Source organism: bacterium (assembly GCA_016703265.1).
In the GTDB taxonomy this organism is placed as follows: Bacteria; Krumholzibacteriota; Krumholzibacteriia; order LZORAL124-64-63; family LZORAL124-64-63; genus CAINDZ01.
Genome location: JADJCK010000003.1, coordinates 288357 through 403699, shown reverse-complemented (window position 1 = coordinate 403699; position 115343 = coordinate 288357). Strand labels below are relative to the sequence as shown.

General features: G+C 68.6%; 96 protein-coding genes and 2 pseudogenes (1 of these 98 only partly in view). 62 read left to right on the top strand and 36 right to left on the bottom strand.

The genetic code is table 11. The features are described 5' to 3' along the window. The 3 genes from IPG61_05960 to IPG61_05950 all read left to right on the top strand — a co-directional run. Positions 1-495: the 3' portion of a sigma-70 family RNA polymerase sigma factor gene (locus tag IPG61_05960; protein MBK6733623.1), read on the top strand. Its footprint begins 147 nt before the window's first position; the window shows 495 of its 642 coding nt (coding positions 148-642); its start codon lies beyond the left edge, outside the window; it ends in the stop codon at positions 493-495. After that, positions 477-1217 carry a hypothetical protein gene (locus IPG61_05955; protein ID MBK6733622.1) on the top strand — a complete coding sequence of 247 codons (741 nt, stop codon included), beginning with the start codon at positions 477-479 and terminating at the stop codon, positions 1215-1217. The genes IPG61_05960 and IPG61_05955 overlap by 19 nt, the downstream gene beginning before the upstream one ends. A gap of 109 nt (positions 1218-1326) precedes the next feature. Beyond that, positions 1327-2745: an MBL fold metallo-hydrolase gene (locus IPG61_05950; GenBank protein MBK6733621.1), complete on the top strand. Its 1419-nt coding sequence runs from the start codon at positions 1327-1329 to the stop codon at positions 2743-2745. Positions 2746-2829: 84 nt separating this feature from the next. Here the strand turns inward: IPG61_05950 and IPG61_05945 are convergent, their stop codons facing one another. Next, positions 2830-4308: a tetrathionate reductase family octaheme c-type cytochrome gene (locus IPG61_05945; protein ID MBK6733620.1), complete on the bottom strand. Its 1479-nt coding sequence runs from the start codon at positions 4306-4308 to the stop codon at positions 2830-2832. A gap of 221 nt (positions 4309-4529) precedes the next feature. Here IPG61_05945 and IPG61_05940 point away from each other — a divergent pair, with 221 nt between their 5' ends. After that, on the top strand, positions 4530-4931 hold the full coding sequence (locus tag IPG61_05940; protein MBK6733619.1) for a hypothetical protein: 402 nt from the start codon (positions 4530-4532) through the stop codon (positions 4929-4931). 32 nt (positions 4932-4963) lie between these two features. Here the strand turns inward: IPG61_05940 and IPG61_05935 are convergent, their stop codons facing one another. Beyond that, positions 4964-5359: a hypothetical protein gene (locus IPG61_05935; protein MBK6733618.1), complete on the bottom strand. Its 396-nt coding sequence runs from the start codon at positions 5357-5359 to the stop codon at positions 4964-4966. Between the two features lie 429 nt (positions 5360-5788). Here IPG61_05935 and IPG61_05930 point away from each other — a divergent pair, with 429 nt between their 5' ends. Beyond that, positions 5789-6694 carry a DUF1460 domain-containing protein gene (locus tag IPG61_05930; GenBank protein MBK6733617.1) on the top strand — a complete coding sequence of 302 codons (906 nt, stop codon included), beginning with the start codon at positions 5789-5791 and terminating at the stop codon, positions 6692-6694. Between the two features lie 49 nt (positions 6695-6743). Here IPG61_05930 and IPG61_05925 read toward each other — a convergent pair whose 3' ends face one another. The 3 genes from IPG61_05925 to IPG61_05915 form a co-directional block, all read right to left on the bottom strand. After that, a complete protein-coding gene (locus IPG61_05925; GenBank protein MBK6733616.1) occupies positions 6744-8297 on the bottom strand; it encodes a hypothetical protein in 1554 nt (517 codons plus the stop codon). 22 nt (positions 8298-8319) lie between these two features. Then, positions 8320-9108 (bottom strand): hypothetical protein, encoded by a 789-nt coding sequence (locus IPG61_05920; protein MBK6733615.1) that lies wholly within the window; start codon positions 9106-9108, stop codon positions 8320-8322. 137 nt (positions 9109-9245) lie between these two features. Then, entirely contained in the window at positions 9246-9680 is a 435-nt protein-coding gene (locus IPG61_05915) for a 23S rRNA (pseudouridine(1915)-N(3))-methyltransferase RlmH (protein MBK6733614.1), read from the bottom strand. Between the two features lie 365 nt (positions 9681-10045). On the opposite strand from IPG61_05915, the gene IPG61_05910 reads away from it, so the two are divergent. The 15 genes from IPG61_05910 to IPG61_05840 all read left to right on the top strand — a co-directional run bounded on the left by IPG61_05910 (position 10046) and on the right by IPG61_05840 (position 28885). Next, a complete protein-coding gene (locus IPG61_05910) occupies positions 10046-10525 on the top strand; it encodes an NADH-quinone oxidoreductase subunit A (protein ID MBK6733613.1) in 480 nt (159 codons plus the stop codon). A gap of 47 nt (positions 10526-10572) precedes the next feature. Beyond that, on the top strand, positions 10573-11133 hold the full coding sequence (locus IPG61_05905; GenBank protein ID MBK6733612.1) for an NADH-quinone oxidoreductase subunit B: 561 nt from the start codon (positions 10573-10575) through the stop codon (positions 11131-11133). 12 nt (positions 11134-11145) lie between these two features. After that, positions 11146-11787: an NADH-quinone oxidoreductase subunit C gene (locus tag IPG61_05900; protein ID MBK6733611.1), complete on the top strand. Its 642-nt coding sequence runs from the start codon at positions 11146-11148 to the stop codon at positions 11785-11787. A 2-nt stretch (positions 11788-11789) separates the two neighbouring features. After that, positions 11790-12989 carry an NADH-quinone oxidoreductase subunit D gene (locus tag IPG61_05895; protein ID MBK6733610.1) on the top strand — a complete coding sequence of 400 codons (1200 nt, stop codon included), beginning with the start codon at positions 11790-11792 and terminating at the stop codon, positions 12987-12989. A gap of 32 nt (positions 12990-13021) precedes the next feature. Then, entirely contained in the window at positions 13022-14044 is a 1023-nt protein-coding gene (gene nuoH / locus IPG61_05890) for an NADH-quinone oxidoreductase subunit NuoH (GenBank protein MBK6733609.1), read from the top strand. A gap of 66 nt (positions 14045-14110) precedes the next feature. Then, the gene (locus IPG61_05885; protein ID MBK6733608.1) at positions 14111-14617 is read left to right on the top strand and encodes an NADH-quinone oxidoreductase subunit I; all 507 of its coding nucleotides are present in this window, start codon (positions 14111-14113) and stop codon (positions 14615-14617) included. Further along, positions 14614-15138: an NADH-quinone oxidoreductase subunit J gene (locus IPG61_05880; protein MBK6733607.1), complete on the top strand. Its 525-nt coding sequence runs from the start codon at positions 14614-14616 to the stop codon at positions 15136-15138. Before IPG61_05885 ends, IPG61_05880 begins: the two co-directional genes overlap by 4 nt. Continuing rightward, positions 15135-15443 carry an NADH-quinone oxidoreductase subunit NuoK gene (nuoK, locus tag IPG61_05875; protein MBK6733606.1) on the top strand — a complete coding sequence of 103 codons (309 nt, stop codon included), beginning with the start codon at positions 15135-15137 and terminating at the stop codon, positions 15441-15443. Before IPG61_05880 ends, nuoK begins: the two co-directional genes overlap by 4 nt. Positions 15444-15459: 16 nt before the next feature. Beyond that, the gene (gene nuoL / locus IPG61_05870) at positions 15460-17727 is read left to right on the top strand and encodes an NADH-quinone oxidoreductase subunit L (protein MBK6733605.1); all 2268 of its coding nucleotides are present in this window, start codon (positions 15460-15462) and stop codon (positions 17725-17727) included. 36 nt (positions 17728-17763) lie between these two features. Then, positions 17764-19260 carry an NADH-quinone oxidoreductase subunit M gene (locus tag IPG61_05865; protein MBK6733604.1) on the top strand — a complete coding sequence of 499 codons (1497 nt, stop codon included), beginning with the start codon at positions 17764-17766 and terminating at the stop codon, positions 19258-19260. 28 nt (positions 19261-19288) lie between these two features. Beyond that, complete coding sequence (locus IPG61_05860) at positions 19289-20824, top strand: NADH-quinone oxidoreductase subunit N (GenBank protein MBK6733603.1); 1536 nt, start codon at positions 19289-19291, stop codon at positions 20822-20824. Positions 20825-20902: 78 nt separating this feature from the next. Next, a complete protein-coding gene (locus IPG61_05855) occupies positions 20903-22570 on the top strand; it encodes a cation:proton antiporter (GenBank protein ID MBK6733602.1) in 1668 nt (555 codons plus the stop codon). Positions 22571-23269: 699 nt separating this feature from the next. Further along, positions 23270-25603 carry a hypothetical protein gene (locus tag IPG61_05850; protein MBK6733601.1) on the top strand — a complete coding sequence of 778 codons (2334 nt, stop codon included), beginning with the start codon at positions 23270-23272 and terminating at the stop codon, positions 25601-25603. A 140-nt stretch (positions 25604-25743) separates the two neighbouring features. Beyond that, positions 25744-26013 carry a hypothetical protein gene (locus tag IPG61_05845; GenBank protein ID MBK6733600.1) on the top strand — a complete coding sequence of 90 codons (270 nt, stop codon included), beginning with the start codon at positions 25744-25746 and terminating at the stop codon, positions 26011-26013. A 73-nt stretch (positions 26014-26086) separates the two neighbouring features. Then, positions 26087-28885, top strand: coding sequence for a hypothetical protein (locus IPG61_05840; GenBank protein ID MBK6733599.1), 2799 nt, complete (start codon positions 26087-26089; stop codon positions 28883-28885). A 209-nt stretch (positions 28886-29094) separates the two neighbouring features. Here the strand turns inward: IPG61_05840 and IPG61_05835 are convergent, their stop codons facing one another. Then, positions 29095-30138 (bottom strand): prolyl oligopeptidase family serine peptidase, encoded by a 1044-nt coding sequence (locus tag IPG61_05835; GenBank protein ID MBK6733598.1) that lies wholly within the window; start codon positions 30136-30138, stop codon positions 29095-29097. A gap of 37 nt (positions 30139-30175) precedes the next feature. After that, positions 30176-30949, bottom strand: coding sequence for a DTW domain-containing protein (locus tag IPG61_05830; protein MBK6733597.1), 774 nt, complete (start codon positions 30947-30949; stop codon positions 30176-30178). A 260-nt stretch (positions 30950-31209) separates the two neighbouring features. On the opposite strand from IPG61_05830, the gene IPG61_05825 reads away from it, so the two are divergent. Beyond that, the gene (locus IPG61_05825; GenBank protein MBK6733596.1) at positions 31210-32682 is read left to right on the top strand and encodes a transposase; all 1473 of its coding nucleotides are present in this window, start codon (positions 31210-31212) and stop codon (positions 32680-32682) included. 342 nt (positions 32683-33024) lie between these two features. Here the strand turns inward: IPG61_05825 and IPG61_05820 are convergent, their stop codons facing one another. The 3 genes from IPG61_05820 to IPG61_05810 form a co-directional block, all read right to left on the bottom strand. Next, positions 33025-33876 (bottom strand): IS3 family transposase, encoded by an 852-nt coding sequence (locus IPG61_05820; protein MBK6733595.1) that lies wholly within the window; start codon positions 33874-33876, stop codon positions 33025-33027. An 11-nt stretch (positions 33877-33887) separates the two neighbouring features. Further along, a complete protein-coding gene (locus IPG61_05815) occupies positions 33888-34166 on the bottom strand; it encodes a transposase (GenBank protein ID MBK6733594.1) in 279 nt (92 codons plus the stop codon). 239 nt (positions 34167-34405) lie between these two features. Then, entirely contained in the window at positions 34406-35431 is a 1026-nt protein-coding gene (locus IPG61_05810; GenBank protein ID MBK6733593.1) for a beta-lactamase family protein, read from the bottom strand. Positions 35432-36040: 609 nt separating this feature from the next. Here IPG61_05810 and IPG61_05805 point away from each other — a divergent pair. The 7 genes from IPG61_05805 to IPG61_05775 all read left to right on the top strand — a co-directional run bounded on the left by IPG61_05805 (position 36041) and on the right by IPG61_05775 (position 42796). Next, on the top strand, positions 36041-36793 hold the full coding sequence (locus IPG61_05805) for a transposase (protein ID MBK6733592.1): 753 nt from the start codon (positions 36041-36043) through the stop codon (positions 36791-36793). A gap of 118 nt (positions 36794-36911) precedes the next feature. Further along, positions 36912-37133, top strand: a complete 222-nt coding sequence (locus IPG61_05800; protein MBK6733591.1) for a hypothetical protein — start codon at positions 36912-36914, stop codon at positions 37131-37133. A gap of 289 nt (positions 37134-37422) precedes the next feature. Beyond that, positions 37423-37917: a DinB family protein gene (locus tag IPG61_05795; GenBank protein ID MBK6733590.1), complete on the top strand. Its 495-nt coding sequence runs from the start codon at positions 37423-37425 to the stop codon at positions 37915-37917. Between the two features lie 127 nt (positions 37918-38044). Next, positions 38045-38647: a helix-turn-helix transcriptional regulator gene (locus IPG61_05790; protein ID MBK6733589.1), complete on the top strand. Its 603-nt coding sequence runs from the start codon at positions 38045-38047 to the stop codon at positions 38645-38647. Further along, entirely contained in the window at positions 38644-39468 is an 825-nt protein-coding gene (locus IPG61_05785) for an SRPBCC domain-containing protein (protein MBK6733588.1), read from the top strand. The genes IPG61_05790 and IPG61_05785 overlap by 4 nt, the downstream gene beginning before the upstream one ends. A gap of 116 nt (positions 39469-39584) precedes the next feature. After that, on the top strand, positions 39585-40220 hold the full coding sequence (locus IPG61_05780) for a hypothetical protein (protein ID MBK6733587.1): 636 nt from the start codon (positions 39585-39587) through the stop codon (positions 40218-40220). After that, positions 40217-42796 (top strand): fused MFS/spermidine synthase, encoded by a 2580-nt coding sequence (locus IPG61_05775; protein MBK6733586.1) that lies wholly within the window; start codon positions 40217-40219, stop codon positions 42794-42796. Before IPG61_05780 ends, IPG61_05775 begins: the two co-directional genes overlap by 4 nt. Positions 42797-42809: 13 nt before the next feature. On the opposite strand, the gene IPG61_05770 is transcribed toward IPG61_05775, so the two are convergent. The 3 genes from IPG61_05770 to IPG61_05760 form a co-directional block, all read right to left on the bottom strand. Further along, entirely contained in the window at positions 42810-43601 is a 792-nt protein-coding gene (locus IPG61_05770) for a hypothetical protein (GenBank protein ID MBK6733585.1), read from the bottom strand. A gap of 29 nt (positions 43602-43630) precedes the next feature. Next, complete coding sequence (locus IPG61_05765) at positions 43631-44338, bottom strand: class I SAM-dependent methyltransferase (protein ID MBK6733584.1); 708 nt, start codon at positions 44336-44338, stop codon at positions 43631-43633. 79 nt (positions 44339-44417) lie between these two features. Further along, positions 44418-44858 carry a DUF2214 family protein gene (locus IPG61_05760; protein MBK6733583.1) on the bottom strand — a complete coding sequence of 147 codons (441 nt, stop codon included), beginning with the start codon at positions 44856-44858 and terminating at the stop codon, positions 44418-44420. 188 nt (positions 44859-45046) lie between these two features. On the opposite strand from IPG61_05760, the gene IPG61_05755 reads away from it, so the two are divergent. The 4 genes from IPG61_05755 (at position 45047) to IPG61_05740 (ending at position 47950) form a co-directional block, all read left to right on the top strand. Next, on the top strand, positions 45047-45679 hold the full coding sequence (locus IPG61_05755) for a hypothetical protein (protein ID MBK6733582.1): 633 nt from the start codon (positions 45047-45049) through the stop codon (positions 45677-45679). 376 nt (positions 45680-46055) lie between these two features. Next, complete coding sequence (locus tag IPG61_05750) at positions 46056-46478, top strand: EamA family transporter (protein MBK6733581.1); 423 nt, start codon at positions 46056-46058, stop codon at positions 46476-46478. Positions 46479-46564: 86 nt separating this feature from the next. Next, a complete protein-coding gene (locus IPG61_05745; GenBank protein MBK6733580.1) occupies positions 46565-47146 on the top strand; it encodes a tetratricopeptide repeat protein in 582 nt (193 codons plus the stop codon). Between the two features lie 102 nt (positions 47147-47248). After that, positions 47249-47950 carry a GPP34 family phosphoprotein gene (locus IPG61_05740; GenBank protein MBK6733579.1) on the top strand — a complete coding sequence of 234 codons (702 nt, stop codon included), beginning with the start codon at positions 47249-47251 and terminating at the stop codon, positions 47948-47950. A 6-nt stretch (positions 47951-47956) separates the two neighbouring features. On the opposite strand, the gene IPG61_05735 is transcribed toward IPG61_05740, so the two are convergent. The 11 genes from IPG61_05735 to IPG61_05685 form a co-directional block, all read right to left on the bottom strand. After that, positions 47957-49036: a M48 family metallopeptidase gene (locus IPG61_05735; protein ID MBK6733578.1), complete on the bottom strand. Its 1080-nt coding sequence runs from the start codon at positions 49034-49036 to the stop codon at positions 47957-47959. Next, on the bottom strand, positions 49008-50108 hold the full coding sequence (locus IPG61_05730) for a DUF898 domain-containing protein (protein ID MBK6733577.1): 1101 nt from the start codon (positions 50106-50108) through the stop codon (positions 49008-49010). The genes IPG61_05735 and IPG61_05730 overlap by 29 nt, the downstream gene beginning before the upstream one ends. A gap of 141 nt (positions 50109-50249) precedes the next feature. Next, positions 50250-51302, bottom strand: coding sequence for a hypothetical protein (locus IPG61_05725; GenBank protein MBK6733576.1), 1053 nt, complete (start codon positions 51300-51302; stop codon positions 50250-50252). 84 nt (positions 51303-51386) lie between these two features. After that, a complete protein-coding gene (locus IPG61_05720) occupies positions 51387-51911 on the bottom strand; it encodes a M48 family metallopeptidase (GenBank protein ID MBK6733575.1) in 525 nt (174 codons plus the stop codon). A gap of 79 nt (positions 51912-51990) precedes the next feature. Beyond that, positions 51991-52932 carry a DUF3494 domain-containing protein gene (locus tag IPG61_05715; protein MBK6733574.1) on the bottom strand — a complete coding sequence of 314 codons (942 nt, stop codon included), beginning with the start codon at positions 52930-52932 and terminating at the stop codon, positions 51991-51993. A gap of 71 nt (positions 52933-53003) precedes the next feature. Further along, a complete protein-coding gene (locus IPG61_05710) occupies positions 53004-54128 on the bottom strand; it encodes an OmpA family protein (protein ID MBK6733573.1) in 1125 nt (374 codons plus the stop codon). Positions 54129-54321: 193 nt separating this feature from the next. Then, positions 54322-55614, bottom strand: a complete 1293-nt coding sequence (locus tag IPG61_05705) for a VanZ family protein (protein ID MBK6733572.1) — start codon at positions 55612-55614, stop codon at positions 54322-54324. 131 nt (positions 55615-55745) lie between these two features. Next, entirely contained in the window at positions 55746-58079 is a 2334-nt protein-coding gene (locus tag IPG61_05700) for a carbohydrate binding family 9 domain-containing protein (GenBank protein MBK6733571.1), read from the bottom strand. Between the two features lie 179 nt (positions 58080-58258). Beyond that, positions 58259-59542: a hypothetical protein gene (locus IPG61_05695; protein MBK6733570.1), complete on the bottom strand. Its 1284-nt coding sequence runs from the start codon at positions 59540-59542 to the stop codon at positions 58259-58261. Continuing rightward, positions 59529-61883, bottom strand: a complete 2355-nt coding sequence (locus tag IPG61_05690; protein MBK6733569.1) for an EAL domain-containing protein — start codon at positions 61881-61883, stop codon at positions 59529-59531. The genes IPG61_05695 and IPG61_05690 overlap by 14 nt, the downstream gene beginning before the upstream one ends. 32 nt (positions 61884-61915) lie before the next feature. Then, the gene (locus IPG61_05685) at positions 61916-62596 is read right to left on the bottom strand and encodes a hypothetical protein (protein MBK6733568.1); all 681 of its coding nucleotides are present in this window, start codon (positions 62594-62596) and stop codon (positions 61916-61918) included. Positions 62597-62819: 223 nt separating this feature from the next. On the opposite strand from IPG61_05685, the gene IPG61_05680 reads away from it, so the two are divergent. The 9 genes from IPG61_05680 to IPG61_05640 all read left to right on the top strand — a co-directional run bounded on the left by IPG61_05680 (position 62820) and on the right by IPG61_05640 (position 73011). Beyond that, positions 62820-64604: an ATP-dependent helicase gene (locus tag IPG61_05680; protein MBK6733567.1), complete on the top strand. Its 1785-nt coding sequence runs from the start codon at positions 62820-62822 to the stop codon at positions 64602-64604. Positions 64605-64852: 248 nt separating this feature from the next. Then, positions 64853-66394 (top strand): acyl-CoA carboxylase subunit beta, encoded by a 1542-nt coding sequence (locus IPG61_05675; protein ID MBK6733566.1) that lies wholly within the window; start codon positions 64853-64855, stop codon positions 66392-66394. Next, positions 66391-66717 carry a hypothetical protein gene (locus IPG61_05670; protein ID MBK6733565.1) on the top strand — a complete coding sequence of 109 codons (327 nt, stop codon included), beginning with the start codon at positions 66391-66393 and terminating at the stop codon, positions 66715-66717. Before IPG61_05675 ends, IPG61_05670 begins: the two co-directional genes overlap by 4 nt. Beyond that, positions 66714-67136: an acetyl-CoA carboxylase biotin carboxyl carrier protein subunit gene (locus tag IPG61_05665; protein ID MBK6733564.1), complete on the top strand. Its 423-nt coding sequence runs from the start codon at positions 66714-66716 to the stop codon at positions 67134-67136. Before IPG61_05670 ends, IPG61_05665 begins: the two co-directional genes overlap by 4 nt. A 58-nt stretch (positions 67137-67194) precedes the next feature. Further along, on the top strand, positions 67195-68256 hold the full coding sequence (locus IPG61_05660; protein ID MBK6733563.1) for a sodium ion-translocating decarboxylase subunit beta: 1062 nt from the start codon (positions 67195-67197) through the stop codon (positions 68254-68256). Positions 68257-68386: 130 nt separating this feature from the next. Then, positions 68387-69352: an SLAC1 anion channel family protein gene (locus IPG61_05655; GenBank protein MBK6733562.1), complete on the top strand. Its 966-nt coding sequence runs from the start codon at positions 68387-68389 to the stop codon at positions 69350-69352. Positions 69353-69452: 100 nt separating this feature from the next. Beyond that, positions 69453-71075, top strand: a complete 1623-nt coding sequence (locus IPG61_05650) for a HAMP domain-containing protein (protein ID MBK6733561.1) — start codon at positions 69453-69455, stop codon at positions 71073-71075. Then, positions 71069-71653 carry an archaemetzincin family Zn-dependent metalloprotease gene (locus IPG61_05645; GenBank protein ID MBK6733560.1) on the top strand — a complete coding sequence of 195 codons (585 nt, stop codon included), beginning with the start codon at positions 71069-71071 and terminating at the stop codon, positions 71651-71653. Before IPG61_05650 ends, IPG61_05645 begins: the two co-directional genes overlap by 7 nt. After that, a complete protein-coding gene (locus IPG61_05640; GenBank protein MBK6733559.1) occupies positions 71650-73011 on the top strand; it encodes a sigma-54-dependent Fis family transcriptional regulator in 1362 nt (453 codons plus the stop codon). The genes IPG61_05645 and IPG61_05640 overlap by 4 nt, the downstream gene beginning before the upstream one ends. Positions 73012-73073: 62 nt before the next feature. Here IPG61_05640 and IPG61_05635 read toward each other — a convergent pair whose 3' ends face one another. The 6 genes from IPG61_05635 to IPG61_05610 are packed head-to-tail and all read right to left on the bottom strand — an operon-like array spanning position 73074 to position 79778. Beyond that, positions 73074-73916: a hypothetical protein gene (locus IPG61_05635; GenBank protein ID MBK6733558.1), complete on the bottom strand. Its 843-nt coding sequence runs from the start codon at positions 73914-73916 to the stop codon at positions 73074-73076. 1 nt (position 73917) lies between these two features. Further along, positions 73918-75162 carry a polysulfide reductase NrfD gene (gene nrfD / locus IPG61_05630; protein ID MBK6733557.1) on the bottom strand — a complete coding sequence of 415 codons (1245 nt, stop codon included), beginning with the start codon at positions 75160-75162 and terminating at the stop codon, positions 73918-73920. A 4-nt stretch (positions 75163-75166) separates the two neighbouring features. After that, positions 75167-75946, bottom strand: a complete 780-nt coding sequence (locus IPG61_05625; protein MBK6733556.1) for a 4Fe-4S dicluster domain-containing protein — start codon at positions 75944-75946, stop codon at positions 75167-75169. Further along, on the bottom strand, positions 75933-78146 hold the full coding sequence (locus IPG61_05620) for a molybdopterin-dependent oxidoreductase (GenBank protein ID MBK6733555.1): 2214 nt from the start codon (positions 78144-78146) through the stop codon (positions 75933-75935). Before IPG61_05620 ends, IPG61_05625 begins: the two co-directional genes overlap by 14 nt. A gap of 25 nt (positions 78147-78171) precedes the next feature. After that, positions 78172-78798 (bottom strand): cytochrome c3 family protein, encoded by a 627-nt coding sequence (locus IPG61_05615; protein MBK6733554.1) that lies wholly within the window; start codon positions 78796-78798, stop codon positions 78172-78174. Between the two features lie 38 nt (positions 78799-78836). Beyond that, entirely contained in the window at positions 78837-79778 is a 942-nt protein-coding gene (locus IPG61_05610) for a hypothetical protein (protein MBK6733553.1), read from the bottom strand. 362 nt (positions 79779-80140) lie between these two features. Between IPG61_05610 and IPG61_05605 the strand changes: the two genes are divergently transcribed. The 7 genes and pseudogenes from IPG61_05605 to sixA all read left to right on the top strand — a co-directional run bounded on the left by IPG61_05605 (position 80141) and on the right by sixA (position 86312). Further along, positions 80141-80419: a hypothetical protein gene (locus tag IPG61_05605; GenBank protein MBK6733552.1), complete on the top strand. Its 279-nt coding sequence runs from the start codon at positions 80141-80143 to the stop codon at positions 80417-80419. A 242-nt stretch (positions 80420-80661) separates the two neighbouring features. Next, positions 80662-80904: a sulfurtransferase TusA family protein gene (locus IPG61_05600; protein MBK6733551.1), complete on the top strand. Its 243-nt coding sequence runs from the start codon at positions 80662-80664 to the stop codon at positions 80902-80904. A 5-nt stretch (positions 80905-80909) separates the two neighbouring features. After that, the gene (locus IPG61_05595) at positions 80910-81275 is read left to right on the top strand and encodes a DsrE family protein (protein ID MBK6733550.1); all 366 of its coding nucleotides are present in this window, start codon (positions 80910-80912) and stop codon (positions 81273-81275) included. Beyond that, positions 81239-82021: an OsmC family protein gene (locus tag IPG61_05590; protein ID MBK6733549.1), complete on the top strand. Its 783-nt coding sequence runs from the start codon at positions 81239-81241 to the stop codon at positions 82019-82021. The genes IPG61_05595 and IPG61_05590 overlap by 37 nt, the downstream gene beginning before the upstream one ends. A gap of 13 nt (positions 82022-82034) precedes the next feature. Further along, positions 82035-83192, top strand: a pseudogene (locus IPG61_05585) (cobalamin-independent methionine synthase II family protein). Positions 83193-83555: 363 nt separating this feature from the next. Next, the gene (locus IPG61_05580) at positions 83556-85691 is read left to right on the top strand and encodes a T9SS type A sorting domain-containing protein (GenBank protein ID MBK6733548.1); all 2136 of its coding nucleotides are present in this window, start codon (positions 83556-83558) and stop codon (positions 85689-85691) included. A gap of 138 nt (positions 85692-85829) precedes the next feature. Beyond that, complete coding sequence (gene sixA / locus IPG61_05575) at positions 85830-86312, top strand: phosphohistidine phosphatase SixA (protein MBK6733547.1); 483 nt, start codon at positions 85830-85832, stop codon at positions 86310-86312. Positions 86313-86465: 153 nt separating this feature from the next. On the opposite strand, the gene IPG61_05570 is transcribed toward sixA, so the two are convergent. Next, positions 86466-87788, bottom strand: a complete 1323-nt coding sequence (locus IPG61_05570) for a S41 family peptidase (GenBank protein MBK6733546.1) — start codon at positions 87786-87788, stop codon at positions 86466-86468. A gap of 202 nt (positions 87789-87990) precedes the next feature. Here IPG61_05570 and IPG61_05565 point away from each other — a divergent pair, with 202 nt between their 5' ends. The 8 genes from IPG61_05565 to IPG61_05530 all read left to right on the top strand — a co-directional run bounded on the left by IPG61_05565 (position 87991) and on the right by IPG61_05530 (position 94888). Beyond that, positions 87991-88263: a hypothetical protein gene (locus tag IPG61_05565; GenBank protein ID MBK6733545.1), complete on the top strand. Its 273-nt coding sequence runs from the start codon at positions 87991-87993 to the stop codon at positions 88261-88263. Positions 88264-88516: 253 nt separating this feature from the next. Next, positions 88517-88837 (top strand): TusE/DsrC/DsvC family sulfur relay protein, encoded by a 321-nt coding sequence (locus IPG61_05560; protein ID MBK6733544.1) that lies wholly within the window; start codon positions 88517-88519, stop codon positions 88835-88837. Next, positions 88834-89472 carry a hypothetical protein gene (locus tag IPG61_05555; GenBank protein MBK6733543.1) on the top strand — a complete coding sequence of 213 codons (639 nt, stop codon included), beginning with the start codon at positions 88834-88836 and terminating at the stop codon, positions 89470-89472. Before IPG61_05560 ends, IPG61_05555 begins: the two co-directional genes overlap by 4 nt. Before the next feature lie 18 nt (positions 89473-89490). Then, positions 89491-90861, top strand: coding sequence for a (Fe-S)-binding protein (locus IPG61_05550; protein ID MBK6733542.1), 1371 nt, complete (start codon positions 89491-89493; stop codon positions 90859-90861). Next, positions 90845-92035: an aminotransferase class V-fold PLP-dependent enzyme gene (locus IPG61_05545; protein ID MBK6733541.1), complete on the top strand. Its 1191-nt coding sequence runs from the start codon at positions 90845-90847 to the stop codon at positions 92033-92035. Before IPG61_05550 ends, IPG61_05545 begins: the two co-directional genes overlap by 17 nt. A gap of 10 nt (positions 92036-92045) precedes the next feature. Next, positions 92046-92465 (top strand): YjbQ family protein, encoded by a 420-nt coding sequence (locus IPG61_05540; protein ID MBK6733540.1) that lies wholly within the window; start codon positions 92046-92048, stop codon positions 92463-92465. Between the two features lie 129 nt (positions 92466-92594). Further along, positions 92595-93863 (top strand): amidohydrolase, encoded by a 1269-nt coding sequence (locus tag IPG61_05535; GenBank protein ID MBK6733539.1) that lies wholly within the window; start codon positions 92595-92597, stop codon positions 93861-93863. 80 nt (positions 93864-93943) lie between these two features. Then, entirely contained in the window at positions 93944-94888 is a 945-nt protein-coding gene (locus IPG61_05530) for a tRNA-dihydrouridine synthase (protein MBK6733538.1), read from the top strand. Between the two features lie 83 nt (positions 94889-94971). Here IPG61_05530 and IPG61_05525 read toward each other — a convergent pair whose 3' ends face one another. The 4 genes and pseudogenes from IPG61_05525 to IPG61_05510 form a co-directional block, all read right to left on the bottom strand. Then, a complete protein-coding gene (locus IPG61_05525) occupies positions 94972-98433 on the bottom strand; it encodes an FG-GAP repeat protein (protein MBK6733537.1) in 3462 nt (1153 codons plus the stop codon). Positions 98434-98741: 308 nt separating this feature from the next. Continuing rightward, a complete protein-coding gene (locus tag IPG61_05520; GenBank protein ID MBK6733536.1) occupies positions 98742-99998 on the bottom strand; it encodes a DUF1015 domain-containing protein in 1257 nt (418 codons plus the stop codon). 2 nt (positions 99999-100000) lie between these two features. Further along, positions 100001-100954, bottom strand: a complete 954-nt coding sequence (locus IPG61_05515; GenBank protein MBK6733535.1) for a hypothetical protein — start codon at positions 100952-100954, stop codon at positions 100001-100003. Between the two features lie 26 nt (positions 100955-100980). Continuing rightward, positions 100981-102148 (bottom strand): annotated as a pseudogene (locus IPG61_05510) (phosphoserine transaminase). Positions 102149-102301: 153 nt separating this feature from the next. Between IPG61_05510 and IPG61_05505 the strand changes: the two are divergent. The 6 genes from IPG61_05505 (at position 102302) to IPG61_05480 (ending at position 114352) form a co-directional block, all read left to right on the top strand. After that, positions 102302-105271: a protein kinase gene (locus IPG61_05505; protein ID MBK6733534.1), complete on the top strand. Its 2970-nt coding sequence runs from the start codon at positions 102302-102304 to the stop codon at positions 105269-105271. Between the two features lie 90 nt (positions 105272-105361). Next, the gene (locus IPG61_05500) at positions 105362-106597 is read left to right on the top strand and encodes a DUF2029 domain-containing protein (GenBank protein MBK6733533.1); all 1236 of its coding nucleotides are present in this window, start codon (positions 105362-105364) and stop codon (positions 106595-106597) included. A 152-nt stretch (positions 106598-106749) separates the two neighbouring features. Then, positions 106750-107814, top strand: a complete 1065-nt coding sequence (locus IPG61_05495; protein ID MBK6733532.1) for a hypothetical protein — start codon at positions 106750-106752, stop codon at positions 107812-107814. Positions 107815-107825: 11 nt separating this feature from the next. Continuing rightward, positions 107826-111356: a hypothetical protein gene (locus IPG61_05490; protein ID MBK6733531.1), complete on the top strand. Its 3531-nt coding sequence runs from the start codon at positions 107826-107828 to the stop codon at positions 111354-111356. Between the two features lie 150 nt (positions 111357-111506). Beyond that, a complete protein-coding gene (gene aspA / locus IPG61_05485; protein ID MBK6733530.1) occupies positions 111507-113297 on the top strand; it encodes an aspartate ammonia-lyase in 1791 nt (596 codons plus the stop codon). Positions 113298-113533: 236 nt separating this feature from the next. Continuing rightward, positions 113534-114352 carry a hypothetical protein gene (locus IPG61_05480; GenBank protein MBK6733529.1) on the top strand — a complete coding sequence of 273 codons (819 nt, stop codon included), beginning with the start codon at positions 113534-113536 and terminating at the stop codon, positions 114350-114352. Between the two features lie 87 nt (positions 114353-114439). On the opposite strand, the gene IPG61_05475 is transcribed toward IPG61_05480, so the two are convergent. Next, on the bottom strand, positions 114440-115312 hold the full coding sequence (locus IPG61_05475) for a hypothetical protein (protein MBK6733528.1): 873 nt from the start codon (positions 115310-115312) through the stop codon (positions 114440-114442). Between the last annotated feature and the right edge of the window lie 31 nt (positions 115313-115343).

Genomic DNA, 115343 nt, shown 5'->3' with positions numbered 1-115343 from the left:
GCCAGGGTGCGCGGGGCGGCCGAGGTGGAAGACCTGGTGGCCGTCGTCTTCGGGCGCATGGTCGAAGGCCTGGAGGGATTCGACGCCGGGCGCGGTTCGGTCACGGCGTGGGTGCTGGGCATGGCCCGGCACGCGGTGATCGACCACCAGCGCCGGAGGGCGGCCTTCGGCGGCGCACGCCAGGCGGCCTCGGTCGATGACCTGCAGGAAGTGCTGGCGGCCACATCACCCGACCCGTTGGGGACACTGATCCGGGACGAGGAAGTCCGCGCCGTGCGCGACTGGATCGGGCGGCAGGACGAGGCAACCCGCGATCTGCTGGACCTGCGTTTCGGGCAGGGGCTGACCAGTCGCGAGATCGCGCAGGTAATGGGCCTTTCGCAGGACGCCGTCAAGAAGCGCTGCGAGCGCGTGCTGCGGCAGATGCGGCAGGAACTTCCGACGGAACGAACGATGACAGGCAGAGGAGGTGCGCCATGCATGACCGGCGAATGAAGGCGACGATCCGGCGCGGCCTGGAAGCGGCCGACAATCCGCAACCCGCGCCCGGACACCGTGGCCGGCTGGAAGCCGACCTGCTGGAAGCCTACCGCGAACGTTTCCCGCGCCATCGGAGGTTTCTGATGTTGTTGAATCCCTGGAACCGCGCCGCGCGGCTGGCGATGGCCGGCCTGGCGGTGGCCCTGCTCGGGTTGGGCGCCTGCTCGACCTCGACCACAACCGAAGTGGAGATGGGCCAGAAGATGACGATCACCATGGGCGGACTGTCGGGCGACAAGGCCGACGACGACCTGAAGGCCCTCGAGGGCGAGCTCAACCGGTTCTTCGAAGCGCAGCCCGAGGTCGAAGGCGTCACCTTCAACCTGCGCGGCGGGGACGGCGAGACGGTGTTCGAAGTCATGGCCTGGGGCCAGGGCCTGGACGCCGCCGCACTGGAAGCGGACCTGCGCGAGCAGGTGCCGGGCCTGGCGGGTACGAATGTCGTCGTCGAGCCGTTGAACGGCAGCGTGCGGGAGAACATCCTGTCGCACTTCGGCCACGAGTACCTGGGCCTGGAACTGGAAGTCACCGGCGAGACGGCTGAGGAGATCCGCCAGCAGATCATGGCGCAGATGGCCACCGCGGGCGTGACGGGCGACGCGACGGTCAATGTCGAGACTTCCGCCGACGGGCGCAAGGTGATCACCGTGAAGGTCGAGGGCGAGCAGCAACCCTGATCCGGTCGGATTCAAGGATGCGTGAAGACGCCCCCGGGCTTGTGGCCCGGGGGCGTTTGCGTCTAACCTGTGGGCATCGGTTCCGCAGTACTTTCCCGAAAGGTCGACCATGAGCGCACCCATCCGCCTGACGTTCCACGGCGCCGCCGGCACGGTGACCGGCAGCCGGCATTTCCTCGAAGCCGCCGGCCGCCGCACGCTTGTCGACTGCGGCATGTTCCAGGGCCTCAAGGAACTGCGGCTTCTCAACTGGGCGGCTCCGGGCTTCGAGCCCGGCTTTCTCCAGGACCTGATCCTGACCCACGCGCACATCGACCACACGGGCTGGACACCGCGATTGATGCAGTACGGGTTCAAGGGATCCATCCACGCCACCCCGCCCACGGCCGAGCTCCTCGAGTTGATGCTGCTCGACGCGGCCCACCTGCAGGAGGAAGACGCGGCGTTCGCGAACAAGAAGGGCTTCTCGAAGCACCAGCCCGCCGAGCCGCTCTACACGACGATCGACGCACTGGCAGCGCTGAAGCTGGTGCGCCCGCTGGATTTCGAGAAGTGGCACCAGCTCTCGCCGCAGGTGCGGTTCCGCTTCCACAACGCCGGGCACATCCTCGGCTCGGCGTTCGTCGAATTGCGCGTGGGAGGGCCCGACGCACCTGCGGGCGGCGTGAACCCCGGCGAGTTGACGATCGTCTTCGGCGGCGACCTCGGTCGCTACGGGGTGCCGCTGCACGTCGACCCGCAGCCGCTGCCGGCGTGCGATGTGCTTGTGGTCGAGTCGACCTACGGCGACCGCAAGCACGACTACAAGCCCGTGATCGACCAGATTCGCGCCGACTTCCGCGAGACCGTGCGCCGACGCGGCACGGTGCTGATCCCCGCCTTCGCCGTGGGGCGCGCGCAGGCGGTGGGTCTCATCCTCCGCGAATTGATGGAGGACGGCGACCTGGCCGAGGTTCCCATCCACATCGACAGCCCGATGGCCGTCGACGCCACGGCCATCTACTCGCGCCACCTGCACGACGGCAACCTCGACGAGGGGATCGGTGAAGGTGCCTCGCTGTTCCCGCGTCAGGTGAAACTGCATCGCACCGTGCACGAGTCGAAGATGCTCACGGCCATGGACGGTCCGCGCGTCGTCATCGCCGCGAGCGGGATGATGACCGGCGGCCGCATCCTGCACCACCTGATCAAGCGCCTGCCCAACCAGAACAACCTGATCCTGCTCAGCGGCTACCAGGCGGTGGGCACGCGCGGCCGGCTTCTGCGCGACGGCGCCACCACCCTGCGCATGCACGGGCATGTCATCCCGGTGGGCGCCCGCGTGGGGTCCATCGACGGGTTGTCGAGCCACGCCGACGGCGACGAGATCATGCGCTGGATCGGTACGTGCCCGCTGCCGCCGCGCCGCGTCTTCGTGGTGCACGGCGAGGGCGAAGGGCCCCGCGCGATGGCCGCGCGGCTGAAGGCGGCGCTGCCGGGCGCCGAAGTGACCATCCCGGCGCTGGGCGACGGGTTCACGCTGGGCTGAGCAGGGCCGGGCGCTCTTGAAAAAGGGCCGGGCGTCCTGCGGGACGCCCGGCCATCACATTTCCGGACACGACGCCTTCGGCGCCTACTCGTTCAGGTCCTTGTAGGCGTCGGACAGTTCGAAGCGCGAAATGCCGCGGTGCTTGGACGGGTCGCCCTTGTAGCCGAGGGCCGCCCAGTCGATGCGGCTGGTGCCTTCACCGGCATGGCAGTCCTTGCACTTGAGCGAGGCTTCCTTCGGCGCGACCATGTGATTGACCTTCCACCACGACTCGGTCTCGGCGAATGCGTATTCGCCGCTGTAGGTCAGGTTCACCGAGGCCATGCCTTCCTTGAAGGCCGCGTTCCAGTCGTTCGTCTTCCAGAAGCCGGTGGGGCCGTAAAGTTTCGGCACCAGGATCACGTTCTGCTGCTTGTCGTAGGGCTGTTTGCCGCGCATGACCTTGAACGGGTAGATCTTCGCGCGCGGATCGAGGCGGCTGCCCTGCGGGCGGTTCAGGTGCGTGATCGACTTGGGGTCCATCTTGTCGCCCACCAGGTACTGGGCGCTGACGCCGTCGTACCACGAGTAGGACGGCACCACGTTCTTCTCCCAGCGGAACGAACCCTTCTTGTTGTCGAAGGTCGCCATGCCCAGTGAATCGTTGGCGGCGCTCTGGTTGGTGCCCGCCGTTGACCAGTCCCACCAGACCATTGTCGGATTGGCGCGCGCCACCGCGGGGATGTGGCACGTCTGGCAGGCGATTCTCTTGCCGTGCCAGTTCAGGATCCGCTTGCCGTGAACGTTCTCGTCGTGGCAGGCGGTGCACTCGAGGTGATTCGAGCCGGCGCCGGGCGAGGCGAACATCGCGCGGCCGGCGATGTTGTGGCTGCTCGTGGTGTGGCATTCCTGGCAGCTGAAATTCTGGCCGTCGGCGCTCATGTGCACATCGAGTTCGCGCGCGGGAGCCAGCAGCGCGCTTTCCATGTCGCCGTGCTTGACGTTGTTGCCGCCGCCGCCCGAGAAATGGCAGGCGCCGCAGTTCGCGCGCGAGGGCTTGCCCACGGTGCGGGCCAGGCTGGCCAGGTCCTGCGGTTCCCAGATCTTGCCTTCCCACTCGGTGGGCTTGTAGACCGGATGCCCGGCGCCGGTGGGGAACTTGCGGTACTTGCCGGTCTGGTCGTGGCAGACGAGGCAGTCCACGTTGCCGGCCTGCGTGAAGTCGAAGCCGGCGTCGGTCCAACCGTAGCCGGCGTGGCAGCTCGTGCAGCGCGGCCAGTTCGAATTGACGGCCACGCAGTAGTTGTTCACGAGGTTCTTCTTGCCGACCAGCGCCTCGCCCTTGCCGACCACGCCCTGCAGCGACTCCCATGTCCAGTGGCTGGTCTTCATGAAGTCGTGCGCCGCGTCTTCGTGGCAATCCAGGCAGGCGGCCGTCACCGCGGGGCCAGTCTCGTAGGGCCCGGTCAGGTCGGCGTGATCGGGGACCGTCCGCGGCGCCGCGCCCGCGACCGTGGGGCTCAGCGTCATCAGTACCGGCAACAGGAGCGCCGGCAGGAACACGGTGCGCAGTCGGGAACGCATGGCAAGACCCTCCGGATGAGGAATGTCGCCACCGGCGCCGGGCGCTCGGCGGCTGGCTCTTCCGGAAACATTATTGCGATGTTAAGCAGAAAACAAACTGTAAGTCCTTTGCGGGCACGGACAAGCGATAACGGTAGTCATGTTCGATTGCGATGCCGATCTTCGGGATCAGGCGCTGCCCGATCCTGCCGATGGTCCCGGCAACGGAAGGAGCCGGCAACATGCCGATCTGCAGCCACCTGGAAGACTACGAAGCGCAGTTCAAGCTGGCCGAGGCCGCCTACCGCCAGTGTGTGCGCCTGGTCGATGCGGTGATGGCCGAAGGTCCCGGCAACGGGCGCGCGCAACTGGTCACCAAGGCGATCGAGGACTGGCGCCAGCTGGACGAGCGCCTGCGGTCGCTGCTGGTCGAGCTCGTGAAGAACGGCCGCGTGCGCGTGCCCCGGCGCATGACCAGGCCCGGTCCCCATCGCCACGGCGCCGGGACGCAGGGCTCCATCATCTGCGCCACCTGCCATCGCGCGTTGCCGCGGCTGAAGTACACGGACTGGCAGTTCGCGCACAACGGCGTGGTGACTTACCGCGGTCGCGATTTCCCGGTGCGCCAGCCGGTGCCCAGATAGGCCCGCACCCGGGCCGGCCGGCGCGCGGCGCGTCAGGCGCCGAAGAAGTTCGTCGGGTCGCCGTCGTCGGCGTCCTCGCCGAACGCCAGCGCGTTCTGCCCGTCGATCACGTATGTCGCGTGCGTGCCGAAGGCGCGGCTGAACTCGACCTTGCGATCATTGTGGCCCGGCGCGCGCAGCACCAGTTCGGCGAACCGGTGGTCGGCCACCGATGTCAGGTCGAAGGTGCAGACAGGGCAGGAGAAGGCCACCACATCGCCGGGCGACAGGCCTTCCTCGAGGCTGGCGTCGCAGACGTACTTGAAGTTGCCGGGCTGCGGGCTCAGCAGGACCAGGCCGCGCCGGTCGTGGTGGCGCGCCACCAGCAGGATCTTCACGCTCGGGTTCAGCACCGTGGCGCAGTGGGGGCACAGGTAGATGTTCTTCATGATCGACCTCGTCGGAGCGCGTTAGTCGTCTGCCTTGCCTCGATAATCGTCTGCCTAGTCGCCGGGCCGATCGTGCCCGTTGCCGCCATCGGATTCCTTCTTCCCGCCGGAAAGAAGCGACCATCCCAGCCAGGCGCCCAGCGCCGCCATCAGCACGGGATTGCCGGTGATGCCTCAGGTGCCGCCGCGGCAGGACAACCAGCGATGCGCCTGCCAGCCGAGTCCGGCGCCGACGGCAGCGCCGAGGGCCCCGCGCAGCCAGGTGGTGTTCATGCCGGCCCTTTCCCGATTCCGGTGGAGTCCCTGCTTGTCCCGTGATTATCCTCCCATCCGGGCCGCGCGGCAAGAGGCGGGCGCGCCCCGGCGTGACGATGTTGGGGATGTGCCCGGGCAAATGGGCCCGCGCGCGGCGACAAGGGGGCCGGCAGCATGAAGACACGCACGGTTGGCAGGCGGCGGCAGCTCCGCTGGACAACGGCACTGGCCCTGGTGGCGATGGCCGCGGCAGCGGGCAGCGGCTGCGCCGCGACAGGATCGGGTTCAGGGAAGGGCGCCGTGGTCCGCGCCCAGATCCGGGCCGCAGCGGCCGACCGCCTGCTGCCGGCGGCGGTCGAGGACAGCCTGCTGGCGTCCGAGCAGTCGCTGTCGACGGCCGCGAGGGTCGGCCTGTGGGCTCGGCGTTTCCTGGCCGCCGAGGGCGTGCGCTACGTGTTCGGCCCTGCCGCAGACGGCTACGTGGCCGAGCGCGAACTGGTGCGTGACCATCGCCAGGACTGCATCAGCCTGCTCTACCGCTGCAGCGAGTTGGCGCGGGCGCGCGACCACGACGATGCCATCGTCATTGCGCTGGCGACGCGTTTTGCCGGCGCTGCGCCCGAAGATGTCGTCGATGCCAAGGGTCGTGTCGACTACGAGCACGCCTCGCATCTCGACTTCAGCCTCGACATGATCCGTTCCGGCCACTGGGGTCGCGACGTGACGGCCGAGGTCGGGGCCGCCGCGCCCGACACGGTGGGAACCTCGCGCTATCCGGCCGGCAGCTTCGAATACGTGCCGAAGAACGGCCTGGTCGAGGCCGCGCTGCGCGAGGGTGATGTCATCTGGTTCGTGCTCGACCCGCAGGTGGCCTCGGCGCGGAAGCTGCGCGACCAGTACGGACTGGTGATCGGGCACGTGGGCCTGGTCGTCGTCGAGGAGGGTCGCGCCCACCTGGTGCACGCGGCCGTCAGCGGACTCAGCGGCTGGTATGAGGGCGGCACCGTGGTGAAGGTGCCGCTGACGGAGTACCTCGCGCGCGTGGAGCGCTTCGCGGGGGTGAAGGTGACGCGGTTCTGAGGCGCGGCAGCTACCACGCGATCCAGGCCGGCGTCTTGCCCGTCGCGCGCTAGCGGACCGGCGGCGTGATCGTCACGCTGATGGTCGTGGTCGCCGTCGCCAGCGTTTCGCCGGCGCCTGCCGTGGCGCGTGCGCGCAGCGTCACCACGGAGTCGGCCGTCACGGTCGGCACTTCCCACCACTTCGTCCACGAGGCGAGGCCCGACGCGGCCGTGAAATCGTTCCCCAGGTCCACTTCCACGAGACCCAGGGCGGCGCCGCCGCCGAAGGCGGTCCCGCGCACCTGCAGCGAGTCGCCCCCCTGCACGACGACCCCGTTGGTGGGCGCCACGAACGCCACCTCGACGCCGCGCGTCACGAACACCGCGTAGTCGGTGAGGATGGGCGAGTCGGCCCAGTCGTTGCGCATCTGCAGGTAGATGGTCTTCAGGCCCTCGCCCGGGCTCAGTTCGATATCAAGCGTGTCGGGCCGGGCCACCCAGGCGGCACCCGCCAGGTTGGGGCCCTCGGACCAGCGCACCAGCGTGGCCTGGCCGCCCAGCACGCCGCGCAGGAACGCGGTCGTGGTCACGTGGTCTTCGGGCACGGCCAGGCGGAACGTTGCTGCGGTCAACAGGTCGGGCGTGACGGTGATGTGGGAAACGCTGTTGAAGCCGAAGTCGCCTTCGAACTCGCCCCAGATCTGCTGGGAACCCGTGCGGCCCTCGAGCAGCGGCGCGGAGTACCTGTTCGAGCCCGGCACCCAGGTCGCGCCGGCCAGGCCGGCCTCGCTGGTGGCGAAGCGCATCTGCGTGACCCCGGCCGGGGGAATGCGCAGCGTATCGGCGCGCGAGGCGACTACGGTGCCGCCACGCAGCAGGGTGAAGTCCGGCGAGAAATCGACTTTGGCCTTGGCGATGGTCGCGACCGAGGTGAAGGCGCCGTCGGTGGCGATCACGCGGACGCGCACCGAGTCGCCCTGCGCGGCGGCGCCGGCGTCGAACGTGATCACGGCCGTATCGCCGGGTGCCGCCGCCGGGTAGGTGGTCTCGGTGGCGTAGTCGGGACCCAGGGCCACGCGCAGGGTGGTGCCCTGCGAGACCAGGACCTTCATCGTCACGTTGCGCGAGGCGACGAACGTGGCGTTGTCGTTGAGGATGACGCGGGGCCCGAGCTGGACCCCCGCCGGCGTGGCGTAGTCGACCAGCGAGGCCAGGCCGTCGACGCCGACAGCCTGCACGCGGTACCAGTTCGTCTGGGTCGGCGTCGGCGCGGTGACGGCGTAGAGGTACTCGGGCGAGCTCGTCGCGTCGACCAGCGCCAGGCTGCTCCAGCCGGCATCCGGCTGTTCCGAGTGGCTGATTGCGTACTGGGCGATGCCCATGCCCTGCGGCTGGACCCAGGCCAGCGTGACCTGGCCCGAACTCATCATCACGCGCAGGTTCAGCGGGTCTCCGTCTTCGGGGCCGGTCGGGTCGAAGGGGTTGTCCCAGACAGGCGGCTCCGGCGCGCGCTCGCAGCCGGTCAGGCCCGACAGCGGGAGCAGGGCCAGGGCAACCAGCGCGAGCAGCGCCAGGCTCGGGATGATCTTCGGGCGGCGGGCCGTGGCAACGCGACGAGGCATGGAACGGGCTCCCCGGTTCAGGTCAGAAGCTCAGGCGCACGGCCGAGTGGAACGAAGGCGACGCAAAGGCGGCCTGGGAGACTGCGGCGTCGTTGCCGGCGGCATCGACAGCGGCATTGCCGCCGGCAGCGGGCAGCTCGCCAGCGCCGCCGGTGACGGCTCCGAACGACAGCCACGAATCGAGCATGCTGATGACGACGGCGCCGGCGGCCGTCATGAGGCCCAGGTCGCGCAGGTCGGCGGCGTCGGTCACTTCCTTGTGCCGCGCCTCGACCGACGCGCGCAGGTCCGCGATCTCGCCCTGGTTGACGGCGGTGCGGTACGCGTCCTGCGCCAGCAGGTATTCCTTGTCGGCGTTGTGGCGCGACACTTCGCCCAGCAGCGCGGTGACCAGGCCGCCGGCTTCGGCCACCGTGTAGATCCAGCCGCGCGTGCCGTGGCCCAGGTAGCGCGGGCCCAGGCCGGCCAGGGCCAGGTTGCTGAAGACGGCGGTCTTGCGGCTGTAGGGCAGCACCCGGACCGTGACATGGCGCCATTCGTCATCGCGCTCGATGACGATCGTCTGCCGGTGCGGGATGCGCCCCGGCATTTCGCAGACCAGCTCGTGCACGCCCGGCGGCACCGTCAGCGGTTCGGACAGCGGCAGGAAGCCGACGATGGCTCCGTTGACCTGCACGACGGCGCCGGCCGGACCGGCCAGCTGCAAGGTGGCGGCGGTGGCGTTGGCGGCAGGCAGCACGACGATCGCGGCCGCCAGCGCGGCGGCGCAGAGGATCGTCAGGTTCGTGGACCGGCGGCGCGGACGGCGCATGCGTTCCCCCGGGGACGGTCTGTCGGTTTTCGGACACGGTGAGTTCGGCGCGCATTATAGGCCCATGGGGCGCCGGTTGCCCAAGGATTAATGCCAACCCGCTTCCCGGCAGCGGGTTCCCGCCGCTTTCCCCCCGCTCAGGCACGGTGGTAGGGCAGGCCCCGCAGGATGGTCAGGCCGCGGTAGACCTGTTCCAGCAGCAGGACCCGGGCCATCTCGTGGGTCAGGGTCAGGCTCGACAGGCGGATGGTGCGGTCGGCGCGGGCGCGCGCTTCGTCGCCCAGGCCGTCGGCCCCGCCCACCAGGAAGCTGAGCGAGCCGTGCGCGCCCAGGATCCGCGCCAGGTCGGTCGTGGCCAGGTCCTCGCCGCGCTCGTCCAGGGCCAGCACCGGCCGGGCCGGGTCGCGGGCGCCCAGGCGGCGCACCATCTCGGCCGCCTCGCGCTTCGGGTCGGCGTCCTTCAGCTCCAGCACCTCGACCGGGGCCAGCGGGCGGATGCGGGCCAGGTAGTCGTCGGCCAGCGCCGCCAGGCGGCGGTCCTTGCAGCGGCCGATGACAATGATTCTCAACAAATGACCATGCTCCCGGTACAAGGCGGTGCGGGACGCGGCTCCAGCCCGCATCCGCCGCATTGAAACCCATCGTGAGCCCTCGCGCCAGTGTCGACGCGTGCTGAGGACGACGCGAAATGTTCGATGCGCTTCTCATTCTCAATGTTCAAAGACGGAGAATCATGCTTCTTGCCGCGGATTGGCGCACGACGGTGTGCGACCGATCCCGTCGCGTTTCAAGGCGACGGATTCAATTCTTGACACCTAACGGACCGACTTATCTAATTTGCCGCGAGGTTGTCGGCACATCGACAACCTCGTCCGTGACAGCCACCGGCGCCGGACCCGGGTCGTCCGCTCACCACGAAAAAACCGGGAAAAAGCCCATGAATCTGCCGCATTTTCTCGGGGTCGTCAGCGGTGTCCAGGAACACTTCGCGACGGTCCTGATCTTCGTGCTGGTCGGGTTTGTTTTCGCAGGGATCGCGCTCGGCGTGGCGAAACTGCTGCGGCCGAGCAATCCGAGCGCCGCCAAGATGACGACGTACGAGTGCGGCGAAGTGGCCCGCGGCTCGTCGTGGATACGCTTCAACGTCCGCTTCTACCTCGTCGCGCTGTTCTTCATCGTCTTCGACGTGGAGATGATCTTCCTGCTGCCGTGGGCCGTCGTGTTCCGGCAGCTGATGCCCGTGCCCGGATTGGGCGCCATCGTGTTCTGGGAAATGATCATCTTCCTGGCGATCCTCGCCGTGGGTCTGGCCTACGTGTGGGGCAAGGGCGATCTCGACTGGGTGAAGAAGCTGACCGACCGCTCCGGTTCGAGCGCCTCCGACGGCGCCGCGGAGGAGGAGGTCCCCGCACCTTGAGTACGCATCCCGTGCCGCCCACCGGCTACGACGTCGGCCGCGAGCAGATGCTCGACTTCAAGGTCGACGAGCAGCTGCTGCAGGTGGTCGAGACCGATGCCAAGAACTTCATCCTGACGACCGTCGATGAGGTCTTCAACTGGGCGAAGCTGTCCAGCGTGTGGCCCGTCACGTTCGGCCTGGCGTGCTGCGCCATCGAGATGATGGCCACGTCGGCGTCGCACTACGACATCGACCGCTTCGGCTCGGGCGCCTTCCGCGCCACGCCGCGGCAGGCCGACCTGATGATCGTCTCGGGCACCGTCACCTACAAGATGGCCACGCGCCTCCGGCTGATCTACGACCAGATGCCCGAGCCGAAGTGGGTCATCGCGATGGGCAGCTGCGCCATCGGCGGCGGTCCCTACTTCAAGTACGGCTACCACGTCGTCAAGGGTGTCGACTTCATCGTGCCCGTCGACGTCTACGTGCCCGGCTGCCCGCCGCGCCCCGAGGTGCTGCTGGACGGGCTGATGCGCCTGCAGGACAAGATCCGCGGCCGCAAGGGGCGCTTCATCACGCCCAAGTGGGTCACCGACTACGCCAAGCTGATCCCGTACCGGAAGTAGAGAGGTCCGCGCGTGGAACAGAACGCGATCTACGAACTGCTGGCCGCTCACGTGGGTGACGGCGCGCTGGGCTTCACCGAGCACCCGCTCGAGCCCTGGGCTGCGCTGGCGCCGGCGAAGGTCCTCGAGGCCTGCCGCTTCCTGCGCGACGACCCGCGACTCGGCTTCGACCAGTTGATGTGCCTGAGCGGCATCGACTGGGACGGCCTGGACGAGGCGGGCAAGGGCAAGTCGGTGGCCATCCTCGGCTACGGCGACGACGGCCAGCCCGAGAAGAGCGACCGCGTGGCCACGGGCGACCTGGGCGTGGCCTACCACCTCTACAGCCATGCCCTGAAGCACAAGTTCACGCTGCGGGTGCGCTTTGCGCGCGACGCGGCGACGGTGCCGACCGTGAGCGCCGTGTGGTCGACCGCCTCGTGGCACGAGCGCGAGGCCTGGGACCTGCTCGGCATCACCTTTGCCGGTCATCCGGATCCGCGCCGCATGCTGCTGGAAGACGACTGGGTGGGGCACCCGCTGCGCAAGGATTACGTGATGCCCAGTCTGTGGAACGGGGTGCCCCTGCAGGGGCAGCCGTACTGCGCCAACCCGTTCCCCGTCGAATCCGGCGGTCCGGACCAGCCCGCGGGCGACAAGCCCGCCGAGGGATGAGCATGGCGAACGAACCGACCAGGGTAAAGGGCACGGGCGCCGTCTCCAGTCGCGGCTGGCACGACCAGGACCACGTGCCCGGCATCAAGAGCGAGCTGCTCGAGCTCAACATGGGCCCGCAGCATCCCGCCACGCACGGCGTGCTGCGCCTGCTGCTGCAGACCGACGGCGAGATCGTCTACAAGGTGACGCCGGTGCTCGGGTACCTGCACCGCTGCGCCGAGAAGATCGCCGAGGGTGTCACGTACAAGCAGTGGGTGGTCTACACCGACCGCTTCGACTACCTGGCGCCGATGTGCTGCAACCACGCCTACGTGACCGCGGTCGAGAAGCTGATGGGGCAGGAGGTGCCCGAGCGCGCCGAGCACATCCGCGTGGCCGTGAGCGAGCTGTCGCGTATCGCCAGCCACCTGATCGCGCTGGCCACGTTCGGCCTGGACATGGGCGCCTGGACGCCGCTGCTGTACTGCTTCCGCGAGCGCGAGGAGATCCTCAACCTGCTCGAGCGCATCTCGGGCGGGCGGATGCTGTACAACTACATGATCCCCGGCGGCGTGCGCTACGACGTGCCGAACGACAACTGGGTGGCCGACGTGCTCGACTTCGTCGACCTGATGGAGCACAACAAGCTGCCCGAGTACAACACGCTGCTGACCTACAACAAGATCTTCATCGAGCGCACGGCCGACGTCGGCATCATCGACGCGGCGACGGCGCTGGACTACGGCTGCACCGGCCCGGTGCTGCGCGGCTCGGGCGTCGACTTCGACTGCCGCCGCGACGATCCCTACTCCGTGTACCACAAGTTCGACTGGCAGGTGCAGGTGGGGCGCGGCGAGATGGGCACGGTCGGCGACTGCTGGGACCGCTACATCGTGCGCGCGCGGGAGATCGAGCAGTCGTGCCGGATCATCCGGCAGGCGCTGCAGCAGCTGCCCGAGGGGCCGTACACCAACATCGCCCTGAAGGCCCTGGTCAAGGTGCCCGCCGGCGCGGCCTACACGCGCGTGGAGAGCTCGAAGGGCGAGCTGGGCCACTACATCATCTCCGACGGCGGCCAGACCGCGTTCCGCAACAAGGTGCGGTCGCCCTCCTTCTGCAACCTGCAGGTGGTCGAGAAGGTGGGCGTGGGTCAGATGGTCTCGGATCTCGTGGCCCTGGTGGGGTCGCTGGACATCGTCCTGGGGGAGATTGACCGCTGATGCAGCTCCTTTACGACTTCTTCACCGGCCAGATGGGCCTCGATACGACCGGCGCGAACATCTCGGTGGCCTCGCTCATGGCCGTGCTGATGTTCACGGTGATGGCCCTCTGCGCGATCATCTTCACCTGGATGGAGCGCAAGGTCGCCGGCTTCATGCAGAGCCGCTACGGTCCGATGTACACCGGTCGCTGGCACGGCTGGGCGCAGGCCGTGGCCGACATGCTGAAGATCCTGGGCAAGGAAGACATCATCCCGGCCGAGGCGGACAAGGGCCTGTTCAAGTTCGCGCCCATCCTCGTGCTGCTGGGTTCGCTGCTGGCCTGGGCTGCCATTCCCTGGGCGCCGGACTTCGTGGCCGCCGACCTCGACCTGGGCCTGTTCTACATCTTCGCCGCCAGCAGCCTCGTCGTGATCGGCATCCTGATGGCGGGCTGGGCCTCGAACAACAAGTGGGCGCTGTACGGCGCGGCGCGCGGCGCGGCGCAGATGATCAGCTACGAGATCCCGCTGGCCCTGGCCGCCGTGCCGGTGGTCATGCGCGCGGGCTCGCTGAATCCGCAGGACATCGTCATCTCGCAGCAGGGCGGCATCTGGAACTGGAACATCAACCCGATCACGAACCCGTTCCTGTTCATCGCCTTCTTCATGTATTTCATCGCCTCGATCGCCGAGACGAACCGTGGCCCGTTCGACATGCCCGAGACCGAGTCCGAGCTGGTGGCCGGCTACCACACCGAGTACACCGGCATGCGCTTCGCCTTTTTCTTCCTGGCGGAGTACGCGAACCTGTTCCTGGTCTCGATGATCGCTGCGATGGTCTTCCTGGGCGGCTGGTGGGCGCCGTTCCCGGGCATGGCCTGGATCCCGCCCGCGCTGAACTTCGTCATCAAGGGCGTGCTGCTGGTCTTCCTGAACATGTGGGTGCGCTGGACGCTGCCGCGCGTGCGCGTCGACCAGCTCATGCACCTGTGCTGGAAGGTGATGATCCCCGTGTCGCTCATCTGCGTGGTGGGGGCTGGGTTGTGGATGATGGCCTGGGGCCAGTTGAAGTAGTTCGAATTTCCCGGTACCGCGGCCCGGCCGCGCTGCCGTTCTGCCGCGAAAGGGCGTGAAGAGAAGATGGGCCAGTACTTCACGGACATCTACCAGGCGGTCAGCTCGGCGATGCAGGGCATGGCCATCACGTTCAAGCACATCTACAAGAAGCCGGTGTCGCTGCAGTTCCCGGACGAGCGCCAGGTCATGCCCGAGCGCTTCCGCGGATTCGTGCACAACGACACCGCGAAGTGCGACGCCTGCAACATCTGCGCGAAGCTGTGCCCGGTCGACTGCATCTACATCGAGGCCGAGGGCAAGGGCAAGGACCGCTACATGACGCGGTACGCCATCGACTACAACAAGTGCATCTGGTGCTCGCTGTGCACCGAGAACTGCCACACCGGTTCGATCACCATGAGCCACGACTACGACCACTCGGTCTACGACCGCCGGTCGCTGGTCTACGAGTTCATGGACCCGCGGGTGGCCAAGGTGCCGTGCCACCGCGCCACGCGCATCGAGCAGGGCTGGTGGGTCGAGCCCAAGGAAGACAAGCCGGGGGCCGGCGACAAAGGAGACGACGCGTGATCCGTGACCTGGTCTTCGTCCTGCTGGCGCTGCTGACGGTGGTGCCGGCGGTGTGGGTGGTGTTCAGCAAGCACATCGTGCACGCGGGGTTCGCCCTGCTGTTCACGCTGATGGGCGTTGCCGGACTGTATGCCTTCCTGGGGGCCGACTTCCTGGCCGTCACCCAGGTGATGGTGTACGTGGGCGGCGTGCTGGTGCTGATCCTGTTCACGGTCATGATGACGCACGTGCCGGCCGCCGGGAAGCGGCGGCACGGGCTGGACCGGCTGGTGCCGCCGGCGGTCTTCGCGGCGGCGGTGTTCGGCGTGCTCTACAAGGTGATCACGTCGGTGGACTGGCGCGCGACCGAGGTGGCCGGCAAGCCGACCACGACCGAGATCGGTACGCAGCTGATGACCAACTACATCTTCCCGTTCGAGTACGTGTCGATCGTGCTGCTGGCCGCGATGGTCGGCGCCGCGATCCTGATCCGCGAGCGTCGGCAGTCCGACGTGGACCAAGACGGGGAGGCGCAGGCGTGAACATCGGGCTGCCCCATTTCCTGACCGTCAGCGCGGCGCTGTTCGCGCTGGGCCTGTTCGCCGTGATGTCGCGGCGCAACACCGTCGCCATCCTGATGGGCGTGGAGCTGATGCTCAACGCCGCGAACCTGAACTTCGTGGCCTTTTCGCGCTACGTGCAGCACGGCATCGACGGCCAGATCCTGGCCGCCTTCGTCATCGTGCTGGCGGCCGCCGAGGCGGCCGTGGCCCTGGCCATCGTGCTGGCGCTGTACCGCAACTACGGCTCGGTGCACGCGGACACCGCGCAAAGCCTGAAGCGATAAGGGAGAACCACCGGCGATGAGCGACCAGGCCATCATCACAGCAGCATTGTCGATTTTGCTGCTGCCGCTGCTGTCGTACACGCTGACCTTCTTCTTCGGCAGGATGCTGCCGCGGAAGGGCGATTTCATCGGCGTCACGCTGATGGGTGTCGCGCTGGTTCAGGCGCTGCGCATCTTCATCGCGTTCTGGCGGATCGGCGACCCGACGCACCGCGTCGAGCAGGCCGTCACCTGGCTGGACCTGGGCGGCTTCCGCCTGGATGCCGGCATCCTCGTGGACGGCATGACCTCGGTCATGCTGATGGTGGTCTGCCTGGTCAGCTTCCTGGTGCACCTGTACTCGACGGGGTACATGCACGGCGACCGGCGGTATGAGCGGTTCTTCGCCTTCCTGGGCTTCTTCACGTTCTCGATGCTGGGCATCGTGCTCGCGAACAACCTGTTCTTCCTCTACGTGTTCTGGGAGCTGGTGGGCCTGTCGAGCTACCTGCTGATCGGCTTCTTCTTCCACAAGGCCTCGGCGGCGTCGGCCAACAAGAAGGCCTTCCTGACCAACCGCGTGGGCGACTGGGGCTTCTGGCTGGGGATCCTGGCCTTCTTCACCGCCACCGGCACACTCAACTACTTCGAGCTGTTCGCCGAGGTGCACGCCGGCGCCGTCAAGGGCCCGCTGCTGGCCTGGGCGGGCGTGGGCCTGTTCATGGGCTGCGTCGGCAAGTCGGCGCAGATGCCCCTGCACATCTGGCTGCCCGACGCCATGGAAGGCCCGACCCCCGTGTCGGCCCTGATCCACGCGGCGACGATGGTGGCGGCCGGCGTCTACATGGTGGCGCGCCTGGCGCCGCTGTTCGGCGCGCAGGCGATGCTGGTGATCCTCTACGTGGGCGCCATCACGGCCTTCATCACGGCGACCATCGCGCTGGTCAAGACCGACATCAAGCGCGTGCTCGCGTTCTCCACGCTCAGCCAGTTGGGCTTCATGGTCATGGGCCTGGGCGCGGGCGACTCGGTCAACGCCATGTTCCACCTGACCACGCACGCCATGTTCAAGGCGCTGCTGTTCCTCGGCGCCGGCTCGGTGATCCACGCCGTGCACTCGCAGGAGATGCCCGAGATGGGCGGCCTGCGCAAGAAGATGCCCATCACTTTCTGGACGTTCCTGATCGCCACGCTGGCCATCAGCGGCGTGCCCGGACTGTCGGGCTTCTACTCGAAGGACGGCATCCTCGGCTCGGTGCTGGCGTTCGGCATGACGGACGGGCACTACCTGCCGTTCATCCTCGGCATCACGGCCGCGGCGCTGACGCCCTTCTACATGTTCCGCATCGTGTTCCTGACGTTCTTCGGCAAGCCGCGCGACCACCACAAGTGGGAGCATGCGCACGAGAGCGGCTGGAGCATGGCCATTCCCCTGATGGTGCTCGCGCTGATGTCGGTGATCGCGGCCGGCATCCCCGGCAAGACGGCCGACAAGGGCTGGTTCAGCAAGTTCGCGGCACCGTACGACGTGCCGGCGATCGCGGCGAAGTACTACGTGCATGACGAGCCGGCGATGGCCCACGGCGAAGCCGCGCCGCTGCAGGTTGCGGCCCAGGCGGCGCACGGCGAGGCGATTCCTGCCGAGTCGATGCATGCAGAGGCTGTCCACGGCGAGGCCGCCCACGCCGAAACCACCCACGCCGAGCCGGTGCACGCCGAACCGGCCGCCACGCACGCAGCGGACGCCGCACACGGCACGGTGGCGGGCGAACACGGCGCTGCGCCGGATGCGCATGGCGCCGCCGCAGCCGCCCACGGCGGCGGCCACGACAGCCATGTGCGCCACACCGCGCACATCCGCGCCATGATCATGTCGATCCTGGTGGCGGCGATCGGCATCACGGCCTCGTGGTGGACCTACTTCCGCCACCGGGTCAACCCGGCCGCGCTGCAGGCGCGCCTGCCGGGCGTGCACAAGGTGCTGCAGGGCCAGTATTTCTTCGACGAGTTGTACGCCGCCACCGTCTACCGCTTCACGCGGTGGGGGGCGTCGATCTGCTCGGCCTTCGATCGCTACGTGATCGACGGCATCGTCAACGGCACGGGCTACCTGACGCGGATGGTGGCCTGGGTGTCCGGGTTGTGCGACCGCTACCTGGTCGACGGGGCGGTCAATGGAGTGGCGACCGTGCTGCAGGGTGCGGGCGAAGGCCTGCGCCGCGTGCAGACCGGCCGTATTCAGACGTATCTGGTCTACGTCAGCGCCTCGGTGCTGGTGCTGATCGTGATTTACCGGGTTCTGTAGGGACGACGAGAGAACACCCGAGAGGAGCGCCACGCAATGGGCGAGCACATTCTATCGTGGATGACCTTCTTCCCGGTCATCGGGGCGGCCGTGATCGCATTCATCCCCGGTGGGCGGAAAGAGATCATCAAGACGGTGGCGGCGGCGGCCGCAGCCGTGCCGCTGGTCCTGGCCGTACAGCTGTTCATGAACTTCGACCGGGGTTCCGCCGGCCTGCAGTTCGTGGAACACTACAGCTGGATCAAGAGCTTCAACATCGAGTACTTCATGGCCGTTGACGGCCTGAGTATGCCGATGATGCTGCTGACGGCGCTGCTCTCGTTCCTCTGCATCTTCGCCTCGTGGAACATCGAGAAGGCCACCAAGGGCTACTTCGCCATGTTCCTGATCCTCGAGGCGGGCATGTTCGGCGTGTTCTGCGCGCTCGACTTCTTCCTGTTCTACGTGTTCTGGGAAGTGATGCTGCTGCCGATGTACTTCCTGATCGGCATCTGGGGCGGCCCGCGGCGCGAGTACGCCGCCATCAAGTTCTTCCTGTACACGCTGGCCGGCTCGGTGCTGATGCTGCTGGCGATGATCGCCTTCTACCTGAACGTGAGCGACCCGGTCACCGGCGGCCACACGTTCAACATGGTCCACATGTTCGACCAGAACAACCACAGCCCCTGGCTGATGGCGACCAACGTTCGACACATGCTGTGGCTGGCGCTGTTCATCGGCTTCGCGATCAAGGTGCCGGTGTTCCCGTTCCACACCTGGTTGCCCGACGCGCACGTCGAGGCGCCCACGGCCGTGTCCGTCATCCTGGCCGGCGTGCTGCTGAAGATGGGCACGTACGGCCTGCTGCGCATCAGCTACCCCATGCTGCCCGACCAGGCCATGTGGTTCCGCTACGCGCTGGCGACACTGGGGGCGATCAACATCCTCTATGGTGCCTACTGCGCCATGGCGCAGAAGGACATGAAGAAGCTGGTGGCCTACTCGTCGGTCAGCCACATGGGTTACGTGCTGCTGGGCATGGCCGCGATGAACGAGGCGGGCATCAACGGCGCGGTGCTGCAGATGTTCAACCACGGCACCATCACCGCCATGATGTTCCTCTGCGTGGGCGTGATCTACGACCGGGCGCACACCCGCGAGATCAGCGCCTTCGGCGGCCTGGGCATGCAGATGCCCCGCTACTTCTCGTTCTTCAGCTTCGCCCTCTTCGCGGCGCTGGGCCTGCCCGGCCTGAGCGGCTTCGTCAGCGAGGCGATGATCTTCATGGGTGCCTTCCCGGCGTTCCGCACGATCACGATCATCAGCGCCCTGGGCATCATCATCGGCGCCGCCTACGTGCTGTGGATGCTGCAGCGCGTGTTCCTGGGCCCCAAGAACGACAAGTGGGACAACCTGCCCGACATCAATGCACGCGAGATGTTTACGCTGATCCCGATCGGCATCCTCGTGCTGCTGTTCGGCGTGTACCCGATGCCGGTGCTTGACCTGATGAAGGTCACCCTGAACAACCTGGTCAAGGTGGTGGCCGGCTGAGCCGGCCCCGCCCGAGGAGCTTTCCGGAATGGAACTCTTGCACGTGAAGATCCCGAGCTGGGCTGACCTGCAGTGGTGGCTGCCGGAAGCCGTGCTCTGCCTCACGTTCGTGGTCGGGATCCTGGGAGACCTGCTGGCGCGCGGCCGGCGGCCTGTGGTGCCGTTCGCCATCTCGCTGCTGGGGCTGGTCGTGGCCGGCGTTCTGGCCATGGCCGACACGAACGCGTCCATGCCTGCGGGCGGGCGCGCCATCATGGGCGACCTGGTCGTGGTCGACGGAATGGCGGTGTTCTTCCGCCTGCTCTTCCTGTTCGCCGGGCTGGCCACGGTGCTGTTCGCCTGGACCTCCGAAGAGATCATGGGCCACCGGCGCGAGAACAAGGGCGAGTTCTACCTTCTGACCGTCCTGATGACGATGGCCATGATGGTGATGGCCGAGGCGCGCGACCTGCTGATGCTCTACCTGTCCATGGAAGCGGTGGGCCTGTCCAGCTACGTGATGGCCGGCTACATGCGTACCAGCCTCCGCAGCACCGAGGCGTCGCTGAAGTACGTGATCTTCGGCGCTGTCAGCAGCGCGATCATGCTCTACGGCCTGTCGCTGCTCTACGGCCTGACCGGCTCGCTGAAGTTCGACGGCATCCGCGCCGCCCTGCTGGGCGGTGGCGGCGGCGACCCGTTCGGCCTGCTGGTGGCCGTGGTTCTGATCCTGGCCGGCATGAGCTACAAGATCGCCGCGGTGCCCTTCCATTTCTGGTGCCCGGACGTCTACGAGGGCGCCCCGACGCCGGTGGCGGCGCTGTTCAGCGTGGGGCCCAAGGCGGCGGGCTTCGCCCTGATGATCCGCTTCTTCTACTCGACCCTGGCCGTGGGGACCAACCCGGCCGCGAGCGTGACGCTGATCCAGACCATCAACTGGCCGCTGCTGGTGTCCGTGATCTCGGCCGTGACGATGACCTTCGGCAACCTGGTGGCGCTGCGGCAGACGAACGTGAAGCGCATGCTGGCCTACTCCAGCATCGCCCACGTCGGCTACCTGCTGATGGGCTTCGTGCTGCTGAGCGACGACGGCCTGGCGGCGATCCTGTTCTACCTGCTGGTCTACACGCTGATGAACCTGGGCGCCTTCTTCTTCGTGGTGGCGGTGAACAACCACCTCAAGAGCGAGGAACTGTCCGATTACGGCGGCCTGTTCTACCGCATGCACTGGACCGCTGGCGTGATGATGGTGATCTTCCTGGGATCGCTGACCGGCGTGCCGCCGTTTGCGGGCTTCGTCGGAAAGCTGTATCTCTTCATGGCAGTCATGGACCGGCAATGGTTCTGGCTGGTCATCCTCGCGGGCCTGAATTCGGTCGTCAGCCTCTACTACTACTTCCGTGTGGTGAAGGTGATGTTCTTCTCGCGGCCGCCCGAGGGCACCGACCCGGCGCCGCTGCGCCTGCACTGGCTGCAATACGTGGTGCTGGCCAGCCTGGCCCTGCCGACGGTGGCGCTCGGCCTGTACTTCGGCAAGTTCAAGGACCTGGCCGACGCCGGCATCCGCGCGATGGCGGGCGGTTGACGCCGCTTCCCGTTCGGGGCCAATGAACCGGGGCCGGCGGGCATTTGCCGCCGGCCCTTTGTCTTGGTGGAGGATTCGATGGGGATTGCCTCGGACATCGCGATCATCGTCATCGCCGGCTTCCTCGGCGGCCTGGCGGCGCAGCGGCTGCGGCAGCCGCTGGTGCTGGGCTATATCGTCGCGGGCATCGTGCTGGGGCCGCTCACCGGGCAGGCGCTGATCACGGACCAGCACCAGGTCGAACTGCTGGCCGAGATCGGCGTGGCGCTCATGCTCTTCGCGCTGGGCCTGGAATTCTCGCTGGGCGACCTGCGTCCGGTGCGCCGCATCGCCCTGGCGGGCACGCCGATCCAGATCGCGATCATCACCGTCGCGGCCGCTGCCGCCGTGCGCTTCCTGGGCTGGTCGTGGTCGGCGGCGTTGTGGTTCGGCGCAGCCGTTTCGCTGTCCAGCACCATGATCGTGGTCAAGACGATGCAGGCGCAGGGGCGCCTGGGCACGCTCTCGAGCCGCGTGATGATCGGGATGCTGCTGGCGCAGGACCTGGCCGTGGTGCCCATGCTGATCCTGTTGCCCAAGCTGGGCGGGCTGGAGAAGGGGCTGCCCGAACTGGCCTTCGCCGTGGGGAGCGCGATCGTTTTCCTGGGCCTGATGCTGGTGGTGGGACTGCGCGTGGTACCCCCACTGATGGCGGCGATCAGCCGCTGGAACTCGCGCGAGCTGTTCCTGCTGGCGGTGACCGCGCTCGGCCTGGGCGTCGGCTACGCCACCTGGCAGGTGGGCCTGTCGTTTGCCTTCGGGGCGCTGGTCGCCGGCCTGGTGCTCAGCGAATCGGAACATAGCCACCAGGCCCTCAGCGACATCATCCCGCTGCGCGACCTGTTCGGGCTGCTCTTCTTCGTCTCGGTCGGCATGCTGCTGGACCCGGCCTACCTGCGCGCCAACCTGCCGGTGGTGTTCGGCCTGGCCGCCCTGGTGTCGTTGCTGAAGGCGGGCGTCTTCGCCGGACTGAGCCGCGCCTTCGGCTACGGCAACGTCATTCCGCTGGCGATGGGCCTGACCATGTTCCAGGTGGGTGAGCTGTCCTTCGTCGTGGCGCGCGTGGGCGTGGTCGGCGGCCACCTGGACCAGGAGCAGTACTCGCTGCTGCTGTCGGTTGCCCTGGTGACCATGTTCGCGACGCCGCCGATCTCGCGCCTCACGACGCCGATCTATCGCAGGCTGCGCGCACGCGCGCCGCGCGACCCGCTGCAGACCATCAATCTCGAACCCGACACGCTGGGCAATCACGTCGTCATCGTGGGCGCCGGCACGGCGGGCCTGGCCGTGGCGCGCATGCTGGGCGCATTGGACCTGCACTTCGTCGTCGTGGAACTGGACCAGCGCCGCCTGGACGCCTGCCGGTTGTCCGGCGTGGCCACGGTCTACGGCGACGGCGCGCAGCCCACCGTGCTGGAGGCGGCGGGACTGGACACGGCGCGCCTGCTGATCGTGACCGTGCCGGCGACCGAAACCGCGCTGGCCGTGGCGCAACTGGCCCGTACGCGGCGCCCCGACCTGCACATCGTCGCGCGCGCCGACACCGACGCCTGCCGTGAGGACCTCTACGCCCTGGGCGTGTTCGAGGTGGTGCAGCCGAAGCGCGAGGCCGGGCTGGAGATCACGCGCCAGGCGCTGGCCCACCTGGGCGTAGAGGGCGCCGATGTTGCGCGGTTAGTGGAGGCGGCGCGGCGGGATGGGTGGTAGGGGGTGGGGCGTGGGCGCTTGCGCCGGCGCAAGTTCACGTGCCCGCGAGACTTGCGCCGGCGCAACTGACCGCCGGCGTCAACGCCTCCCGCAGCCTCAAGGCATCCGGTAGCGCCCAACCATCAGGGGCCGAGCGGTTCCTCCATCGGCAGCGGCGCCTTGTCTCGCACGTAGCGGTCGAACCAACAGCGCCTCGGCCATCGAGAGCGCCGCGAGCTGGGCTTCGCGTTCGGGGGCCCGTTGCCGGGCGCTGCTGCTGGTGTGGCCACGAATGTCTCCCGCTGATATGCCTGAAGTGTGGCGCGCCGGGCCTTGACCAGGCGGTCGGGCACGACGAATTCGGGGCCAGGACGCGACCACGTGGCGGTCACCCTGACTTGCGGGCCGTCGGGCGGCTGACTACGTGCGCCTGTCGCAGCAGGCCGTCGAGCTGCGGGCTCGCCGCGGACCGCGTGGTGCCTGGCGCAGCCCCGACAGCCCTCCCGCAACGACACCAGGGGGGGGCCGCAAACCGTGAACACACAAGCGGCGCGCGCCGGATGCGTGGGAGCGGATGAATCCCGAGAGGATCGCTCCTGTGTACCACCGCGGCAGATTGACCAGACCAGCGCGGTTATGGTTGAATGCTCTCTATCATCGGTGCCTGACAACGTGGTGACGCAGGCATCATGGCGGAACGAACATCGCAAGGAGATACCCATGAGACTATGGCGCTTCCTTCTGCTCACGCTCCTGATCCTCGCGACGTTGCCCGGCGTGGTCGCGGCGGGGCTCGATCCGAAGACCGACTCTATCGGCATCTACTTCGACGCCGCCGGCAACACGAACTGCGCCCCCGTGGGCATGTTCGTGCCGACGAACGTCTACCTGCTGCTGAGCAATCCCGCGGGCCCGACGAACGGCTTCGAGTGCACGCTCACGCCGGTCGGCGTTCCCTACTTCATCCTGTCGACGAACCTCGGCGCCAACGCGCTGGACGTTGACGGCTCGGCCAACGGCTTCGCCGTGGGCGCTGCCGCCAACTACCCGATCGTGGGCGGTCAGATCGTCCTGGCGACGCTGCAGGTCATGCTGCAGGGCGCGGGCGAGCTGGCGTTCTACATCACGGATGGGACCGCGCCTTCGATGACTGGCGAGCTGCCGGTTGTCACCGGCGACGGCGTGCTCCGTCGTTGCGGCGTTGCCTCGGGCAGCGTCACGATCCCGGTTGGTGGCATGAACATGTCTGTGTGTCCCCCGATCCCGGGCGACCCGCCGCTCCCGCAAGCCTACAGCATCGACATCACCGCCAGCACCGCCACGTTGCAGGACACCGCAATCCACGCGGCCTCGGCGCTGAACGCGACCGACGGCTACGACGGCGGCCTCGACGTCCCGAAGCCGACGCCGCCTCCGACCGGCTATGTGCAGGCGAGCTTCAGACAGCCGGGCTGGCCCCTGGGCCCCCGCTTCGCCGCCGACGTGCGCAGCCGATTCGACCCGCTGCTTGAGTACAAGATCTGGAACTTCATGGTCGAGACCGACCGCAGCGGAAGCGTGACCCTGTCCTTCGCGCCCGATTTCTCCGCCGGCGAAGTCGCCCACTTCTACCTGCGCGATGTGGCGACCGGGCTCTATCACAACCTGTTTCCGTCCCTGACCCATGTGTTCACGAACGACGGCCTGCCGAACACGTATCACTTCGAGCTCATCGTGGGCGCGGCTCCGATCCCACCTGTGCTCGACCCGACGAGCCGCTCCCTGCCGGTGGGCTGGTCGCTGGTCGGCCTGCCGCTGACGCCGAACGCCGGCGCCACCGTCTCCGGGCTGCTGACCGATCCCTCGCCCGGCAACGCCTACGCCTACGATTATCCGGGCGGCGCCTACCGCCTGCTCGACGGCTCGACGCCCGCGGCGCAGGGCACGGGCTATTGGCTGGCGACCGATGCCGCCTTCGACTGGTCCATGACCGGACTGCGGAACCTCGATGGGGTGACAGTGCCGCTGCGCGCGGGCTGGAACCTCGTCGGAAGCGCCATCTGGTTCACCGGGCCGCGCGAGGGCCTTCGCGTCATCTACGGCGGCAACACGTACGAGTGGCTCGCCGCCGTGCAGGCAGGCCTCGTCTCGGCATCGGTGCAGGGTTACGACTCGGCCAGTGGCACCTACATGGACGTCGCGGACCTGCGGCCCTGGCACGGCTACTGGGTCAACGCGCTGCAGACGGGGGTTTCCCTCCGGTTCTACTGGGGGCACTTCCTGGAGCTGAATTCGGGCGCGGAAACGAAGGTGCGTCTGGATCCGGATGACGATTCGTGGCAGTCGGATCTGGTTCTCGTCGACGCGGCCGGCCAGCGGCGCGCGATCACGATCGGCATGGGGACCGAGGCCACGGCGGGCTTCGACGCCATGCACGACCGGTCGCTGCCGCCCCAGTCGCCGGCCGGCGGCCCGCAGCTGTTCCTCCACCGGCCCGAGTGGGAGCTGGCGGCCGGCAACGCGATCTCGCGGGACATCGTGAACCTGAGCGACGAAGTCACCTCGTGGCGCGTCGTCGCCACCTCGCCGAACCCGGGGCGGGCGTTCCTGACCTGGGATCCGGCCGACTGGCCGGACGGCGTTGACTTCCAACTCTATGTGCCGACCGAGAACCGCGTCGCCGTGATGTCGATGCGGCGCACGACGTCGTATCCGCTGGTGCTCGGCTCGAAGGCCATCGAGGTCGTGGTCCGCACACCCGACCTCACCTCGGGCACCGACGTGCCGGGGGTGCAGGACTATGGTCTGACAGTGTCCCCGAACCCGTTCAACCCGCAGACGACCGTGGCCTTCGATCTCCCGGCAGCCGGCCGGGCCGAGATCCGGATCTACTCGGTGCGGGGCGAGCTGGTGGCCGTTCTCGGCGGTCGCCACTACGAGGCCGGGCATCACCGCGAGATCTGGGCGGGGCGTGACCGTCAGGGCCGGGATGTGCCCAGCGGCACCTACTTCGCGAGGCTCTACAGCGACAATGAAGCCCGTGGTCCCGTATCGAGGATGAGTCTCGTCCGGTAGCTGTCCGACATGACGACGCGGGCCGCCCGCCCCTCCGCCGGGAGGGAACCGGGCGGCCCGCTTGACTCCCACCGCACGCTGTGATCCAATCAACTTCACAACCATTGCCCGACATCCCGGACACCGGGAATGAAACGATCATGCGCGCTTCATGCGGAATGCTGCTCATGGCCCTTGCCTGCCTGGCCCCCCTGGGCGTGCCGGCTTCCGCCGCGGCGCAGGAGTTCACCATCGAATTCCAGTTCACGATCGGCGGCGCGACCTCCGGCTGGCACACATTCGGGCTGCGCGAGGATGCGCTGCCGGGCATCGACGCGCCCTGGATGATCCAGTACTTCGAACTGCGGCTGGATTCAAGCGTCGCGACCGGAAATTCCACGTGGGGAGGCGTGAAGGGCCTGTTCCGCTAGTCCCGATTATCGCCCTCATTCGCAAGGCGCCCCGCGCCGGGGCCCGTATGTACACTGCCACGAGGAGGCCGTGATGCGCCGCTCGTCGTTGTTCACCGCACTTGCCTGCCTGGCCGTGCTGGCCGGAGCCCTGCCGGCGGCCGCCCAGCTCTACTGCCCAACTCCCGATCTCGTGGCCATTGTCTTCGACAACGGCGACATCAACTTCGCGCCCGCACTCGGCGTGCCGTTCCGTGCGTACCTCGTGCTGCTGAACTCCTCGTTGCCCGGCGCCGACGCGTTCGAACTGCAGGTGATTCCGCCGGCCATGGCCGGCTCCCTGTTCAAGATCTCCGAGACGCTGCCGCCTGGGAGCATCAACATCGCCGACAGCTCCGGCGCGGAGGCCTGGACCTACATCGTCGGCTGCCGGGCACCGCTGCCGCCGTTCGGCGAGCAGATCCAGCTGATCACCTGGGACCTGATGGTGCTGACCAATCCCGGGCAGTGCGACTTCTTCCTGCGTTCGGTAGGGGCTGTGGCCTCGATTCCGGGCAGCATGGCCTACAACTACACGGACAGCTTTGGGAATGCGACGCTGCGGGCCATGCAACCCATCTCCGGGGCCCAGACAACAGCCGTTGCCCGCCTGTGGCCGGTGACGCCCTTGGACTACTGTGACGTCGAGGTGACGCCGGACTTCACGGTGACGATCGCCGGGGAGGGCGAGACCATCATCGCCGGCGCCGCCGCCAACGCCACCGATGGGCGCGACCTTGGAATCGACCTGCGCGACACTTCCCCGCTGCTGACGTTCCCGCGTCCGACGTGGGACGGCGACTACTCCCGAGACCTGCGCGCATCATACGACCCGGCGCAGGCCCTGAAGACCTGGACCTTCACGGTCCTGCCCTCGGCCTTGCCGGTGAACGATTACCAGGTGGATCTTTCGTTCACGCCGACGTTCGACGCCGTTTCGGGCATCGCCCTGCTGCTGCATGACCATTTCACCGACGCCACGATCGACCTGCGCGCCGCCGGGCTCGAGTACGCGTTCACGTCGATCGGCCCGCGCACGTTCGACCTGACGATCGGCTGGGCGCCGCCGCCCGTCCCCACGCTCACGGTCGACATCGCTGTCGCTTCCGGCGCCTACTCGGATCCGCTGACGCGGGCGGCCACGCACCAGAACGCCACCGACGGCCTCGATCCCGACTTCGACTTCCCGGAACCGTCGCCGCCGCCCGGCAACTACGTTTCGGCGAGTTTCGAGCAGGGCGGCTGGCCGCTGGGGCCGCGCTTCAGCACCGACGTGCGCGCGCTCTTCGACCCGGACGCGGGCACCCGGATCTGGCCGCTGCTGGTCGAGACCGATCTTGCGGGGCCCGTCGTCATGACCTTTGCGCCGAACTTCAGCGCCGACGACAACATCGGCCTGCAGCTGCGCGACCTGCTCACCGGCCAGGTGTACGACCTGTTCCCGTCGCTGTCCTACGTCTTCAACAACTACGGCTCGCCGGTGTCGCGGCACTTCGAGCTCGTCGTCGGTGCCTCGCTGCCGCCGGATCTGACGCCGACAAGCCGGTTGCTGCCGAGCGGCTGGTCGATGGTCGGGCTTCCCCTGGTGCCGGCGACCGGGCAGAACACCGTGGGCACGGTGCTTCTCGACCCGTCGCCCGGCAACGCCTATGCCTTCACGTTCAACCGCTACCTCGGCTACCAGTCCGCGCCGGCCACGGCGACGGCGGCGCCCGGCACCGGCTACTGGCTGGGCACGTCGGCGCCCTTCAATTGGTCCATGTCCGGCACACGCGCGCTCGACGGCTTAAACGTCCTGCTCAACAACGGCTGGAACCTGGTGGGCAACGCGAACTGGTTCCCGGGGCCCTTCGAGGGCCTGCGCGTGGTTCACGGCGGCACGACCTACACCTGGCTTGAAGCCGTGGCCAACGGCCTCGTTTCGGCGGACGTGCAGGGCTGGAACCCGACGCTGTCCACCTACTACGACGCGGTCGACCTGCAGCCCTGGCACGGCTACTGGATCAACGCCCTCTCCGACGACATCATGCTGCGCTTCCATTGGCAGTACTTCATGCAGATTCCGGCCCGCCTGGCGGCAGCGCCGCCGGCGGCGAAGTCGACGGACGGCTCCTGGCGCTCGGACCTCGTGCTCACCGACGCGCGGGACCTGGCCCGCGCGATCACCTATGGCGCCGACGCGACGGCCACCCACGGCTTCGACGCGATGTTCGACCGTCCGATGCCGCCGACGGCGCCGGGCGGCGGTCCGACCCTGTCTTTCCAGCATCCCGAGTGGGAGCTGGCCGCCGGCAGCGCCTTCACGCGCGACATCGCCGGGTCGGGCGGGGAACCGGTGCGCTGGACCGTGGCGCTGGCGGCGCCGGTCGCCCGCACCGCGACCTTGAGCTGGAACCCGTCCGACTGGCCGGAGGGCACGGACTACCAGCTCTACTTCCCGCACGAAAACCGCGTGGCCGTGATGTCGATGCGGCAGCAGACCCGCCTCGCCATCGAAGTCGGCCCGCAGCCGCTGAACGTCGTCATGCGCACGCCCGACATGACCTCGGGCGTCGATGACGTCGTGGCTGCCGGCGACTACTCGCTGGCCGCGCAACCCAACCCGTTCAACCCCGCGACGACGGTGTCGTTTAACCTGCCGCAGAGAGGCCGCGCCGAGGTACGGATCTACTCGGTGCGTGGCGAGCTGGTCGACGTCCTCGGCGGGCGCGATTGCGACGCGGGGCTGCACCGCGAGGTGTGGCGCGGCCGTGACCGTGCCGGTCGCGACGTGCCGAGCGGCGCGTACTTCGGGCGCCTGCACGTCGATGGCCGGCCGCTCGGCCAGGTCATCCGCATGAGCCTGGTGCGTTGACGGCGTCGCGCGCCGTCCTGTGACTGCTGTCCCTCGTGCTGCCCGTCGCCCTGTGGACGGGCAGCACCTCTGTGGTCCGCCGGATCGCCGCAGCACTGGGTCGCTTGCGCCGGCGCAAGTCTCACGCGTTCGCGATACGTGCGCCGGCGCAACTGTCCTTCGGCTTTGCCGACTCCCGCCGCCTCAAGGCATCCGGTCGCGCACAATCATCACGGCCCGAGCGGTTCCAGCTTCGGCAACGGCGCCTTGTCGCGCACGTACCGGTCGAGCCACTCGATCACGGCCCGATTGACCTCCGACCGGAATGCCGACAGCGGATGGTCGCCGCCCTCGAACAGGATGAACCGGTACGGATGACGCACCTCGTACAGCGCCTCGGCCATCGAGAGCGCCTCGCGGGCATTGACGCGCACGTCGGCGCTGCCGTGCAGGAGCAGGATGGGCGTCGCCTTGTTCAGCTTCTCCGGCCAGCGCACGGCCGAGTGCGCTGCGAGCTGCGCTTCCCGGTCGGCCGCCCAGTTGGGCACCAGTTCCGCGAACACGCCCGCTTCCATCTCCGGTCGGCGGGCCACCATGTCGAATGCGTCGGCCATGCCGGAACCGACCACGGCCGCGCGGATGCGGTCGGTCCGCGCCAGGGCCAGGTAGGTCATCATCCCGCCCCGGCTCCACCCGTACATCCCCAGCCGCGAGGCGTCCGCGCGCGGGTGGCCCTCGAGCAGGGGAATGAGGTTCAGCACGTCGTTGACGTCGGCGCCGCCGAACTCCTCGATGCCTTCGCCTCCCGCGTTGCCCCGGTACTGGCTCGCCGCGACGACGTAGCCGGCTTGCGCGAGCGCACCCAGGTTCAACACCGCGAACGTGTCGCTGATGGCGCCGTAGTCCCGGTTGCCGCCGCGGTTGAAGATGACCGCCGGCAACGAGTCGCCCGCAGCCGGCTCGACCAGGTAGCCCCTGACCCGCAGGCCGTCGCTCAGATAGGTGATGCGCTGGACAACCACGCGGTCGAGGTCGATCTCGGCGCCGCGCGCGCGGCCGCGCTCCGCGAAGTACTGCCGCTGCTGCGGGGTGAAGGCGACGGTTTCGCGCGCCACGATGGCGCCGTTCGCGGCGCCGCCCTGCGCAAGCGCCGCCGCTGCGGTGACCAGGGTGAGGAGGGTCGCGAGGATGACGTGGCCGGCGTGGCCGCGGAACTTGCCGATGTGTGTTGACCGCGCCGTGGCGCGGGGGACAGGCTTCTGGTCCTGACTCATGGGACGTACTCCAGGTTCGGGGGTGGCATCGTCGGGCTCAAGAATCGTCGCCTGGCTCGGGTGGCGCCGTCTGCGGCTGCGCCGGGGCCGTTCCGGCGGGCACCTTGATGTACCGGCTCCGCCTCAGGCCGCTGGCTCCCTTCGGCCGCCGCCGACTCGCCGGATCGCTGTAGCCGCCACTGCGTCGGTACCCATCGCGGGACGGATCGCGTGCACAGTCGAGGTGGAACTGCTGCATCCGCGCGAAGAGCCCGAGCATCTGTTCGGGCAGGGCGTACTCGTCCAGGCCCGCCTTCTCGAGGGCCAGCAGCAGCTCGTGCGTGGCCTCCAGCGTGGAGAGGCAGCCAGCCTGGGGTTGCTGCTTGATCACGAAGCGGCTCGAAGTCGTTGACGAGAACATGAGGCGCGGCAGGGCCTGGAGCGTGGGGCTGAGCTTGAGCATCTTGCGCGCACAGCTCCAGGTGGCGTCGAGGAGGAATACGACCAGCCTGCGCCCGCCCAGGTCCTGCGGACTGAGTTCGCCCTTGCTGACGTTCAGCGCCGCCTCACCCGGATACAGGAGCAGGGGCATGTTCAGCGGGTCGCGGATCAGGGCCTGCACGGCCTTGTGTTCATCGAAGCAGGTACCCATCCGGATCTCGCTGTTGGCCAGGCAGAGGTGCGTCAGCCGGCCGGTGCCCGCCTTCTCGTGCTTGAACTCCTTCGGGTGCATGAGGATGACGAAGCGCGTACGCGTCGGCATGCGTATCGCGGTCCCGCACCAGCAAAGGTGTTGGGGCAGGAAGCAGCGGTAGCACATCTCGCGGGTCATGGACTCATTCCGGAAGTTCGTTTTCAGGCGGCGGTCCCCGGCACCGGAAGCAGGCCCGGCAGGCGAGGATTGATTGCGGGTCAGGCATGTGTCAAGTGGCACCTGGGGTTGGGCGCCGGGGCGACACCCTGCATTGACGATCACCGGAGAACCGAGTCGGTTGCGCCGGCGCAAGTATCGCGAATGCGTGAGAGTTGCGCCGGCGCAATTGCCCGCCGGCCTTACCGCCTCCCGCCGCCGCAAGGCATCCGGGAGCGCGCGTGTCTGCTGCAGCCTGTCACCAGCCGGCGACAACTCCTGCCGCGCGCGCCTACCGCCAGCGACGGCCGGCCGCCACGCTGCTGCACGAACTGGTGCGCACCAACCTGGAGACCTGGCTGGCCACCGCCGCCGAGCGTGACGAATACGGCCGCGGCGTGCCACTGCACGTCGAGGCGGTGCTGCGCGGCTACCTGAAATGCGGAATCCTGGCCCACGGCTTTGCCCGCGTGTACTGCGGCAACTGCCGTCATGACTTCCTGGTCGCCTTCTCGTGCAAAGGTCGCGATCTGTGCCCGTCGTGCGCCACGCGCCGCATGGTTGATGTCTCGGCCCACATGGTCGACCAGGTTCTGCCACGCGTACAGCACCGCCAGTGGGTGCTGTCGATGCCCAAGCGCGTCAGGTGGCACCTGCGGCATAAGCCCGAGGTCACTAGCGGCCTGCTCACAATCTTCCTGCGCGCGGTCGAAACCACAATCCGCCAGCGCAGTTCCGGCGCACCGTCTGACGCTCGCTACGGAGCCGTCGCATTCGTACATCGGTTCGGCAGCTACCTCAACAGCCACGTCCATTATCATGTGCTGGTGACCGACGGTGTCTTCAGCGCCGGCGAAGATGGCGAGGCCGTCTTCCACCCGGCCCTGGATCTGGAACCGAAAGACATCGCCGCGGTACAAACAAAGATGCGCCACCGCGGCCTGCGCTGGCTGCACCGCCATGGCCACCTCGATGACGACGCTCTCCATGTTCTCGACAGCAGCGATCACGCCGGCGGCTGGTCGGTCGACGCCTCGGTGACAATCCCGGGCTGGGACCGCCACGGCCTCGAGCGCCTGGCGCGCTACTGCGCCCGGCCGCCGCTCAGCCAGGATCGTCTCGGCCGCCTGAACGAACAGACCCTGGTCTACAGCCTGCGCCGCCCGACCGCCGACGGCCGCACCGAACTGCAGCTGACCCCCATCGAACTGCTGGATCGTCTGGCCCAACTGGTGACCCCGCCCCGGCTGCACAAGCACCGCTACTGCGGCGTGCTGGCACCGAACGCAGCGTTGCGCGCGGCGGTGACCGCGTCGGCGGGTCCGGCGGGTGCGACGCTGCAGCTTCTGGAGCAGGCGCGCGCGAGCATGGGGTTGCCATCGGCCTCGCCGCCTGAGTCCGACCCACCGTCACCGCTGTCGAACCTCCGCCGCGCCGCGGCCCGCTGTTGGGCGCTGCTGCTGGTGCGGATCTACGAATGCCTCCCGCTCAGGTGCCCGAAGTGCGGTGAGCCGATGCGTATCATCGCCTTCGTGCTGGACGAGCCGACGATCGAGCGCATTCTCGCCCACATCGGCGAACCCACGCAGCCGCCGGCGGTGCTGCCAGCGCGTTCGCCGCCGCAGCTCGCGTTCGGGTTCGACCAGACGATCGCCACCGACGACTGGCCGGAGATGGACCAGACGGCGGGGCAACAGGCGGACGGCTGGGAGTGATCCCCTATCAGGCGCACCAGCGCGGGCCGCACCTCGGCAGTGCGGCGAATGGGGACGTGCGCCCGCGAGCACGCCGGATCGGCGCCGCGCGGGGTGGAAACGGTGTCCAGGTGGGGGCTTGGGGCAGGTCGATTGACTTTCTGGGGTTCGGTGGGGGATACTCAAGGGGTGTCAGAGAGCGATCGCGAGGGCTTGGCGAGGGGGAATGGTGGGTTGTTTCGACTATCCTCAGTCATCAAAAAAGAACTCAAGCGGGTTGCCGGTCGAATAATGGAGGATACCTATCCCATCGGCCAACGCTTCATACTCGAGCGTGTGGAATTCCCCTGGTTTCATAGACACCTAACAAGCCACGCTTCGTGAGGCGCTCTCGAACGCCTCGGGACTGACGTTGCCAAGGTGGCTGTGACGACGCCTGACATTGTAGAACATTGCGATGTAGTTGAACAGGTCCGCTCGCGCCTCTTCAAGAGACCGGTAGATCCGCCGACGAACCCACTCCTTCTTCAATGAACTGAAGAACGATTCGGCGACTGCGTTGTCCCAGCAGTTGCCGCGACGGCTCATGCTTGGAACAAGCTTGTTGTGGGCGCAGAACCGGTGCCAGTCGTCGCTTCCGTACTGCGACCCCTGATCCGAGTGCACCACGACGCGGCACTTGGGACGCCGCAGGCGGACCGCCATCTTCAGTGCATCGATGACAAGACTGCGTGTCATTGTCGGCTGCATCGACCAGCCCACGATCCTTCGCGAGAACAGGTCCAGCACGATCGCCAGATATAGCCAGCCCTGCCACGTGCGGATGTACGTGATGTCGGTCACCCAGTCCTGGTTCGGCTCGTTCACCGTGAACTCACGCTGCAGGATGTTCGGCGCCGGGATCGCCGGCCGGCCGTTCACGTAGCGCGGCTTCCGGTAAGCATGGGCGCCGCGGATCCGATTCTGGCGCATGATGCGCTCAACACGATGCAGGCCACAGGACTCGCCCCATTCGCGCAGGTCCTTAAACACCCGCGGACTCCCGTACGAGTAGTTGCTGGCCTCGTGGCTGGCAGCTATCAGCTCGCGCAGGCGCTCGTCCTCGATCGCACGCGCCGATCGGGGCTCCTTGAGCCAGGCGTAGTAGCCGCTCCGATGGACCCGCAGCACGCGACACATCACCGCTATACGGTGCTCGTGTTGGTGTGCCTTGATGAACGCGTACTTTACTCGTGGTCCTTTGCAAAGTACGCGGCGGCTTTTTTTAAGATGTCTCGTTCTTCCTGCGCCCGCTTCAAATCCGCCTTCAGCTTCTGGATCTCGAGCTTGAGTTTGGCCACCTCGTCGGACTCCGGGGCCGCTGGCTTGGCGTGGCGGACCCAGAGGTACAGGGTGTGCGCAGGCACCCCAATCCGCTCAGCAACGTCCTTGACCGGGTACCCCCGATCCACGACCTGCTTGACCGCGTCCGACTTGAACTCGGGAGAGTACTTTTGGCTGCTCATCGACTCCTCCTTCAGGTACAATTGTACCGTAAGAGGTGTCTAGAGAACCGGGGGAATTCCACTTCTTCAATCTGGTACTTTCTCTCTTAACGCGCGGACTGGTTCCAAAGGTCGACGCTAGCGGTCGCCCGTGATCAGTTTGTCGATATTCTTGCGCAAATCATCGTACGCGCCATTGTCCTGGTTACAGAATATGACCATCGTGATACCATCATCTGGATAATAGCGCGCCTCGAAATTTATCCTGGCGCCTGCCCGGCGTGACCATAAGATATGACACGCCCCCGCCGCAATGCCAGTCCAAATCCATAGCCATACGGGTACGCTGGTTCCAGATCGAGATTCCGGGGAACAGTCATTTCCTCCAGCGAGGCCAGCGAGAGCGTTGTCCCCTGGTGCAAGCCTCTTATAAACTTGAGGATATCGCGGGGGGTAGAGTAACCGCCGCCGGCCGAACTTCCGCGCAGGCCATGCCTGGCGGTCACCCAGCCGTCCTTGCTCCGTGTCAGCGGCTCTGCCAGCAGCGTGTCGGCTCTGCTTTTCAGGAAAGAGCCGGTTTCACTCATACTGAGTGGCCGGTAGATATGCTCACGGACATAGTCATAGTAGTTTTGGCCCGTCACCTGCTCAATTATCTTCCCCGCCAGGATGAACCCGGAGTTGCTGTACTGGAACTGAGTTCCCGGCGCGAATGCCGGAGTATCCAAGAGGACAAATGGCATCATCTGGTCAAGACTGCTGATGCTGTCCCAGGCCGCTTCATACGCGTCGGTCCAGTAATCGCCCGAGCCCGAGGTATGAGACAATAGGTGGTGAATGGTGGCGGAACGAATGTACTCTTGATGGGGGTAATCCGGGAAGTATGACACCAACGTATCGGTCAACCGCAGTTTGCCGGCATCACGAAGCTGCATTATCGCCAGCGCGGTGAACATCTTGTTCCCAGAACCGAGATTCATCCGAGCGTGGGGACCAATCGGGCGCGTTCTGGCCGCATCGGCATAGCCGATATACCTCTCGAATATAATCGAGTCGCCTTTGGCGACCAGAACTGCGGCGGCCAAATCATTTTCCTTATTCAGTTTTTCAACATAGCTGCTTAGCCAGTCCAGCGTATGCTGATTATCGATCGAGCCGTTGGGAAGGTAGATAGGCTCGGCGACATCAGCAATAAAGACAATATTGCGCAATTTCGGCGATGGTTCGCTGCTTAGTTTGAACTGAAAGTCGCGCCACTGTTTGTCGTTGACCGATTGGGCGTACAAATGAAGATATTCACCGGTTTGTTCGGAGTGATGGTACGCCAGAAGACCATAGTTTCCCTCTGATCTTGTCAAACAGGGCGACCAACCGTTCTTCTCCCACCTCGGTCAGAGTCGAAGAGGCGTATATCTCTCGTGCGATCGCAGTTCTCACTTCGGGAGAGTCTGCATTTACGCCATCGATGAAGCCCTGGCCGATATCGACGGTGTTAACCTGAGAGACTGGTTGCGCCAGAGCCAATGACAGTGAAGAGCATACCACAAAGGTGACACTCACGAATTGCATGATCTTATTCACAACTTCCTTCCGGGTGACGGATCGTAATTCAATCTATCAAGAAGTGGCCGCGACGTCGAGGGGGCGAACGGTTCTCTTCACAACATTTGACATCCCTTAACCATTATTATCATCTACTCCGACACAATATCGAACGACCTGATTTGGTCGTTCGAGACGAGTATACCAACGTAAGTTATTGCGGTTTATTCAGGGTTATTCGAATCAGAAGGGCACAAAAAAGTCCTTGAAATTCATTGGTTTACGTTGAATTTCAAGGGCTTAAGCCTCTAAAGAAAACAATGGAGGCGGGAGAACCGAACCGCCGAGTTGCGTTGTGGCACCTGCGGCACAAGCCCGAGGTCACTAGCGGCCTGCTCACAATCTTCCTGCGCGCGGTCGAAACCACAATCCGCCAGCGCAGCCCCGGCGCGCCGCCGGGCGCCCGCTTCGGCGCCGTTGCGTTCGTGCACCGATTCGGCAGCTACCTCAACAGCCACGTCCATTTTCATGTGCTGGTGACCGATGGCGTCTTCAGCGCCGGCGATGACGGCGAGGCCGTGTTTCATCCGGCGCTCGACCTGGAACCGGGGGACTTCGAAGCGGTTCAAGCGAAGATGCGCCACCGCGGCCTGCGCTGGCTGCACCGCCATGGCCACCTCGATGACGACGCTCTCCATGTCCTCGACAGCAGCGAACACGCCGGCGGCTGGTCGGTCGACGCCTCGGTGACGATCCCGGGCTGGAACCGCCACGGCCTCGAGCGTCTGGCGCGCTACTGCGCCCGGCCGCCGCTCAGCCAGGATCGTCTCGGCCGCCTGAACGAACAGACCCTGGTCTACAGCCTGCGCCGCCCGGACCGCCGACGGCCGCACCGAACTGCAGCTGACCCCGATCGAATTGCTGGATCGTCTGGCCCAACTGGTGACCCCGCCCCGGCTGCACAAGCACCGCTACTGCGGCGTGCTGGCACCGAACGCAGCGTTGCGCGCGGCGGTGACCGCGTCGGCCGGTCCGGCGGGAGCGACGCTTCAGCTTCTGGAGCAGGCGCGCGCGAGCATGGGGTTGCCATCGGCCTCGCCGCCTGAGTCCGACCCACCGTCACCGCTGTCGAACCTCCGCCGCGCCGCGGCCCGCTGTTGGGCGCTGCTGCTGGTGCGGATCTACGAATGCCTCCCGCTCAGGTGCCCGAAGTGCGGTGAGCCGATGCGTATCATCGCCTTCGTGCTGGACGAGCCGACGATCGAGCGCATTCTCGCCCACATCGGCGAACCCACGCAGCCGCCGGCGGTGCTGCCAGCGCGTTCGCCGCCGCAGCTCGCGTTCCGGGTTCGACCAGACGATCGCCACCGACGACTGGCCGGAGATGGACCAGACGGCGGGGCAACAGGCGGACGGCTGGGAGTGATCCCCTATCAGGCGCACTAGCGCGGGCCGCACCTCGGCAGTGCGGCGAATGGGGACGTGCCCCCGCGAGCACGCCGGATCGGCGCCGCGCGGGGTGGAAACGGTGTCCAGGTGGGGCTTGGGGCAGGTCGATTGACTTTCTGGGGTTCGGTGGGGGATACTCAAGGGGTGTCAGAGAGCGATCGCGAGGGCTGGGCGAGGGGGAATGGTGGGTTGTTTCGACTATCCTCCTCAGCCCCAATGGCGACATGGCGCCCGTGGCCCGAACTTGTCTGCCGCCTCAACGCCACCCAATCCCCAGGAGCGCACGATGTCCATCGGCTTCCTCGACCGCCCCGGCCGCCCCGGCGCCCTGGGCGCCATCCTCGACGAGACAGCCCGCGCGGCGGAGGACTTCTGCCGCGTGGTCGAGAGCCTGAGTCCCGCGCAGTTCGACGAGGTGCGGCCGACCGACGACCCGAACACGGTCTCGTTGCGCGCCCTGTGTGCCCACACGGTCGGTGCGGCGCACCGCTACGCCGACTACATCCGCAAGGCGCGCGGGCTGCCCTACGTCGACATCTACCAGCTCGACCCGCGGCAGCTGGCCGGCCCGGCCGACGTGCGTCCGCGGCTGGGTGTGGCCTTCCGCTACACCGAGGCGGCGCTGGACGGGCTCTACGGCGCGTCCGAGGCCGAGATCGCGCGTGTGACGTTCCCGGTCCGCTGGGGGCCGACCTATGACCCGGAGATGATCCTCGAGCACGGCATCGTCCATCTGCTGCGGCATCGCCGGCAGATCGAGCGGTGGGTGCGCGGGGTCTGAGCGCCGGGATTGACTCCGATCAGTCGGGATTCGGGCCGGCCGACCGGCACGGTGGCACCGCGCAAAATCGACCTTTACGAGCCGAATTTCTATTGACAATAAAAATTGTCAATAGTACCATGTCGGCATGAACGACATTCAAGTCATCGACGATCCCGCCGTGGCGACGGTAGCCCTCGAACCGCTGCGAAGCCGGCTCCTGTCCGAACTCGCGCAACCCGCCTCGGCGGCGACGTTGGCCACGCGGGTCGGCGTGGCACGCCAGAAGGTCACCTACCACCTGAATGCGCTCGAGGCGCACGGGCTGGTGCGGCTGGCCGAGGAACGCAAGTGGGGAGGGCTGACGGAACGGCTGCTCGTCGCGACGGCCGCTTCCTATGTCGTTTCACCGGGAGCCCTGGGGCCCATTGCCGTCGACCCGGACCGGGAAGTCGATCGACTGTCGGCGGGCTATCTCATCGCGCTGGGCGCGCGGGTCATTCGCGAAGTGGGCGACCTGGTACGTCGCGCGACCGCCACGGACAAGCGCCTGGCGACCCTGGCCGTGGATACCGAGGTTCGCTTCCGCTCTGCCGCGGACCGGGCCGCCTTCAGCCACGAACTCACCGAAGCCATCACGCATCTCGTTGCGAAATACCACGACGCTGCGGCCCCCGGCGGCCGCGCGCATCGCCTGGTCGTCGTGGCGCACCCCCTCTCCCAGAAATCCGAGCCCAAGGAGCCATCATGAGCGTGAAGAAAGAAGCCTCCGGACGCCGTTCAATCCAGGTCGACATCGAAGTCCCCGGCACGCCGGAGGAAGTCTGGCAGGCCATCGCCACCGGGCCCGGCATTTCGGCGTGGTTCGTGCCGGCCACGTTCGAGGAGGAGGGCGGCAAGCCCGTCGCGGTCAGGCTGGATTTCGGCCCCTATATGGAATCGCGCTCCTTTGTGACGGCCTGGGATCCGCCGCGGCTGTTCGCCAGGGAAGGCGCGGGCTGGGTACCGGGCTCGCCGCCGATCGCGACCGAGTTCAGCGTCGAGGCGCGGGCGGGCGGCGTCTGCGTTGTCCGCATCGTGCAGAGCCTGTTCTCCAGCACCGACGACTGGGACGCTCAGCTGACCGGCGCCGAAGAGGGCTGGCCCGGCATCGCGCGCATCCTGCGGCTCTATCTCCTGCACTTCCGCGGGCAGCGCGCCGCGATCATGCAGCTCATGGCGCCGGTCACCGGAACGGCCGCGGAGGCCTGGGCGACGCTGACCGCAGCACTGGGGCTGAGCGGCGTGGGTGTCGGGCAAGGCTGGACTGTTCCCACAGGCGCACCGGAGTTGGGTGGCATTGTGGAGCACGTCAGCGACAGCCCGTACGGTGTGCTGCTGCGACTCGACAAGCCAGGGCCCGGCACCGCTGCGTTCGGTACCATCGAATTCGGTGACGCGGTGATGGCGACGCTCACGTTCTACATGTACGGCGAGCAGGCGGCCGCAGGCGTCGAGCACGAGACGCCGCGGTGGCAGGCGTGGATACAGGAGTGCTTCCCGATGCCGGCGGGGTCGGGCGGGAGCGAGTGAGCGCAGCTTCTGCCATTGATAGCGAGACCTCCGATCGGTAGGCTCCCGGGATCGGCATGCGATCTCGCCGAGACGCGGAAGACGTCCGGCAGGCTGTACCACCAGAGGTTTCGATCATGGTCTCCCGTCAGGGCTTCGTCGTCATTTCGCTGCTGCTCGTGCTGGCCATCCTGTGCGCGTGTGGTGACGAGGCCCCGGTCGTCCCGATTGAGCTGACCGATGCGACGATTCCTGTCGACCTGCCTGGGCTCGCGGGCGACTACAGCCTGGGCGGCAGTCCGCCGTTTACGGTGCCTTCGACCCGCTCGATCGCCTTCCGGATTCCCGACGAGGTCAGGAGCATCCGCGAACTGCGGCTGACGCTTTCGGGCACGTGGGGATCGGGCCAGCGGTTGCACTGCCGTACCGTCGGCAACTCGACCGTGTGCGACACGCTTCCGCAGTACATCGGGGTGTCCATGCGCCTGACGGCCGCATCGCTGGGCGCTTGCGCCTTCGAGGCCATGAGGGGCGTCACGGACCTTGGCTATCCCGTGCTGCTCGTGGCATCTTGCCCCGCCGATTCCGTCGACATCAACCTGCTTCTCGGCCAGGAGATCACGGTCGAGCTCACGTGCGTGACCGGCGGCTGGCCTGTCGCGGACCTCGTCGTGGCCTGCAGCGGGACGTTGCACACGGTGGTTCTCGAGGTCGATGGCCAGATTCCCGAGGTCGTGGCAACGACCAACCTGGTCGACAGCACGCGACGATGAACGCGAAGATCCGCTCCCTGACCTTCTCCTTCCTCATCTACCTGGCGTTCTTCGCCTCCGGCGCCGGTTGCCTCGCCGCCGAGGTGACGTGGAACCGCATGCTGATCGTCGTGGTGGGCAACTCGCTCAGCGCCGCGGCGATGATCATCATCATCTTCATGGGCGGCCTGGGCCTGGGCAGCGTGGTCGGCGGCCGTTACTTCAGCCGCCGTCGCGGCTCCTTGATGCCCTATATCCTGCTCGAAGCCTGCATCGGGCTGTACGTGAAGGCGTCGCCGGCGCTGTTCGATCTCCTGACCGGTCTGTTCACCTCGATGGCCGCCGGGACGGCGCAGCAGGGCAGCCTGACGGCAGCCCGTCTCCTGGTCAGTACGGTGGCGTTGCTGCTGCCGGCCATCCTGATGGGCGCGACCTTCCCGGCCATGATCGCCGGCACCACCGCCGGCGATTCCGGGCGGCGTTCGGCGCGCACCGGCTACCTGTACAGCGTCAACACCATCGGCGCGGCGCTCGGCTGCTTCGCGGCCGGCTACTACTTCCTGCTCGAGCGGGGAGTCCAGGCGACCATCGTAGTGGCCCTTGGCCTGTACGTGACGGCGGCGCTGAGCGCGCTGGTCGCCAACGCATTGCGACCGCAGGCTGTGCTGACCCCGAGCCCGCAGCCGGATGTCGTCGAGCAGGCCGGCATCGACGAAGCGGAAGGAGCGCCGGCCCGGGTGCTGCGCGCGGCCACCTTCGGCATCGGCTTCGTCGCACTGGCTTACGAAGTGCTGCTCACCCGGCTCAGCATCCTCTACCTGGGCAACACGGTCTCGGTGTTCCCCCTGGTGCTGACGGCATTCCTGCTCGGCACGGGCTTCAGCGCGGTGGCCGGCACCTGGTTGTACGGCGTATTGGGCCGGGTGCGGGGGCAACGGATGTTCGGCCTGCTGGCCCTGGGCGCCGGCGTGTTCGTCATGGCCACCCCGTACCTGCTGCTGGCGGGCGCCGTGCGCGGCGTGGACCAGTTGACCGGCATGGCCGGCGGCGCCACCCGCGATCCGCTGCCCATCCTCGGCATCCTGATCCTGCCGACCATCCTGATCGGTGCGCTGCTGCCGGTGGCGATGCGCATGCTGCCGACCGCGAGCGGCGGCGGCACGACGCGCAGCGCCGCCAACCTCTATGCCCTGAACACGGCCGGCGGCGTGATCGGCGCCGGCGTGGCCAACCTCCTGCTCGTGCCACACATCGGCGTGCAGAACACGCTGTTGCTGTTGACGGCCGTCTGTTTGGCCATCGGACTGCTGGTGCTGATGCCACGGCGGCGGCTGGTCATCTCGCTCAGCACCGCCGCTGTTGTCGTCGCCGCACTGGCGCTGATGCTGCCCGGGGTGATGGACCTGTACGCGGGCCGGATCGCCGAGGACACGGGCGCCGCAAAGACCGAGATGCTGCTGGTGCGCGAAGGCCGCGCCGCCACCGTCACGGTGCTCGACCAGGCGGACCCCCGCAAGGGCACCTACCGCGACATGTACCTGAACGGCATCGAGGAAGCCTCCACGCGCTACTGGCACGTGCAGCTGTTCAAGCTGCTGGGCGTGCTGCCGGGGCTGTTGCACGAGGGCGAGGGCGACATGCAGGCCGCGGTCGTGGCCTTCGGCGCCGGCATCACGGCAGGCTCGGTGCTCGCGCTGGACGACGTGGCGTCACTGGATGTCGTTGACCTGAACCCCGACATCGAGGGCATCAACGACCTGTTCACCGAGGTGAACGGCGATGTCTTCCACAATCCGCGCTTCCATTTCCACAACGATGACGGACGCAATTTCCTGGTTACCAGCCGCAAGCAGTACGACCTGATCATTTCGGATTCGACGCACCCGCGCGCCTACGACAGCTGGATCCTGTACACCGGGGAATTCTACGCGTCGGTCAGGCAGCGCCTGGCGCCCGGCGGGATCTTCGCGCAGTGGGTGCCGGTGCTGGACTCCATGCGGGGCCCGTTGTTCAGCATCCACCTCAACACGTTCCGCACGGTGTTTCCCCACACGACGCTCTGGTTCGTGCCCGGCTCGGACCAGGCGCTCCTGCTGGCGATGCCCGGACCGCTGGCCATCGACGCCGGGCGCCTGCAGGCCCGCCTCGATCGCCTGCCCGACTGGTTCCGCGCCGGCGAATACCGGCTGGACACGGTCGGGCGCCTGGCCGCTTTCTTCTGGCTGGACGAGGCCGCGATGGCGCGCCTGATCGGCAGCGAAACCCGCATCAACACCGACGGCCGGCACTATTGCGACTCGCAGGCGGCCCTCATCCCGGCGCCGCCGGAGCTGCAGTTGCCGTACTTCCAGGCCGATGCGGCATCCTGCTTCACTTCCTTGGCCGATGGGCAGCGGCAGGCGATTGCCGACGAGCAGCTGGTGGCCTTCCACATGGGGCACTTCGCCTACTTCCACCGCAACCGTGCGCTGTACCGCGCCTGGTGCCTGGACCAGGCCAACGCCAACACCCTGTACTGGGTCGACCTGGCGCTGGGCGGTGAGCAGCCGGATCCGAAGGTTCTCTGTGCGTCGGATAGCGACGCGCCGAGCCCGTAGGGCCGCCTTCGGCTCAGCGCAGGTGCCAGGCCCCCACGAGCAACCCGGTCGACAGAGAGCGGTCGCTTTCCCCGAGAGGGGCCAGGTCCCAGTTCCAGGTCGCGTCGGGGTCGGGCAGGGTGCGGTCGTAGACCGTGGTGCCGGTGTGGACGATCGCGCCCGACTTGTCGCGCTTCTCGTAGGTGTGATCGACGACCATGCAGACGTGGTGGTCGAGCGAGCGCAGCAACTCCAGGTGAGCATCCACGATGCGGCCGCACCAGGCGTCGAGCTGCTGTTCGTCGAGATTGTCGATCTTCGTGTCCGCATAGTGCCTGGGCATGAGCGCGAGCTGCGACAGGATGTTCAGCGAGATCACGAGGTCGGCCCGCCGCACGCACTCCGGAGGCGCGGGCGACGGCTCCGGAAGTTCGCTTGAGCCCCGCTTGATGCCGTCACAAAGCGCCTCGGCCACGTTCGCGGTGTCGTGCTGGACAAGGGTCACGTTGCCGTACCGCCGCGCCTTCCAGCGCACTTCGCGCAGAAACACGATATCGAGCAGGTACACTTCCCTGAAGCGCGCTGCGAGTTCCGCGAGCGGCACATCGAGGAGCAGGCCCGCCCCGTACACGGCGACCGCATCCCTGCGCTCACACCGGTCCGCCGCAGCCAGGAGGAAGGCGCGCGTGTTCTCCAGGTGCGGCCGCCACGCCGCGCGGTTCCGCTGGTACCGGCCGCGCAGGGCGATGATGTCGAACAGGTAGCGCATGCGCCTGACGTAGGCGGGACAGGGGGTGGTGACGTAGGTGAGGATCTCGTGGAGCATGAGCGTTATGTGCCCTTCGCGGCTACCGGTCAGGCAGTAACCCGGCCGACACGTCCGTACCAGCCCGCGATCATGAACGCCTGGAAGAACCGTACCGGCTGCGGGATGCCGCAATCCTGCAGCATCCGTTCGGTTTCATCGTGGGGTAATACCGTCAGGACCTCGCGCAGCTGCCGCGGCAGGTCGGCCAGGGATTCCGGCGTGGCACCCATGAGCTTCTGGACCTGTTCCCAGTTCGCAAGCACCGTCGGGAACTCGTCTGCATCCAGGTCGCAACTGATCTCTGCAGTGACGAGGTAGCCGTTCTGCCTCAACCGTCCGGCCATGCCCTTCAGTAGTTCCCGCCGCGCAGGAATCGCGATGAAATGGGCCACCAGCACGCTGAGCGCCGCATCGAATACCCGGTCTTCCGCGACCTCCTGCAGGTAGCCGTGGACCAGCGCGCAGCGCTCGAGAATGCCCGCCTGCGTCAGGCGCTCGCGGCAGACCTCGAGCATCGCCTGCGACGGGTCGACGCCCACGAAGGTCCAGCCCGGATTGGCCGCGGCCAGTGACAGGATCTCGGCTCCCGTGCCGACCCCGACACAGAGCACGCGGGCGTCTGCGGGCAGGTCGCACAGGACCAGCCGGATCAGGAAATGCAGGTTCTCCGCGATCGGCGCCAGACGACTGATGTGTTTGTCGTAGGCGGCGGCCTTTTCGCGGTCGAAGAAATCGGGAGTCTGTTGAGTGGTCATGGTGAGCAGCATAGGCGCGCACCGTGCAGATGCAAGCGGATTGAACGCAAGGATGCAGGCGCCTTTCGGCGGGCCGGGTTCAGTTCCCGACCCCGAACCCGCGCGCCATCATCACCGCGAGCAGCGGCACCAGCGCCGTTGCCGCCAGCTCCACCTTCAGCAGCGTGCCCACCAGCCCCGGGTACTCGACGACGTCACTGTCGGCGGCGCGCCGGTTGCGGATGAAGTGCGTGGTCGGGTAGATCGAGGCCAGGAAGATCAGTACGAACAGCGTCAGCTTGATATGGAAGAACATGTTGTGGCCGTAGTAGACGGCGGGCTTGTCGCCGGCGAAGACCTTCAGCAGGCCGGTGGCGATGATCAGGGCCGCGGCCAGTCCGTAGACCAGGTCGGCCATCGCGAGCAGGCGAGCGGTGCGGCCGCCGACCCGGCGCGAGAACAGCACCAGTTCCACCGCCAGGGCGGCGGCGAACGCGGCCAGGCCAAGGTAATGGCCGAAATTGAAGAGTACCATGGTCATGGGCGGGAGTTCCTTTCGGGCACGTCGGTTCCGGCTTGGATGACATGATTCTCAAGTTCACAATGTCGTGCCGTCGCCGGGCGGCCGCAACCCGCACCCGGGGGCGCCTGGCGGGACCGCGCACAATTGACGGCGCGCCAGCGGTCTGGGATACTCGTTGCGGGCCCGACCGAACCAAAGGACGTGCGATGCGAACCAGGCTGATCCTGATCACAGCATCCCTATGCTTTCTGTCCGCCGGGACGGCTTGGGCGACTTCCGGCGGCGAATGGCTGTGCGATGTGCTCGGCTACGACGCGGCGGACGGACGCGTCTACATCCACCAGTTGGACGGCGGCGGCGGCGACAGCTTCGGCTTCGTCGCCTGGCTGGCAACTCGTGGACCGGACGCCGGGATCCTGCACGGCGTGGACTGGGACCGCTGGGGTGAAGGCACGGGCGAGGACCCCGAGCTGCACAAGCGCCTGGCCGAACTGCGCGCCGGCTTGACGCGGCTGCCCGCGCTCACCTGGCCCTCATTGCCGTTCAGCGTCACCACCGTGGCCCGGGATACCGTGCCGCAGGACATGCGCCAGGACCTGCGCCTGCGGGTGCGGGCGAATTTCGGCGGCCCGCTGCTCGAACTGACCTGCTGGGCAAATGATCGGGTGGCAAGGCCGGTCGTCTACGAGTTGCCCGGCGGTGAGGGCTGGATCTGGATCGTTGCGTTCACCGGCGATCCGTACGAGATGGGCTACGAAACGCAGTTGCCCGTCCTCGTTCGCCCCGGCGAACGCGAGGAGACCATCCGGCAGGTGGAATGGCGCCGGCTGAAGGACTGAACCGGCGGCGCGCGCAAGGGGCGCGGTGGCGTCTGCGCCGGCGCACATGGCGGCCCCGTCGGCTGTCGGCTCAAACGGAAGGTCCCGCCCCCCTGTCCTGCCGCTTGCGCCCCCCCCCCCCCCCCCCCCCCCCCCCCCCCCCCCCCCCCCCCCCCCCCCCCCCCCCCCCCCGGCGGGCCGCGCCGCGGCTCGCGCCGCCGCCGGCCGGTGGCCGCGCCCCCCCCCCCCCCCCCCCCCCCCCCCCCCCCCCCCCCCCCCCCCCCCCCCCCCCCCCCCCCCCCCCCCCCCCCCCCCCCCCCCCCCCCCCCCCCCCCCCCCCCCCCCCCCCCCCCCCCCCCCCCCCCCCCCGCCCCCCGCGCCGCCGGGAAGGACACCGATGAAACCCCAACTGCTGGCCCTTCTGACCGCCATCGCCTGGGGCCTGGGCGGCTACTTCGAGAAGCGCGGGCTGCAGCTGGGGCACCTGCCGCCGCAGCTCGGCATCACCATCCGCACGGCGACGGCGCTGGTGGTGCTGGGGGCTGTCAGCGCGCCGCACTGGAAGCTCGCCGCACAGGCGGGCACGCGGTCGCTGGTCTACATGATCGTGGGCGGCGGGCTGGTGGCCGGGTCGCTGGGCATGCTCTGCTTCTACGCGGCCTTGAAACAGGCGCCGCTGACGAAGGTGATGCCCATCGCCTTCACCTCGCCGCTGTTCGGGGCGCTGCTGGCGCTGACCATCGGCGGCGAGCCGCTGACGCTCAAGACGGCGCTGGGCATGCTGCTGACCGTGGCGGGGATCGTGCTGCTGTCGTCCTGACGAGGGCCCGCCCGGTGGCGCCCGGCGGGGGGCGTGGCTACCCTGACGGGCCGGAATCAGCCCGTTCCCCGACCCCTGGAGGCGCCATGCGTTCGCACCGTCACCTGTTCCCGATCGTCCTTGTGACGATGCTGTTTGCCGCCGGCAGCGCCCTGGCCGGCGGCACCGAATCGCAGACGCCGAGCGCCAAGGCCGACGCCAACACGGTCAAGGCCACGGCCGCCTACAACGAAGGCGTCCTCAAGGTGAAGCGCGCCGACGCCATCGGCATGGGGATGAGCAAGACCTTCGCCTACGACTACGCCGCGCGCCCCGACGGCAAGGCGCTGCGCGAATACGAGCAGGCGATCGGCGATTTCGCGACCGCCGTCTCGCTGAAGCAGGACTACAAGGAAGCCCACAACTACCTGGGCTACTGCTACCGGCGCCTCGGCAAACTGGAGCATTCGCTGGCCGCCTACGACAAGGCGATCAAGCTGGATCCGAAGTTCGCGCTGGCGCGCGAGTACCGCGGCGAGACCTACCTGGCCCTGGGCCAGCCCGAGAAGGCCGAGGCCGAGCTGGCCGAACTGAAGAAGCAGGGCTCCGACCAGGCCGCCGTCCTGGAGATGTCGATCGCCATGTACCGCGACCGCGAGAAGCAGGCGGCGCCGGCCGGCGGGCGCTGAACCCACGTGCGGGCGCAGCGGCCGCGAGCGCGGCGAATACAGGGCGGCTGGCGCGGGTAGGATGCCGTCAACCGGTAACCAACTCGAGGGGGGAACGCGATCATGCCCGCCAAGATCAGCCTGACGTTGTACGAAGAGATGCTGCTGCTGGCCCTCGACGACCGCAAGGGTACCACCGGCATGAGCGCCTGGCACACGACCGCCATGGGCGGCGTCATCCTGGCCGAGCTCGTGCTCATGGGCAAGCTGCACATCGGCGCCGACAAGAAGAAGATGGTCGATGCCGAGCCGGGCGCGCAGGTCGACGACCCGCTGCTGTCCGAGTGCCTGCGCCTGGTCCAGGACGCCAAGCGCCGCAAGCGCGGCTCCGAGTGGGTGGCGAAATTCGCCGGCCTGAAGGACCTCAGGAATCGCGCGGCGCGCGGCCTGGTGAGCAAGGGCGTGCTCAACGAGTCGAGCGACAAGGTGCTCGGCATCTTCCCGCGGACCATCTTCCCGACCCGCGACGGCGGGCCCGAGCAGGCGCTGATCGCGCGGCTCACCGATGCCGTCATGGGCGACAGTGACCGCATCGACCCGCGCACGATGGTCGTGGTCGCCGTGGCCAACGCGACCGCGCTGCTGGAGAAAGCCATCCCCAGGAAGGATCTGAAGGGTCGCAAGGCGCGCCTGAAGCAGCTGTCCGAGGGGCAACTGGCGGCCGGCGCCACGGGCGAGGCGTTGCAAGCGGTGCAGGCGGCGCAGTCGGCGGTGGCGGCAGCGCTCATCGCGACAACCGTGGCAACCTCGGCGGCCACTTCGTAGACCGGGCTACTCTGCGGATGCATCACCCTCGGGACGGTACGAGCGGATCTTCGCGATCCGCTCGTCCGTATCCGGGTGCGACGACACCCAGGCCGGCACGGTAGGGCCATCGGGATGCTCCGCGGCCAGCCGTTCGAGCGCGCCGGCCAGCGGCTCCGGGCTGCGTCCCAGTTGCGTGAGCGAGCGGCAGGCGTAGAGGTCGGCCTCGCGCTCGAAGGCGCGCGAATAGCCGCTGTCCAGCAGCACCGCCGGCAGGTCCTGCGCGAGTTCGGAGATGGTCCCGGCGTCGGGTCCCACCAGCACCAGGATGATGGCGAGCGTCGACTTGCGCAGGATCTGCTGCAGGCCGTGCCGCCGTTCGACGTGACCTATCTCGTGCGTCAACACGGCCGCCAGCTCTTCCGGGCTCGCCAGTTCCGCCATGCGGTCGGTGACGATGATGGTGCCTCCGGGCAGCGCGAAGGCATTGGCGCCGATGCCGTCACCCGAGCGGAACAGCAGCCGGTAACGATCCGCGTCCAGTTGCAGGCCGGTGACCAGCTCCTGCAGGTCGCCCTCGATGCGCGCGCGATCGGCCTCGGGAAGCGCGCTCGGCGCCAGCACCATGCGGTCGAGCACGGGCAGCGCCTGGTCGTCGATCAGGCGCGACCAGGCCGGCGGCACCAGCCCCGCCACCGGCCGCGCCAGGGCGGGCAGGACCACCAGCAGCAGCAGCGCGCCCAGGCCCACGGTGCCGACCAGCGCGATGGCGACCGTCTGCCAGCGCCGCTCCAGCCGGCGCACCAGCGGGGCCTTGCCCTGCAGCGCGCCCAGCAGCCGCGGCGTGTCGGCCTGGCCCGAGGCCACGACGAAGGCGCCGCCGTCGCTGAACTCCAGCGTCACGGCATCGCCGAAGTCGGCCACGCGGGCCTGCGCCACGGGGTAGTCGGTGCCCTGCCCGTCGCCCCGGATCTCGAGCAGCGCCCCGGCCAGCGTCAGCGTGGCCGTATGGCGCAGCGCCGAGCCGGCCACGAACCAGCTGCCGTTGACGACGGGCAGGCCGCCCGGCGTGGTGTCGTCAGAACCCGACTTCGATGTCGAAAGCATCCGCAATCTCCTCGCCGGCGGCCGAGCCCGCGGCGCCGCGCGGGCCGGTTACGGTGTCGAAGGTCTCCACGCCGGTCACGGACGTGTGGGCGGCAAGATAGCGCAGGCGGCGGATCTCGCTCCAGGGATAGAGCAGGCCCAGCGACACCAGCGTGGCCAGCGTGTTGGAGATCAGGATCCAGGCGTACCGCGGCGTCTCGAAGCTGCAGTTGACGTGCGCGCCCTCGCCGATCCACAGGTGGCCCAGGGTGGCCTTGAGCACGGCCGCGTGCGTGAAGATCGAGGCGAAGATCACGATCAGGTAGACCAGCACGAGCGTGTACATGGCCGGCGTAGAGTGACGGAGGGGTGATTCGCCTTTCTCGCCTATCGTCGACAAGCCGAGGGCGACCGAGAACAGGATGATGGCAACGAAGATCGAGATGATGAGGGGCAAGTGCGCCACGTAGAAGTCGGCGCTGGTGCCGCGCATCGCCAGGCGCCGGTCGCCCCAGCTGGTGTGCACTGCCTGCCAGACACGCTGGCGGCAGACGACCCAGGGGATGAGCAGGTAGAGCGTGAACACCGACAACACCGGCGCCACGACGAAGTAGCCGAGGGCGTCGCCGTAGCGACCGTCGAAGGTGAAGCCGACGTTGCGGTAGGTGGTCACGCGGGCGTTGAACCGCAGCGAGGCAACGATCAGCCAGGGCACGACGAACGCCAGCGGCAACAGCAGCGCGAGCTGGGCCAGGGGCGCCACATATCCCAGGCCTGTCCAGCCGCCGAACACGATCACGGCGACGATGCGGCCGCGCAGGATGGCCATGGGATTGGCGTCGTAGGTGAAGGGCATGCCGTCGAGCGTCGTGTGGGCGCGGATGTACTGCGTCAGGCGCACCTTGGCCCAGGCCGAATAGATTCCCAGCGTCACCAGCGACAGGCACATGTTGACGATCCAGATGCGGAAGTACTCGTCGGTGGTGCCGGTGAAGACGAAACCGGCGGTGACCGGCTCGGCGGCGGGGCGGGCCTCGGTTTCCGGCGCCGGTTCGGGCAACTCGGCATCGGGCGGGTTCTGGTCATCATGCATGGCGGGCCTCATACGGTTGGATCAACCATAGGGGGGAGCGGGATCGACACGACCCGAGGGCGAGGTCGAGTGGCGCGCGCAAGCCCGCGCGGTCGCCGGCAGGATACCATCGGCGCCGCCAAGCGGTAAAGCGGGACCTGTTCAGGTGCGCAGGAGCAGCGATTCCGAGGAGAATCCCGGGCCGAGCGCCGAAACCAGGCCCAGGCCTCCCTGGGAGAAGCCATGCTCGCGCAGGTGGCGCTCCAGCACGAAGAGCACGGTGGCCGACGACATGTTGCCGTAGTCGCGCAGCACGCCCCGCGGCAGGTCCAGTTGCTCCGGCCGCAGTGCCAGCGCCTCGGCGTACGCCTCCAGGACCTTGGTGCCGCCGGGGTGCAGCAGGAAGGCGTCGACGTCGGCGATCACGTGGCCGTACGTGGCGAGAAAGGCCCCGATCTCGGCAGCGGCGGTGTCGCGCACGATGTCGGGAATGCGCTGCGCAAACACGACCTGCAGTCCTTCCTGCAGCACGGTCCAGCCCATGACGTCGAGCGAATCGGGATACAGGCGGCTGCGCGTGCCGAGGATCTCGAGACCGGCGCCGGCGTGCTCGTCGCCGGACACGATGGCCGCGGCGGCGCCGTCGGCGAACAGGGCCGTGGCCACCAGGTTTGCCTTCGACATGTCGTCGGGCAGGAAGGTAAGGCCGCAAAGTTCCGTGGCCACGACCAGGATACGGGCGCCCCGGTGCGCCAGTGCATAGTGGAACGCGTGCGACAGACCGGCAACGCCACCGGCGCAACCGAGCCCCCAGATGGGTGTACGCCGGACGTCCGGGCGCAGGCCGAGGCGATTGATGAGGCGGGCGTCGATGGAGGGCGTCGCCAGGCCCGTCGTGTTGACGTAGATGATGTAGTCGATGTCGACCGGGGCCAGCCCGGCCTGTTCGAGGGCGGCCGTGGCGGCCTGTTCCGACAGGCGCGTGGCCTCGGTCACATAGCGGGCGCTGCGCTCGGCCAGGTCGTGGTGTTCGAAGAACCACTCCTGCGGCACCGCGAAGTAGCGCGTTTCGATGCCCGCGTGCGTGAACAGCGGCATCAGCCGTTCCAGGTCAGGCATGGCGGCGGCAAACTTCGCGCGTGCGAACCCGGCTGCGACCGACTGTTCGATGCGGGTTGCGGGCACGGCTGTGGCGACGGACACGAGGCGTGGCATGACGGTCTCCCGCGGAAAGGGGTGGGCGGCTGGACCGCCGTCACAAGGTAGGTCGAGGCACCCGATTCCCCCACTGGTCTTCCGTCAGTCCGGCCCGGCGTCCGTCCCGTAGAGATCACCCACACTGTCGGTGTAGGTGAGCCAGACCCGCGTATCCAGCTCCATCTGGTCATAGTCGGGCGCCATGTGGCGGCAGAGCTGGTAGAACGAGCGGTCGTGCTCGGCCACTTTCAGGTGGGCGAGCTCATGGACGAGGATCATGTCGAGAAAGGCCAGCGGCGACTTCCGGAACACCGCCGCGATCCTGATCTCGTTCCTGGCGCTGAGCCGGTTACCGTGCACCCGCGAGACCTTCCGATGGATGCCCAGCGCGTTGTGCAGCACGTGCAGCCTGGGGTCGTAGGTCACCTTGGCCAGGGCCGGTGACTGGCGCATGTAGCGGGTCTTCAATTCCTGTGCGTAGCCGTAGAGTGCCTTCTCGTTGCGGTACGGATGGCACTGCGGGTACTTCGCCAGCAGCCAGGCGCCGAGCTCGTCGCGGGCCAGCATGCCGCTGACTTCCTCGATGATCTCCGGCGCGTAGCCGGTAAGGTAGGCCAGCGGCTTCATGCGGCCCACAATACGGAAGCGACCCCGGGCGGGCAAGGCCCGGGGTCGCCGACGCGCGGCACAATGGCCAGAATGCCGACTACGGCAGCGCCAGGGCGCTCGAGTCGATGGTCACCGCGCCGTTACGCACCAGTGCGCGCCCGACCAGGCTCGAACCGGCATTGATGGTGATGCTTGTCATCGCCACGAGGTTGCCCTGGAAGGCCGTCCCGGTGCCCAGCGTCGCGCTGCTGCCGACCTGCCAGAACACATGTGCGGCCTGCGCCTCGCCGGTCAGGTTGACGACGGCGTTCGTGGCGGTCGTCAGCGCACTGCCGATCTTGATCACGAACACCGCAGCCGGGTTGCCCTGGCCGTTGAGGGTCAGCGTCCCGGTCAAACCGGCCGAGGTGTCGAAGCAGTAGACGCCGGGCGTGAGGGTCATGCCCCCGAGATCCTCGCCGGTCAGGTCGGTGCCGCAGGCACGGCCGGCGAGATTGTCGTAGAGGCTGGTGAGGTTGGATTGCGCACCGGCGGCAGTGCCGTCGCCGGCGTGGATGGATCCTCCGGTGGGCTGTCCGACCGGCATGCCGGTGATGGCCGCACCCGGGCTGACGCCCACGTCGCCGACGATGGTCGTGTTGGCGCCGGTGACGGTGACAGTCGTGCCCGAGATGACGGCGAACGTCTCCAGGGTCGCCAGGGTCCCGGTCGGGACCGCCGCGGTCACGATCACGGTCGCCACGTCGGACAGGGCGCCATCGACAGCCTGGACGGTGCCGGTGAAGGTGCCTGTGGCAAGGCCCGCGGTGAACAGGCCGGTTTCGCTGTCGATGGTCCCGCCGCTGCCGATGACCGACCACTCCGGCGAGGACGGCACCGTGTTCTCCTTGTAGTCGCGGGCAATGGCGGTGAGCAGCCCGACCGTGCCGGCCGGCAGGCGGAGCGGATCAGGCGTGATCGACAGCGTTGCCGCCGGACAGGGATCGCTGACTTCGCGGCAGCCCCAGGTTGCGGCCAGGAGGCCGAAACACAGGACCATGACGGCGTATCGCATCGGGCGTCGGTGAAGAGAGGACATCGTGAACCCCCTGGGTTGGCGACGAGCGGGCGCTACTTGCGCTGCTCGAGGATTTCCTTGTTGAGGACCAGGAACTCGACCCTGCGGTTCAACTGCATGTTGGCCGCGCTGGTGTTGGGAACGACGGGATCGTTCTCGCCGTAGTTCCTGGCCGTGAGCTGGGTGGGATTGAACTGCGGATAGCGGCGCAGCAGGTATTCGCGGACGGACTCGGCGCGCCGGTGGCTCAGGTCCATGTTGTAGGCTTCGGTGCCGCGCGAGTCGGTGTAGGCGTCGATCTGGATCCGGAGCCCGGGCCACTTCGTCAGCACCTTGCCGACGGAATCCATGGCGGCATAGGCATCGGGACGCAGTTCCGACTTGTCATAGTCGAAGTTGACATCCGAGATCGCGAGCCTGCCCGTGTCGAGCAGTTCCCGCTCGAGGACATCCACCGGGGGCACGATCGTGCAGCCCTGGCGGTCGACTTTCGTGCCGGGCGGCGTGTTGGGGCAGCGATCCAGCCGGTCGACGACGCCGTCGCCGTCGCTGTCCATGTCGGGGTCGGCGGTTTCGTAGATGACTTCGCTCCGGGCCACTTCGGGATCGCCGTTGCCGCCGAACCCGATGGTCAGGCCCGCGCCAACGACCACGTCGTTGATGTGCGACTTCGACCAGCCGTCGTGCGAACGCGCCATCACGTTGCGGGCTTCGAGCCTCAGGCCAAAGGTCTCGTTCAGGCGCATGCGTGCGCCGACGGCGATCTCGACGGTCGCCGCGTCATCGTCCGATCCGACCGTGTGCTTCGACCGCGACCAGCCGGCGCCGACCGACACGAAGGGATCGAGGATGTGGGCGGGCGCGGGGCTCAGCACCAGGTTGCCGGAGAAATGCAGCCAGCTCTCGGTGCAGGACGCGCAGTCCTTGGTCCCGGCATAGCCGCCGGCGATCTCGATGCCGAGCAGGTCCGTCATGCGGGCCCCTGCGCGACCGCCGAAGTAGACATCGTTGGAAATCGGCTCGCCGGTCTGGAACAGGCGGTCGTTGTCGAAGAACGTCCAGCCGATGAACGGCGCGACATAGAGCGGCTTGACCTCTGCCACGGCGGGCGTGGCGCCGTGCGCGAGCAGTGCGCCGGCGAGCGTCGCGATGGCGATCCACGTGCGTGGGTGCGGCATTGATGACCTCCGGGATTGCGGGTGTGTCCGGGTGGCACGGGCAACCGCCGAGTCGTGGCGGTCGGGTATGTGCCCCCGGCAACCTCTGCTGCAATCGTGCCACGCCTAAGTTGTGCAGGTGTTGGTGGTTGGCGCGTGGTGCGGCGGGTCAAGCCGATCACAATGAGGGGATAGCCATCAATAGGGCGGTGCCCTAGGTGCTTGCCGCGTTGTCCGCCGGAGAGCCGCGCGGCGATGCGATCACGACCGCAGCCGCGCCGATCAGCGCCCCGACGACGGCCCAGGGCATCGCGGACAGCGCCGCCGCCAGTCCCGGCATGGCCCGCGGCAGGGCCAGCGCCACCAGCGCTGTCACCACTGCGGCCGCGAGCGCCGAACGGCGGCCGCTGCCGGCGAAGGCCCGGGCAATGAGGGCGAGCAGCGCACCGAGCACGGCACACACGGCGGGCAGTTCCTCGTCGAGCAGCACGGGTCCGGCGGAAGCGGCGGCAGCGAAGTTGCGGCGTCCGCACAGGCGGCCGTCAACATAGACGCGGGCCACGCGCCCGTCGTAGGTGGCGACGATGGTCGCAGGCTTGCCCGCCCGGAGCATCGGCGTCGTCTCGAACTGCTGGCGCGAGCCGTTCTCGCCGCTGACCGGCGTGCGCACACGGAAGACCAGCCGGCGGCCCTCCTGCCCGAGGTCGAAGTTCCGATGCTGCGTGTCGGCAGAGAAGCTGACGATGCGGGCCGGGCCGCGCTGGTCCGTGGTCGCCGGGACGATGCGCGCAACGACAGTCAGTGCGTTCTGTTGCTGGGCATCGGTCGCCAGGCTGCGAGCCAGGTCCGCCGGCAACGGCTGCGCCGGACCGCCGTCGGCGACGATGTTCGCGGGCAGCAGGTTGGCGGCGCCGGCGCCGTGGCGCGCCACGGTCGGGGAGAGCCTGGCCGGCTCCAACGCCAGGAACTCGATGGTGCCCCGCCAGGGACGATCGCCCGTGGCCTCGTTGCCGAGCAGCAGCGGATACCCCGGATCCCAGCCTTCCAGTTGCGACGGGTGCGTGGGCAGGTTCCCGGCCGCGACCAGGGCTGCGAGGGCAACGAGTGCGGCGGCAACCAGCGGCTTGCCCACCATCAGCACCGTGCCGGCCGCAGGATTGCCACGCCAGCGGCGTCGCGCGAACGCCATCGCCAGCAGTGCGCCGCCCGCGTTGGCGACGACATCGCCCGGCGAGGGATGGCGCCCGCTGTTCCAGACCTGGCTCAACTCGATCACGGTCGACAGCAACGCCGCCGCCACGAGCAGCCGTCGCCACGACCAGCCGCGCAGCGCCAGGCCGAGCGGCGCGTAGAGCACGAGGTTGACGACGATGTCGAGAAGTTCGATGGAGCCGTCCCAGCCGACGGGCGCGCGCAGGTCGACCGGGACCGCTGTCGTGACCACGATGAGCGCGAGCGCCGGCGGCAGCAGCTTCAGGCGGTAGTCGGTGATGGGCAGGCGAGGCATCGTGGGCGTGACCCGTTCCTTCGGGTTCGGCGGTAGCTCGGGAGCCGGCCCAAGATACACCGGCCGCGCCCCAGGGGGAAGCGCGGCCGGCTGGCGGGCCCTGTACAGGCAGGGCGTCGCCAGAAAGGCGCTCAGATCTGCCAGAGGTACTGCAGCTTCACGAAATACTGGCGACCGGTCTGCCGGAACAGCGACGGCGCCTGCGGGTCGGCCGCGTTGAAGTCGCGCAGGTCGTGCGTCGAGCCCAGGTAGAACACCGAGAACGGGTTCAGGCGGTACGTGAGCAGCGGGTCGATCTCCCACTTGCGCCCGAAGTCCATGTGGTAGTCGGGATAATCGCCGCCGGCCGCCAGTTCCTCGTAGAAGGGGCTGCGGGCGTCGTTGTGCTGCACCACGAGCCGCAGCGAAAGCCGCGGGTTGAGCTGCAGCCGCACCCGGGCCCGGGCGATGGCCTGGCGGAACAGCAGCCCGTCGCCCACCGCGTCGCGGCTTCGCACGTAGTCGAACGTGGGCTCGATGATCAGCCGGTCGAGCGGCTTCAGCGAGAAGGCCAGTCCCCAGCCCAGCTCGTTGCCCTTGTCGAGGGTGATGAAGGCCGGTCCGCGTCCCACGTTGAGGTAGGCCGAGGCAGCCAGCGCATCGACGGGCTGCAAGTCGACGTTCACGCCCGTCTCCCACAGGCCGGTGAACGGGATGCCGCCCCAGGTCTCGTCGCCGCGGCTGTAGTTCAGGCCGATGTGCGCCTGCGCGCGGCGCAGGTTGATGTCGGTGAACAGGTTCGCATGCCGCCATTTGCGGTCGCCGTCGTAGTTCCAGCGCGAGTCGGCGAAGATGCCGGGCGCCACGCGCTCGAACAGGCCGCCCTGCGGGTAGAACGTGTAGCTCGTCCAGATGAAGGCATTGCGCTGGTCGTTCCACGGGTCGTAGCCCGTCTGCGTGCGGTAGGTGGGGCCCACCTGGTTGAAGTCGAGGGTGAAGTTCCAGTCGCGGGCACGCCGCCGCAGCTCGGTGATGAGGGCGCCGCCCGTGAACGTCTCGCCGTCGAGCGACACGGTGTGCGCGCCGTCGGCGAAGGTGGCGCCGGGGCTCACCACGTGGCCCTCGGGCTCGTCGGTGCGGCTGTGGATGACCTGCGAGGCCCAGCTCAGCGTGCTCGTCAGGCGCACGTTGGCATCCGCCGAGAGGATGGTGCCCGAGCCGCCGCCGTCGTAGCGCCGGTCGGTGACCATGAGGCCGCCCTGCGTGCCCGGCCTGAAGCTGTGCAGCACGCGGGCAACGTTCACCGTCGAGCGCCCCATCGCCACCGAGCGCGACCGCTCCTCGAGCGGGATGATGTACGGCGAATGCTCGTCGCGCGCGAACGTCCAGGCGACGCTGGTGCGATCCCAGCGCGCGGTGCCCTTGGCGGCAACCTCGGGATCGTTGACCATGCGCGTGTAGAAGGAGTTGAACATCGTGCGGAACAGGTCGTTCCCTTCCTGGAAGAAAGGGCGCCTTTCCGGGTACTGCTGCAGGATGGTGGTGTTGACGTTGATCTGGTCGGCGTCGGCCTCGATCTGGCTGAAGTCGGGATTCACCACGGCCTCGAGCGTGACCGCGCTCGACGGCGAGTACTTGGCGCCCAGCGAGGGCTCGGCCTTGAAATCCTCGTTGTGAAGCCCCGACTCCGGGTCCAGCGGGTCGGCGATGACGGCCGTCTGGTAGCCGATCAGCGACGGCAGGATCTCGAGCCCCTTGCCCGGCTTCAGGCCGGCGATGCCGCTGACCGTGCCCCATTGGCAGGGCAGGCACTGCTCGTTGCGATCGTAGGCGCACCAGGCGTACTGCCGGCTGCTCTCGCGGGGATGCCCGCGCCAGAAATCGAGGCGCCACTGCTGCTCGGGGCGGTTGGGGAAGCGCATCCCCGCCAGGGGGATGGCCAGCTCGGCGGTCCAGCCGTCGGGCTGAACGCGCGCCTCGGCGCGCCAGACCATGTCGAAGCCGTCGGAGCGGCCGTGCACGCTGGTCCACATGGCGTCCTTCTGCACGCCGTACGGGTTCACGAAGAAGTAGTAGGCCCAGGTGCCCTCGCCGAAGGTGTCGAGCAGCAGCCCCACTTCGTCGTCGTTCCCGTAGATGTCGCGCTGGGTCATCGTCGCGCGCAGCAGCGACGGGTTGTCGCGGCAGATGAAGGCGACATAGAGGTTCTCATCGTCGTAGGTGAGCCAGGCCTCGGTCTGCACCGGCGGTTCGGTGGCATCGCCGGGAAAGCGCTCCGCAAAGGCGGTGGCCCGGCCGGCGGTGGCCCAGCCCGGGTCGTCGAGCAGGCCGTCGACCGTGATGGGGCCGGCGGCGCGCGCGGTTTCCAGGTGCGGGCGCGTGGTGGGCGTGAAGGCGGCGGCATTCGCAACCGGCAGCAGCAGGATCAGCAGAAGAGCCGGCAGCAACAGGCAGATGTTCAGGCTCGGCACTCCCCGACGGATCATCGGTGTCTCCTCGCGCGGCAAGGCGCCCGCCGCCACGACCGGCAAGGGGCGAGGCGGCACGTGTGTGGTGTCCTGTCGTCGGGGAGGACTGCCGTGCGGGGGGAAGCGGCGGCCCAGGGGTGTTCCTACGGCATCGCCGGGAAAAGGATGCACGGCCCCTGCATCGCGACGCGGCCGGGCTAGAAGCGCCGCCGGCAGGCCAGTTGCAGCAGTTCCTGCGTCTGTTGCGGGTCGTCGCCGATGGTGGCGCGGGCCGGGCGTACGCTGGCCACGCGGAGGTATTCGAGGATGACCTGGGTAGCCGGGTCCAGCTGCCGGCCGATGGCCACGGTCCAGGCGGTGCCGTGCTCGTTGTTGTCGTCCTCGACGACGAACGAGTTGTCGCCGGTGGTGAAGCGGTCGTGGCGCACTGTCACCCAGCCGCGGCCCAGGCGGCGACTCGCCAGCAGGAACCCGGTGTCGTAGTCCACGTCGACCGGCAACAGGCCGTTGCTCTTGCGCCAGCCCATCGAGGTGACACCGGCCATGTACTGGGCGATGAGCGTGAGCCCGTCGGCCGGCTCGCCCTCCAGGTAGAGGTTCCAGAACCGCGTGTCCCACCCGTACTGCTGGTGCTCGAGGGCGCGCGGGTCGCCGCCGTTGTCGTAGTAGAAGGCGCCGGCGCGCAGGCGCTCGCCCCACGAGGCGTCAAGTGCCGCATGGTGGCCCACCCGGCCGTCCACCTCGCAGATCGGATGCACCCAGCGAACCTGGCGCTTGAGGAACGACTCGGGCAGGCCGACGGCCGGCAACGGCGCCAGCGGCAGGCGGCTGAATGCCGCCGCCTTCACGTCGCCCAGCGCCCAGCCGCGGAAGGCGAGCAGGGTGCCGGCCGGGTCGTTGAAGCCGAAGAGGCCGACCGTGAGGGATGCTTCCGCGTTCCCGCCGCGCCATGCGACCTTCGCCTCGCCGCCGAGGGCGCGGATCTCCTCGCCGATCCAGCTGTTGGCTGCCGAGGGCGTGATCGTCAGCGGCGTCGTCCAGGCCGCGCCGCCGTGCTCCCGCGAGATGTGGGGGAAGTAGAGTCCGGCGCGCCCGGAAAAGCGCAGGCCCGGGCTCGGCGCCGGGCGGTAGCCGACCCAGGCCTCGACCACATCCACGGGCTGTTCCTGCTCGGGAGCGTATTGCAGGTGCAGGTAGCTCGACAGGGTCCATGACCAGTCACTGTGGACCATCAACGACAGGTCGGCCGCTTCCAGGCCGGTGTGCCGTTGACCATCGACGTTGCCGCCGTAGCGGGCTTTGCCCAGACCCTCGTCGAGCCAGCCGCGTTCGCCGGCAACCGTGAACCCGCGCGCGTCGGCGAACAACTCGACCTTCGTCGGCGGCAGGCCGGCAAGGGCCGGGGACGCCATGGGCGCCAGCAGGACCAGGGCGAACACGGTCCCGAGCGCCCGTCGGTGTTTCGGTTCACGCTTCCACATGGTGCGCACTCCCCAGGAACGGTTCCAGGTCCGCCACGGGCACGGGCCGGCTGATGAGATAGCCCTGCACGCAATCGCAGCCGTAGGCCCGCAGTCGGCGCAGCGATTCCTCGTCCTCGACGCCCTCGGCGGTCACCGAGAGGCCCAGGTTGTGCCCGAGGTCGATGGTCGACCGCACGAGGATGTTGTCTTCCTCGCTGGTGGCCAGGTGCGTGACGAACGACTTGTCGATCTTGATCTCGCTGACCGGCAGCCGCTTGATGTAGCCGAGCGACGAGTAGCCGGTGCCGTAGTCGTCGATGGACAGCGACAAGCCCATCGCCGCCAGTTCGTTCAGCACCGCCAGGGCGCGGGCGGCGTCCTGCATCACCGCGCTCTCGGTCACCTCGAGCTTGAGGCGCGAAGCCGGCACGCGGTGCTCGTGGAGCAGGCCGGCCACGAGTTGCGGCAGGCGCTGGTTCATCAGGTCGCTGGTGGACAGGTTCACCGCGATGGCCACCTCGCATCCGCGCTCCTGCCAGGCCGCGAGCTGGCGCACGGCCGTGCGCAGGCCCCACTCGGTGAGTAGGCGCACGTCGCCCGTGCGCTCGGCGAGGGGGATGAACTCGTCTGGCGGCACGAAGCCGCGCGTGGCGCTCTTCCAGCGAACCAGCGCCTCGACGGCCTTCACGGTCCCGGTGGCCAGGTCCAGCTTGGGCTGGTAGGCGAAGGTGACCTCGCCGTTGGACAGTCCCTCGCGCAGTTCGCTCATCAGGGACAGGCGGCGATTGCGCGAGTCGTCACTGTCGCGGTCGTACCACGCCAGTCCCTGGGGGTGCAGGCGCGCGCTGTCGAGGGCGGCGCAGGCGTGGCGCAGCAGCGTGGCGATGTCCTCGCCGTCGCGCGGGTGGCGCACCAGGCCCAGCCGCGCGCTGGTGTCGACCACGATGTCGCCGACGGTGAAGGGCGCCAGGAACGAGTTGCGGATCGTGGTGGCCAGCGCCTCGAGACGGCGATCGGCGTCGGGGGCCGTGCCCTCGTCGCCGTCCAGCAGCAACGCGAACGATTCGGTCGACAGGCGCGCCGGCGCCGAGCTGGCCAGGCAGCCGAGGCGATCGCCGATGGCGCCCATCAGGTCGTTGACGTCGGCATGGGTGAGCACCACGCGCAGTTCGGCCAGGTTCTGGATCTCGACCAGGGCAACGGCGGTGGGCTTGCCGGCGGCCAGATGTTCGCCCAGGCGCCGCTCGAAGTCGAGTCGGTTGGGCAGGCCGGTCTCGATGTCATGGCTGGCCTGGAAGCGGATGTGCTGCTCGCGCTCCTTCACGGCGCCGACCATCCGGTTGAAGCTGCCCGTCAGGTCGTTGAACTCCACGTCGCGCGCCGGAGCCACCACCTCGCGGTAGTCGCCGGCCGCCACGCGCTGCGACGCCCGGGCCAGGTCGCGCAACGGGCGCGTGACGCCGCGCGACACCAGCACGCTGCCCACGATCAGCACCAGCAGGCCGCCGGCGGTCACCAGCAGCAGGATCGCCACCAGCCGCGTGTAGGCCTGCATGGCGGAGTCCAGCGAGTAGTAGAGCACGGCTGCGGCTTGCGTCCGTCCGTCCTGCTCCAGCAGCGGCAGGCCCCAGAACAGGTGCTGGTTCACCTCGTGTGCGCCCTGCAGCAGGGAGCCGGCGGCAGACTCCGCCGGCTGCGCGAGGAATGCCTCCAGCGCCGCGTGGCTGCTCGTGGCTGCGGCCAGGTGCAGCGCGCCGTCATCCCCGCGACGGAGGAAGGCCAGGTCGAGGTCGATGGGCGAAAGCGCCTTGATGTCGCGCGCCGCAGCCTGGTCCAGTTCGGTGCCGAAGACGATCCAGGCGATAGGCTCCGGCGCCATCACCGGCACCAGCACCAGCTGGTACAGGCGGTCCTGCACCGGAAGGATCCGCGAGGCGGCGCCTTTCTCCTCGGCCTCGGCCATGAACGACGACGGCAGTTCCGGCGCCCCCGTGTCGGCGCCGCCGGCGCCTCCATTGTTCGTGTTGCGCGCATTGCCGGTCAGCGTCGTGACGATGGTCCCGTCAAGGTCGAGGACCACCGCCAGGTCGGCGCCGATGCGTTGCTGCTGGTTGCGCAACGCGGAGCGGATCGTGGGTTCATCGGCAGTGGCGATGGCGTCGCGGAAGCCGTAGTCGCGCGCCAACAGCTGGGCGCTGACACCCAGCTGTGCCTCGCGCTCGGACATGATGCGCTTGAAGACGCGTGCCGACGCGTTGAGCTGGTCCTCGATCTGGCCGCGCACACCGGGCGGGATCGACGACGTGAAGGCGACGAGCACCCCGCCCTGCACGGCAAGGAACAGGGCGACATAGACCATGGTCAGGCGCGCCTGGAATGTGAAGGGGCGGTTCAGTGGTAGGCCCCTTCCCGCGGCGACCTCTGCGCGCGACGCGAGGCGCGCAGGTCCACGGCGACAGCCAGTTCGCGGCTGTCGGCTTCCGCCAGTTCCAGCGGGGGGCCGGCGCGTTCGCCGCGGTCGCCCGCCAGGTCGGGATGCCAGGTGTAGGTAGCCCAGGCACCTGCGGGCAGGCCGGCAAAGCGCGCAACGCCGGCGTCGTCGGTCACGGCATACACCGGGTGCGCGGTGACCAGGATGTAGCTGAGCATGTTGTCATGGATGTTGCAGCCAAGGGCCACGACTCCCGCCTTGTCGAAGACCTCGGTTTTGGTCTCGTCCTTGCCGTAAAGCCGCAGTTCGAACCGGCGTGCCGGCGAGAACGAGTACACGTGATGCCGGATGTCGTCGAGGTTGGGGAAGCTCACCTTGGTGCCGGCGCGGACCGGCAGGACGAAGGGATCGAAGAGCACGCCCTGCTGCCGCATCACCGCCGGTGGCGCCTGCCACGCGCCGACGCCCTGCCCGCCCGCCGGTTCGAGCATGACCACGGCGTTGGCGACGGGGCGGCCCTCCTGGTCGGCCACGGTCACGACCGCCTCGGCGGCGCGGGCGGACGGTGCGACCACCGTCGCAACGCTGCAGAGGAGCACCAGGGCGGTCGCGACGACGCGGGCGGGCTGGGCGGGTAACACGCAGGCACCTTTCGATTTGAATGGCGTCCGGCTCCCAACTGAAACCGGTTGAGCAAAAAGACGACAATTGTAGTCATGTTTGATATCGCGCGATGGGAGCCGACTTGAGCGATTCAGGGAACGGCCCGGGCAGGCGCGAACTTCCGGGCAGGTGCGCCGGCGGGCACTGCAGTGGTGTACTACGCTCTCCGGCGCTAGCGAACTAGCGCGCGAAAACTGGCACGTGCTGGACTTCGCGGCACTGGCCCGACGGGCGACGGCGCTGCGCCCGCAAGGGGCCTCGCGTTCGTCGCTGGCCAATCCTGCGGCGGAACTGCTGGCCGTCTATACGCGCCACGAGGCCGTGGCGGTGCTGGGTGTGACGTGCCACAGTCTCGACGACCTGCGCCTGCTCCTGGGGTTGGTGCTCGAGCCTGCGTTCCGGGCGGGCTGCCGGCTGCTGATCGCCGCCGATCGGGAGCCGGGGCAGCTGGCACCGCATGACTTCGCCGAGCCGGGCTGGGGCTGCCCGTGGACGCTGGAGCGACTGCGACACCTCGTTGCCGTGTATGGGCAGCCGGCCGAAGTGACGGCGCCGCGTGTGATCGTTTCCCGCTGGCGTCAGCTGGCGCGCCGCCTGTCGCGCCGCGGCGACACCACGGAGCGCCTGGTGCCCCGGCTGGACCCCGAGCAGAACGCGGCCGTCGCCGCCGGCGACGGCGTGGTGCAGGTCATCGCCCCGGCCGGCAGCGGCAAGACCACCGTGCTGGTCGAGCGCGTGCGCGAACTGCGCCCGCGCGGCACGGCCGCCGAGCGCATCCTCTGCTCCACGTTCAACCGCGATGCCTGCGTGGAGATCGCCGCGCGCCTGGAGAAGGCCGGCATTCCGGGCATCGGCGTGCGCAGTTTCCACGGGCTGGGCCTCAGCATCCTGAAGGAGGAGGGCCGGTTGCGCGGCGACCTGGGCAGCGTCGATGACGCGACGTGGCGCGCGCTGGCCGAGGCGGCGGCGACAGCCGAGCCGGGCGCCGGCAGGCTCGAAGCGGGCGCGGCGCAGAATGCGGTGAGCCTCTACAAGCTCAAGCTGATGATGACGCCGGCCGAGGCCCTCGCGCGCGCGGCGGCCATGACCGGGCCGCGCGCGCCGCGCGCGCGGATGTCGGCGCGGCTGTACGCGCTCTACGAGGAGCACCTGCAGCGTGCGGCGCGGCTCGATTTCGACGACCTGATCTTTGCCTCCATCCGCCTGCTGCAGGAAGACGTGCGCACGAGGGAGAAGTGGCAGGCACGTTACGAGCGCGTGCTGGTGGACGAGTACCAGGACATCGAGCCGGCGCAGGCGCTGCTGATCGGGCTGCTGGCGGCGCCGCACGACTCGCTGTTCTGCGTGGGCGACGAGGACCAGTGCATCTATGCGTGGCGTCGCGCCGCGGTGCAGCGCGTGATCGAGCTGGACCAGACCTACCCCGGGCTCGAGCGCTACCCGCTGGTGCGCAACTACCGGTGCGGGCGCGACATCACCCACGCTTCGCGGCGGCTGATCCGGCACAACCGGCAGCGCTTCAACAAGCCGCTCCTCGCGGGGGTGCGCGAGCGGGGGCGCATCGTGGCCTGGCCCCAGCCCGAGCCGCGGGCGGTACCTGTCTTCGCGGCGGCGATGCTGGCCGGTTCGGCGAACGAGCCCGGGTCGGTGGCCGTGCTGGCCCGGACGGGGCGGCTGCTCGAGGCGGTGGCGGCGGCCGGCGGCGGGGACCTGGCCGCGCGGGTGGGCTCCGGGGCGGTGGAACTGGCCACCGTGCACGGTTCGAAGGGACGCGAATGGGACCGCGTGCTCCTGGTCGGGGCCGACCAGGGGCAGTTTCCGCTGGCCCGCACGCTGAGGCCGGGGGCCTCTGCGGGCGGCGGCCTCGAGGATGAGCGGCGGCTCTTCTACGTGGCCCTGACGCGCGCCAAACGCAGGCTGGACATCGTCTTCACGAAGGGGAAGGCGAGCCAGTTCCTGGGTGAGGCGGGGATCCGGGCGCGGTGAGCCGGTGTCAGTACCGACACGGAGCTGGTGGCAGAGTGGGCCGAACGCTCCAATCAAGCTTATATATCTGATGGAGTTAGTGATAATCCCGGTGCAACGCGGGGAAATCCAACGCAGAGCCAGCCCCGAACTTGACTCTTCCTGTTAACGACTTAACGTTGGGCCCGGCACCCCCACGGCCCTCCGACCGGGAGCACCTCCCGCGGCCGTGACGACCCCCGGGGATGCCCCCAGCACGAGGAGACAGCATGGCGGTCAAGAAACGTTTCGAGGAACTCGATGCGCGGCGCGCGCACCTGCAGGCCGGCGGCGGCGCAGAGAAGATCGCGCGCCAGCACGAGCAGGGTAAGCTGACGGCCCGCGAGCGGTTGGGCCTGTTGTTCGACGACGACTCCTTCATCGAGTTCGGCCTCTGGGTCAAGCACCGGTGTCCGGACCTGGCCGACCGCGAATTCCCCGCCGACGGCGTCGTCACGGGCAAAGGCGAGGTCATGGGCCGCCCCGTGTTCGCCTTCTCGCAGGACTTCACCGTGGGCGGAGGCGCCGTGGGCGAACGGCACGCGGCGAAGATCGTCGAGATGCTGCAGACAGCACTGAAGTGCGGCATTCCCGTCGTGGGCTTCAACGACGGCGGCGGCGCGCGCATCCAGGAAGGCGTCAACGCCCTCTCGGCCTACGGCCGCATCTTCTACCACAACACGCTGCTCTCGGGTGTCGTACCGCAGATCTCGGTCATCGCCGGGCCGTGCGCCGGCGGCGCCGCGTACTCGCCGGCGCTCACCGACTTCGTGATCATGATCGAGAACACGGCGCACATGTTCATCGCCGGGCCCGAGGTGATCCGCGCCGCCACCGGCGAGGTCATCAGCGAAGAGGACCTGGGCGGTGCCCGCGCGCACGCCACCATCGCCGGCAACGTGCAGTTCATGGCCGCCGACGAGGAAGAGGCCGTCTCGACGGTCAAGGCGCTGTTGCGGTACCTGCCGCAGAACAACATGGATACGCCGCCGTCGCGCCCCTTCGACGGCATCGTCGTGGACAACGAGGCGATGGACGACATCATCCCCGAGGATCCGCGCGCGGCCTACGATGTGAAGGAAGTCATCGAGCTGCTGGTCGACGACGGCGTCTACCTCGAGTACATGACCGGCTTCGCCCCGAACATCGTCTGCGCGTTCGCGCACTTGGGCGGGATGGCCGTGGGCATCGTGGCGAACCAGCCCCAGGTGATGGCCGGCGTGCTGGACATCAACGCGGCGGACAAGGCTGCGCGATTCATCCGCTCGTGCAACGTCTACAACGTCCCGCTGATCACGCTGGTGGACGTGCCGGGCTTCCTGCCCGGCGTGGCGCAGGAGCACGGCGGCATCATCCGGCACGGCGCCAAGATGCTGTTCGCCTACTCGGCGGCCACGGTGCCGAAGCTGACGGTGATCCTGCGCAAGGCCTATGGCGGCGCGTTCCTGGCGATGTGTTCCAAGGATGTGGGCGCCGAGACCGTGCTGGCCTGGCCCACGGCCGAGATCGCCGTGATGGGCCCTGAGGGCGCCGCGCGCGTCCTGCACAAGAAGGCGATCAAGGCGGCGACCAACTCGGCCGCCGTGTTCCAGGAGAAGGTGGCCGAGTACCGGGAGCAGCATGCCAACCCGTTCCGCGCCGCCGAGGAACTGCATATAGACGATATCATCCGTCCGTCGTGGACCCGCCGGCTGCTGATCGAGCGGCTGGGCCTGCTGCGGACCAAGCGCGACCTGCGGCCGCAGAAGAAACACGGGAACATGGCGCTATGATGAGTCACCTTTCACCCTGGCTGGTCGCGCTGACCGCCTTTGCGCTCGTGTTCGCGGCACTGGGCCTGCTGGCGGTGCTGCTGTTCACGTTGCGCGCGCTGGCGGTGCGCTCGGCGCGGCGCAAGGCCGCGGCGGACGCCGCTCCCGCCGTTGATGGTCTCGACGAGGAAACCTTCGCGGTGCTGGCCGCGAGCGCCTGGATGGCGCTCGGCGCGCCGGTCCGCATCCACCGCGTCCATGTTCACGGCGAACCGGCCGGCCAGGCCTGGGAACGCGCCGGACGCATGGACATCATGGTCTCACACCGGGTTGGTCACAAATGAAGAAGCTGCGCCTGACGATGAACGGGAAGATCTACGAGGTCACCGTGGAAGTGCTCGAGGACGACGAGCAGTACGTGACGGGCGGCAACCTGCCGTCGGCCCGGACGGCGGCGGCCGCACCGCGGGTGAAGGCGGCCCCCACGGGCGCGCCGGCACCGGCGGCGGCGCGTCCCGCGCCGGCGAGCGGAACCGTCGATCCCAACACGATCCTGGCGCCCCTGGCCGGCACCGTGCAGAAGGTGTTTGTGCAGGCGGGCACCTCGGTCGAGGAGAAGACGCCGGTTGTCCTTCTCGACGCGATGAAGATGGACACCTACATCCACGCGCCGCGCACCGGCATCGTGGCCGAGGTCTGCGTGGCGCCGGGCGACGTCGTCCAGGTGGGCACGGTCCTGCTCCGCTACCGCGCGGAGGGCTGACGTGGAAGCCCTCTGGTTATCGACCGGGCTGGCGCACATCGTCTGGCGCGAGGCCCTGATGCTGGGCATCGCCTGCCTCCTGCTGTGGCTGGCCATCAGGAAGGGCTTCGAGCCGCTGCTTCTGGTGCCGATCGGCTTCGGCGCGCTGATGGCGAACCTGCCGCTGTCCGGTCTCATGAACCCGGGCGGTCCGGGCGAGACGGGCGGGCTGTTCCACTACCTGTTCGCCGGCGTGAGGCTCGAGATCTTCCCGCCGCTCATCTTCCTGGGACTCGGCGCGCTGACCGACTTCGGGCCGCTGCTCTCGAACCCGAAGACGTTCTTCCTGGGTGCCGCGGCACAGCTCGGCGTGTTCGGGACCTTCCTGGCTGCCAATGCCATGGGCTTCACGCCGCAGGAAGCCGCCTCGATCGGCATCATCGGCGGCGCCGACGGCCCCACGTCCATCTACCTGACGATGAAGCTGGCGCCGCACCTGCTGGGGGCCATCGCGGTGTCGGCCTATTCGTACATGGCGCTGGTGCCGCTGATCCAGCCGCCGATCATGCGGCTGATGACGACGAAGAAGGAACGCGCCATCCGCATGGAGAGCAACTTCGACGTCCCGCGCTGGATCCGGATCATCTTCCCGATCGGCGTGACGGTGGTGGGTGCCCTGATCGTGCCGGCGGCCACGAGCCTGATCGGCCTGCTGATGTTCGGCAACCTGCTGCGCGAGTGCGGCGTGACCGAGCGGCTGTCGCGTTCGGCGCAGAACGAGCTGATCAACCTGATCACGATCGTGCTGGGCCTGTGCGTCGGAGTCTCGATGGACGGCAACAGCTTCCTGCGCACCGAGACGCTGAAGATCCTGGTGCTGGGCTGCGTCGCCTTTGCGCTGTCGACCGCGGGCGGCCTGCTGCTCGGCAAGATCATGGCGCGCATGCCGGGCAGCCCGGTCAACCCGCTGATCGGGGCTGCGGGCGTCTCGGCGGTGCCCATGGCCGCGCGCGTGGCGCACAACGTGGCGCAGGAGACCGACCCGCACAACTACCTGCTGATGCACGCGATGGGGCCGAATGTGGCCGGCGTGATCGGCACGGCGGTGGCGGCGGGCGGGTTGCTGGCGCTCCTGAAGTAGGCAGTATCTGCGGACATCGGACCGGCCGTTGAGCGCCGGCGCCAGGCTGGATGTCGCCTCGCGACGTGACGGCTTGCGCCGGCGCAACTCGTATGGCACCGTGCCTGCGTCACAACAGCCGGGAGCATCCATGCCTGCCGAATCCCCATCGCGCCTGAAGGAATTCCCCGTCGCCTGGTTCGCCGTGGTGATGGGGCTGGCCGGGTACACCATCGCCTGGAACCGGGCAACGATCGCGTTCGGGCTGTCGTTCGCGCCGGGGCGCGTCCTGTTGCCGGTGGTCGGGGTCCTGTTCGCGCTCGGGTTGGTGCTCTTCGTCGTCAAGAGCGTGCGGTATCCGCAGCACACGCTGGCCGAGATCCGGCACCCGGTGAAACTGGCCTTCGTGCCCACGATCTCGATCTCCCTGCTCCTGCTGGCGATCGCCGCCATGCACCAGGCGCCGGCTCTTTCGAAGGGGCTCTGGGTGGCCGGGACCGTGCTGCACGCGGGGCTGACGCTGTACGTCATGTCGTCGTGGATCCGGCACGACAAGTTCGAGATCACCCACCTGAACCCCGCCTGGTTCATCCCCGTGGTGGGCAATATCCTGGTGCCGATCGCCGGGGTCAGGCACGCCAGCCCGGAGATCTCGTGGATCTTCTTCGGGTTCGGGCTGTTCTTCTGGCCGGTGCTGACGGCGATCATCTTCTACCGCCTCATCTTCCACGGCAGCCTGCCCGAGCGGTTCATGCCGACGCTGTTCATCTTCATCGCGCCGCCGGCGGTCGGCTTCCTGTCGTACCTGAATCTCGCGGGCGGGCTCGACGCCTTCGCTCGCGTGCTGTACGGCACGGCCCTGTTCTTCACGGCGCTGATGCTGGCGCAGGCGCCGCAGCTGGTACGGCTGAGGTTCTTCCTGTCGTGGTGGGCCTATTCTTTCCCGCTGGCGGCCGTCACGATCGCCACGCTGGTCATGGCGCACGAAACCGGTGCGCGTGGCTACCTGTGGCTGGGCGGCGCGTTGCTGGGCCTGTTGAGCCTGGTCGTGGTCATGCTGCTCGTGCGGACGGGCCTGGCGGTGGCGCGGCGCGAGATCTGCGTCGAGGGGCCCTAGTTTGGTATAGAAAACCTCATAACTCCTTAATTGATAGTCATTTGACTTCGTGTTGCAAAAGCCTACATTGGGATCACCGCCCGCACGGTCGGAGGTTCCCATGCCCCGTGGCATTGCCCGCAAGCTCGTGCTCTACCTCACCTCGATCATCATCATCGTCGAGGGCATCTTCGCCTATACCGACATCCAGGCGCAGAAGCGGCAACTCCTGAACGAAATGACGCTCAGCGCGGAACTGGTGTCGCAGACCATGGTCGCCACGACCTGGAACGCGATGCTCGAGGACCGGCGCGAGTACGCCTACCAGATGATGAACAACGTGGCGCGCCAGCAGACCATCGACAAGGTGCGCATGTTCAACAAGTCGGGCCGCATCACGTTCTCGACCGGAACCGATCGCGACCAGGTGGTGGATACCGACGCGGAGGCCTGCATCCTCTGCCACGCCGCAGGCAGGCCGCTGGTGCACGTGGCGGTGCCATCGCGCACGCGCATCTTCCGGCGCGACGACGGGCAGCGCGTGCTCGGCCTGGTGACGCCGATCTACAACGAAGCCTCGTGTAGCACCGCCGCCTGCCATGCGCATCCCGCCTCGATCAACGTGCTGGGCGTGGTGGACATCACGATGCCGCTGGCGCGTGTCGACAGCCAGGTGCGGGATCTGGTCTGGCGCTCGGCGCTGATGTCGGCACTTTCGATCCTGGTGGTCTCGTTCTTCGTCATCCTGTTCGCGCGACGCTTTGTGCAGCAGCCGGTGCGCAAGCTGATCGCCGCCACGCATACCCTGGGCGTGGCCGGCCAGGACACGCCGCTCGAAGTGACCGCAGACGACGAGCTTGGCGAACTGGCGCAGTCGTTCCGCACCATGCAGGACCGCCTTGCCGCCTCCAACCAGCAGATCCGCGAGTTCACCGACACGCTCGAACGCCGCGTCGAGGAACGCACGGCGCGGTTGCGCGAGGCCGAGCGCAAGCTGATCCAGAGCGACCGGCTGGCTTCCCTGGGCCAGCTGGCCGCCAGCGTGGCGCACGAGATCAACAACCCGCTCTCGGGCGTCATCAACTTCGGGAAGCTGATGCAGCGGCTGACGGCCGGCGACGAGGTGCCGCGCGAGCGCATGGCCGACTTCCGCACGTACCTGGGGCACGTCGTCACCGAGACCGAGCGCTGTGCCCGCATCGTGCGCGACCTGCTCGTGTTCGCCCGTCGCTCCTCACCGACGCACGAACCCACCGATTTCAACGAGATCGTGCGGCGCACGCTCTCGGTGATCAACCACCGGCTGGAGCTGGGCGAGGTGACCCCGCAGCTCGAACTTGACGGCGACCTGCCCCGCGTGACCTGCGATGCCTCGCAGGTCCAGCAGATCGTCACCAATCTCGTGCTCAATGCAGCCGAGGCGATGGAGACCGGGCGGGTCACGATCCGCACGCGCGCCGACCACGGCCGCGGATTCGTGATCCTGGAGGTGTCCGACACCGGGACCGGCATCGCGCCGGAACACCTGGCGCGCATCTATGACCCCTTCTTCAGCACGAAGAAGGAAGGGCAGGGCACGGGCCTGGGCCTGGCCGTGGTCTACGGCATCGTCAATGCCCACGGGGGGCAGATCGATGTCGAGTCGACGCCGGGCCGCGGCACCACCTTCACGGTGTCGCTGCCGGTGGGTGGGCTGGAGACGGCGGGTCCACCGCCGCCGGCGCCGGCGGGCGGCGCATGCTGATCTGCCTGCTGCCGGTGGCGGGTGTGGCCGACGCGGACCTGGACGCGATGGAGCGGTTCGTGGGCCTGTACTTCGCGTGCGAGACGCGCCGGTTGCCCACGCTGGAGACACCCGACGGGTCGCATGACGCGAAGCGGGACCAGTACGACGCGACCGCCATCATGCGGGCGGCGCTGCCGCTGTGCCCGCCGGGGGCGACGAGGCTGCTGGTGGTGACCGAGCACGACATCTTCATCCCGATGCTCACGTTCATCTTCGGGCAGGCGCAGGTGAACGGACCGGCCGCCGTGTTGTCGCTGGCGCGGCTGCACCAGGGCTTCCACGGCCTGCCCGAGCAGCGCGAGCTGTTCGTCGAGCGGGTGCTCAAGGAGGTCCTGCACGAGTTGGGACACACATTCGGCCTGGTCCACTGCGCGGATCGCCAGTGCGCCATGTCGCTTTCGATCAACGTCACGAACATCGACGTCAAGCGCGGCGAGCTTTGTGCCGCCTGCGCGGCGAACCTGGCGGAGCGCCTGCGGGCGCTGCGCCGGGAAACGGCTGCCGGAGACGGCAGCCCGACAGGGAGTGGGTCATGAACAGCACGTGGAAGATACTGGTGGTCGACGACGAGGTGGCCATGCGCGAATCGCTGGCCGCCTGGCTGCGCGAGGACGGCTACGTTGTCGACGTGGCGGCCTCGGGGCGCGAGGCGGTCGAGATGGCGCGGGGCTGCCAGTACGACATCTACTTCCTGGACCTGAAAATGCCGCCCGGCATCGGCGGCATCGAGACGATGATCGAGATCCGCAAGCTGCAGGCCGATGCCGCGGTGGTCATCATCACCGCCTATGCCACCGTGGACACTGCGATCAACGCCCTGAAGGAGGGCGCGCAGGAGTACATGGTCAAGCCGTGCAACCCGGAGGAGATCTCGCTCTTCGTCAAGCGCACGATCGAGGTGAAGAACCTGCAGCGGGAGAACCTGTACCTGCGCCAGCGCCTGACGCGGCACTACTCGTTCCAGGACATCGTCAGCAAGAACCCGGCGATGCACGCGATCTTCGACCTGGTCAAGGAAGTGGCCAGCCAGCGGAGCACGGTCCTGATCCAGGGAGCCAGCGGCACGGGCAAGGAACTCGTGGCCCGGGCACTGCACGAGGCGGGCGGACGCGCGGCGCGGCCGTTCGTGGGCGTGTCCTGCGCCGCCCTGGCCGAGACGCTGCTGGAGTCGGAGCTGTTCGGGCACGAGAAGGGCTCGTTCACGGGCGCCAACGCCCGCAAGCGCGGCAAGTTCGAGGCGGCCGGCGGCGGCTCGATCTTCCTGGACGAGATCGGCGACATCTCTCCCAAGCTGCAGATGGACCTGCTGCGGGTGCTCCAGGAGCGCAAGTTCTTCCGGCTGGGTGGCAACGAGGAGATCGCCATGGAGGCGCGCGTAATCGCCGCCACCAACCGCAACCTTCAGGAGGCGGTGGAGAAGGGCGACTTCCGCGAAGACCTGTTCTACCGCCTGAACGTGATCAACATCCGGCTGCCGAGCCTGTGTGAGCGGCGTGAGGACATCCCGCTGCTGGTGAACCACTTCATCGAGCGGCTGGCCCTGGAGGCCGGCAAGCCGGTACGCGAGGTCTCCAAGGCGGCGCTCAAGCTGCTGCTCGACCACGACTGGCCGGGCAACGTGCGGGAACTGGAGAACGCGGTCGAGCGCGCCATCGTCACGGCGCGCGGCGAGGTGCTGGACGTCCCCGACTTCGACTTCCTGGCGCAGGCGCCGCGAGGCAACGGTTCGCGCTGGAGCGTTCCCGACGGCATGTCACTGGCGGAGATCGAGAAGCATGCCGTGGAGTCGGTGCTCGACCGCACCGACGGGAACATCAAGCAGGCGGCGGAGATCCTGGGCGTGGACCGGTCGACCCTGTACGCGATGATCCGCCGGCACAACATCCCTCGCTGACAAGCGAAGGCGCCGTCGTCCCGCGGGGGGCGACGGCGCCGTGCTCAACCCGGAAACCCGCTTCAGGGCAGCAGGCAGAGGTCGCCGATGATGGCGTCCCAGTCGGCGTCCGGGCAGGCGGCCATCAGGTCATCGACCATCTCGCCACCGTCGGCAAGGGCCGGCACGGTGTTCGCTCCGCCCAATCGCGTCTGCAGCAGCTCGAACTCGCGCAGCATCCAGATGCGCGCTTCCTCGGCGCGCAGCAACTGTTCGAGGCGCGGGACGGCGCCCAGCGGCTGCACCCGGAACAGCCGGCCGCCGTCATAGTCGGCGGTGGCGACCACGGTGCCGGTCAGCGGCGAGGCGAGCCGGGCCCGCACCCTGCCGCGCTGGAGCTCGGCGACGGCGGCGCCGGCCTGGACCCGCGTGCCGACGCCCGGCACGGTGACACGGTCGGGGCGGCCCAGGCAGCGCTGCAGCAGGTCGTCGACGCCCACGTCGAAGGTGCCGTCGGCGCGCGACTCGACCCAGGTGTGGCCGCGATGGAAGAGACGCTCGCCGAGGCCGGGGCGGGCCGTTGCGTGACTGCGCACGCTGATGTCGCTCCCGCCGCCCGCCGCCGCCAGCGCCGCGTGCCCCGGACAGCTGTCGCAGGCGAACTCGTGGCTGCAGACCTTGCCGGCAGAATCGCACGAAGCCAGGTCGCCTGCGAATTCGTGCCGGCAGTGGCGACGCTCGGCGGCGAGGTCGACGAATGATTCGTGCCAGGCGATGTCGCCGGCGCGCCGGCGGCGCACGTCGCGCACGGCGCGCAACGCGGCGTATCCCAGCGTGGCCGCCACGACGGTGAGCACGGAGTAGAAGATGCCCAGGAAGAAGATGTGCCCCAGGTCCCAGTGGAATTCGTACGCGGTAGGAAGCATGTCACGGTCTCCCGGCTGAGGGCTGCAGTTCCCGCTCACGCGGGAACAGGTTGAGGTAACGGAATGACAGCGAGTAGAGGATCACGCCATACGACACGACGCCGGCCAGGACCGCCCATTCCTGCCAGGACGGCCAGTAGATCATGAAGCGGTCGAACGACATGGTCGGGACGGAGAGAGTCTGCAGCGTGAACACGAAGCGGTTGAAGGCGACGCCGAAGCAGGTGAGGAAGGCGCCGGTCACCAGCCACGGCGTACGCTCGAGCCGCTTGCGGCTCAGGAGGATCGTCGCCGGCAGCAGGCCAAAGACGGTCAACTCCAGGAACAGGACCCAGGTTCCGAACAGCTCGTTGCGGTAGAACTCGGCCGCATCGAAGCCCTGCCCCGGCAGCGTGACGAAGATCCAGACCAGCGTGTCGACCAGCTTGGCGATCACGTAGGCCGACAGCAGGATGCCCGAGATGCGTCCCAGGCGCGAATAGATGTAGTGATCCACCAGCTGCTTGCGCGAGAGCTTGGAGACGATCATCACGATCAGCATGATGAACGAGGGGCCGGCCGCAATAGCCGACATGATGAACAGGAAGAACGTGCTCGGCCAGATGCCGACTCCCTCGCGGAAGGCGAACGGCCGTCCGTTGAGGACGCCGAACATGCCGCCCAGCGAGCCCTGGTGGAAGAACGAGAGGAAGGCGCCTACGCCGGCGAAGACCACCATCAGCCGGTGCAGGTTGAACTCGAGGACCAGGGCGCCCGGCACGCCGCGCAGCCGGCGGTGCTTCAGCACGATGGGCACATACTCGATCGCCAGCACGAGCAGGTAGCAGGTGATGCAGAACGTCACCTCGGTGAGCATCGAGTGCACGTTGGCGTGCCAGAAGGCGAACCACGCGCGGATGGGCTGGCCCACGTCGATCGCCAGCGTGGCGATGGCCCCGCTGTAGCAGACGAACCCGACGATGACGGCCGTGTTCAGGACCTGCTTGAACTCGTGCCGGCGCATCAGGTAGGTGAGGAAGCCGAGGAAGAAGGCGCCGGCGCCCAGCGCGATGATCGCCAGGTCGAGGATGATCCACAGGCCGAAGGCGAAGCGGTTGTCCATGTTGGTGTGGTAGAGGCCGTCGCCGAACAGTTGCTTCGCGGCAACGCCGCCCCACACCGAGACGGCCACCCAGGGCAGCAGCCAAAGCAGGAAGCGGGGAAGGTCAGAGCGCACGAGGCCGCGCGGGATCAGGTGCCGATCCATGGTGTCAGGCTCCTTCCGGGCCGGCGTTCGTGCCCCGGACCATGTCGAGACGGCTCAGGCCGATGCGGCGCACCCAGGCGTCGCGCGAGAGGTAGGTGACCTTGGGCCCGGTGCCGAGCGCCTCGAGCAGGCGGAAGGCGTTGGGGCTCTTCTCCAGTGCGACCAGTTCCGAATCCTCGTCCAGCCGGTCGCCGAAGGTGATGGCGCCGTGGGGGCAGGCCTCGACGCAGGCGGGCACGTACGACACGGCCTCGGAAGCCGGCCGGCCCTCGGCCGCGGCCAGCTCGCGCGCGCGATCGAGGCGGCCGTGGCAGAAGTTGCATTTCTCGGCCACGCCGCGCATGCGCGGAGCCACGTCCGGGTTCAGCGTGTCCTCGAGGCCTTCCGGCCACGTCGGGTCGAACCAGTTGAAGTAGCGCGCATGGTAGGGGCAGGCGGCCATGCAGTAGCGGCAGCCCATGCAGCGGGTCGGCACCTGCCCGATGATGCCGGTGCTCTCGTCGAGCTGGACCGCCGTCACGGGGCAGACATGGATGCAGGGCGCGTGTTCACACTGCTGGCAGGGAATGGGCACGAACACCGAACGGTGCTCGGGCCAGTCCTTGCCGTTGTCGGTGCGGTGGACGCGCAGCCAGGTCAGGCCGCGGTTCTCGGCGGCTTCCACCGGCGGCACCGAAACGTTGTTCTCGACGGCGCACGCGACCATGCAGGCGCCGCAGCCGGTGCACTTGTCCAGGTCGATGACCATCGCGTAGCGCGCGCCGGTTGCTTCAGGCGTGTGCATGGCGCACCTCCTTCAGCGAGGCGCCGCAGAGCCGCCAGACGGTTCCCTGCGAGGCTCCGCACAGTTCGGGGACGCTCACGCCGGACCCGGCGGGATCACCCAGATCCAGAGGATCGGGACCGGTCGCCAGGCTGACGACTCCCGGCGGCAGCGACCGGTCGTGCCGGATGATCACGCTGCGCGCGCCGTGCCCTGTGCCGAGATCGCCGGAGGCGCCGTCGGCCAGGCCGAGTTCCTTCGCCGTGCGCGGGTTCAGGGCCGCGCGGCGCGAGCCGGGCAGCAGTTCCGATTCGCGGTACAGCTTGTTGAGCACCGGCGAGGCCACCGCACCAGCGGCAACGGCCAGGCCGCCGCCGGCCATGAGCAGCAACGGCCGGTTCGCGTCCCGCGTCGCGTCGCCGCGGCCGTTGCGCAGTGCGCGCCAGCGCGACGCCAGGCCGGAGCGGCTGCCCGGCAGGACCAGCGCCGGCCCCGCCAGTGACGCGTCGGCATCGCCGATCCAGGTGCCTCCGCGCTTCAACATGTCGGCCACGGCATCCGGATCGACCAGCGATGTGAGGGCAACCGAGCCACTGCGTTGCGGGTCAAACATCCCGCCGGCGCCGCGTGACTGCAGGCCGGCGGCGCGGCGGGCCAGTTCGGCTTCGTGGGCCTCGCGGCCGTTCACGGCCGGGACCGCCAGTCCGGATGCCGCTTCGATGCGCGCCAGCCACTCGGCCGGATGCACGGCCCAGTCGGGGGCCGCGGCCACCACCGGTGACCATGCGTAGGTGCCGTGCGGCGACAGCGCCGGCGTGGGGACATCGTCGAGCCATTCGCCGGGCGCGGGGGTCGGCAGCACCAGGTCGGCCGCCAGGCCGACGGCGCCGCCGGCGTAGGGCGACAACGCGACCATGCGGGCCTCGGGCCCGCGCAGCTTGCGACGCAGCATCTCCGGCGCCAGGGGCGCGCCGGGGAACGAACCGTCGACGATGAGCAGGTCGAGCGAACCGTCGGGCACGCCGGCCAGCGGCTGCGGCCGGGGCAGGTCCGCCGCATCAACCTCAGACGCGAACTGGGCCTCGTCCGCCGGACGCAGGCGCAGCGCCGAGGCGGGGCCCGGCTCGCCGAGCAGCAGGTTCAGGCACCAGACGGCCGCTTCCTCCTCGGCACCGAGCGGCCCGGCGCCGGGATCGCCCACGCCCAGGACCAGGGCCGGCCGACGGGCCGCGAGTTCGCGCGCGGTGTCGCGAATCGCGGCAGCCGGCAGGCCGCAGGTCTCGGCAACGCGCTCGGGCGCGAAGTCGGCCAGCAACTCGGCGAAGGTGCCTTCGCCGGCACCGTCGACCTTCGCCAGCGCGATCACGCGCGGGTCGCTCGCCAGCGCCTCGTGCACCAGCACATGCGCCAGGGCCAGAGCCAGCGGCGCCTCGCTGCCGGGGCGTACCGGCAGCCAGCGGTCGGCGCGGGCAGCCGTGGCGGTGGCGGTGGCATCGACCTGGATGTGGAACGGACGCGCGTCGCCGGCCGGCAGCCCCAGGCTGTGGGCCGCGTCGGCCAGCGGGGTGCCGAAGCAGAGGATGGACCGGGCGCGTGCGGGAGCCGGCGCCGGCGCCAGCAGGGCGGTGCCCGTCAGCGAGGTGAACGCCGCGGCCGAGGCCTGCCACGCATCGGGAGCCACGAGGTACATGCCGCCGCCCTGCCGCTGCAGGAACTCGCGGTACTGGCGCGAAAGCGCGCGGCCGGGTCGCAGGTCGAGGATGGCCACCGCAGCGGCGTCGCCGCGCGAGCGCGAGGCGGCCAGGAGGCGGCCGACGTCGCCGACCGCGGCCCCGGCGTCCTGCATTTCCCAGGGCGCGTCGCTGCGTGCGGCATCGCGCCGGCAGGCGCCACGCACACGCGCAGGGTGGAAGCGCATCTGCGCGGCGGCCAGGCCCAGGGGGCAGGCGCCGGCGGCGGCCGGATGGCCGGGCTGCGGCCAGGCCGAAACATACGAGGCGCCGACCAGGCGGGCGCGCAGGCCGCAACCGGCCGGGCACAGGGTGCAGGTGGTGTCACGCCAGCTGACGGGACCGCGCGGCGGACGCGCGATGCGCGACCAGTTCTGCGTCCAGATCGAGGCATCGTCGAGCAGTTTCCAGGGCAGCGGCGAGAGCACGGCTCCGGCCACGGCGCCGCCCATGAACTTCAGCAGACTTCTGCGTGTCAGGTCCAGCGTCACCGCACCGGCCTCCAAAGTTGCGTCCCTATTTGTGGCACATCAGGCAATGGTCCCGGACGCCGCGCTCGGCGTGGCACTTGACGCAGTCGCTCATCTTCATCGAGTCCCACTCGTTGGGGCCGCCCCCGGCGATGCGCGGGCCCCAGATGTTGCGGCTGTACGTGCTGATCCGGTTGAACTGGTAGACGGGCGTCGCGGCCGAAAGCCCGTGATCGCCGTGGCAGCGTCGGCACTCGAGGCCGGCCCGTTTCACGTGGGGGGCGTGGGAGAAATAGACGTTGTCGGGCTGGCGCGCGTAGACCAGCCAGGGAATCTCGCGCTCCGCAGCCACGTAGTCGTCGACCAGGACGCGCTCGGCTTCCGTGCTTCCCTGCGCCTCGCTGTGGCATTCGATGCAGTTGCTGAGGGAGGGGATGCCGGTGAAGCTGCCGTCTTCGGCGAAGCTGTGGCAATCCTCGCAGCTCATCCCTGCGCTCTCGGCATGTACCTGGTGGTTGAAGGAGAGCGGCTGCTCCTGGCGCCCGTAGAGGAACGCCGGCAACGCCACCCAGCCGGCCACGAGGCCGGCGGCCAGTCCCAGGATGCCGAATACGCCGCTGAAAGCGCTGCGGCGGCGTGCGGCGCGGGCTGCCTGCGGGGTTTCTTCGGCGATGATCTCGATCTGCGGCCGACGGTCACTTTCGCTGTGTGTCACTCCGGGATGCCTCCGTCTCGCAGCGCGAAGAACTCGTGGTGCAACCGCACGAGCGTGCGGCGGTCGAGCAGTGCGGAAAGGTCGCCGTCGGCGTGGCCGCCGTCGGTGGACAGGCCGGCCTCGCTGCCCCGCCGTTCGTCCAGGCAGGCGTGCACGAAGCCGGTCAGCCGATCGCGTTCGCGGCGCATCCAGCGGCGGGCCGCCGTTCCGCGCAGGAAGTGGGACGTCTCGGTCGGTCCGGCGTCGGCGCCCGGCTCGGCGACAGGGACGCCGGCGATCAGCCAGCCGCGGCCGTAGGGATCGTCGGACACGATCGACGGCGCGACGGCCAGATGCGCATTGGGTTCGATCTCGCGGAGGGCCAGCGGGAGCACCATCTCCAGGTCCATGCCGCCGACGCGGATCAGCACCGAGGGGCGGGCAGCGGCGCGGCGGGCCGGGAAGGTCACGGCCTCGACCTTGCCGAGCGTACCGGTGAAGAAGGCGTCCACGCCGATGTGGACGCGACGGCCATCGCCTTCGTCCAGCCACAGGTGGTTGCGGGCGTAGGCCAGGTCGTCGGGCTGCTCGATGGCAATGTCGGTCGGGTCGGCGCCAGGGTCGGGGGCCGTGGTGCGTGAACGCGGCTCGGCCATCGCCAGGTAGAGGTCGCAGTAGCGGTGACCGTCGCCGCCGCAGCGCGAGGCAGCTGCCTTGTTGCAGGGAACCAGCTTCCGCACGGGCGCCAGATCGCAGTAGTGGACGTCCTCCACGCAGAGGTTGGGACAGTGGTCCTGCTGGGCGCCGGGCTCCACGCTGTCGCGCACCAGGCTGCACTCGAGCCAGGCGCGGCTCAGGCAGCGCTCGGCGGTGTCGTTGTCCGCGCTGAGCGGGATCAGCTTCATGCCGTACAGACCGCAGTACTTCACGTTCAACTTGCGGAGGAATGGGCAGTGCATGCGTTCGCCTCCCTTGCCGGCGTCGGTTCCGGGCTGTTACTGCAAGCGCGGGACCAGTCGCCGCGGGCGGCGCGCAATCGCCGCATTCGCGCGCGATTCGGCGATTGGGCGGTGGCGGGCGCCGTGCAGGCGCCGGGGCGCATGTCGTGAAGTGTAGGAAAACGCGAACGAGCGTAGGGAATCACCACATGACTTCATCGGCGGGACAACGTGCAGCAGCGGTCAGGGGGTTCCTCGAACGCGGCAAGTGCTTGCGCGCAGGCGCCTTCGCACTTCAGTGCCGACAGTGGCAAGCCCTATGCAATAGGAGGCATGGAACATCCCCATCACGGCGGCCCGGACCGCGCACGTCAGGAGCGGACATGGACACAGGCAACATGACTTTCGAGGAGATCCTCTTCAACGGCCGGTACCACATCATCGGCGGCGTGATGTTCCTGGTCTTCATGGCGGCCTTCATGCGCGAGATCGTCAGCGAGCTGACGGCCGCGGTGAGTGCGCGTCGCCGCGTTGCGCACCGGCACTCCCTGGCCACGTTCATGTCCGACCCGATGCTGGGTGCGACGATGACCGACGGCGGCGAGCCCGTCGACGAGGAGATCCGCAAGGACCAGGCACCCGGGGACAAGCCGCGCCCGTAGCGCGCGCGTAGTCCGGAATCCGGTTTCCCGGGCGGCTGCACCGCAGGTTGTGCGCCGCCCGGCGGCGTGCTAGATTCAGCGCGTCGAAAGGAACCGGATGAAGCTCCGTTCCCGGCGCCGCCTGTGAGGCGCGCGCCCCGTCCCGGCGGTCCGTCGGGCTTCCGCACCCTGCCAGCTCCAGCCGCCGGCGGCCTAGCGCGCCGGCCACTCCCGTTTACCGTCATCTTCGGCCGGGGCCGCCCATGAGCGGTTTTCCCCGTCATTGGCAGTTCGACGACGTCTTCGACAGCGTCGACAACGGCTGCGGCGACTTCATTCTCGACCTGCGGGGTCAGATCGCCGCGCTGCCTGCGGGCGCGGTGCTCATGGTCGCCAGTCGTGACGCCGGCGCGCCCATCGAGGTGCCGGCCTGGTGCCGCCTGACCGGGCACCATCTCCTGGAGGCCCAGCCTCCGTTCTACCTCATCCAGAAACGAAGGGACTGACCACCATGGCCGGGAAATTCTGCGTGACCATCACCCAGTGCAAGTCGGACGAGGACAAGGCGACCCTGGGCTTCGTCGTGGCCAATGCCGCGGTCGGCAGCGACAAGGAGACGATGGTCTTCCTGAGCGCCGATGGCGTCTGGGCGGCGGTCAAGGGCGAGATGGAGAAGGTGTCGGTGGGGGCGCCGTTCGCGCCGCTCAGCGAACTGGTCGGGAAGTTCACCGCCAACGGCGGCAAGATCCTCGTCTGCTCGCCGTGCATCAAGAAGCGCGGCATCACCGAGGACATGCTCGTCGACGGCGCGGTCGCGGCCGGCGGCGCGGCGCTCGTGGAATGGCTGTCGCAGGGCTCGCCCTGCGTGGGGTACTAGCGGTGGACCTGGAAGGCCTGGCCCCCGACCACCGGTTGGACGGGGGCGACCTGGACTGCGGTTCCGGGCTGGTGCTGCTGATCCGCGAGCACATGCAGCAGGTGCCGGAAGGCGGCGTGCTGGAGTTGCGCAGCCGCGAGCGGACGGTCTGCGACGACCTGCCGCCGTGGTGCCGCATGGTCGGGCACGAGTACCTGGGCCAGCTGCCGGGCGCGACGTCCGACGAGAAGCGGTTCTTCGTGCGGCGCGGTGCGGCGGCCGTCGCGCAGGCCGAGGCGGCTGCCCTTGCCGACGACAAGGCCCGGGCCCGCGACTACGAGTGGCGGCTGCGCGCGCGTTCCACCGGCGGCATGCGTTCGACCGCGTACTGCCGCAATTTCGCGTTCACGATCGGGCAGCCGGCCAGTTTCGAGGAGAAGGACGAGCATCCGTCGGCCGTCGAGATGCTGCTGGGCGCGCTGGCCGGCGACCTGGCGACCGGCTTCTTCACGGCCTGCGCGCGGGCCGGCCTGCAGGTGGACGACGTGGAGATCACGGCGCGCGCCCGGTTGCACAACGTGCTGGCCCACCTCGGCCTCGAGGAGGGCGACCCGTCGTTCGAGGCGATCGTGATCAAGGTCTTCGCCTCGACCATGGACGATGAGGCGAAGGTGCGCGCGATATGGGACGAGGTGTGGCGTCGCTCGCCGGTGGCCATGACCCTGGCCAAGGCGGCGCGGCTGGATACGCAACTGACCATTGTCTGAACAGGAGCAGGGCGTGAAACCGTTTTCCGTGACCCAGGTGGGCAGCTGGCCGCGCTCGCGCGAACTGCTGCGCGCGCTGCGCGACCGCCAGCAGGGGCGGCTCGACCGTGCCGGCTTCGACCGCGTGGCCGACGACGAGGTTCGGCGCTGCGTGGCCGCGCAGCTCGAAGCCGGCGTCGACGTAGTGGTGGACGGCGAGCAGCGCCGCGACAACTTCTATTCGTTCGTCAGCGACAAGCTGGACGGCACGAAGCTGATGTCGCTGGCCGAGATGCTCGACACCGTCGAGGACAAGTCCGGCTTCGAGGAGATGCTCGACACGCTGGATGTGCCCGCCTCGGCCATCCGCAATCCCACCTGCACCGGCCGGCTGTCCCGGCGCGAGCCGCTGGCCCTCGACGAGCTTCGGTTTGTGCAGCAGCTGACCGACAAGCCGGTGAAGATCACCTTGCCGGGGCCGTACCTGCTGACCCGCTCGATGTGGGTGGGCGCCTTCACCAAGGGGGCGTACGCCGACAAGACGGAGATGGGCAACGACGTCGTGCGCATCCTGCGCGACGAACTGCTCGACCTGGCTGCCGCCGGCGCCGCCTTCGTGCAGTTCGACGAGCCCGTGCTGACCGAGATCGTGATGAGCGAGGAGTGTGATCGCCGCACCTTCATGTGAGCCACGCTTGCCACCCGCCGTGACGCGGGTGCCGAGCTCGAATACGCCGCCGAGCTGCTGAACCGCGTCGTGGACGGGGTCACCGGTGTCCGCACCGGACTGCACGTCTGCCGCGGCAACTGGAGCCGCCGCGAAGACGTGCTGTTGACCGGCGATTACGCCCGACTGCTGCCGGCCTTCCGCGACATGCGCGTGCACCAGTTCGTGCTGGAGTACGCCACGCCGCGCGCCGGCGACATCTCCGTGGTGGGCGAGGCCCTGGCCGACCGCGAGATCGGGCTGGGCGTGGTCAACCCGCGCACAGCGGAGGTGGAGTCGGCCGCGGAGATCATCGCCCGGGTCGAGACCGCCCTGCGCTGGTATCGCCCGGGGCAGGTGGCGCTGAACCCGGACTGCGGTTTCGGCTGCTTCGCGAATCGCTGCGTGAACGACCACGAGACGGCGGCGGGCAAGCTGGGGGCGATGGTGGCGGCGGCGCGGGAGTTGCGGGAGCGGCATGGGTGAGGGGGCGGGTTGGGTAAGCGGGCGCACCATGAGCGGAGCTTGCGCCGGCGCAAGTCGACGGACAACATAACAACTATTCAAATTTTGAACTAACTGCACGTGCGCTTCATGAGGGCATCGCGGCCATGCGGCATGATTCTTCCACTGAATAAGCGAAATCGACCCCGACCAGCGAGCGCCGGGCCCCCCCGGTAGCCGGCGCTTTGATGGCGACATCCGGAGGGCAAAGTCATGTATTCCGCGGAACATCTCCCGGCATTTGACGCAAACATCCGCTGTACGCAGTCCAAACGGCACCTGAACAAGTTGCCCAGCGGGAGTGAACTATTCCGATATAGACTCGGCCTGCCGGCAATTCTCGGCTTGTCGATCCTGAGTTTCTGCAGCTCGGAAGCGGCTGCTCAGTGTATCGAGTACGGAGATTTCATGCACCAGAGCGGCAGCCTGGCGCTTCCCGCTCTCGCGTACGCCGCCGCGACCGACGGCTCCGTGGCGCTGGTGGCCAATTCGTTCAGCGGGTTGCAGGTCGTGGACGTCACCGATCCATCCCACCCCATCCTGGCCGCGACCCTGGACACACCTGGTGAAGCCGTGGACGTCGCCATTCGCGGCGAGTTCGGATTCGTCGCGGACGGGCAGACCGGACTGCTCATCGTCGACTTGACGGATCCGTACGCACCTGTGGTCGTGGCAACGGTCGACACGCCGGGCGTGGCCCGCGCGGTGTGTCTGGAAGGGGACTGGGCTTACGTGGCGGACATGGAAGCCGGGGTGCAGGTTGTCGATATCAGCGATCCGCACCTGGCGAGCCTGGCGGCGAGCTTTTGCCCTGGTTCCTACGTTCTCGATATCGCGGTTGGCGGGCACAAGGCCTACATCGCCGCCAATTCCGATGGTCTGCTGGTTGTCGATGTCCGCGATCCGTTGCACGCGCAATTCGAGGGCGCGGTGGATGGAATCTGGCACGTTCAGACTGTCGCCACAGGTGGCAACTATGTCTATGCAGTGTCTGGCTTTTCGGCCGACATCGATATCGTCGAGATCGGCGCTTTGTCGAGTCCGCGTCTGGTACAGACCATGTACTTGCCCGATGACTGCGTCGACGTGACTACAGTCGATTCCCGGCTGTACGTTGCCAGCTTCGAGGCGGGCCTGCTGGTCTATGACGTTTCCGAACTCGACGCGATCCAACTTGTCGGCGGCGTGGACACGCCCGGCTACGCATACGGTACCGCGGTGGCCGGTGGAATCGCCGTCGTGGCTGACTTCGACCGCGGGTTGCATGTGATCGATGTCTCGACTGCACGGACGCCCGTCGCGCTCGGCGAAGCTTTGGTGGGCGCCATGCCGTACGACATCTGCGTTCAGGGTGATTTTGCGTACCCGGCCAGCCGTTCAGGATTGCACGTGGTTGACATCGGGGACCCCGCGGCAATGGGTGTAGTCGGGGTTCTGGCCGGCGACAATCAGCCCTTCTGGAGTGTGGCCGCGACGGAGAGCCATGCCTTCGTCACCCAAGGGAGTGCGGGTCTGCGTGTCATCGACATCGGCAACGCAGCAGGGCCAGAGACCGTGGGTGCCCTGGATCTGCCGGGAGACATGGCCTCGGCCATCGCCCTTGCCGGCAATCTGGCCCTCGTCACCGACACCTACACCGGCCTGCATCTTGTCAACATCAGCGACCCCCGGCAACCAGTCGCGGTGAGTTCCCTGGCGATGCCGGACTTGTCCATGGGTGTCTCGGTTCGCGGCAACCTGGCGTTTGTGGCGGCTTATGCCGCGGGTCTGCAGGTGGTTGATTTCAGCGACGTGACGCGACCCATCGTCGTCGGCTCCCTGGCCATGACCGGTGAAACATACCAGGTCGAAGTCAGGGGGGATCTTGCGTATGTTGTCGGTACGGGGCCTGGTTTGCAGATCGTGGATGTCTCCGATCCGTCCGAACCGCGAGCCATGGGGCAGTGTCAATCGGTGCTCGGCCGCCTGGCGCTGGATCCCGCGTTGCCCTACGCCTACGTCATGCACAGGCACGGCTTCAAGGTCGTGGACATCCGCGACGCCGCGCAGCCGCAACTGATCGGTGAGATGTTCAGGAACGGTGAGGTCGCCGGAATGGCAGCGTGCGCCGGCGGGGTACTCTTCGGTGATTGGGATACGGGCCTGGTGATGGCTCCGGTCCAATGCGGTGCGGCGTCAGCAGTCGACGCGCCTGTGGGGCTGCCGACAACCCGCCCACTGCGCATTGCTCCGAATCCGTTGTCGGCGCAGGCAACAATCGCGTTCGATCTTGAGCGACCCGGTACCGTCGAGGCCGCTGTTTACGATCTCGCGGGGCGCCTCGTACGACATCTGGCCCAGAGGTCCGCGGCCGCTGGCCCACAGCAACTGTGGTGGGACGGGCGCAATGATGCCGGAAGGGCCATGCCGGCTGGCGTCTACCTGGTGACGGTGCGGGCGGGAGGCACGACGTCGTCAGCGAGGCTGGCACTCGTTCATTGATGGACAGTTACTGAGCGCTTCGGTACAGCGGCGTCTGCACGATGAGCCGACTTGCGCCGGCGCAACTCGCCATTCCGCTGTCGGCGGTTGCCGGAGTCGGGTACAGGTGGGCCGAATTCCAGACCGGGAGCAGAGCCAATGAAGGTCTATTTCCTCCGCCACGGCCTGGCCGGCAAACGCAGCGAATGGAAGCGGGACGACGCCGAGCGCCCGCTCACGGTCGAAGGCATCGAAAGGATGCACCGCATCGCGGCCACCCTCGCCGCGCTCGACCTGGGCCTGGACGCGATCGTGACCAGCCCGCTCGTCCGCGCGAAGCAGACAGCGGAGATCGTCGCGCAAGAGCTCGAGATGCCATTGAAGGAGGATGCAAGACTCGCCCCCGGGTTCAACGCCGAACTGCTGCGTGGCGTGCTGCTCGACCACCCCGGCGCGAAGTCCATCATGGTCGTGGGGCATGAACCCGATTTCAGCGCCACGATCGGCGCGCTGGTCGGCGGCGGGTCGATCATCTGCAGGAAGGGCGGCCTGGCGCTGGTGGAGTTGCCGGACGCACACTCGCACAAGGGCGAGCTGCTGTGGCTCGTTCCGCCCAGGATCCTGGCGTCGGGAGAATCCTGAAGCAACTCATCACTGGTGCCAGGTGTCGCTTGCGCCGGCGCAAGTCTCACGCGCGCGCGATACTTGCGCCGGCGCAAGTCTCACGCGCGCGATACTTGCGCCGGCGCAACGGTTTGCCGGCATCACCTTCGCGCGTTCGCGCCCGGCCTCAGGTCACCGCTCCCGCTCGCTGGTGTCCGTGCGGCCATCGGAGTACATCCCCACGAGGCGTATCACACGCCCGCGATCGTCGCGCTCGAAGCGGATCCGGAAGTAGTCGATCTCGGCAAGCCGGAAAGTACCCTCCGCCACGGGAATCATGGTCATGGGCTGGCCGTCGGCGCGCTGGTAGACCAGGTGGTCGCCGTCGCGACGCACCTGGCGCACATCGTAGCGGCCGACGAAGGCATCCAGCGCATCCGCCGCCAGGCTCAGGGGATTACGGCGCGAGGCGAGACCATCGCGGGCCCAGGCCAGGGCGAAGCGCCGTTCCGGATCCTCGTTGGATTCCGCGAGGGCGGTCAGTGCCTGGAGGTAGGCAGTGTCCAGGGCCTGGTCGGCCGGACAGGCGAGGTGCGGTTCGATGCCGGTGCCTTCCCAGTTGGTGCCGGTGATGGGATTGACGGCGCGACCGAAGGGCAGCGACATCGTCACCTGGTAGGCGCCGAAATCGAACTGGTGCGTTTCGACGGGATGAGCGCCGCCGCCGGTCGTCTCGCCGACGATGGTGGCGCGTTCGAGGTTGTTGAGATTGTAGGTGAACTCCTCGGCCGCAGAGAACGTGCGGCGACTGGTGAGCACGTAGACCGGCGTGGCGGCCAGGCTCGGGCCCGGCACCCAGGGCAGTGTCCAGAACTGTCGTGTTTCTCCGGTGGCGCGGACCTGGAAACTGTTCAGGTGCGTCGGTTCGCCGAGCAGGTAGGTCGTCAGGAGTTGGATCATGGCCGGCGAGCCGCCGCCGTTCTCTGTCAGGTCGATGATGATCGCATCGCTGTAGGCCAGGAAATTCATCGCCGCCACGGCGGTGGGACCGGCCTCGGGGTCGCCGCTGAAGCCGTCCAGCTTGAGATAGCCGACGTTGCCGTCGAGGATCTCCAGCTTCGCGAAGCCGTAGTTGGAGCGCTGTTCCCACTCCCGCTCGAGTCTGCGGGCCACGGCCGGGTCTTCCCGCGCGGCGGGTGGCGGCGGCAATTCTGTCCGCACGCCCAGATGCAGGTCGTGACTGATCGTGCGCAGGTCCGTCGTCAATCGCTGCGCGAACTCCTCGGGACGCTCGATCGCGTCATACCTGCCTTCGGCGAGCCGGGTCCGCACGTCGGTCACCATGGCCCGGGCGACGTCAGGAAAGACATACACCGTGTCGATGGCGGCCGTCACCGAATCGACAATGGCGGCCCGGCGCGCTGCGTCGAGCGCCGGCAGCGGCGTGGCGGCTGGCTGGGCGGCGGCGGGCAATGCGGCGAGAAGCGCCAATAGCAGGAAGGTTGGGCGCATCATTTCGGGAACTCCTCGTTCGGGGCCGGAAGTGGCTTCATGGGAGTGGTCCGCCGCCGCCGGCAAGCGACGGCGTGAAATGGCTGGCGTCTGGTGGCTGCCGCGCGATCAGGGGTACGGGTAATGCGGCATTTGGTTGCGGGTCAGGGCAGCGTGTGGGACTTGCGCTGGCGCAGCCGCCGCGCAGTGTGATCCCAACGACCCGGTGACGGGCCTGCCCGACTTCCACTTCAGCTACTATGTCCGGAATGCTGCCGGCAACGGAACCGCCAATCTGCTCGTCGTGCCAGACGGTTCGGGGGCGCCGCTCACGCAGGCGCGTCGCGCCGACGGCACCATTGCCGACACCGATACCGACGCCGAATGCCGCACGCGCTGGACGCTGCCCCAGCGGGCCGGCGGAATCAGCCGGGCACCATGCGGGATCGTCATCAACGGCGCGACCCCGCCGGCATGCCCCCGATCAGCCTGTCCTTGAATAGACCTGGCGTGAATGGCGACCTGGCCATGACCGCACGTGTGCGCGCCTGACCCGGACGTCCGGGCAACACGGGTCAGGCGCACGTCGCCATCGAGAAACGTCTCCACAAAGAGGACTCATCGACTCCTAGAGTCCGCATGCCGACTATCTCGGGGTTTCGAAATCCCGCAGCCGTGTCCTATCTTTGGGGCGCAGCGAGGCCGGCGCCCGCGCCGGCCCAGGCCAGCAACCGTGGTCACGGGAGGCGGCAATGCCGAAGATCGAGTGCGGCGGGCGCTCGCTGGAAGTCAACGAAGAGGGCTTCCTGCTCCAGCCTGAACAATGGGACGAGGACCTGGCCGTGCACCTTGCGCGCGCCGAGGAGGGCCTCGAGACGCTGACCGACGAACATTGGGCGGTCATCCGTTTCATCCGCGGCCACTTCGAGGAGACCCACGGCGCACCGATGGTGCGCGCGGTCTGCAAGGCCACCGGGCTGCCCCTCAAGCGCGTCTATGAACTGTTCCCGTCGGGTCCCGCGCGTGGCGCCTGCAAGCTGGCGGGCCTGCCCAAGCCGGACGGTTGCGTGTGAGCGCGCCCGACGTCCTGCGGTGGGGCGTGGCGGCCTGCGCCCTCGGCGCTGCGACGGCGCTCGTCGTGCAGGCGTACGGCACCCGCTCGTTCGGACTGCGCCCGCCACAGGCGGCGCCCTCGGCCAGCGCCTGGCGCGGCCTGGCCTATGCCTTCGGCGCCGGCATGTCGCCCACGGCGAAGGAGAGCACGCGCTCGCATCCGTTCGTCTATGCGCTCGGCGTTTCCTACCATCTCGGCATCTTCACCGCGCTGGCCACGCTGCTGTGGGTCGTGATCGCCGGGCCGGCTCGCGTCGCGCCCGTTGCGGTGGTGCGCGCGATCATCGTCATGCTGACGGCGGCCGGCACCGTGGGCGGCGTTGCCTTGCTCGCGAGGCGCGCCCGTACGCCGCTGCTGCGTACGATCAGCGTGCCCGACGACTATGTGGCCAACGCGCTGACGACGGCGTTCATCGCGCTGGCCGCGCTGCATCTGCTGGTCGCGCGGCTGGAGTCCGCGTTCCTCGTCGTCGCCATGCTCCTGCTCGCGTACGCGCCGCTCGGCAAGATCCGACACTGCCTGTTCTTCTTCATTTCCCGCGGACACCTGGGGCGGCACTACGGACGGCGGGGCACGTTCCCGCTGCGCCACTGACGCGGGAGCAAGGGCACCATGGCGGACCTGGAAACCACCCTCGATGCCCGGCTCGCCGCGCTGTCCGATGCCGACCTGGCGCGCGGCCTGGACATCTTCCGCGCGAAGCTGGGCGCCGCCGGCGCCGCCTCGCTGCAGACCTGCGTGCACTGCGGTCTCTGCGCCGGCTCGTGCCACTACTACCTGACCGACCATGAGCCGGCCTCGATGCCTGCGCACAAGCTCGAGCAGATCGCCGCCGGTTTTCGCGGTCGCTTCACGCTGGCCGGGCGCCTGGCGCCGGCGCTGGTCGGTGCGCGCCCGTTCGACCGCGCCCTGGCCCGCACCTGGATCGAGGCCGCGTTCGGGCGCTGTTCCACCTGCGGGCGCTGCAGCCTCAACTGCACCACGGGCGTCAATGTCGCGGCTGTTGTCCGCGCGGCGCGCGCCACGCTGACGGAGTTGGGCCTGATCCCGGCCGACCTGCAGCAGGTGGTCACGACCGCGCTGGAGACCGGCAACAACATGGGGATCACGCGCGAGGACTGGCTGGATACCGTACAATGGATCGAGGAGGAGACGCAGGGCGCGGTGAACGACCCCGCCGCGCGCATCCCCGTGGACAGGCAGGGCGCGAACATCCTGTTCACCGTCAATCCGCGCGAGCCCAAGTTCTTCCCGCTGGGCCTGCAGGCCAGCGCGACGGTCTTCCACGCCGCCGGCGAGGACTGGACCGTGGCCAGCGAGGGCTGGGACCTGACGAACTACGGCCTGTTCAGCGGCAACAACGCCGAGGGCGGCGCCATCGCCGTGAACCTGCTCGACTCGATGGAGCGGCTCGGCTGCCGGACGCTCGTCATCGGCGAGTGCGGCCACGGCTTCGCTGCGGCGCGCTGGGAATCGGCCGAGTGGCTGCGCCGACGGCCCTCGTTCCGCATCATCAGCTTCCTGGAGCTGATGGAGGAGTACTTTCAGCAGGGACGCCTGAAGGTGGACCCGACCCGGCTGAAGGAGCGCGTGACGCTGCACGATCCCTGCAATACGGTGCGGCAGGGCGGCATCAGCGAGCCGCAGCGGTCCATACTCCGGCGTTGCGTCAGCGATTTCGTGGAGATGACGCCCCACGGGGCCGAGAACTTCTGTTGCGGCGGCGGCGGCGGGCAGCTGGCCATGGCCGAGTACCGCCAGAAGCGCCTGCAGGCCGGCGGCGTGAAGGCGGAGCAGATCCGCGCCACCGGGGCGCGCATCGTCGTGGCCCCGTGCCACAACTGCATTGACCAGTTGATGGAGCTGAATCGGGAGTACAAGCTGGGCGTTGTCATCAAGACCGTCGCGGAGATCGTGGCCGACGCGCTGATCCTGCCGTCGGCCCCTTCGAGCGACAAGGAGAACCATGACGTCGCGTGTTGAAGACCCGTCGCCGCTGATCTACCTGGACAACGGCGCCACGTCGTTCCCGAAGCCCGAGGAAGTCTACGTCTACATGGACGACTTCTACCGGCGCTACGGCGTGAATCCCGGGCGGTCGGGGTACGACCTCTGCATCGAATCGGGCGACCTCGTCGAGGCGACGCGGCGCCTGTTGTGCGCGTTCTTCGGCGGCACCGACCCGAACCGCCTCGTCTTCGGGTACAACGCCACCGATGCGCTGAACCTCGCCATCTTCGGGCTGCTGCAGCCGGGAGATCACGCGGTGACCACGCATGTGGAGCACAACTCGTCGCTGCGGCCGCTGTGGACGCTGCAGCAGCAGGGCGTCGACGTCGACTGGGTCGACTTCGATGGAAACGGTTACATCGATCCGGATGTGGTCATCGCGAAGCTGCAGTCGCGCACGCGGGCCGTCGTCATCAACCACGGCTCGAACGTGATCGGCACCGTGCAGCCGGTGGCGGCCATCGGCAAGGCCTGCCGCGAGCGCGGCATCCCGCTGGTGCTCGACGTCTCGCAGACGGCGGGCATGCTGCCGCTGGACATGGAGAGCCTGGGCGCGGGGGTCATCTGCTTCACCGGGCACAAGTCGTTGATGGGGCCGATGGGCATCGGCGGCATGTACGTGCACCCGGACGTGGAGCTGCGCCAGGTGCGCGCCGGCGGGACGGGCGTGCGCAGCGCGCAGCGCCACCATCTCGAGGAGTACCCCTACCGCATGGAGTACGGGACGCCGAACCTGCCGGGCATCGCCGGGCTGAACGCGGGCGTCAAGTGGGTGCAGGCGCGCGGGGTGGCCGCCATCCACCGGCACGAGATGGATCTCTGGCGCCAGCTGCGCGACGGCCTGCGCGCCATCGAGGGCGTGACCCTGTACTGTGCGGACGAGGTGCCGGGCCGGGAGCGCATCAGTGTGCTGTCGTTCAATGTCGCAGGCGTCGAGGCCGGCGATGTCGGCACGATGCTCGACGTGGACCACGGCATCGCCTGCCGCACCGGCCTGCACTGCGCGCCGATGGTGCACGAGCACCTGGGCACCGACAAGATGCATGGATCCGTGCGGTTCGGCGTCGGGCCGTTCAACACGGCGGAGCAGGTGGCGACGGCGGTGGCGGCCGTGGGCGAGATCGCCGAGCTGGGACGCCGGCGTTGAAGGAGCAGGCATGAAGAGCCACCGCGAGGAGATCGCCCTGGAAGTGCCGGCGCGGCGCGGGTTCGTGAACATCACCCCGCAGGTCGAGGCGGCCCTCGCGCACAGCGGCATTCGCGAAGGGCTGTGCCTGGTCAACGCCATGCACATCACCGCCTCGGTCTTCATCAACGACGACGAGTCGGGCCTGCACCACGACTACGAGAAGTGGCTCGAACACCTGGCCCCGCACGCGCCCACCGACCGCTACCGCCACAACCTGACCGGCGAGGACAACGCCGACGCGCACCTCAAGCGCCAGGTGATGGGCCGCGAGGTCGTGGTGGCCGTGACCGGCGGCAGGCTCGACTTCGGGCGCTGGGAGCAGATCTTCTACGGCGAGTTCGACGGGCGGCGGCGCAAGCGGGTGCTGGTGAAGATCATCGGGGAGTAGCGGGCGCGCCGGCGGGATCCCTGTGCGAATCGGCGCTCCGGGCGCTATCCTGTCCGGTCACCGGATCTGGCATCCCACCCCGTCGCGGAGAATCCCAACGTGACCAGGAAATCGATCGTTGCCTGCGCCCTGCTCCTGTTGCCCTGCGCAGGCGCCGCCGCGCCCGTGCCCCTGCCCGAGATCAACGCCCGCGTCGACGCCGTGACCGCACGGGTCGTCGCCTGGCGGCGTGACATCCACCAGCACCCCGAACTGGCCAATCGCGAGAGCCGCACCGGGGCCCTGGTGGCGGCGCACCTGAAGCAGCTGGGCCTGGAGGTGCGCGAGGGTGTCGCTCATACCGGCGTGGTCGGCGTGTTGCGCGGCGCGAATCCCGGCGGCGTCGTGGCCCTCCGGGCCGACATGGACGCGCTGCCCGTGGCCGAGGCGACGGGCCTGCCGTTCGCCTCGACCGCGACGGCAACGTACGACGGGGCTACAGTGCCGGTGGCCCACGCCTGCGGCCACGATGCCCACACGGCGATGCTGATGGGCGCGGCCGAAGTACTGTCGGGGCTCAAAAGCGAGTTAAACGGTACGATCGTCTTCCTGTTCCAGCCGGCCGAGGAGGGCGCGCCGGCCGGGGAGCGCGGCGGCGCCTCGCTGATGATCGACGAGGGCGCGCTGGCCGATCCGGCGCCCGAGGCCGTCTTCGGGCTGCACGTGGTGCCGGGCGCGCCGGGGACCATCTTCTACCGTCCCGAAGGGTTCATGGCGGCGGCCGACCAGGTCCATATCACGCTGCGCGGCAAGCAGACGCACGGCGCCTGGCCGTGGAAGGGCATCGACGTGATCTCGCTGGCGAGCGCGGTCGTTTCCGAGCTGAACACCCTGGCCGCGCGCACGGTCGACGTCACGGCGACGCCGACGGTGCTGACCATCGCCACCATCCACGGCGGCGTGCGCTACAACATCATCCCCGAAGAAGTGGTGATGACCGGCACCCTGCGCACGTTCGACAAGGAGCAGCGCACGCAGATCAAGGAGCGCATCGAGCAGACCGTGACGAACCTCGCGGCCAGTTACGGGGCGCGGGCCGAAGTGAAATTCGTCGCCAGCGGCGCCGTGACCTGGAACGACCCGGCGCTGTCGCGCTCGGTGTTCAGTGCGCTGGAAGAGGCCGCCGGCGCCGGCAAGGTGGACATGAACCGGCGCCCGACCACGGTCTCGGAGGATTTTTCGGCCTACCAGAAGCGGATCCCGGGCGTGTTCTACCACATGGGCGCCAGTGCTGCGGGCACCGATCCGGAGGCGTCGGCGCCCAACCACTCGCCGCAGTTCGACGTCAACGAGGCCGTGTTGCCCGTGGGTGTGCGTGCGCACGTGCTGACGGCGCTGCGCTGGCTCGAGGCGCGGTGAGCGACGTGTTCCATGGCGATGTGGCGGCATTCCCGGCCGACGCAGGGCCGCTGCGCATCGACCGGCTGCTGCTGGCCCCCATGGAGGGCCTGCTCGACCACCACCTGCGCGACGTGCTGACGGGCGTGGGGGGCGTCGATCGCTGCGTCTCGGAGTTCATCCGCGTCACGGACCGGATCCTGCCCGACCATGTCTTCCTGCGCCTGGTGCCGGAGCTGGGCCGGGCCAGCCGTACGCGCGCCGGCACCCCGGTGCGGCCGCAGCTGCTGGGCTCGGACCCCGCCTGCCTGGCCGACAACGCCGCAGCGCTGGCCGCGCTCGGCGCCGAAGGCATCGACCTGAACTTCGGCTGCCCGGCGCGCACGGTGAACCGGCACCGCGGCGGGGCCGTGCTGCTCGACGATCCGGACCTGCTGCGCACCATCACCGCTGCCGTGCGCGCCGCGGTGCCGGCGTCGCTGCCCGTCACGGCGAAGATGCGACTGGGCTACAAGGACGAGCTGCATCTGCTCGATTGCGCGCGGGCCCTCGTCGACGGCGGCGCCGCCGAGCTGGTCGTGCACGCCCGTACGCAGGCCGACGGCTACCGGCCGCCGGCGCGTTGGGACCGCATCGCCCTGGTACGCGAAGCGGTGACCGTGCCGGTGGTGGCCAACGGTGAACTGTGGACGGTCGACGACGCCAGGCGCTGCCTGGCCGAGAGCGGCTGTGATGCGCTGATGCTCGGTCGCGGCATGGTGGCCGACCCGGGACTGGCCCTCGCGCTGCGCAGGGGCGGCGGCGGTATCGACTGGGCCGAACTGCTGCCGCTGGTGCGCGTGTACTGGGACGGCCTCGAGGCCGACTTCGCACCCCCGCACCGCGCCGGTCGCCTCAAGCAGTGGCTCAACCTGCTGCGGCGCCGCTTCACCGGCGCGGCCGCGGCCTGGGACCTGGTGCGCGAGGTCGACGACCCCGAGCGCCTTGCCGGGCTGCTCTTCGGGCCGGCTGCGGCGGCCGGCCCCGGTCCCGTGAGCAGGGATTGATGCAACAGAAAGGCCCCGGCACCTCCAGGGTACCGGGGCCTCGCTTCAGGTGGCCGCCGCGCGCGTGGAGCACGGCGGCACGCCTATTTGAGGAGCATCACGCGCACGTGGCCGACCGCCGTGCCGGCGGTGACCCGCGCCTGGTAGGCACCGGAACCGACCGGGCGCCCCGCCTGGTCGAGGCCATCCCAGGCCAGCACGGCCGGGCCGGCCGGCCGCGGTTCGTCCAGGAGCGAGCGCACCAGAGCGCCGCGAAGGTCGAAGATCTCGACGCGGACGTGGCCCGCACGCGGCACGTCGAAGCGCAGCGTCGTCGACGGGTTGAACGGATTGGGCGCCGCCACCACCGGCAGCATCCCGCCGGGTGCACGCGTCGGGATGTCCGTGCCCGTCAGGGCCGAATTCCGCGTGCGCAGGTCCGGCTCGTTCACGCCGTTGCCCTGCGGCGAGAACCAGCGCGAGTGCGGCATGTACGGGGAGCGGCTGGCGACGCGCGCGCGCAAGTGGATCGTCGTTCCGGCGGGCAGGGCGATCGGCCCGGACTCGACGGACGGCGTGAAGGACTGCCCGTTCTTGGTCTGACTGCTCCAGACGCCGCGCACCAGGTCCGTGCCGTCAAGGATCTGGGTGTGCTGCTTCAGTTCCCATTCCAGGCGCACGTCGCCACCGCCGGAAGCCGTCGAGCCCTCGGCCCGCAGGCGCATGGTCGGGGGCAGGCCGGCATCGGCCAGCAGTCCGAGCGGCGCGCTGTCGTCGCCGCGGCGCTGCTGCGCCTTCCAGGAAAGCGTGTTCGCCGGGTCGGAGCGGTCGTTGCCGTAGAACACGAGCATGCGTCCCTGGCCCCAGAACGAGTCGGTCCAGCCCGGTGACCCGGTCAGCACATCGGCGAAGCCGTCGCCGTTGATGTCGCCGCCCGAGCCCACCGAGTTGCCGAGGTTCTCCAGGCTCTGCTGGCCGCGGTAGGACCACAGCGGCAGGATGCCGGACAGGCCTGTCAGCGGGCCTGCATAGACCCGGGCCTCGCCGTTGTCCTGCAGGTTGTTCGTATCCATGAAATTGGCGCCGACGATGATGTCGCTGAGGCCATCGCCGTTGACGTCACCGGCACCGGCCACCGCCGAGCCGAAATTGGCGAAGTTCTGGGCGCCCCGCACGCTCCAGTGCACGGCCGTCTGCAGTCCGCCGTTGCTGCCGCGGTAGACAGCCACCTGGCCCTCGTCGGCGTAGCCAAGGTCGGCATAGCGTGCGGCAACGATGACGTCGGCGAAGCCGTCGCCGTCGATGTCGCCGGCCGGGGCCACCATCGAGCCGAACTGCATGAAGCTGTTCGAGCCGTCGATGGTCGTGGCGGCGGCGGCGGCCAGGCCGCCCTGTCTCTGGCCATGGAAGACCTGGACGCGCCCGCAGTTCGTCAGCCAGAAGATGCCGAAGTTCGCCGTCCAGTGGTCGATGCCGATGACAACGTCGCTGAAGCGGTCACCATTGACATCACCGGCGCCTGCCACGGAGATGCCGAGGTTCGCGTCGACCTGGTTGCCTTCGACGATCCAGGCCGGCGATGTCGACAGCCCCGACGCCGAGCCGAGGAACAGGTAGGCCCGGCCCTCGTTGGCCTGGTCGTTCTCGTCGAAGGGCGCCCCGACGATCACATCGGCGTACCCGTCGAGGTTGACGTCGCCGGCGCCGGCGACACTGGCGCCGAACCAGGCGCCGTTCGTGCCCTGCGAAACGGCCCAGTCGGCAGCCCCGAAGGACGGGCCGGAGTCACTGCCGTACCAGCAATACGCGCGGCCCGAGCCGTTGGTCAGCACGGCGCCGACGATCATGTCGTCGTAGCCGTCGCCGTTCACGTCACCGGCTGCGGCGACGGATCCGCCGAAGCTGCCGCCGGCCTCCTCGCCCGCCCATTGCCCGGCCGGCTGCAGGCCTGTGGGCGAGCCGGTGCGCAGCTGGAGCAGACCGTCGTCGGTCGTGTTGAAGTCGATGCCGGGCCCGCTGACGGCGACATCACTGTAGCCGTCACCGTTGACGTCGCCCACGGTCGTGGTCTGCCAGCCGAAGTAGGTGCTCTCCTCGGCATAGGTGTACTGCTCGGCGTACAGGGCGTACGGCCCGGCACCCTGCCCGAGGAAGATCTCGGCGCGGCCTTCGGCCGACTGGCCGTTGCTGAATCCCGGCGAGCCGACGATCAGGTCGCTGAACCCGTCGCCGTTGACGTCGCCGGCGGTGGCCACCGCCCAGGCGAAGCCGGTCGCATCGTTGCGCGTGCTGCTCCACTTGATGAGCATCGCGCCGATGCCCGTGCGCGAGCCCTCGACGACCACCGCGTAGCGGTTGGCTGCGGCAGTCGAGGTGACGTTGCCCGGTGCGCCCGCAGCGGCGTCGGCCAGGCCGTCGCCGTTGACGTCGCCGGCCGGTGCCACCGTCGCGCCGAAGCGCGCGCCGGCGGCGATTCCCCATTCCTCCCAGATGGCCGTCGTGCCCACGCCGCCGGCCGAGCCAGCGAAGACAAGGGCGCGGCCCGCATCCACGGCGCCGGGCCAGTCCCAGGCCGGTGAACCGACCGCGACATCGGCGAACCCGTCACCATTGACGTCGCCGACGCCGGCCGTGGCCGCGCCGTGCGAGGCGCCGGCCTGCGCGCCCTGCAGGTAGGTGGTCGCGACGCCGGTGCCTGCGGCCGTGCCGTGGAAGACGACGACGTCGCCGTACCAGGCTGCGCCCTGCGGCGTGGTGCCGGAGGCACCCGGGCGGCCGACAAGGAAGTCGGCATTGCCGTCTCCGTTGACGTCGCCGGCGCCGGCAACCGCGGCACCGACCAGCCAACCCGCGCTGCCGCCGGTGCTCCACTGCGCGCCCGCGTTGACGCCGCCGGAGTTGCCCAGCCAGACGAAGGCGGCGCCCTGGCCGCCGTTGTTGTTCCAGGCGCCGATGATGATGTCATCGTAGCCGTCGGCATTGATGTCGCCGGCCGTGGCCAGGCTGCTGCCGAAATAGGAAGCGGCCGCATTGCCGTCGTTGTGCAGGTACTGCCAGACGGGGCTGGCCTGCAGGCCGCCCGCCGAGCCGAGGTAGACGTAGGCGCGGCCGTCACCCGAGCGCGGCGCCCCCACGAGCATGTCGTGGTAGCCGTCGCCGTTGACGTCGCCCGCCGGCGCCACGGTCTCGCCGAAGCTGCCGCGATCCGAGAAGAAGCTCTGGTCCGGGGCGAGGGCCGGGCCGGTGGCGCGGCCGAAGAAGACGAAGACCGCGCCGCCGTTCGTCTGGTTCTGGCCGGGCCCGTCGAAGTTGGGGGCGCCGACCGCGACGTCGCTGAAGCCGTCGCCGTTGACGTCGCCGAGCGTGACTGCGGCCGTGCCGGCGGCGGCCGAGGCGTTGTTGCTCTCGAACTCCCAGGCCGGGACCGTGGCCAGTGCCTTGTCGGCGGGGGACTCGGCGGCCGGGGCGGCCATCGCGACCGGCCCGGAGGCGACGGCCAGGATTGCCAGCAGACCGGCGGAAAGGACAGCCATCCGCCGCAGGGCGGGTGCAAAGTGGCGTTGCATGCGGTTCCTCCTGCCGCCGAAAGGGGCGGCGTGACTTGGTTGCCCTACGGCCCCGGGGCTGCCGCACACCGGTGGACCTGGTGCGCCGGGACGGATGAAACGGGCCGAAGGACGATGGGCAGGTGGTCTGACACGCAGGGAATGGGGCGGGCTGGCCCGAAAAATCACACAAAAACGATCATTTTTCGCAAATATCGGGCCCGGCGGGAGTTGCGGCCCTGGCGGCGGCGATTGGGGCCGTTCCGGGAAGCAAAGGGAGGCGCCGGACCGTCGGGCGCCTCCCTGTCACCGTTCCCGCAGGGCTCGGCCTAGAGCAACGGGTTCGAAACCACCCCGTCGGCCAGCTTCGGCTCGAACCAGGTCGACTTCGGCGGCATCACCTGGTTGGTGTCCGCCACGGCGGTCAGGTCGTCGAGCGACGTGGCGAACAGCGCGAACCCGGCCGCCATCTCGCCGGAGTCGACGCGCTTTTCCAGTTCGCCCAGCCCGCGGATGCCGCCGACGAAATCCACGCGATCGCTCTTGCGCAGGTCCTTGATGCCGAGGATGCGGTCGAGCACCAGGTCCGACAGCACGCTGACATCCAGCGCCCCGACCGGGTCCTGCTCGCGCGTGGGGGTGGGCACGGTCGGCTTGAGCCGGTACCACTGCCCGCCCAGGTAGAGCCCGAACTCGCGACGCGCCGCCGGCCTGGCCTGGCCGCCGACCTTCTCGACGCTGAAGCACTCGCCGACCTTCGCCAGGAAGGCCTCCGGCGTCAGCCCGTTCAGGTCCTTCACCACGCGGTTGTAGTCCCAGATCTTCATCTCGTCGACGGGGTAGGCCACCGCCAGGTAGGTGTTGTAGGGCTCGGTGCCGGTATGCGCGGCGCCGCGCTCCTCCACCATCAGCTTCTTGACGCGGCTGGCCGCGGCGCTGCGGTGATGGCCGTCGGCGATGTACACCGTCTCCGCCGTGTCGAAGGCCTCGACCAGCGCCTTGATGTCGGCGTCGCCGTCCACGACCCACAGCGTGTGCAGCACGCCGCCCTGCCCGGTGGCCGTGAACGCCGGCTGCCCGGCGGCCACCCTGCGGATCACGGCGTCGGCAGCCGGGATCTGCTTGTAGGCGATGAGGCCGGGGCCCGTCTGCGCCCGCACGTACTTGATCTGGTTGACGCGGTCGTCTTCCTTCACCGGCCGCGTGAACTCGTGGCGACGGATGCGGCCGGCATCGTAGTCGTCGACGCTGGCGCCGACCACCAGTCCCGTCTGCACGTGGTCGCCCATCTGCAGGCGGTAGACGTAGAAGCACGGCTTGCTGTCCTGGACGAGCACGCCGTCATCGAGCATCCGGCGGAAGTTCGCCGCCGCCTTCTCGTACACCGCCGGCGCGTGCACGTCGGTGCCGGGCGGCAGGTCGATTTCCGCCTTGGAGACGTGCAGGAAGCTGAGCGGCTTGCCCTGAGCCAGCGCGCGCGCCTCCTCGCTGTCGAGAACGTCGTACGGCGGCGCAATGACATCCTGCGCCTTGCCGGGCGCAGGCCTGATGCCGCGGATGGGCGTGAACAGGGGCAGTTTCTTCATGCTCAGGCCACCTTGTCCCCGTTGACGGCGTGCTTCCTGATCTTGTTGAGCAGGTAGTCGGCGATCTGCTCGGCAGCCTGCCGCGCCACCGTCACCTGGGCGTCCTTGGTGGAGGCGGCGATATGCGGCGTCGCCACCACGTTCTCCATGCCGAAGAACATGTGCTCGGTGGCCGGCTCGGTCACGTACACGTCGCAGGCCAGGCCGGCGATGTGGCCGCTGTCCAGGCCGGCCTTGACGTCGGCTTCGACCATGATGCCGCCGCGCGCGCAGTTGATGATGCGCACGCCCTTCTTCATCTTCGCGATGGCCTCGGCGTTGAGCATGCCCTTGGTGGCCGGGTTCATCGCCACGTGGTAGGTGATGAAGTCCGCAGCGGCGTACAGTTCGTCGAGGGTGACCTGCTTGACGCCGATCTCCTTCGCGCGCGCGGGCGTGAGCACCGGGTCGAAGGCGATGACGATCATCTTCAGGCCCAGGCCGCGATCGGCCACCACGGCGCCGATGTTGCCGCAACCGATCACGCCGAGCGTCTTGCCGGTCAGCTCGACGCCCTCGAACTTCTTCTTCTCCCACTTGCCCGCGTGCGTCGAGGCATGGGCCTGCGGGATGTGGCGCGCCAGGGCCATCATCATCGCCACGGCGTGCTCGCCGGTCGAGACCGTGTTGCCGAACGGCGTGTTCATCACGAGCACGCCCTTCTCGGAACAGGCCGGCACGTCGATGTTGTCGACGCCCGAGCCGGCGCGGGCCACGGCCTTCAGGTTGGTCGCGGCCTCGACCAGTTCACGCGTGAGCGTGGTGGCCGAGCGCACGATGATGGCATCGTATTCGCCGATGCAGGCCTTCAGTTCGGCCGGGGTCATGCCGGTCTTCACGACGGGCTCGAGGCCCTTGTCGCGGAGCACCGTCTCGCACAGCTTGTCCGCCTTGTCGGCGATCAGGACCTTGAACATCTCGGAGCCTCCCGGCGATTTGCGGACTACTTCTTGTACTCGGCGGCCACGGTCGCGTGGGCCCAGTCCAGCCACGCGGTCAGCGCCTCGATGTCGGACGACTCGACGGTGGCGCCGCACCAGACGCGGAAGCCGACCGGCGCCTTGGCGTAGGCATTGATGTCCTTTGCCACGCCTTCCTTGTCCAGCAGCGCGGAGATCTTCTTCGCTGCGGCGGCCTTCTCGTCGTCGGCCAGCTTCAGGAACCAGTCGGCCTTCACCTTGAAGCAGACCGACGTGTTCGACCGGATCTCCTTCGACTCGGCCCAGGAAGTCGATCCAGTCCGTCTTCTCCACCCACTTCTCGAAGGCGGCGAGGTTGGCGTTCGAGCGCTTGTACAGGCCCTGCAGGCCGCCGATCGATTCGGCCCACTTCAGGGCGTCGATCGCGTCCTCGACGCAGAGCATCGAAGGTGTGTTGACCGTGCTGTACTCCAGTTCGCCGGGCTTCAGCTTGCCCTCGGCGGCCAGGCGGAAGGTCTTAGGCAGCGGCCAGGGCACCTTCGGCTCGTTCTCCTGCATGCGGGCCACGGCGCGCGGCGACAGAATGATGACGCCGTGCGCGGCCTCGCCGCCCAGCACCTTCTGCCACGAGAAGGTGACGACGTCGAGCTTCGTGAAGTCCATCGGCATCGCGTAAACGCCGGAGGTCGCGTCGCAGATGGTGATGCCCTCGCGGTCGGCGGCGATCCAGTCGAAGTTCGGAACTTTCACGCCCGACGTGGTGCCGTTGAGCGTGAAGATGATGTCGTGCGTGCGGTCGGCCAGGCGCAGGTCGGGCAGTTTCCCGTAGTCGGCCTTGTACTCGTTCACCTGCGGCAGCTTCAGGAACTTGACGGCGTCGGTCATCCAGCCCTTGCCGAACGACTCCCAGCCGAAGATGTCGACCGGACGCGGCCCGAGCATCGTCCACATCGCCAGTTCGACCGCGCCCGTGTCCGAGCCGGCGACGATGCCGATGCGGTAGTCGTCGGGCAGCTCGAGCATCTTCTTCATGCGGTCGGAGCACTCCTGCAGCCGCGCCTTGCCTTCCTTCGAGCGATGGGAACGACCGACCAGTGCGTCCTTCAGCACATCGACGGTCCAGCCCGGCCGCTTCGCGCAGGGACCGGACGAGAAATTGGGGCACAGTGGCTTGCGTGCGGGCTTTTCCATGGCGTGAACTCCCTGGCTGGGAACCGGTGCAGGTCCGGAACAACGGCAACGTAGTGGCTTGGCGCGGGGATTTGCAACCCACCGGGGTTGTCGGTAATTCGCTGTCAATTGAGATAGATTGCCATTATCATGAAGGCCATCGGGAGGTGCCGGGTGAGTCACGAGTCAGGTCAGTTGCTGCTGCATTACCGCCTGGCCGAGCGCATCGGCGAAGGCGGCATGGGCGTGGTCTGGAAGGCGGTCGACACCACGCTGGACCGCGAGGTGGCGATCAAGATCCTGCCCGAGGCGTTCGCCGCGGACCCCGAACGGCTGGCCCGCTTCGAGCGTGAAGCGAAGCTGCTGGCGTCGCTGAACCACCCGAACATCGCCGCGGTCTACGGCCTGCACGAGGTGCCGTCCGCGACCGGGTCGGGCCGTGCGCTGCGCTTTCTGGCCATGGAGCTGATCCGCGGGCGGTCGCTGACGCAGGAGATCGCCCAGGGACTGGCTCCCGGCCGCGTGGTGGAGCTGGCGGCGGCGATCGCCGACGCCCTGGCCGCGGCCCACCGGCAGAACATCGTCCACCGCGACCTCAAGCCGGACAACATCATGATCGACCAGGACGGCCGGCCCAAGGTCCTGGACTTCGGCCTGGCCCGGCCGGGGGCGATCATGGCCGAGCCCGAGGCGCCGACCATGGTCGCCGGGGCCTCGGTGACGCGCCAGGGCAGCCTGGTCGGCACCGTCGCCTACATGTCGCCCGAGCAGGCGCAGGGCAAGGCGGTGGACCCGCGGTCGGACGTCTTCTCGCTGGGCATCGTGCTGTACGAGATGGCCACCGGGCGCCGTCCCTTCCAGGGCGACAACAGCGTCTCGGTGCTGTCGTCGATCCTGCGCGACACGCCGGCGCCCATCTCCCGGCTGCAACCGGCGGCGCCCGCGCCGCTCGAGCGGATCATCGGACGTTGCCTGGAGAAGAAGCCCGAGGCGCGCTATGCCGATGCTGCCGGGTTGCGCGACGACCTGCGCGCGCTGCAGGGCACGCTCGGTTCCGCTTCGGGGCCGGCTCCGTTGCGGCAGCGGTCCTCGCCGCGCCGATGGCTGTTTGCCGGAGCGCTGGTCGTAGTGGCGGTCGCCGTGCTGGGCGGCTGGTGGTACCGGCAGTCGGCGCAGGGGCGCTGGGTCCGCAACGAGGGATTGCCCGAGCTCGAACGGATCGTCGACAGCATCCAGGGCCTTGAAGAGGGACGCGAGAGCTGGGACGCCTACGTGCTGGGCCGGCGCATCGAGGCGGCCGCGCCGGGCGATCCCCTCTTCGAGCGCCTGCGGCCGAAATTCATGCGCGAAATCACGATCACCTCCGACCCGCCGGGCGCCACCGTGCTTGCGCGCTACTACGATGAACCCGACGCCGAGCCTGTCGAGCTCGGGACGACGCCGTTGACGGACTACAGTTTCCCGCGCGGGTTCACGCGGGTCCAGTTGACGCTGGCCGGCCAGCAGCCGATCTCCGACGTCCTCTGGAATTCCCCCTTCGTCGGCAATGCCGTGCACTACGGTTTCCAGCCGGCCGGTTCGGTGGCGGAGGACGAGGCGTGGGTGCCCGGCGGTTCCTTCGAACTCTACCTGCCCGGCCTGGACCACCTGAAGCCGGAGCCGATGGGCGCCTTCACGATGGATCGTCACGAAGTGACGAACCGCCAGTACCAGCAGTTCGTCGACGCGGGCGGCTACCGCGATGCGAAGTTCTGGCGACTGCCGTTCGTCGACGGCAGGCGCACGCTCGCCGCGGACGAGGCCATGGCGCGCTTCACCGACCGCACCGGCCAACCGGGGCCCGCGACCTGGGAAGTGGGCGCCTTTCCCGATGGCCATGGCGATGACCCCGTCACCGGCGTGAGCTGGTATGAAGCCGCTGCCTACGCCGAGTGGGCGGGCAAGCGCCTGCCCACCATCTTCCACTGGAACCGGGTCGCCTTCACGGTCGGCAGCGCCCGCATCGCACCGCTGGCCAACCTGGCCGGTGACCACGTGGTCCCCGTCGGCACGACGCGCAGCGAGAACCGTTACGGGGTGACGGACCTCGCGGGCAACGCGCGCGAATGGGTCTGGAACGCCAGCGGCGATGGCCTGGGTCATTTCATCCTGGGTGGCGGCTGGAACGACCCCGAGTACGCCTTCGTCGACGCCTACGCGCAGCCGCCGTTCGATCGCTCGGCCACGAACGGCTTCCGCTGCATCCGCCTGCTGGAAGACGAGCCGAACCTGGCCGCGCTGGAACGCGTGGTCGACCGGCCTTCGCGCGATTTCTACGCCGAGAAACCGGTTTCCGACGAGGTCTTTGCGCAGTACCTGCGCCAGTTCGCCTACGACAAGACCCCGCTCGACGCCCGGATCGAGGAAGAGAAGCAGGTCTCGACAGGCATGCGCCAGAAGATCACGTTCGCCGCGGCCTACGGCGGCGAGCGCATGATGGTTTACCTGTTCCTGCCGGCGCAGGGCACGCCACCCTACCAGGTCGTGGCCTTCTTCCCCGGTTCCGGCGCCATCAGCACGCGCTCCAGCGAGTCGGTGGAGCTGGGCCGGCTCGACTTCGTGGTGAAGAACGGGCGCGCCGTCCTGTGGCCGGTCTTCAAGGGGACCTTCGAGCGCGGCGGCGAGCTGACTTCGGACTACGCCTCGGAGACGACCGCCTACAAGGACTACGTGGTCATGTGGGGCAAGGACCTGGCCCGGTCGATCGACTATGCCGAGACGCGCGCGGATCTCGATACCGGACGACTGGCCTACTACGGACTGAGCTGGGGCGGTGGCCTGGGCGCCATCATGCCGGCCGTGGAGCCGCGCATCACGGCGAACATCCTTTATGTAGCCGGCCTCGGCTTCCAGCGCGCGCTGCCGGAGGTCGACCAGATCAACTACGTGGGCCGCGTGAAGCAGCCGACCCTGATCCTGAACGGCGAGCTCGACTTCTTCTTCCCGTCCGAAACCTCGCAGAAGCCGCTGTTCGACCTGCTCGGCACGCCGGCCGCGGACAAGAAGCGGCTGGTGTTCCCCGGCGGGCATTCGGTGCCGCGCACCGAGATGATCCGCGAGTCATTGCAGTGGCTGGACAGGTATCTCGGGCCGGTGGGCAGGTGACGATCATCCGTTGACAGCGCCGGTATCGCCGTGGACTCTACCGGTCAGCCTTTGACCCGCATTCGCGGGCAGACCGGCGAAAGGCCGCCGTTGTTCCCGTCCCGGCATTCCCGTGCATCGATTCCCGCCCGCCTGTGGCCCTGGCTGCTGCTGGCGTTCGTGGCCGTGTATGTGGCCGCGCACTGGGCCACGCGCGTGGTGCCCGACAGCCTGGGTGGGCAGGCAGAGGCCCCGGCGCGCGCCTTCATGGATTTCGACATCTACCTGACCGGCGCGCGCCAGCTGGCCGCCGGAAACTCCGTCTACGCTCCCACCGAAAACCTGCCGCGGCCCGAGTGCATCGGTGACGAGACCCTCGAGTATATCTACACGCCGCTGCTCGCGGTGCTGTTGCGGCCGTGGTCCGCGATGTCGCCCTGCACGGCGGAGAGGGCCTGGTTCGCACTCAACTGCCTGGCCTGCGCGTCGCTGCCGCTCCTGCTGGTGCTCGCGATCGGGCGCGCCCGTTCGCCCGGCTGGTGGGCGCTGGCGCTGGGACTGGTCGGCGCCCCCATGGCCACGCTGGAAACGGTTTCGCTGGGACAAGTCAATGCGCTGGTGCTGGCGCTCATGCTCGGCTTCGTGGTCCTGGCCCGGCGCGGGCGGTTGTGGCCGGCGGCCCTGCTGCTGGCCCTGGCCTTCGGCCTGAAGCTGGTGCCGCTGGCGCTGGCGCTCACGGCCCTGGCGTCCGGTCGACGGCGGCTGCTCGTGCCGCTGGCGGTGGCGGTGGCGGTGGTCGCTGTCGCGTCGTTCGCGCTTGCGCCCGGCTCGACGCCGGCGCAGTTCCGCGAGGCGCTGGACCGGCGCACGGTCGACGGCCTGACGCAGTTGAATAACGCGAGCTGGGTCGCCGCTGCGGCGCGGGCCGGCGACGCGGGTCCCGAATCTATCCGTACGCTCGTCCGCGCCAACCTGCTGCTCGTCGCGCTGGCCGCGGCCGTGGCGTGGTGGCGCGGGCGCGCCGAGCGCGGCTCGCTGCGCCTGGTCGCCGTCGGCTTCGCGCTGAGCGCGGCGCTGTCGCCGGTGTTCGAGGCCCATCACCAGATGCTGCTCTACCCGTGCCTGCTGGTGCTGGCGCTGGCATTCTCGCGCGAGACCCGCGCGATCGTTCGCGTCGGCGGCTTCGTCGGGCTGGTCGTCCTGGCGGCGATGCTGAACTCGCGCGGGCTGGTGCGGGTCGAGCAGGCCCACGGACTGGCCGCCCATCTCCTGGTGAAGCCGGCCGGGGTGGCCTTGTGGGCACTCATCGCCTGGCTGCTCTGCCTGCGCACCGACCGGTTGGAATAGGCCTTGCAAATCCCCTCCTGCACGGCGGGCTGCCGGCGGGAACGAACCTGCCCCGCGGCCCGTCACCCGACTCCAGCCGTGACGAGGGCCAGCCCATGGGTTCGCCGTCCACCCGGACGCATCACCACGCGATCAGGCGCCGAATGGGGCCATTGGCGGCCGTTGCGGTGCTGTCGGCGCTGGTCTTTGCGCAGGTGGACGCGGTCCGGGCCACGACCGTCGACGGCGCCCCGCCGGCTTTTCTTCGCTTCAGCGTGCAGGATCCCGGCGGCAACTTTTTCCCCCATGGCGAGGTCGAATTCTGCCTGCAGGGGGGTGGCTGCCTGTATGCGGACATCGATCGCGGTTACCCTGGCCAGTTCCGCGTGCCGGCCGCCAAGCTGGTGCCAAACGGCCTCTACCAGGTGATCGTTTACGATCCCGATGTCGACGTGGTGTACGAGGTGCGCGACTGGCGCTACGTACCGGAAGACCACGACCCCGGCTACGACATCCTCCTGGGCGTCGACAAATTCCTCGTCTTTGCGCAGTTCCGCGGCCTGGAGGGCGGCGGGCTCCACTTCGAGATCGCCAACACGCTGAACCCGGAGTGGGAGGTGCGCGCCGGCACCGCGCTGGCCGTGTCCGGTCCCGACTCGCTGCCCGAGTTCCCGCGCCTGGCGGGCCGCATCACCGTGCCGGTGATGCTGGGCGCCAACTTCCGCGACGCTCCGGAAGCGGCTGGCGGCGTGCTCGGCGTGGACGCCGGCCTGGGACTGGCCATGGCCTGGCGCAGTCACTATCCGCGCAGCCTCGACAGGAGCGAACGCTGGCTGCCGTTCCACGAGTTCACGCTGGCCTGGGACGGCAACCGCTACACGACGGCGCAGCGCCTGACGCCGGGTCGCAGCAGCGACGTTGTCTTCCATCGCCTGACGCTGGGCTATGGCATCGGTCGCCTCAGCCCGACCGGCGATACGCAGATGAGCCTTTCGCTGGTGCTGGGCGCCGGCGCAGTGCTCGACCGCACCGAGGTGCTGACCTACCTCGGCCGCGAGTACCAGATGTTCGGCGCCGGTGCGCGCCTGGTGGTCGTGCGCGAGGTGGCCGCGGGCCGGGGCGTGCGCATGGGCCTGTGCGGCGTGGTGGAAGCGGTGCGCTGGTGGGCGCAACCGGTCGGGACCGATCACTGGCACGGCCTGGCGCCCTCGGTGGCCCTGGGTCTGGCCTTCTTCTAGGGGTGGCGGACGTGAGCCTGCGGCAGCGCGGATCCTGGGTGGTTTCGGTGGCGGCGGCCCTGTCCGCGCTGCTTGCCGTGCTGCCCGGCTGCGACCGCCAGGACAACGACTGGGGCACGTTCGATCCCGAGCGCAAGCTGATGACGGTGGCCACCGATACGCTGCGCCTGGCCGAGGGCGGCGCCACGCGCACGCTCACGGTGCGCCTGTTGATGGTGCCCGACGACACGGTGCGCGTGGAATTGACGGCCGATGACGGGCAGGCCCTGGCCGCGCCGGCCGTGCTCGTGTTCCCGCCCGTCGACGACGAATGGGCGCTCGAGCGTACAGCCACCATCACCGCGGTGGACGACCAGCTCGACGAGGGCGCGCAGCAGGATGCGCTGACGGTGCTGGCCGTGTCCCGTGACGGCGCGTACGCCGGCCAGGGTGGGCCCGGCCTGGTGCCGCTGGCCATCACCGACAATGATCGCGCGGGTGTCGCCGTTTCCGAGACGGCGCTCGAGATGGTGGAGTCGCCGGCCGGCGTGCTGGAGGAGACCTACCACCTCAGCCTGACCTCGCAGCCGACCGCCGACGTGACCGTCTCCATGACCGTGACGCCGGCCGACCCGACCTTCCACGTGATCCCGACGAGCCTCACCTTCACGGCCGCGAACTGGGCCGACGAGCAGGTTGTCAGGCTGTGGTCCGAGCTCGACGAGGACGACGCCGACGACCTGACCGTCACCATTGCGCATACGGCGGCCTCGACCGACCCGCGCTACGGCCCGGGCCTGGCCATCGACGATGTCAGCGTCATGGTCTACGACAACACGCTGCCTCCCATCGCGCGCATCAGGCCGGCGAACGGCGCCGCGACGTTGTCGCTGGACGAGTCGGCGGCCGGCACGACGGCCGACGTCGAAGTGGTGCTGGACCACGCCAGCCTGTTGCCGGTGAGGCTGCACCTGGCGACGGTGAACGGCACGGCAACCGGCGGCGCCGACTACACGGCCGTGAGCCAGGACCTCACGTTCAATCCCGGCGATGCGCTGGTCCGCGTGGTGACGCTGCAGGTGATCGACGACAACCTGCTCGAGGATCCCGAGTCGTTCGAAGTGGTGCTGACGGGCCTGGCCAACGCGATCATCGGCGACGACGATCGCCTGGACTGCGCCATCGTCGACGACGACCTGACAACGCTGACCGTGGCCGTGGTACCGGCGAGCGAGGACGGCGGGGCGGCCCAGTTCGTGGTCACCATCCCGCGCGCCGAGCCGATTCCGGTGACGTTCACCTTCACGACGACGGCCGGAACGGCCACGGCGGGCGTCGATTTCGAGAGCATCAGCGCGCCGTTCTTCATCGCGGCCGGCCAGACGCAGCGGGTCATCCCCGTGGTACTGCTGGCCGACCCTTACCATGAACCGGACGAGACGTTCACCGCGAACCTCTCGAACGTCAGCGCCAACGCGAACTGGGGCGGCGTGCCGGTCACGGCCACCATCGTCGATGACGATCCGCAGGCCATCTCCCTGGACGGGGTGACCGTGGGTGAGGCGGGCGGACAGGCTGTCTTCACGCTGCGCCTGCAGGCGCCTTACAACGCGCCGGTCACGCTGGCGGTCACGACGCTGGCGGGCGACGGCCTGGGTGCGCCGGCCGGCCAGGAGGACGCGGCCGCAGGCAGCGATTACACGGCGGTGACGGCGTCTTCGTGGGTCATTCCCGCCGATGCCACCACGGCCGTGTTCCCGATCACGATCCAGGCCGGTACGCAGGCCGAGGCGCTGCAGGAGTACTTCCGGCTGCGCATCGACTCGGGCAGCCAGCCCGGGTTCGCGGGCCTCGTGGCGACGGCTACCATCGTCGACGACGACCAGCCGTTCCTGGCCGTGGCCGATGTGGCCGTTGGCGAGTCGGCGACCCAGGCGACATTCACCGTGCGCCTGGTGAACAGCCTGGGTGCGTCCGTCACCAGCACCGGCGACGTGACCTTCCGCGCCGACACCGTCGACCAGACCGCCAGCGCCGGCACCGACTACACGGCGGTGGGGCAGCTGTTCACCATCGCCGCCGGCCAGGGCAGCGTGAACGTGCCGGTCATGCTGAGCAACGACGCCTGGGACGACGACAGCGAGACCTTCGTGCTGCACCTGTCGGCGCCAGTCAACGCACAGCTGGATCCCGACGAGGCAGACGCCTTCTGCGCCATCACCGACGACGAGTTCCCGTCGATCAACCTGGGCGCCGTTCTGGCCCGGGCAAACGAGGGCAGCACCATCGTCTTCACGGTCAGCCTGACGACGCCGCGCCAGTCGGCCACGACGTTCACGCTCACGCTCCTGCCCGGGACCTCGCAGGGCGCGAGCGTCGACTACAGCTTCGCCCAGAACGGGGCGCAGACCATCCCGCCGTTCACGTCCTCGATCAGCTTCAACGTGCCGCTGCTCGACGACCAGCTGGCCGGCGAGGTCGACGAGGTGCTGCGCGCCAGCATCGCCAACGCCAACGTGGCCCTCGGAGTCACGGGCCTGGACCTGACCATCGTCGACGCCCCCGAGCTGACGATCGCGGCCGCGCCCGTGGTGCTGGAAGGGCAGAACGCGGTGTTCCCGGTGACGATCGATGCCGCCTCGACGGCGCCGGTCAGCTTCCGCGTGCAGTTCTCCAGCGCGTCGGCCAGCGTCCTGAACGACATCAACCCGGCGAACACGGGTCCGTTCACCATCCCGGCCGGCTCCACCGGCACCACCGTGCCGGTGCCGACCATTGCCGGCGACGGCGGCGACAACGCCGTCGAGACGTTCACGGTGACGACCATCCTGCCGGTCAATGCCACGCTCAGCGGGTTCAATACGGCCATCGGAGCCATCACCGACGGCGATCCGTCGCCCCTGTCGTTCGCTGCCGACGCCTTCGCCGTCGAGGGCGCCAACATCGACTTCACCATCCAGCTGGCCTGGACCAGCGAGGCGGCGATCCAGTTCTTCGTGCAGTTCAGTGACGGCACGGCGGCCGGGTCGGGCATCGACTACGTCAGCGCCGGCGTCGGGCCCTACACCGTGCCGGCGGGGCAGTCGAGCGTGACGGTATCGGTGGCCACGATCGACGACGCGGGACCGGAACTGGCGTCCGAGAGCTTCACGATCGCGATCGTCAACCCGACCAACGCCGTCGCGGGTGCGCAGCCGACCGCCGTTGGTCGCGTTCTCGACGGCGACCAGCCCCTGCTGACCATCGCCGCAGGCGCGGCCGTCGACGAGGGCGGCACCGTTTCGTTCACCGTGAGCCTGGACCGTCAGACCATCGTGCCGGTGACCTTCGACCTGGAGTTCCTGGCCGGCTCGACGCAGGGCAGCGACGACTTCACGGCGCCGGTCGGACCGTGGACACTGCTGCCGGGCACCACCTCGGTCGTGATCACGGTGCCGACGGTGCAGGACCTCGTGCACGAGAACCAGGAGATCTTCGTGGCGCGGCTCGCGGCCAACCCGGTCAATGCCGTGGTCGGCGCGCCGGGCGAGGCCAACGGTGTCATCAACGACGACGACCCTTGATCTTTCCCGGGGCGGTTGCCCCGCGCGCCCGGGCATGCGACCTTGGTGATGGTCCCACCACCCGGAGGCGTCACCGTGCCCGAAGCTGCCCTGCGCGAATTCCTGTCCCGTATCGAACTCTTCCGCGACCTTCAGCCTGCTGAACTGACGATGATCGCCGACCGCGTGATCGTGGTCGACGTCGCCGCCGGCGAGCTTCTCTTCGAGGAGCATGCGCCGCGGCGCAACCTGCACCTGATCGAGCAGGGCGAAGTGGAACTGTTCCAGCGGGTGCCCGGTGGCGGCGAGAAGCGCATGGCCTACTTCGGCCCGCACGACTTCCTGGGCGAGGGCAGCTTCCTGGACGACTACCCGCACTCCTCGTGCGGGCGCGCCCTCAGCGCCTGCCGCATCGTGCGCCTGCCGCGCGAGCGCTTCCTGGACCTGCTGGCGGTGGAGCCGGCGCTGGCGGCCAAGATCCTGGCGCGCACCGTGCGCGTGATCTCGCGGCGCATGACGCTGGCCTCGGCCCGCCTGGCCAATCCCGGCGCGCAGTACCTGAGCGGACGCACGCGATCCGAGCACGACCTGCTCGGCGACCGCGAGGTGCCGTACGAGTTCTACTACGGTGTCCAGACGCTGCGCGCGGTGGAGAACTTCCCGATCAGCGGCGTCGTGCTCAGCCATCATCCGGCCCTCGTGCGCGGCCTGGCCATGGTCAAGGACGCCTGCGCCCGGGCGAACGCCGAGCTGGGCCACCTGCCGCAGCCGATCGCCGACGCCATCACGCAGGCCTGCCACGAGATCCAGCAGGGCAAGCTGCACGGGCACTTCGTCGTCGACCTGATCCAGGGCGGCGCCGGCACCTCGACGAACATGAACGCCAACGAGGTGATCGCCAACCGGGCGCTGGAACTGCTCGGTCACGAGAAGGGCGAATACAGCTACTGCCACCCGAACAACCACGTGAACCTGTCGCAGTCGACGAACGATGCCTATCCCACGGCCCTGCGCGTGGCGCTGATCCACGCCAACGCGGGCATCTGCGCCGTGCTGCGCGATCTGGTGGCCGCGTTCGCCGCCAAGGCCGCCGAGTTCACCGACGTGTTGAAGATGGGCCGCACGCAGCTGCAGGACGCCGTCCCAATGACCCTGGGCCAGGAGTTCGAGGCCTACTCCGTCACGCTGGGCGAGGAAATCGAGCGCCTGGAGCAGAACGCGGCGCTGTTTCTCGAGGTGAACCTCGGCGGAACCGCCATCGGGACCGGCCTGAACGCCGATCCCGAGTTCGGCGTGAAGGCCGTTGCCCACCTGCGCGCGACGAGCGGCCTGCCGGTGCGCCTGGCGCCGCACCTGATCGAGTCGACGATGGATACCGGCGCCTTCGTCATGTACAGCTCGGCGCTCAAGCGCCTGGCCGTCAAGCTCTCGAAGATCTGCAACGACCTGCGCCTGCTCTCGAGCGGGCCGCGCACGGGCTTCGGCGAGATCAACCTGCCGCCCATGCAGCCGGGCTCGTCGATCATGCCCGGCAAGGTCAACCCGGTCATTCCCGAGGTGGTCAACCAGATCGCCTTCAAGGTGATCGGCAACGACCTGACCGTGACGATGGCTGCCGAGGCGGGCCAGCTCGAGCTCAACGTGATGGAACCGGTCATCGTGCAGAGCCTACTCGATTCCATCGACATGCTCGAGAACGGCATGGAGCCGCTGCGCCTGCGCTGCAGCACCGGCATCACGGCCAATGTCGAGGGCTGCCGGGAGCATGTGCAGCGCAGCATCGGCGTGGTCACCGCACTGAACCCGGTGCTCGGATACGACACCAGCACCGAGCTGGCGCAGGAGGCGCTGCTGACGGGGCGCGGCGTCTATGAACTGGTGCTGGAGAAGGGCCTGCTCTCGCGCGAGGAGCTGGATCGGCTGCTCTCGCCCGAGGCGATGGTGCGGCCGCGTAAGCTCTAGGGCACAGCCGGCGGGGATGCGGGGCGTGACCGTTGTGCCGGAGTTGTTGAAGAATCGCTACAGCTTGTCGTGAACAGTCACATCCCGGACGGGTTGCCGGGCGGGCCCTCTCATGCATAACAGGCATCGTCTCAGCGGGTTGTGGCGTCGATGCCGGCGCGTGGCCCCCGGCCCCGATATTGCGTGATCCCGGGCGATCCCTGTGACGCACCGCTCCCCCGACCGGAGGTCATGACATGAACACCATCACCCGCCCCGTTCGCCTGCTCGCCCTGGTGACGGCCATCGCCGTGCTCGCGCTCGCGTGCGGCTGCGGTTCGGACACCGTCAAGCCGACTCCGACTGCCGCGGCGCCCACGCTGCCCGACCCCGAGCGCCTGGTGCCGGACCTCGCCTTCTTCGACCAGGGTGCGGCCCTGTCGGCCAAGGAGTTCGGCACCCACGACAATTTCGTGAACGCCTACCTGCGCGTTGTCGTCGTCGACGCGTTGACGCATCTCGTGCTCGCACCGCCGGTGACGGCGTTTGCGGTGGCCCTGCACACGATCCCCTCGCCCCAGCCGGACGGATCCTGGCTGTGGGTGTACACCTGGGTGAACGGCCCCGAGGAAGCCCAGATCCGCCTGCGCGGACACGAGATCGGCGACGTCGTTCAATGGGAGCTGCGCGTCACGGCGCTGTCGAACGATCCTGCCTTCGACAATGTGCTCTGGTTCGAGGGGCAGACGGCGCGCGACGGCGCCGAGGGCAGCTGGACCTTCCACGATCCGGAACTGGCAGGTAACCCCGCGGTCGGTGAACTGGCGTGGGGCGATGATGACGAGGGTGCATACCTGACCCTCGAGTGCATCAGCGGCGAGGACATCGGCGACCTGCTCACGTACCGCCACGACGCGCCCGAGTGCATCGTCGGCTTCCACGACGGCGGCACGGGACACGACTACGATATCCGCTGGAACGAACGGGACGGCAGCGGCAGCCTGCTCGTGCCCGACTACAACGGCGGGATGCGTGCCTGCTGGGACATGCACCAGAACGACAGCGTCTGCCCCTAGGACGCGCTGAAGTCGCTGGGTCCGGCCGCGCCCATCGCCGGCGCGGCCGGACTATTTTCTGTGCCGCTCACAACGTTCGCCGCGGTCTCAATCACCGAAATGACAGTTCAGGCCCGGCAGCCACCGGGTGCCTCGCGTGTTGTTACCGGCGTAGTTGAGCAGCCCGATCTGCACCCCATGCAGCTCGGCCGCATAGTTGATGATGCCGACCTGCAGTCCCTCGACGTGGCCGCCGAACCGGTTCCAGGCGCCCACGCCGACGCCTTCCAGCGTGTCGCCCCGCAGGTAGGCCCCGCAGGCGGCCAGGCCGGCGAACCGGTCGGCCCGCAGGCCGCCGGCCGCGAGCGCCACGCCCGTCAGCCGGTCGCAGCCGACGCCCAGCCCGCCGATGAAGACGCCGTCCAGGTTGTCGCCACCGACGCCGAGCCCGCCGACGAACAGCCCGGCCAGGCGGTCGCCGCCCACGCCCAGCCCGCCGACGAAGACGCCGGCGAGGTCGTCACCGCCCACGCCCAGGCCACCGGCCATCACGCCGTGCAACCGGTCGCCGCCCACGCCCAGCCCGCCCAGGCCCACGCCCGTGAAGTCGTCGCTGCCGACGCCGATGCCGCCGACGACCAGGCCGCGCAGCCGTTCCGCGCCGGCTCCCACGAGGTTCAGCGTGATGCCGTCGAGGCGCGCGGCGCCGGTGCCGACCAGTCCGAGACTGAGTCCCTGGATGCGCCCCGTCGACTTCGGCGCCGGCGCCCACAGCGAGACGGTGATGCCGCGGATCGACTCGAGGTCGCGGTCGCGGAAGTTGATGCGCAGTCCGTCGAACGTGCGCGAGTTGCCGAACGACAGGCCGGCGCCGCGCACGGGGATGTCGAGGGACCCGGCGATCGCGTCGCCGGCCAGAGCCAGCATGAGGGCGGCCGCGCACGCGACGGCGGCGGCATGGGAGCGGACGGATGCGGACATGGCCAACCTCGGGCGGCGGGATGGGGGGTGT

Bases quoted from the DNA above. Each gene is read 5' to 3' on its own strand.
- IPG61_05955 (MBK6733622.1), top strand. From the start codon at position 477: ATGCATGACCGGCGAATGAAGGCGACGATCCGGCGCGGCCTGGAAGCG.
- IPG61_05950 (MBK6733621.1), top strand. From the start codon at position 1,327: ATGAGCGCACCCATCCGCCTGACGTTCCACGGCGCCGCCGGCACGGTG.
- IPG61_05945 (MBK6733620.1), bottom strand. From the start codon at position 4,308: ATGCGTTCCCGACTGCGCACCGTGTTCCTGCCGGCGCTCCTGTTGCCG.
- IPG61_05940 (MBK6733619.1), top strand. From the start codon at position 4,530: ATGCCGATCTGCAGCCACCTGGAAGACTACGAAGCGCAGTTCAAGCTG.
- IPG61_05935 (MBK6733618.1), bottom strand. From the start codon at position 5,359: ATGAAGAACATCTACCTGTGCCCCCACTGCGCCACGGTGCTGAACCCG.
- IPG61_05930 (MBK6733617.1), top strand. From the start codon at position 5,789: ATGAAGACACGCACGGTTGGCAGGCGGCGGCAGCTCCGCTGGACAACG.
- IPG61_05925 (MBK6733616.1), bottom strand. From the start codon at position 8,297: ATGCCTCGTCGCGTTGCCACGGCCCGCCGCCCGAAGATCATCCCGAGC.
- IPG61_05920 (MBK6733615.1), bottom strand. From the start codon at position 9,108: ATGCGCCGTCCGCGCCGCCGGTCCACGAACCTGACGATCCTCTGCGCC.
- IPG61_05910 (MBK6733613.1), top strand. From the start codon at position 10,046: ATGAATCTGCCGCATTTTCTCGGGGTCGTCAGCGGTGTCCAGGAACAC.
- IPG61_05905 (MBK6733612.1), top strand. From the start codon at position 10,573: ATGCTCGACTTCAAGGTCGACGAGCAGCTGCTGCAGGTGGTCGAGACC.
- IPG61_05895 (MBK6733610.1), top strand. From the start codon at position 11,790: ATGGCGAACGAACCGACCAGGGTAAAGGGCACGGGCGCCGTCTCCAGT.
- nuoH (MBK6733609.1), top strand. From the start codon at position 13,022: ATGGGCCTCGATACGACCGGCGCGAACATCTCGGTGGCCTCGCTCATG.
- IPG61_05885 (MBK6733608.1), top strand. From the start codon at position 14,111: ATGGGCCAGTACTTCACGGACATCTACCAGGCGGTCAGCTCGGCGATG.
- nuoL (MBK6733605.1), top strand. From the start codon at position 15,460: ATGAGCGACCAGGCCATCATCACAGCAGCATTGTCGATTTTGCTGCTG.
- IPG61_05865 (MBK6733604.1), top strand. From the start codon at position 17,764: ATGGGCGAGCACATTCTATCGTGGATGACCTTCTTCCCGGTCATCGGG.
- IPG61_05860 (MBK6733603.1), top strand. From the start codon at position 19,289: ATGGAACTCTTGCACGTGAAGATCCCGAGCTGGGCTGACCTGCAGTGG.
- IPG61_05855 (MBK6733602.1), top strand. From the start codon at position 20,903: ATGGGGATTGCCTCGGACATCGCGATCATCGTCATCGCCGGCTTCCTC.
- IPG61_05850 (MBK6733601.1), top strand. From the start codon at position 23,270: ATGAGACTATGGCGCTTCCTTCTGCTCACGCTCCTGATCCTCGCGACG.
- IPG61_05845 (MBK6733600.1), top strand. From the start codon at position 25,744: ATGCGCGCTTCATGCGGAATGCTGCTCATGGCCCTTGCCTGCCTGGCC.
- IPG61_05840 (MBK6733599.1), top strand. From the start codon at position 26,087: ATGCGCCGCTCGTCGTTGTTCACCGCACTTGCCTGCCTGGCCGTGCTG.
- IPG61_05835 (MBK6733598.1), bottom strand. From the start codon at position 30,138: ATGAGTCAGGACCAGAAGCCTGTCCCCCGCGCCACGGCGCGGTCAACA.
- IPG61_05830 (MBK6733597.1), bottom strand. From the start codon at position 30,949: ATGACCCGCGAGATGTGCTACCGCTGCTTCCTGCCCCAACACCTTTGC.
- IPG61_05815 (MBK6733594.1), bottom strand. From the start codon at position 34,166: ATGAGCAGCCAAAAGTACTCTCCCGAGTTCAAGTCGGACGCGGTCAAG.
- IPG61_05800 (MBK6733591.1), top strand. From the start codon at position 36,912: ATGCGTATCATCGCCTTCGTGCTGGACGAGCCGACGATCGAGCGCATT.
- IPG61_05795 (MBK6733590.1), top strand. From the start codon at position 37,423: ATGTCCATCGGCTTCCTCGACCGCCCCGGCCGCCCCGGCGCCCTGGGC.
- IPG61_05790 (MBK6733589.1), top strand. From the start codon at position 38,045: ATGAACGACATTCAAGTCATCGACGATCCCGCCGTGGCGACGGTAGCC.
- IPG61_05785 (MBK6733588.1), top strand. From the start codon at position 38,644: ATGAGCGTGAAGAAAGAAGCCTCCGGACGCCGTTCAATCCAGGTCGAC.
- IPG61_05780 (MBK6733587.1), top strand. From the start codon at position 39,585: ATGGTCTCCCGTCAGGGCTTCGTCGTCATTTCGCTGCTGCTCGTGCTG.
- IPG61_05775 (MBK6733586.1), top strand. From the start codon at position 40,217: ATGAACGCGAAGATCCGCTCCCTGACCTTCTCCTTCCTCATCTACCTG.
- IPG61_05770 (MBK6733585.1), bottom strand. From the start codon at position 43,601: ATGCTCCACGAGATCCTCACCTACGTCACCACCCCCTGTCCCGCCTAC.
- IPG61_05765 (MBK6733584.1), bottom strand. From the start codon at position 44,338: ATGACCACTCAACAGACTCCCGATTTCTTCGACCGCGAAAAGGCCGCC.
- IPG61_05760 (MBK6733583.1), bottom strand. From the start codon at position 44,858: ATGACCATGGTACTCTTCAATTTCGGCCATTACCTTGGCCTGGCCGCG.
- IPG61_05755 (MBK6733582.1), top strand. From the start codon at position 45,047: ATGCGAACCAGGCTGATCCTGATCACAGCATCCCTATGCTTTCTGTCC.
- IPG61_05750 (MBK6733581.1), top strand. From the start codon at position 46,056: ATGAAACCCCAACTGCTGGCCCTTCTGACCGCCATCGCCTGGGGCCTG.
- IPG61_05745 (MBK6733580.1), top strand. From the start codon at position 46,565: ATGCGTTCGCACCGTCACCTGTTCCCGATCGTCCTTGTGACGATGCTG.
- IPG61_05740 (MBK6733579.1), top strand. From the start codon at position 47,249: ATGCCCGCCAAGATCAGCCTGACGTTGTACGAAGAGATGCTGCTGCTG.
- IPG61_05735 (MBK6733578.1), bottom strand. From the start codon at position 49,036: ATGCTTTCGACATCGAAGTCGGGTTCTGACGACACCACGCCGGGCGGC.
- IPG61_05730 (MBK6733577.1), bottom strand. From the start codon at position 50,108: ATGCATGATGACCAGAACCCGCCCGATGCCGAGTTGCCCGAACCGGCG.
- IPG61_05725 (MBK6733576.1), bottom strand. From the start codon at position 51,302: ATGCCACGCCTCGTGTCCGTCGCCACAGCCGTGCCCGCAACCCGCATC.
- IPG61_05720 (MBK6733575.1), bottom strand. From the start codon at position 51,911: ATGAAGCCGCTGGCCTACCTTACCGGCTACGCGCCGGAGATCATCGAG.
- IPG61_05715 (MBK6733574.1), bottom strand. From the start codon at position 52,932: ATGGTCCTGTGTTTCGGCCTCCTGGCCGCAACCTGGGGCTGCCGCGAA.
- IPG61_05710 (MBK6733573.1), bottom strand. From the start codon at position 54,128: ATGCCGCACCCACGCACGTGGATCGCCATCGCGACGCTCGCCGGCGCA.
- IPG61_05705 (MBK6733572.1), bottom strand. From the start codon at position 55,614: ATGCCTCGCCTGCCCATCACCGACTACCGCCTGAAGCTGCTGCCGCCG.
- IPG61_05700 (MBK6733571.1), bottom strand. From the start codon at position 58,079: ATGATCCGTCGGGGAGTGCCGAGCCTGAACATCTGCCTGTTGCTGCCG.
- IPG61_05695 (MBK6733570.1), bottom strand. From the start codon at position 59,542: ATGTGGAAGCGTGAACCGAAACACCGACGGGCGCTCGGGACCGTGTTC.
- IPG61_05690 (MBK6733569.1), bottom strand. From the start codon at position 61,883: ATGGTCTATGTCGCCCTGTTCCTTGCCGTGCAGGGCGGGGTGCTCGTC.
- IPG61_05675 (MBK6733566.1), top strand. From the start codon at position 64,853: ATGGCGGTCAAGAAACGTTTCGAGGAACTCGATGCGCGGCGCGCGCAC.
- IPG61_05670 (MBK6733565.1), top strand. From the start codon at position 66,391: ATGATGAGTCACCTTTCACCCTGGCTGGTCGCGCTGACCGCCTTTGCG.
- IPG61_05665 (MBK6733564.1), top strand. From the start codon at position 66,714: ATGAAGAAGCTGCGCCTGACGATGAACGGGAAGATCTACGAGGTCACC.
- IPG61_05660 (MBK6733563.1), top strand. From the start codon at position 67,195: ATGCTGGGCATCGCCTGCCTCCTGCTGTGGCTGGCCATCAGGAAGGGC.
- IPG61_05655 (MBK6733562.1), top strand. From the start codon at position 68,387: ATGCCTGCCGAATCCCCATCGCGCCTGAAGGAATTCCCCGTCGCCTGG.
- IPG61_05650 (MBK6733561.1), top strand. From the start codon at position 69,453: ATGCCCCGTGGCATTGCCCGCAAGCTCGTGCTCTACCTCACCTCGATC.
- IPG61_05645 (MBK6733560.1), top strand. From the start codon at position 71,069: ATGCTGATCTGCCTGCTGCCGGTGGCGGGTGTGGCCGACGCGGACCTG.
- IPG61_05640 (MBK6733559.1), top strand. From the start codon at position 71,650: ATGAACAGCACGTGGAAGATACTGGTGGTCGACGACGAGGTGGCCATG.
- IPG61_05635 (MBK6733558.1), bottom strand. From the start codon at position 73,916: ATGCTTCCTACCGCGTACGAATTCCACTGGGACCTGGGGCACATCTTC.
- nrfD (MBK6733557.1), bottom strand. From the start codon at position 75,162: ATGGATCGGCACCTGATCCCGCGCGGCCTCGTGCGCTCTGACCTTCCC.
- IPG61_05625 (MBK6733556.1), bottom strand. From the start codon at position 75,946: ATGCACACGCCTGAAGCAACCGGCGCGCGCTACGCGATGGTCATCGAC.
- IPG61_05610 (MBK6733553.1), bottom strand. From the start codon at position 79,778: ATGCACTGCCCATTCCTCCGCAAGTTGAACGTGAAGTACTGCGGTCTG.
- IPG61_05605 (MBK6733552.1), top strand. From the start codon at position 80,141: ATGGACACAGGCAACATGACTTTCGAGGAGATCCTCTTCAACGGCCGG.
- IPG61_05600 (MBK6733551.1), top strand. From the start codon at position 80,662: ATGAGCGGTTTTCCCCGTCATTGGCAGTTCGACGACGTCTTCGACAGC.
- IPG61_05595 (MBK6733550.1), top strand. From the start codon at position 80,910: ATGGCCGGGAAATTCTGCGTGACCATCACCCAGTGCAAGTCGGACGAG.
- IPG61_05590 (MBK6733549.1), top strand. From the start codon at position 81,239: ATGGCTGTCGCAGGGCTCGCCCTGCGTGGGGTACTAGCGGTGGACCTG.
- sixA (MBK6733547.1), top strand. From the start codon at position 85,830: ATGAAGGTCTATTTCCTCCGCCACGGCCTGGCCGGCAAACGCAGCGAA.
- IPG61_05570 (MBK6733546.1), bottom strand. From the start codon at position 87,788: ATGATGCGCCCAACCTTCCTGCTATTGGCGCTTCTCGCCGCATTGCCC.
- IPG61_05560 (MBK6733544.1), top strand. From the start codon at position 88,517: ATGCCGAAGATCGAGTGCGGCGGGCGCTCGCTGGAAGTCAACGAAGAG.
- IPG61_05550 (MBK6733542.1), top strand. From the start codon at position 89,491: ATGGCGGACCTGGAAACCACCCTCGATGCCCGGCTCGCCGCGCTGTCC.
- IPG61_05545 (MBK6733541.1), top strand. From the start codon at position 90,845: ATGACGTCGCGTGTTGAAGACCCGTCGCCGCTGATCTACCTGGACAAC.
- IPG61_05540 (MBK6733540.1), top strand. From the start codon at position 92,046: ATGAAGAGCCACCGCGAGGAGATCGCCCTGGAAGTGCCGGCGCGGCGC.
- IPG61_05530 (MBK6733538.1), top strand. From the start codon at position 93,944: ATGGAGGGCCTGCTCGACCACCACCTGCGCGACGTGCTGACGGGCGTG.
- IPG61_05525 (MBK6733537.1), bottom strand. From the start codon at position 98,433: ATGCAACGCCACTTTGCACCCGCCCTGCGGCGGATGGCTGTCCTTTCC.
- IPG61_05520 (MBK6733536.1), bottom strand. From the start codon at position 99,998: ATGAAGAAACTGCCCCTGTTCACGCCCATCCGCGGCATCAGGCCTGCG.
- IPG61_05515 (MBK6733535.1), bottom strand. From the start codon at position 100,954: ATGTTCAAGGTCCTGATCGCCGACAAGGCGGACAAGCTGTGCGAGACG.
- aspA (MBK6733530.1), top strand. From the start codon at position 111,507: ATGATCGCCGACCGCGTGATCGTGGTCGACGTCGCCGCCGGCGAGCTT.
- IPG61_05480 (MBK6733529.1), top strand. From the start codon at position 113,534: ATGAACACCATCACCCGCCCCGTTCGCCTGCTCGCCCTGGTGACGGCC.
- IPG61_05475 (MBK6733528.1), bottom strand. From the start codon at position 115,312: ATGTCCGCATCCGTCCGCTCCCATGCCGCCGCCGTCGCGTGCGCGGCC.